Origin of the sequence: Roseovarius nitratireducens, assembly GCF_002925845.1 — a bacterium.
In the GTDB taxonomy this organism is placed as follows: Bacteria; Pseudomonadota; Alphaproteobacteria; order Rhodobacterales; family Rhodobacteraceae; genus Roseovarius; species Roseovarius nitratireducens.
In genome coordinates, this window is sequence record NZ_PDNI01000036.1 from 54732 (window position 1) to 168049 (window position 113318).

The following is a 113318-nucleotide window of genomic DNA, read 5'->3' on the forward strand; positions in this document are numbered from 1 at the left end:
ATGCGTCGTCAAAGGCCCCATCGACTCCGCGAAACCAGTCATTGGTTTTGCCGATCCCGTCGATGGAAATACCGACATAGTCAAAGCCGATCTCGGCCACGCGATCCGCCGTCTCGCCATGGATCTGCGTCCCATTGGTCGACAACGCCAGCATCCGCACCTTGTCGCGCGCCGCGTGCGCGACCTCGAACAGGTCCCGTCTGTCGAGCGGTTCGCCCCCCGACAGAATCAGTGCGGGAATTCCGAAATCGCCCAGATCGTCCAGCGTCGCCATGGCCTGCGCATGGGTCAGCTCGCCGGGGAAATCCACGTTCGCGGAGACCGTGTAGCAATGCCGGCATTTCAGGTTGCAGCGCCGGGTAAGGTTCCAGATCACCACCGGCCTGACCTCGGCCGCGCCACGCCTTGGGCGCACGGGGGTGGGGGTCACCAGTTGGTGCATATACTCGGTCAGGCGAAACATTACGTGCCTCCTTCGGGCCGTAGCCGCAGCCCCGTCTTTTTCAGAATCCGGGTCGAATAGAGGATGTCATGGCCGCGACAGGCCGCGCCCAACAGCGCGGCGATGCGCCCGCGCTTCTCCTCGACCTCGGCGCGGCTCTCCGCGTGGATCATGGCGAACAGGTTATAGGGCCAGTCTGGCAGGGCGCGGGGGCGCTCGTAGCAGTGGCTGACGAAATCCAATGCGCCGACGTGCGCGCCCAGTTCTGCCACTGCCGCATCCTCCACATCCCAGACCGACATGCCATTGGCCACCATCCCCAAGGCATAATGATTGGGGGCCGCGGCGATGCGACGGATCACGCCGCGCGCCTGCATGTTATGCAGGCGGTTGCAGAGCGTGGCCTCGCTCAGCCCCAGCTCCGCCGCGATGGCGGCATAGGGCTCGGGTACCAGCGGCAGCCCGCCCTGCGTGGCGGCGATGATGCGGCGATCTGTGGCGTCGATGCTCATGCGGCTATCCTGAACCCGATGAAGAATTCCCGGCGTTTCGGGAAACGGAGCACGCGCAGCCCCGTTTCCCGCTCGATCGACATGGCCATTTCCTCGATTTCTGCTTCCGTTTCCGTGGCCAGCACGAACCACATGTTGAGCCGGTGATCGCGTTGATAATTATGCGCGACCTCGGGCCGGGCATTGACTTTTGTCAGAACGCATTCGAAATCCGCATCGGGCACCGCCATGGCGCATAGGCAAAACGCACCTCCCATTGCCTCGGCGTCGTAAAACGGGCCAAAGCGGGTGATGATCCGGTCTGCCTTCAACCGTTCGAGCCGCGCCAGCAGGTCGGCCTCGTTCAACCCCAGTTCCTGCGCCACGACGCGAAAGGGTTCGGGGGTGATCGGAAATCCCTCCTGTAGTCGGTTCAGGATCGCCCGGTCTGTGGCGTCGAGGGTCATGCCGGGCTCCTTTCGCGGGTCACGAGCGCGCCGGTCTGCTTGAAGCAATGGCTTGAAAACAACGCCAGGTGCGGCACGTCCTTAAGCTCGGGGCGCCGTGCCGCCGCCTCCAGCTTTTCCAGCGCTTCGGCCCGGCTGCGGGCGTGAATCATGGAATAGAGCCGGTAAGGCCAGACCCCTGCCACCGGCCTGCGTTCGTAGCACAGGGTCACGCCCGGTTGGACCGCAAGAACCGGCCCGGCGCGCGTGATTGCGTCATGCGGCATGTCCCAGACGACCATCGCATTGGATCGCCAGCCAAGCGCGCGGTGGCGCACGATCACGCCGAGGCGGGCAATGATCCGCGCCGCCGACAGTGCCCGGACGCGTGCGATCACCTCGTCCATGCTCAGCCCCAGCGCGTCACCGACATGGGCATAGGGGCGCTCGATCAGCGGCAGGCCGCGCGCCAGCGCCTGCACGATCTCGCGGTCGCCGGGCTGTAGGACCGACACATCGGGTGGCGGTGCGACCGGCCTCACGCAGGTCTCGCCGCGCAGGGAAAATCCCAGATCGAGGTTGAAGGGTCGCACCAGCGGGAGGTTGAGCACGCGCAGCCCGCTGCGCTGCCCGATTCGGATCAGTGTGGCCTCCACATGGGTGCGGTCCGGGCCGGTGACGACGAACCACAGGTTCCAGGAATTCTCACGCAGGTATGAATGGTTTACTCCCGGCTCCGCCCCGATCAGCGCTGCCACCTCCTCGACCCGGTCCTCGGGCGCTGACACGACAGCGAGCGTGCTGGCCGCGATCGTGCCCGGCGCGACGGTGGCCCCGACGCGGGTGATCTGCCCGGCAGCCTGCTTGGCCCGCAGCCGCGCGATCACATCCGCCTCCGAGGTGCCCAGGTGCTGTGCCAGCGCGGCGAAGGGCCGCGCGTCGATCGGGAAATCGCGCTGCCAGTCATCCAGTAACGCACGGTCGATGGGATCGGCGAAACGGTGCATGGCTCTAGAGCCCCGTCTTGTGCGCGCGGGCGGTGAAGAAGATGCCCGATGGGTTCTCGGCAGCGATCTCACGCAGTTTCTCGAAGCTCTGCGTGTCGTAGACCATGATCTTGCCGGCATCGCGCACCGACAACCATACCTCGTGGCCGCGCGCGGTGAACTCCATGTGCAGCACACCAGGGCCAGGTTTGAACGTGCGGATGACCTGCTTGGTCAGCGTGTCGATCACCTGGATGGTGTCGTTATTCGGGTGGGCGAAATTCACCCAGACATGGCGACCGTCGGGTCGTGCCATCGCGAACACCGGCTGACCGTGGACGGCGGTGCGCCCGCTTTCCTCGAGGCTGCGCGCGTCGACCCAGAGCACTTCGTGCTGGCCCATCGCGGGCAAGGCGAACTCGTGTCCGGCAAGCGCCCAGCCTTCCAGATGCGGCATCTTGTAGACCGGCAGCCCCTCTCGCCCCCGTGCATAGCCAGGCAGTATCGGGCGCGGCGTGGGGTCGTCCTGCCACAGGTCGAGCGCGGTCAGGTGATCCTCGCCGAAGAGCCCGGCGATATAGGTCCGCCCGTCACCCGTGACGAGTGCGTCATAAGGATTGCTGCCCATGCCGCTGATTCTGGTGATCTGCAGGGTCTCGCCGCTGAGATCGGCGATCCATGTCTCGCCCTTGTCCCACAGCGAGAAGACGAAGCGCGTACCGGGAATGTCCACCAGCCCGATGGTCTTGGAGCCGGTGGGGATGTCGGCCATCATTTCCAGCGTTTCGGCGTCGAACACCCGCACGCCGCCCGGCTCGTAATTCGACACGGCGACATAACGGCCATCGTCCGATATTGCCCCGCCGATGGAATTGCCCGCCTGCATCACGCGCGCCACGATGCGTCGTTCGAGGATATCGACCTTGGTCAGTCCGCCATCGCGGCCAAAGACATAGGCAAAGCGCTGGTCGGGCGAATAGACAAGGCTCGCGTGGCTCAGATCACCCAGGCCATCGATCCGCCCCAGCCGCGCGCGCTCGGACTGATCCACGACCAGGAGCGATCCGCTCGCGCGCTCCACCACGAGGCCGAGGTCGCCCGTGGCTTGCGCCTGCGCGCCCGTGGCCATCGCAGTGCACAACACGACGGTCACCGCGTTCAGCAGGTGTCGGAAATGGGTATTTTTGCCAAGAAGAAGCGCAGGGCCGGTTTCATCTTTCTCCAGATACTCCGGGGAAGTCGCCCGCTGGGCGACGGGGGCAGCGCCCCCGAACAAGCGTCGGATCCGGGTCATTCGTGATCTCCGTTCAGCAGATACTCGGCAATCCACCTTGCATCCTCCTCGCTTAGCAGCGGGCGCCAGGGCGGCATCGGCGTGCCGGGGACGCCGTCGAGGATGACGGCGGCGAGGCTTTTGTCGTCGTGATGCGCAAGGGTCCGCGCGCGGATATCCGGCCCCAGCCCTCCGCGGAGCGTCAGCCCGTGGCATGAGCCGCAATCCTGCAGCACCAGCCGTTTGAGCGCGGCGGCATCCGGATCGGCGAGCGCCGGCGTCGCGGCCAACACCAGTATCAGCGCCGCCCTATTCACCGGCCATCACCTGCGGCAGGTCGGCCGGCAGCGGGACGTCATGGTAGAGCGACACCACGTGTCCGAGGACGAAAAGCACCGGCGCGGCCATCAAGCGAGCGGCCATGTCGGTGCCGATCCGGTCGAGCCGCGAGAGTACCCGTGCCTCGCGCGGGGTAGTGGCATTGGCGACCGCCAGCACCGGCAAGGTTCCCGGCAGGCCCGCGCGCATCAGGTTGAGCGCGATCTCGGCGATATTGGCGGCCCCCATGTAGATCACCAGCGTGGTGTCCTCGCAGGCCAGGCTCTTCCAATCCAGATCGAGCCGCGCGTCGCGGGCGCGGTGACCGGTCACGTAGCGCACGCCGGTCGCGAGCCCGCGATGGGTGAGCGGAACGCCGGTCGCCGCCGCCATACCCTGCGCGGCGGTGATGCCGGGGGCATACTCCACCTCGATACCGTGGGCGGCGAGATAGGCGGCCTCTTCCGAGCCGCGCCCGAAGATCAGCGGGTCGCCGCCCTTTAGCCGGGCAACGGTCAGGCCCTCGCAAGCAAGCTCGCACAGGATCTCGTTGATGCGTTCCTGCGGCACGGTATGGCATTTGGGCGCCTTGCCTACCGGCACCATCCGGGCATCTGTTGGAGCGAGGGCGAGGATTTCCGGCGAGACCAGCCGATCATAGACCACTGCGCCGGCGGTTTGCAGCATCCTGCGCGCACGCACCGTCATCAGGTCTGCCGCGCCGGGGCCTGCGCCGATCAGATAAACCTTGCCTGTCATTGTCCTGGCTCCTCGGCTTGGCTCGGGGTTCATTCGGGAAAGGTGCCGGGGATCCGCCCTCACGGAACCCCGGCGGCGCGCGTCAGTAGACGTCGGCGCGCGTGTTGTAGACGTTGAACTTGCCCGTGGGCGTGATCAGGCGTTCGTCCTTGATCACCTTCTTGAGCTCCAGCGTCTTGTCGTCGATCACCACGAGGGCCGATTCCTTGTCCGCCGCGTTCCAGACCGAGAACCATATTTCATCACCGGCCTTGTTGAACTCGCCCTGCACCACGCGGGGCTGGCCATCGGTGATCCCGGCCCATTCCACCAGCGGCAGAACGGTGTATTCGGGTTCTTCCTGCGCGAGGTCGGCCACATCGAACACGACGACCGAGCCTGACACTTCGGCATCCGGATTGAGCGGCGCATCGACATAGAGGTGCTCCGATTCCGGGTGTGTCTTGACGAAAAGCGACCCGCCGCCCATCGCATAGACCTGCTGCACCATTTTCCAGGCATGCTCGGGATGGTCCACGGGATCGGTGCCGATCATGGCGACGGTTTCATCGCCAAGGTGCGAGGTGACCCAGACCGGCCCGTAGGTGGGGTGGTCGATATTGGCCCCCCGGCCCGGGTGCGGGGTGAGGCCTTGCGTGTCGATCACCGCCTCGACATCGCCTTCCTTGGTGTCGAGCACCACCACCTTGTTGCGCGCGTTTGCCGCCGTCAGGAAATAGCGCTTGGTACTGTCCAGCCCGCCATCGTGCAGAAAGCGTTCGGCCTCTACCTCGGTAATTTTGAGGCTTTCGATGTTGGAATAATCCACCAGGTGAATCTTGCCGGTTTCCTTGATGTTGACGATGAACTCGGGGTTATAGTGCGACGACAGGATCGCCGCGACGCGCGGCTCGGGGTGGTAGGTCTGTTCGTCATAGATCATTCCGCGGGTCGACTTGATCTTGAGGGGCTCCAGCGTGTCGCCATCCATGATCACGTATTGCGGCGGCCAGTAGCTGCCGGCGATCGCATACTTGTCTTCCCAGCCTTCCATCTTGGATGTCTCGACCGAGCGCGCTTCGGTTCCGACCTTGATCTCGGCCACCGTCGCCGGGGTCTCCATCCACAGGTCGATCATGTTGATCCTGGCGTCGCGGCCAATCACCAGCAGATAGCGGCCAGAGGCCGAGATGCGACTGATATGCACCGCATAGCCGGTGTCGATCACCGCCTTGATCTCATAGCTGGCCCCGTCGATCAGGGCGATTTGACCGGCATCGCGCAGCGTGACCGAAAACAGGTTGTCGATGTCGATATCGTTCATCTTCTCGGTGGGCCGGTCCCCGGGGGCGATGTGTACCTTCCAGCTTGCCTGCATCTCGGGCATGCCGAATTCCGGTGGTGCGGCGGGATCCAGAAGCAGGTAGCGCGCCATCATGCCGACCTCGTCCTCGGTCAGGTCGCCCGAGGTGCCCCAGTTGGGCATGCCGGCGGGCGAACCGTAGGTAATGAAATCGCGCAGGTATTCAAAGCCGTTCTCACGGGTAATGTCTGTGGTCAGCGGCTTGCCGGTTGCGCCCTTGCGCAGCACGCCGTGACAGCCCGCGCAGCGTTCGAAATAGATGGTGTTGGCCTTCTGGTATTCACTTGGTGTCATCACCGGGTCGCCGGGTTTGCGCCCCGGTATTTCGACCTGAAGCTGGCCGAGCGTGGTCATGCTGGGCTCATAGGCGGCCGCGGGGCCGTCAGCATGGTCGGCGGGCTTTGCCTCTTGGGCCTGGGCGCCTGAGATGGCCAGCCCGAGGGCGAGGGCCGCGCTTGACAGCAGCGTGGCGCGCCATGTGGCTTTCCTGGGTATCATTTGGGTTTCTCCAATTCCGCTGGTGAGGCAGGGTAGAGCCTGCGTCGGGTGCGGGGTGATCTCCTTGACCAAAGTCAACGCTCGCCGCTCGACCTGGCGCGACAAGCGGTGGATGATGCGCGCGCTCCTAGTTTTTTGTCTGATCGCTCTTTTGTGGCCCTTCGGGTCCTTATGGGCGCAGGGCGTGGCGCGACCCGGCTTAGAGCGGACGATGTCTCCTGCCGTTCCCACCCGCGAGATGGCCGCCGAACTCCTTGATCTCGATGGGCCGCTGAGCGTGACCTGGCAGGACGAGGCTGTGCCGGGCTGGCAGGTCTCCGGGCGGACAGGTGTGGTGGGCTTCATTGCCTCGACTTGGGAGGTGACGCGCTCGGTGGGTTATTCGGGCCGCCCGCTGGATATGCTCGTGGCCGTGGACATGCAGGGCCGTATCGCCGGGGCGCGGCTCATGCGTCATGCCGAGCCGATCCTGACGCTGGGTCTGGCGGACGATGACATCGCGCGCTTCGTCGGTGGCTTTGCCGGGGTCGATCTGGCCGATCCGGGCGGCCCCGGCCCGGGGCCGGATATGCCTGACATCATCTCGCGCGCCACAGTCTCCACCGGGGTGATCCGCGATTCGATCCTGCGCACCGCGCGCACGTTGGCCATCGCGCGCGGGTTGTTGCCGGGCGGCGGGATCGACCGGGTGACATATAAGCCCCGCGACTGGGCTACGCTGATGGGGCAGGGGGCCATCACAAGCCGCAAGGTAACCCTGACCGAGGCGGCCGAGGCGCTGGCCGACGCTAAAGTGCCGGTGCCGACGGGCGATGCGCCTTTCATAGAGCTATACGCGGCCCTGCTCGATCCGCCCATGATCGGTCGCAACATCCTGGGCCAACAGCAATATACACGCGCGGTGGGGGCGCTTGGCCCCGGGGAAACCGCGCTTTTCGTCGCCTCGCGCGGGCTTTACTCGCATCGCGGCACCGCGTGGCGTCAGGACGGCGTGTTCGACCGGCTGACGGTGGTGCAGGGGGAGGCGCGCATCGCGCTGGTCAAGTCCGGCTACACCCGGATCGACGAGCTGGCCATCGAAGGCGCGCCCGAGTTCAAGGAACGCAGCATTTTCCGCCTGCCGGGCGACGGGTTTGACCCCACGCAGCCCTTCACGTTGGAATTGACCGCCACCCGCGCCACAGAGACGGGCGAGGCCAGCTTTACCACCGATCTGGGTTACGCACTGCCTGCCGCCTATATCACCGAGCCGCCCGCCGAGCCCGCCCCGCTCTGGCAAGAGCGTTGGCAGGAAAAGCGACTTCAGGTCGCCTCCGTCATGGGCATGATGGCCGCGCTCACGCTGATCCTGCTGGCGCAGGAATGGATCGTCCGGCGCAAACGGCTGTGGCTGGGGCTCCGGCTGGGATATCTCACGCTCACGCTCGTGTGGCTTGGCTGGGTGCTGGGTGGGCAATTGTCGGTCGTGCAGGTGGTGGCTTTCGTGCAGTCGCTGCTTTCGGGCTTTCGCTGGGAGACCTTCCTGATCGAGCCGGTGATCTTCACGCTCTGGTCCGGCGTGGCGCTGGGCCTGCTATTCTGGGGGCGCGGGGTATTTTGCGGCTGGCTCTGTCCGTTCGGGGCGCTGCAGGAGTTGACAAACCTCGCCGCGCGCCGTCTGGGCGTGCCGCAGATTACGGTGCCGCACGCGGTGCATGAGCGGCTCTGGATCATCAAATACACGCTCTTTCTGGCGATCCTCGCGCTCAGCTTCTACTCGATGGACCTGGCGCTGCGTCTGGCCGAGGCGGAACCGTTCAAGACCGCCATTTCTATGCGGATGATGCGCGCCTGGCCGTTCGTCGCCTTTGTTCTGGTGCTGCTTCTGGCGGGGCTCTTCATCGAGCGGTTCTATTGCCGCTATCTCTGCCCGCTCGGCGCGGGGCTGGCGATCCCGGCGAAGTTACGGGTCTTCGACTGGCTGCACCGCCGCCCGCAATGCGGCCGCGAATGCCGACTTTGCGAGACGAAATGCACCGTCGGCGCGATCGATCCGCTGGGGCGCATCAACCCGAATGAATGCGTGCTCTGCCTGCGATGTCAGGTGGTGATGAACGATCCGGGGACGTGCCCGGTGCTCAAACGTCGCCAACGCCGGACCGAAGCCCCCACATGATGGCCGGTCCCGTGAGGCCACTCTTCGGCAAGGTCCTGACAGGAAAACCGAAACGTTGACAGGGACAGCCTGTCTGCCAATGGACCGGCGGCAGCCATTGCGCTAAGACTCGAGGCGAAGAACGTGCTCTGGTCGGTGGTTTGATCCTCATGAAGAAATCCGAGAGTCTAGAGATCGCGAAAAGATCGCTGCTGTTGGCCAACCTGCCGGAGCAGGTGACCGACGCATTGCTGTGCGATGCGTCGATCCGTGAGTTCGCCCGGGGAGAAACGGTTTTCCTGCAGGGAGAGAACGCGAGCGTGATCCACGTGGTTCTAGACGGGTGGGTCAAGCTTTACAGAATTGCGCCGAATGGCAGCGAGGCCGTCGTCAACGTGTTTACGCGAGGCCACAGCTTTGGCGAGGCGGTGGCGTTTCGGATGCAGCCCTATCCGGTGTCGGCCGAAGCCGTGACGGATTGTGTTCTCATGCAGATTCCGGCGCGTCGTTTCATCTCTATCCTGCATCGGGAACCGGAAGTGGCGATTGCCGTTCTGGCCTCGACCTTCCAGCACCTGCACGATCTTGTCGGGCAGGTCGAGCAGATCAAATCGCAGACCGGCGCGCAGCGTGTTGCGGATTTCCTGATACATCTTTGCACCCGCGATTCAGGGACCTGCGTGGTGACGCTGCCTTATGACAAGGTGCTGATTGCCGGGCGGTTGGGAATGAAACCCGAGAGCCTGTCGCGGGCATTTGCCAAGCTGAAACCCGTTGGAGTGCACGTCGCACGCCACAACGCCACCATAGACGATATCGAGGCGCTGCATGACTATGCCGAAAGAGATCCGGCAGACGCATGGGGCAAGGCACTGTGAACAGGCTCGAAATTGCCCTCGCCGCGATTGATGCGGCCAACGCGCACGACCCCGACACTAAAGAGGGGCAACCGGCCGCGCAGCTTTATGGCCAGAGGATGAGCGCGGAGTTGTCCAGGCTGTTTCCCGATGCCTCGGAGCCATTGCAGATCGCCGCGCGGGGTCAGCATATCGAACGCTGGATCATGAGAAGGCAGGAGTTTCCGGAGGGGCGTGCCGGGTACCTGGAATGGCGCACCGAGCTTGCCAAACATCATGCCAAGCGCGTGGGCGAGATCATGCAGCGCGCGGGCTACGACCGGGCCGACGCCGAGCGCGCGGGCCGCATGATCCGCAAGGAGGGCATCAAGCGCGACCCGGAGGTGCAGGCGTTGGAAGATGTCATCTGTTTCACCTTCCTGAAGTGGTATTTCGCCCCCTTTGCGCCCACGCAGGACCCGGAAAAGCTCGAAAGGATCGTCGTCAAGACGGCGCGCAAGATGTCGGCGCAAGGGCGCGCGCGCGTGCTTGACGAGTTTGATCTTCCCGAGACATTCGCCGCGGCGTTCCGGCCCCGAGCCTAGCCCAGGCCCGGCGCGAGGTAGAGGCCGAGGAGGACGAGGCAGAACAGGGCGAGCGCGATCTCGAACCCGCGCCGCCAGAATGGCGCCTGCGCCAGCCCGAGGTATTGCGCGAGGATCACCCGGGCCTTGAGCCATGCGAGTGTCAGGATGGACGCCCCGGCGATCGCCGTGAGGCCCGGCGGCCAGAGCCAGAGCGACAAGGCGGTCGAGCCGAGGCTGAGCCCGATCAGCACGGCCCAGGCGCGCAGCAGGGGATTGCGGGGCATCGCGGTCACCTCAGCAGGTAGATGACAGGAAAGAGCAGCACCCAGACCAGATCGACCATGTGCCAGAAGGCCGCCCCCGCCTCTATGTTGCGGGGCGCGTCCTGCCATGCGACCAGGGTGAGAACCACCACCCCCGCCACAACGTGCGCGGCGTGAAAACCGGTGAGCAGGTAGTAAAAGGTAAAGAACGGGTGCGTGTCCCAGGCGATGCCCGCGCCTGCCTTGGCCGCGTACTCCACGGATTTGATGATCAGGAACACCACGCCCAGCAAGGCCGCACCGAGAAGCGCAAGACGCGCCATGCCGCGCCGGGCGCATTCGCTCTGACGCAAGGCGAAAGCGGCGAGTGCGCCGGAAGTAATGAGCACGACAGTGTTGACCCCCGCCCAGGTGCGGTAGAGCGCGTCCTGCGCCGTGGCAAAGCCCGCAGGGTCCGTGATCCGCACGGCGAGAAAGGCCGCGAGACCCGCGCCGAACACCAGCAGCTCGCTGACGATCAACACCCAGACCATCAGATCGCCGGGCAATTCGTCGAAAACGCTTGTGTCGCTCATGCACCGACCAGTTCGCGGTAGATCATCGGCAGTGCCTCGGTCAGGCGTTCGGGGTGTGGGATCACGTGAAAGCCGCCCTGCCCGAACATCCGCGCGAACCAGCTTTTGGCCTGTTTGTCTACGGTGATGCCAAAGACCGACTGCCCGGCGCGGCGCGCTTCGCGCACTGCCATCGCGGTGTCCTCGATGCCGTGACGGCCCTCGTAATGGTCGAGGTCGTTGGGCTTGCCATCCGTGATGACCAGCAGCAGGCGACGCTTGCGTGCCTGTTGCGCCAGACCGGCAGATGAATGGCGAACTGCGGCCCCCAGGCGGGTGTAAAAGCCGGGGCGAAGCGCTCCGATGCGCTGCTCGACCATCCCGGTCATTGGTTCGGCGAAATCCTTGCAGGTCTGGATATAGACGCGGTCGCGCTTGAGCGACGAAAAGGCGTGGATGGCGAAATCGTCGCCGCAGGCATCCAATCCCCAGGAGAGTGCCGCCAGCGCCTCGCGTTCGATGTCGATCACGGCGCGGTCACCCACCGCGCTTTCGGTGGAGCGCGACACGTCGAGCAGGATCGACACCGCGAGATCGCGCGCGATGGGGCGGGTTTGCCGCCATATGCGGTTGGTGCCCGCGCCGTTGGCCAGGATATCAACACGCGCGCGCACCGCGGCCTCCAAGTCGAGCTCGTCACCATCCAACTGGCCGGGGATCGAGATGCGCCCGGGGCGCAGCGCCTCGAACTGGCGTTTGACATGGGTGATGCGGCGCGCGGCGCGCGGGTCTTCGCGAAAGGCGGGGACGCAGTCCACCGGCTCCGCCATACTGTCGAGAACGCGCACGTGATCGGGCAGGTAGGCGCCGATGCGCGTGTCCCATTCGGGGTAGAGCGTGACGCCGGAAAGGCGTTCACGGTCGACGTCTTCCGGGGCGAGGTCAAGGTGAAGCTTTAGCCGCGTGGCCGGGGCCTTGGAGATCTGCCCAAGGCCGATTTCCTCCTGGTCGTCGGCGGCCTTCTTGGCCGAGTCGGGATCGTCGTCATCGACCCGGCGGTTTAGGTTGAGGAACTCGGCCCAGCTCAGGATCGCCTCGAACTTGTGCAGGATCAGGCTGTCGCGGCGATCGGCTTGATCGGCCTTGCGGCGGCGCGCGCGGTGGGTCTTGTTCGAGCCCTCCTCGGGCGGGCCGTCGGCATCGCGGCTTTCGACCTCGTCGCGGGCCGAAAGGATCAGTTCGCGCAGGTCGGGCCAGAGCGCGACGGGCCGGTAGGGGCGATAGCCGCGTGGGGCGGTGATGGTGGGGAGGTCGCCGGTCTCCACCGCCGTCTTGAAGGCTTGGGCGCGGTCGCAGAGCGGCGCGGGGTCGCCCAGCAGGTGCCGGATCAGCGCCTCGGTCGCCGCCTCGGTGCGCGGCAGGCCATTGGCGGGGCGATAGTGCAGCGTGGCCGAACAGAGGCCATTGTAGAGGTCGCGCAGCCCCGGTGCGGCGGTGAGCGCGGCGCGGGTCATCTCATGCGCCGCGCGCAAGGATAGCAGGTCGGCGCGCAGCGGGTCTGGGTCGGTCGCGGGATCGGGCGCATGGGCCACAGCCGCCGCGAGCCAGAGGTAGAGCGCGCCATTGGCCTCGCGCGAGGGAAAGAGCGCCAGGGTATCGGGCAGGCGCAGCACCTCGCCGTCGAAACTGGCGCGCGGGGTGCGTTCGGCCTCGGTGCCCAAGCGGCGCAGGAACCGCAGGCGGTGGCGCGAAACCTCCGGCGAGACCGGCCTGATTTCGACCGACGGCGCGCCGCCCAGCCCGCGGAAAAAGACTGCCAGCCGCCCGCTGACCTCAGAGAGGTCAACCGCGGCTCCGTGATGCACCTGCGGCGCATCGAGGCGACTGGCAAAAGCGTGCCACAGCTTCCCGACGGTTTCTTCGGGCTCCCATGGCTCGATTTCGATCCCGGTCATGGCCATGCCTCACCCAAAGACGGCCGTCACGAGATCAAGGAGCCCGCGTTTGATATCCGCGTCATCGGTCAGGGGCTGGATCATCGCCGCCTCGATGGCGCGCTCGACCGGCATTCCCGTGGCGATGAGGGTCGCGGCGTAGATGACGAGACGGGTCGAGACACCCTCCTCAATGTCCTGACCCTTGAGGGTACGCAGCTTGCCGGCGAGGCGCACGAGGGCGCGGGAGCGCTCCTCCGGCAGACCGGATTCGCGGCTGACGATCCGGGTTTCCAGATCGGGGGCGGGAAAGTCGAACTCCATCGCGACGAAGCGTTGCCTTGTGGAGGGCTTAAGCGTTTTCAGGATGTTCTGATATCCCGGGTTGTAGGACGCCACGAGCATGAAGCCCGGCGCTGCCTCGATCTCTTCGCCGGTGCGGTCGATGGGCAGGATGCGGCGGTCATCGGTGAGCGGGTGCAGCACCACGGTCACGTCCTTGCGGGCCTCGACCACCTCGTCGAGATAACAGATCGCGCCCTCGCGCACCGCGCGGGTGAGCGGGCCATCGACCCAGACCGTCTCGCCACCCTTGAGCAGGTAGCGCCCGATCAAATCCGCCGCCGAGAGGTCATCGTGACAGGCCACGGTATAAAGCGGGCGGCCAAGCGTTGCGGCCATATGCGCCACGAATCGGGTCTTTCCGCAGCCCGTCGGCCCCTTGAGCAGTACCGGCAGGTCGTTCTGGCTCGCCGCCTCGAACAGCGCGCATTCCCCGCCTTGTGCGAGGTAGAAGGGGGCGGTGGCCGCCCCCTTTTGTTGCAGGGTCATATCTCCGTCCATCGGTCTCACTCCGCTGCGACCGAAGGCTCGGCCGAGATGATCTCGCGCCGCGGTACGGCCAGAGAATAGATCAGCAGGACGACGCCGATGAACACCACCACGCCCGCGCCAAAGCGCATCCAGTAGAAGATTGCGATCTGGTCCTGGACGTTCATGTAATATTCGCCCAGCACGCGCTGCATATGCGTCTGCACCGTGCCCGCGAAGGTCAGCGTGAAGGTCATGAAGACCATACCGCCCGACATGAGCCAGAACGCCGCCATGTTGAGCACCTGGTTATAGGGATCGCGACCGCGCAGGATGGGCAGCGCGTAGGTGAAGATCGCAATGTTGAGGCAGACATAGGCGCCGTAGAAGGCGAGGTGCCCGTGCGCCGCGGTGATCTGCGTGCCGTGGGTGTAGTAGTTGACCCCGTGCAGCGTGTGCAGGAAGCCCCAGACGCCTGCGCCGAAGAAGGCAAGCGTGGCGCAGCCCAGCGACCACAGGAGCGCCGCCTTGTTGGGGTGGTCGCGCCGCCCCTTCCAGACCATGACGAAGGCAAAGGCCATCATCGCGAAGAAGGGGATCACCTCCAGCGAGGAGAAGACCGAACCTATCCACTGCCAGTAACCCGGCGTGCCGATCCAGTAGTAATGGTGCCCGGTGCCGAGAATGCCAGAGAAAAGTGCCGCGGCGACAATGACATAGAGCCATTTCTCCACCACCTCGCGGTCCACGCCCGTGAGCTTGAGCATCAGGTAGGCGAGGATCGAAGCCATGATCAGCTCCCACACGCCCTCGACCCAGAGATGGACGATGTACCACCAGTATTGCTTGTCCACGGCGAGGTTGTCAGGGTTGTAGAAGGCGAAGAGAAACAGGAGCGCCAGCCCCCACAGACCCAGGAGCAGGATGTTGGAAATCGCCGTCTTGCGGCCCTGAAGCACCGTCATCGAGACGTTGTAGAGAAAGATCAGCGCGGCGACGACGATGCCGATCTTGACCCAGACCGGCTGTTCGATGAATTCGCGCCCTTCCTTGCCCAGGAGCCAGTGCCCCTCGAACAGGTTGAAGAGATAGGTCACGACCACGCCCAGTGTGCCGACCACAAGAATGATCAATTGCAGGTATGCCAGCTTGGGCGAGTGGATTTCGCGCTCGGCCTCCTCTGGGATGAGGAAGTAGGCGGCCCCGAAAAAACCCAGCAATAACCATACGATGAGAGAGTTTGTATGCAGCATTCTGAGCGTGCTGAACGGCACCAGTTCGCTTAGGAAATTGGGGCTGACATAGACCCAGCCCACCAGCAGGCCGCCGATGATCTGGATGAGAAAGAGCGCGAGCGCCACCGAGAAGTAGGCCAGCGCGATTTTCTGCGTTTCGTATTTCATTCGTCCGGTCCTTTCTCAGCCCGCGTCATTGGGCGGCCAGCCCTGTGCGTCGATGGAATCGACCCAGCGCAGGAAATCGGCGAGCCCGCGGGTCTCTTCCTCGGTCAGCTCGAAATAGGGCATCTGGCGACGCCCCTCGATGCCGCTGGGTTGCGACTTGATCCAGCCGTCGAGCATCTCGTAGGCTCCGTCCGGGTCGTCGGCCACGCCCCAACGGGTAGTGACATTTGCCAGTTCAGGCGCAAAATATGCGCCCTCGCCCATGATCGAATGACAGTTGATGCAGGTCTTGTCTTCCCAGACCTTTTTACCCAGCGCGACGCTCTCGGTCAGGGTCTCGGCGTTGGTCGAGGTGGTGGTGATGTAGCGATGCGAGTGCACCGACAGACCCACGAAGATGATGATGAAGAACAGTGACCCCCCGTAAAATATGTTTCGGGCCATGCTCTTGGTCATGACTTCGCGCATGATGATCTCCTTTGCGCGTTGATGCGTGTGCGGGGACACTGCGTCGGGCGCGCGGCGTGCTCCTTGACAATTGTCAACGGCGGCGCGCGAACGAGCGGCGCTGGCGCACGGGCGACGGGCCCGGCGACCGCGCTCGCTGGTGGCAGATGGATCAGGGATGAACCTGCAGGTTCAAGGCGCGAACCGCACGGTTCGCCCCCGAACGGCGCGCGGTTGGTTTACGCGCTGTTAGTCGCGCCAGAGGGCCTCGGCGTGAAAGCCGACATGCTCTTCCATGAACGTCGCGATGAAGAAGTAGCTGTGGTCGTATCCCGGCTGCATCCGGAAGCTGCCCTGCTGGCGGCGGCCGATGGCGGCGGTGGCGAGGGTTTCGGGGCGCAAAAGATCGAGGAACTGGTCGGAGGTGCCGGTATCGACGAGCATCGGCCCGTCAAAGCCGCGTTCGGCCATCAGCAGGCTCGCGTCATGGGCGGCCCAGGCGCTCTCGTCCGGGCCGAGATAGGCGGCGAACTGCTTGCGGCCCCAGTCGCCGCCGGTGGGGTTGCAGATGGGCGAGAAGGCCGAGACCGAGCGGAACCGCCCCGGAAGCGACATCGCCAGCGTCAGCGCCCCGTGCCCGCCCATCGAGTGGCCGGTGATGGCCTGCCGGTCCATGTCGAGCGGAAACTCGGAGGCCAGAAGCGCGGGCAGCTCCTCGGCCACGTAATCCCACATGCGGAAATGCGGGGTCCAGGGTTCCTGGGTCGCGTTGACATAAAAGCCCGCCCCCTGACCGAGGTCAAACGCCTCGTCGTCGGCCACACCCTCGCCGCGCGGGCTTGTGTCGGGGAACACGAGCGCGATGCCCTGCTCGGCGGCCCAGCCCTGTGCGCCGGCCTTGACCATCGCGTTCTCGTGCGTGCAGGTCAGCCCCGAGAGATACCACAGTACCGGCACCGGGCCGCTCTGCGCCTCCTCGGGCAGGAATAGCCCGAAGGTCATGTCGCAGCCGCAAACCTCGGAAGCGTGGGTGTAGACGCCCTGCCTGCCGCCGAAGCAGGCGTTTTCGGAAACCGTGTGCATCATGGTCCTGTCCTTTCGTCGTCTTCGTGTCAGTAGAGCGTGCCGGTCCAGCCGATCACCGCCGAGACGCTGAGTACCGCCACGGCGGTGGAGATGAAGATCGCCGAGGACACGCGGCGCGGCGCGACCCCGTAGCTTTGCGCGATGATGAACACGTTTCCCGCCACCGGCAAGGCCGCCGCCGCGATTACCACCGCCGCCGGAAAGCCCCGCATGTCGAACACCCACAAGAGCGAGATTGCCACCGCCGCCGGGTGCAGCACCAGCTTGCAGAATGAGAGCCAGCCCGCCACGTGGGGCCGCTCGGCGGCCTTTTCCGCCAGCGACGCGCCGATGGCGAAGAGCGCGCCGGGCGTGGCCGCGCCGCCCAGAAGCGCGAGGAAGGCGTTCATCGTGTCGGGGATTGGCAGGTCGAGCGCGGACCACGCGAAGCCCGCGGCAATGGAGACGATCATCGGGTTGCGGATGAGGCCGCCGCCGATGCTGCGCAGGATCGCGGGCGACATGCGCCCGTCGCGTGCGCCGGTGATGAGGATCACCACCAGCGAGCCGAACACCAGCAGATCGACAGCCAGCACCAGCATCACCGGGCCGATGGCCGCCTCGCCCATCAGCATGGCGAGCATCGGCACCCCGAGAAAGCCCACGTTGCCGATCACCGCGCATTGCGCCTCGATCGCCGCCGTCTCGACCCGCTGGCGGCGCAGCATCGCCACCAGCGTCGCCAGCAGGTAGACGACGAGGCTGGCCGAGAGGTAGGCCGCGACCAGCCGCCAGTCGAGCACCTCGCCGAGCGACAGGTTGGCGGAGAAGCGAAACAGCATCGCCGAGAGCGCGAAGTAGAACACGAATTTGGTGAGCCAGGCGGTGCCCGCGGGCGAGAAGAAGCCGCTGCGCCCGGCCCCGTAACCAAGGCCGATGAGAAGAAAGAAGGGCAGGGTCTGGAAGAACACGCCGAGCATGGCGGGCACTGGTAGCAGGCTGGCCCGGCGCGTCAATCGGCAAGAGGACGTAGCGGGGGCGGTGCGAGGTAGCGGCATCCGCAGAAGGCGTCGTGTCAGAACGATCTCGCGGATTGGGCGATGTCGTCAGGCAATGGCAAACGGATCGTCCAGCACGCCGACGAGCGGCATGAGGAATTCGCCGTTCGTCGGGTCGAGAGCATCTGTATAAAATTGATCTGTCGCGTTGATGGCGTCTTCGATGCTCTGCTGTGATCCATCGAACAGTTCCATGACTTCGCGGCCATTCTGACCGTCAGACATGCCTTTGATGACGGTGAAGTAGATGCCGATATCGACCTTGTTCTCGATATAGTCGATATCCGTGCCTTGCGCCCCATTGAGAAGTCTCGAAATAAAGACGTCCCGCGGGATTATCCCCGAGTTCAAATGCCCCAGCCAGAAGTCGAAGCCGCCTTGATCGGGATCGCGTCCGAGAACGTTGTTGTAGACTGCCTCGACAAAGTCAGCGTTGGACGAACCCTCCGGGTACAGCGCCCGGGTCTCGTCTGCGGTATCAAACCGGGCGGCGATCTCTTCCAGGGTCAATCCGTCACTGAAGGCCGTCGCCCAGAAATACAGGCCCGTCGCATCCGGGGCCCGGTTGAAATACGCGATGTAGAGTTCGATCAGGTCCGCGAATTGCTCGTCATTGAGCTCCGTTGGCCCACCGAACCGATCCAGGTTCATGGGTTTTCCCCCCATCGCCGGGATCTCGGTATCAAAGTCCAGGAATTCCATGTCGATGAGCGTGTCGGTGCCGTTGCCATCCGCGCGCCGGTCGGTGAGCGTGGCCGCCGTCGGGCTCAGCGTCAGCGTGTAGCTGGACTGGTTGCCGGAATAGACGGCCGTGTCCCGGCCATCCCCGCCGTCGAGCAGGTCATCGCCCGCGTTGCCGGTGAGGGTGTCGTCGCCAGCCTCACCCCGGAGCGTGTCGTCGCCCGCGCCGCCGGTCAACGCGTCGGATCGCGAGGTGCCGACGAGTGTGTTGGACTCGTTGGGGGCGTCAGGCGAGTCAGGCTCCGGGCGGGCGGGGACCGGCGGGGGGGCGTCGGCGGCGATGATCGGCAGCCGGTCGGGCCAGTCGAACACCGGCCCGAACAGGGCGGCGGCGTCGGGCACGACCGGCGTGGGGCTCGACAGCTCGATCACCGTGTCGCGGAAGGTGATGCGCGCGGTGCCGGGCCCGGCCTCGATCCCGAGCTGTGCGGGGCTGCGCAGCATCGGCAGGTCCGACAGGTCGAGCCGGTCGGTGCCGGGGGAGAAATCCGTGATCGTCACGCGGCCCGATTCGGCGGAGATGACGAAGGTATCCGCGCCCGCGCCGCCGCGCAGGACCGTGTCGCCCGGCCCTGCCACGAGAATGTCGTCGCCCGCGCCGCCGTCGAGGGTATCGGCACCGGCACCCTGCGAGGCGAGCAGGTCGTCGCCCGCGGTGCCCGCGACAAGGGCTGCGGTGTCGCCCGTGTTGGTCGCGACGATCCCGAGGCCCGAGACGTCCTGCGAGAACTGGCTGACGCCGCCCCGCGAATCGCCAGCCACGAAGACCTGTAGCTGATCGCCGAGTATCGCCGCGCCGATATCCTCGACATTCTCCAGCCCGAGGCCGATGCCGTGCGGCAGCGTCTCGACATGCAATAGCCGACCGTCGGGCAGCAGGCGAAACAGGCTGAGCCCGTCATCGGCGCCGCCCGCGACGACGAAGACGTGATCGCCCGCCTGCGCGACGCTCAGCGCGTGGACCTCGCCGAAGCGGGTGCCGAGCGTGTCGAGCAGGTGGTCGGTCACCGTCAGGCTGCCGTTGTCGCCGACGCGCACGACGCTGAGCGAATCGGTGCCCGCCGAACCGATCACCGCCCATGTGGCACCATGCGCCGAGACCACCCCCAGCGTGGTGGGGTCGGCCACCGACAGGCCGTGCGTGCCATCGACCCGGCCACCCGGGCTGAGCGCGCCGGTGGTGGCATCGACGCCGAGGGAGTGCAGCACGCCGGTGGCCTGGTCGAGCGCGAGAAGGTGTTGGCTGCTTCCCGTCCCGGCCATTGCCAGCAGCGTCGGGCCGTCGAAGGCGGGCATGTCGCCGGGCCCCTGCGACGTGGCGGCCAGGGCGGGGGTCGGCGCGCCGGGGCGGTAGACGAGGATCCGGCCTGCATCGCTATCGGCGACGAATAGCGTCTCGACCCCGCCCACCGAGGCCGAGACCATTGCCGAGACAGTACCGCCATCCGAGGGCAGCGCGGCCAGCGACAGCATCTCTCCGAAGCTGCCATCGTCGTTGATCCGGTGGGCGAGAAGCGCCGCGCCGCTGCCATCGGGCGCGGCGCCGAAGGCGAGTGATTGCTGGCCCGGCGCGCCCACCGGCGTTGCCAGACCGGTTTTGCCGGTGCTGGCGGAGCCGGAGAAATGCGTGCTGTCCACCAGCGTGGCGGTCGTGCCCTCGTCCAGCCGCCAGGAGATCAGCCCACCGGCGGGGCCGGTTCCGGCCACGAGATGCAGGCCGCCATCGAGCCGCGCGAGCCCGAGATCGCGCAGGTCCTGATCCAGCAGGGGATCGCCGAGCAGCAGGTGGGAGATGAATTGCAGGCTCATCCTGGCGCCAATCCGGTTTGGGACACCGGATCGCTATGCGCCGCGATCCTGCACGAGGCGGATCGAAATTCCGGCAGAACCATGCCTTTCGCCTACGGCTTTACGCAAATTCTTCGCGCTTTCGGTGCAGGCGTGTTGGACCGCGCGTTTGCCGGGAAACCGCGTGGTGTCAAAGAAATCCTCGATCCGCGTGGGTTTTATCCCCGGAAAGGCGCGTTCGTCATAGGCCATGACGCGGGCGTACACGTTCTGCGGGATGGCGCAGCGGGTGGGCGTGTGGGGGGCGAAATCCGCCATCGCGGCATCGCCGACCAGTGCCTGCGCATCGAGCCGCAGCAACAGCCCCTCGGCGCAGGCGACGCGCGCCTGATCGGCGAGCATGTCGATCACGTCCCATCCCTCTGCCCCGGCGCGGTCGCGTAGCGCCGCGACGGTGCCGTCGTACTGCACGGCCTCTACCGCATGGCCGGTGGTTTCGGAAAAGGGGGCGAATACCGCCTTGCGCTGCGCGGCCTCGTAGGCACCGCCCCATGTGGCGACGGTGAGATCCTGCGCCAGCACCGGGGTGCAGAGGAGCACGGTCCAGAGGGTGATGAGGCTAGAGCGCAGCATTCTCTTCCTCCCTGATGCGGGCGACGTGATCGAGCCATGCGCTGACCATGTCCGCCTCGGACACGGCCCCGAGGTAGCGCCCGTCCACGCGCGCGACGGCGGGCACCGCGTCGCCGACGAAGCCGCGCATGCGCTCCATCGCGTCGGCGAGGCTGGTGTCGTCCTCGAAGGTGAGCGTCGCGGGCTGCTGCCCTTCGGACGGGCTGTGGATGCCGACAAGCTTGCCATCGGCGTCGAGAACGAAGGCTTGTCGCCAGCCACGCTCGGAGAGGCGCCGGGCGATCGTTTCAGGGGAGCGCGCCTTGAGCGGGCTACCTCACCGCGCCGCGATGCTCGCGGGTGTCGTCAGCAGCGATGGCACGAACTGCTGGACCACGCGGTTCCACTTGGTGACCGGTTGCTCCTCGACGAAGACGATGTCGTTGGGGCGCATTTGCATCCGCGTGGCGAGGGTGATGTTGACGGCGTTGCGCGTATCGAGATGCCAGGCGGTGACAGCCCCGAACTCGGCCGGATCGGCGGAGGGGCGCAGCACGTAGATATTGCCCGGGTTGCCGGTGCGGGTCGGGATGCCGCCCTCGCCGTAGAGCACGTCGGCGAGCGTGGCCTGCTGCGCGTAGGGTAGCGGCACGCGGGCCTGTTGCTCGACCTCGCCGGCGAGGTAGATGTAGTCGCGCGGCTCGGCCCCCAACTCTGTGCGCGCGCGGAAATTGCTGCGCCGCTCCTCCAGGACGCTGCGCCGGAGCTCCATTTCGGCCTGCATCATGTCGAGCGTATCCTTGCGCGCCTGCGAGCGCAGGCGGATCACGTCCACCTCCTGACGGTAGAACTCAAAAGCGCGGTCGAGGTCGTAGGTGTTGTCTACGAAAACCGCGTCACCGTCCTTGAGCGGCAGGTCGTGCAGGTCGGGGCGCGCGAGATAGTCTTCGTAGGGGATCTGGTAGAGCGTCCCGTCACGGTAGAGCCGCAATGATGCGAATTCCTCGTCGCGCACCGTCACGCCACCCGCGGCGGTGAGTGCGTCGCCAAGCACCGGCGGGGTCAACGCGACCGGCAGGCGCGCGGCCTGGTGCACGGCGCCGCCCACGGTGACACGTTGCGAGTTGAACTCTGCGACCTCGAGCGAGAAGGCCGGGTCCACCTGCTGATCAAGCAGGAAGCGGAAGATCCGGTCCTGTGCCTCTTGCAGGGTCAGGCCGGCGATCTCGACCCGGCCGATATCGGGGATCGAGATCGCCCCGTCATCGGAGACGGTATAGCCCTGCCGCCGCGTCTGCGCCGCCAGCAGGCCGCTGAGCCGTTCGACGGTGTCGCCGTTTGTCTTGGTTGCCAGCAGCACCACGTCGCCGATACCGAGCCGATAGGGTTGATCCGCCAGATCCGGGGGCGGGCGAAGTTCAAGAAGCCCCGGGTTCTCGTCGGGAACCTGCGGAGCCTCCGGCAAGGTACCCAGTCCCGGCCCCTGCCGGGCGCTGGCGGCGCTGTAGAATTCCCGTGGCAGATTGCGCGGGCTGTAGGGGCTGCGGTTGGCCATGATCACGGTTTCCGGTGTCAGGGCGATCTCGCGCACATCCACGCCCCCCGCCGTGCGGCTGACATTGGGGCTGGTGTAGACGACGCCACAGGCTGCGGGCAGGAGGAGGCCTGCCGCGAGTGCCAGAGCGTGTAGCGGATGCGCGCCGAATCCGGCCCTGCGGTGTCTCATCTTGTCATCCTCCTTCATTCGCCCCGGGGTTCACTCGCGCGGCAGGCGTTCGGTTTCCATGTAGTCGATGGCCGGGCTGACCCATTGCCGCGATCTCGTGGTCTCGCCGGTTTGATCGAGCCAGTAGGTGTTGGTGATTTCGGCATCTGTAGAGATGCAGCGTTCGACAACCTGATGGGCCGGTGCGGCCTCGGCCCGCGCGTCCCGGCGGCATTGGAAGCTGCGAAACACCGTGCGATCCTCGCCGTCGAGATAGCTGCGGATATGGGGATAGTGTGTCGCCTCATCGGTGCCGCGCAGCATCGCCAGCGTGCCGTCGACGTCGGCGGACATCAGGTCGTCCCCCAGCCCGCGCGTCGCGACCAGCACCCCGCCGCGAAAGCTCAGCGTGATGCCGTCGAGCGTCTGCCAGACGGTCACGTCGCCGTTGCGGGCCACCGGGGCCAGCGTGGCCTGTGCGCCGGTGGCGGGCAGGGTGACGCGCAGGCGCGCGGGCCCGATCGGTTGCGGTGGCACCGCTGCCACGGTCCCGGTGAGGTCCAGCGTCCGGCTCACCCGGTCGCATCCCGCAGCCAGCAGCAGGGCGAGGCCGGCCACAAGCGCGGTCGCGGGGATCCTGCGGGGACGGACACTCATCGCCAGAACCTCCCCCAGCCATCCTGTAGCGCCGGTTTCTGCCGCGGGCGAACCCGGTCGTAGAGCCGCCCCGGCACGTCGAGCCGCGCGCCGCCGTCGCGCTGAACGGGCCGGATCGTGGTGGTGTAGGCGGTCTTGTTGGGCTCGCCGGTCAGCCAGCGGATCGGCACGGTGATGCGAATGCCCTTGTCGAACGAGCCCTCGCCGAAGGTGTCGAAGGGCACATCGGTCAGCGTCGCGAAGGCCCCGATCCGCCAGCCATTGCCGAACTCGCGATCGAGCGAGAATGTCGCGCCCCAGTCCCGGGCGAGGTAGCGCCCGGCATCGAGCTGCGCGTGAAAGCCGCCGCCCATGTCCCAGTAGGCCGAGACATGGCCTGTCGCCACCTCGTAGTCGCGAAAGCCGAACCCGCCATCGAAATCGCGCTGCCAGGCGTAATTGACCTCTGCCCCCAGCGCGAAGGGGCTGTCGTTGCGTTTCCACAGCAGCTCTGAGGACAGCCCGCCGAACATCCGCTCAAAGTATCCGACCGTCACCCGGCCATAGAGATCGCGCCCCGGCTTGAAATAATGCGCGCCTGTCAGTTGGGTGAGAGCGGTTTCCCCCTCACGGTCGTAGAGCGCGAAATCGCTGCGGACCCGGGGCAGCACCGAATCCGAGCGCCGCGTGGCGTCGTCGAGATTGCCAAGCACCTTCTGGCGCAGGATGCCGGAGACCTCAAACCCCGGCATCGGCTGAAAGGATACATCGAGCTGCGCCCCCGCATCGGCGCGCAGCGGATCGTCGGGGTCGAAGAAGCTGGGGCTCAGGTAGGGCGAGATGCTCCAGTCGAAGCGCGGGTAGCGTTCTGGCGCGGGGGTGGTCGTTCCCTCCGGCGAGGAGATTCGCGCCCGGGCAAAGCTTTTCCACGTGCCGTCCAGATCATGTTCGAGCGTCTCCATGTCGTCGCGGCGGAGGCTGATCTGCGTGACCGGAAGGCCCGCATCGACAAGCGTGATGTCGAAAACATCGACATGCGCGGGCAGGCGTCGTGTGAGCACCCGCGCCGTGCGCCCGACCGCCTGTGCCTCCTGAAGGTAGGTGTCGTTCTCGATCTCGATCCGGGCGGTGCCGCCGGACAGTGAAAAGCCATGCAGCCCGAGGCCCTGTGAAGAAAGCGCGCGCGCGATATCGCCGCGCAGCGCATCGCGCTCGACAACGCCGTCGGTCCAGCCGAGCGCGGCCACTGTCGGGGTGTCGCGTGCCAGGATGGGCGGCGGCGCAGGATCGCGCCCGGCATGGTTGGGCGGGGATTTCGGATTGAGCGCGGTGCTGAGTTGAACGCCCAGTTCGCTGCCATAGAGGTAATGCAGCGACAGATCGGTCATCGGCCCGAGGCCGTATGTGACCCCGAAGTTCAACTGTGATGTGCGCCTGAACGCGCTCGGGTCCTCGCGCGGATGATCGTCGGAGGAGTATTCGACCGTGAACTTCAGCCGGTCGGTCGCCTGCCATTCGACGCCGCCAAAGAGCGCCGCGTCGCCGCGGAAGAATTGCGCCGCTTCCACATCGCCGCCCTGCCCGGCGTCACGCTCGGGCCGGCGCTTGAACCGGTCGTCGAGCACGCCCAGCGGGTTGGTGAACCCACCCGACCCGCCCAGCCGCCCCCAGCCGATCCCGCCGGTGAGCCGAACGGACTCGCCAAAGGTCTTGGTGGCAACGAGGTATTCCGAGGAATAAATGCCGGTGCCGAGAAAATCGTTGAGCCCGACCGCGAGAGCCGGGCGCCAGGCGGTCTCGTCGGCGAAACGGTAGTGCAACGAGAAGCTGCGATCATAGAGTGTGCCGCCCCCGTTGAAGTCATCCAAGATTGAATAGCGGAAACTGCCCGACACGCGGGGCAGAATCTGAAACGTGAGCGTATTGCGGGTCTGCCCGGCAAAGCTGCTTGCGGTGAAGGCCAGCTCGCCATCGGGTCTGCTTGAGGCGACCGGCATGTCGATCAGGCCCGGGGAGCCGTAGCTGTTGTAGCCGGTCTCGATCGTCGGCGCGTCGTCCGCAAATGCCGCATGAGCCGCGCCGAACACGACCGCGATCACCCAGGCACCTGTTTTCCTCGACAACTCCCGCATAACGTGTGGTTAGCAGAACGCGGAACGAAAACAACGACGGAAGTGCGTCAATTCTGTTCGGCGATCGGGATCGTGACATTAGGGTTACGTCGCGCGTGCCGGGACAGGTCGTTTTTGCAATGAACGCAATTTTTAGTTGTTTATACAGGCGGGCGCGTGGCCGCATCGAAAGATCGGACGCGTCCATTGGGGGGGCACGGGGCGGAAACGGGAGCTCGGGATCGCAGCGGTCAACCGCAGTGACAGACGCCTTGTGCGTGCTGTGAGCCGCCGTACCCGCCCACATGCCGGGGGGCGCTCATAATAGCCGACCCCCTGATTGGTCGCCTGTCAGGTGCCGGGCGTGGAGCTGCTACCGCCGCCGCCCGAAGCTGCGGCGATGACTGCAATGACAACGAGGCCGGCAAGGATGGCACCACCGCCGCCAAGCCCACCTTCCATACCGGCGGTCGCGTTGACGCACCTGACCCTCAGGGTGTCTCCGGCTCCGCCAAACCGGGCGGTTTCGATCCCGGCCCCGCCGCACACGCCGAGGCGGGTGGCCATTTCCATGGCCGTTTCATTGCCCTGTCGAACCGCGGATTGCTACGCAATCACAGGTAGAGCCGTGGCGAGCCCCGCGACGAGAGCCAAAGTGGAACCTGTGACCGTCTTCATTTCCGGATTCCTTGCCTAGTGAAAACATCTTCAGGTTGAATGTATGCGAAGTCGCGTCAGATTTAAACAGTCGATATTCGGGCGGCACGATTCAGGCCGCCTCGTAGTAGCCCCTGCCATAGGCCCCGTAGGCCCCGTACTTGCCGCCATAGCCATATCGGCGCATCCCTTTTGGGTCGATCTGCGCCAGTGCAATGCCGGTGATCGTCAGATTGGCAGAGGCGAACTCGCGCAGGGCGGCGGCAACCTGTGAGTGCTGCGTGCTGTTCCAGGCGACGGTAAACATGATGGCATCGACGTGCTGGCCGATCACCCGCGCGTCGGGCACGACCAGCACCGGCGGGGTGTCGATGATGACGAAATCATAGGCGTTGCGCGCCCGTGCCACGAAGGCGCTGAACGTGTCGGACGAGAACAGGTCGGCGGCGTTGGCGCGCGATTTCTCGCCCATCAGCACGTCGGCACCGAGACGGTCGTCGTGAAACACCACCTCGTGCAGCGGGACCTCGCCCGACAACGCGGTCAGGACCCCGCCTTGCGGGGCGTTGCGGAAGTATTCGGCAAAGACCCGGCGGCGGATGTCGCCCTCGATCAGCAGCACCTTCTTTCCCAGCCCGGCCAGGTTTTGCGCCAGCGCGATGGATTGCGTGGTCTTGCCCTCGCCGGGCAGGGCGGAGGTGGACATGATTACCTTGGGCGGATTGTCGATATTCGACAGCAGGAGAGAGGTGCGCAGGTTGCGCACCGCCTCGGCCGGGGCGGATGTGGGTTTGTCCCGCAGGTAACCGATCAGGTCTTCGCGTGCCTTGAGCGGCATTTTCGGTATCTGGCCGAGCACGGGCAATCCTATTGCGGCCTCCAGGTCCTCTGCGTTGCGGAACGTGTCATGCATGAACTGCCGGACGAGCACGATCGCCGTCCCGGCCATCAGCCCCAGCACCATCGACAGCGCGACGATCAGCGCCGTGCGCGGTGCGACCTTCTCGCCGGGGATGGCGTCCGAGAGCACCCGGCTGTCGGCCTGCTGAAGCCCGCGCTGCACCGTGGTTTCCTTGAGCCGGGTGAGAAACGTCTCGTATAGCGTGCGCGTGGTTTCGGTCTCTCGCTCCATCTGCTGAATGCGCACCAGGTCGGCGGATTGACGGTCGATGCGGCGCTGCAGGTTCTGATACGAGGTTGCCAGCGCGTTGGTCTGGCCCAGGATCCGTTCATGAGCCTCGCGCGCCCCCGCGATCAGGGTATCGAGGCGTTGATCGAACAGGGTTTTGGCCTCGGCATCGCCGCGCGCGATGGGGGTCAGCAACTGCCGAAGCGAGGGGTCGCCGGTTTCCTCGGCTATGGACTCTCGGTTGCCGGTATCGCGCAGCTCTTGCAGGCGGATCACCTCTGCCTCTGCCTCGCGCGCACGCGCGCGCATTTCCTCGAGCCGCTCGCGCATGTCCTTGGACCGAAGGTTGAGGCCCTGCAGCGTTTCGGGGCTGACAAGGTCGGTCTCGGCCCGCGCGGCCTTGAGCGTCTCCTCTCTTTCGCGGAGATCCTGTTCAAGCTCTGTGACCCGTTTCGACAGCCATGTGACCGCTGTTTCGGTGGCCTCGAACTTTACCGAAATCTGGTCCTGGAGGTAGAGGTCGGCCAAGGTGTTCACGATCCGCGCCGACTTGTCGGCGCTGCCGGTGGTGGCGGAGATGGTGAACACGTAGGTATCCCGTTGCACCGAGGCCGAGAGCGCGTCGCGCAGCCCGTCGACGGCCTCGGCCCGGGGAGTTTTCGTTGTGCTCTCCTGCTGCGCTGTCCCTGTGCCGAGCAATGCGGACAGCAGGGCCTGCACCCGGGAACGGGCCTGTGCGATGAGCGGCGGCGATCTCAGGTCGGGGTTGAACTCGGGGTCGTCCACCAGTGCCAGCTCGTCCACCAGCTTGCCCAAGAGCCGTCGTGACAGGATGATCTCGATCTCGGTGTTCAACGCGGCGGTTTCGGTCGAGACCCCGGACATCACGCTCTCGATATCGACGACCTGGTTGCTGCGCGCCTCCAGCATGAGCTTGGCGCTCGAGCGGTATTGCGGCTGGGCCAGGCCAAGCGCGTAGTATCCGCCCGCGAGGATCGCCAGTGCCGTCACCAGCATGATGGTCAACTTGCCGCGCCAAAGCGCCCGGAGAAGCTCCACCAGGTCGATTTCGTCGTCCGCAAGCTCGGGTCGTGACGGGCGGGGAACGGCCTGCTCGAAAAGAGGGTGTCTGGTGTCATTCATCGGACGGCAATCCCCAACCTGTGGTTGAGAATTGCTAGTTGATAACACTCATAAGGTAAAGTGCCTGTGTCAGTCGAGGACAGGTGGGGCGCCGTCCTCATCATCCCCAATCCCGGGTTGGACGGGGGGGGCTCGCGCGGGCTAACGACTTGGGCCGGTTTGGAAAAACCGCACGTCGCCGGCGGCGATGGCCGCCGCTGTCAAGCGGCCGGTGGCGTAGGCCCCGGTGTCGAGCGCGATGCGGCCGTCGCGGACCTCGGGCATATCGACGATGCTGTGACCATGCGCCACCCAGTGCCCGTCGGGACGCGCCCGTCGCAGGAAATCGGCGTGACCCCAGGTCAGGGTATCGGCCGCCTGGTCGGGGATCGGCCGGTCCGGGTCGGCACCGGCATGGACGGCCCAGATATTGCCGCTCTGCCAGAATAATGGCCGCGCCCGCAACCAGGCGATCATCGCCTCTCCCATCGTGTCCGCCAGCCGGGCGCGCAGTGCCTTCAGGGCCACGGCATCGGCCTGCGTGCCCACGGGCGGGGCGATGCCGAAACTGGCCAGCGTCTGCAGGCCGCCATTGCGGAGCCAGACGGGACCGCGTCTCTCTGGAAAATCCAAGAAATCCAGCAGCATACGCTCGTGGTTGCCCATCAGGCAGGTGACGGGCGGCGTGCCCTCGGCCGAGAGTGTCATCAACAGCTCCAGCACCTCGCGGCTCTGCTCTCCGCGGTCGATGTAATCGCCCAGCAGGACCACCGGCCAGCCGGCGCAGTGGGCCGCGATCTGCCGGTCGAGATCGAGCAGGAGATCGGCCCGCCCGTGGATATCCCCGACCGCCACGAATGGCCGCTCCGGCGCCAGTGTGGACAGGGGCAAAGGTGCCTGCGCCGGGGGCGGTGCGCGACGGGAAAGGAGGCGGGAGAGGATGCGCCGGAAGCCGGTCACAACGGGGGGGCCGGACGGTCAGTAGCGTGGGCGGGAATCGGCATGGCCCCATTTTGCGTGAAACGGGGGGAGAGAAAAGCGGTTTCCGCCCGGGCGGGCGAATCGGGGCTGACGCCCCTTGTTAACAAGGCCGAAGCCGGGGTTGCATCGCGTCGGTATCCTGTCGGTATCGCGTCGGTATCGGGGGGAGGCGGCGCGGGGTTAACGGGGCGGGCGGTGGGGGGCCACAGGATGAGGGCTGCCACAGCACAGGGGCCCGCCAGCAGGAGGAGATCGGCATAGCCGGGGACCAGAAGTGCGGCGGCGACGCCGACAAGGGACAGGATCAGGAGCAGGACCGGAACAACCTTGAGGGGTGTTTAGCGCGGGTGGTGCGAAGGGGGAAGCGTGGGATTTGGGTGGGGGCGGAGATGGCAGAGAGTTTCTCGCTTTCGCGGGAAGGACGGGGGTGGTGGGGAGGACTGCCCACCCTACGCTTGCTTCTTTTCGGTTCAGAACAAGTCCAGTATTCAGAAAGAGAGAAAACACATCTAAGTAACAAGCGGTTACGAATCGGACAGTCGCTTTTCTTTTGCCTCACGCCGCTCCCTAGCGCGGCGCTGTTGGCGTGTTTCTTTCGCAGGGAAAGTTTGGGGTGAAGGAAACTGCTGGGCGGAAACACTATTGTATCTCATTTGCCCAGAATTAAGGATTTCAAGCTCACTTCTTCTTTGCGTGATTTCTGCCTCAAGTTCCTCGTTCCAGTTGCCTACCTGCAAGGCCATCAAGTCTTCTGACCCCCCCTTGTACTCAGTGCTTGGATCATGGCCATCAATCGCTATCCCCACGACTGTCTCAATCGAGCGATGGTCTTGAAGGATTGCGTATCCATATGTTTCAAGTATAGTGACGCGAGCCCGCCGATATTGATCGTACCCTCCTTTATCATCCAAAAAACTCGGGTACTTCAGTATCAAAAATATGTAAGCGACTTTCGACGAAACATCGTCGCCAGGCAACACAACGCGCGCATATCTATCTTGGTTCAGTTCCGCGGATTTCGACAGCGCTTCTAAGAAGGCTTGGCTTAATACTCTTCGCCGAACACGAGGCTCTGCCGCCATGAAACGTAATGCCGGCTCGGCTAAAGCCGCTGACGGATTGTCGTGGGTGATCTTTACTGAACTTCCGGCCAACACATGACCTGTAAACTGGGTTATCAGTTTGTCCCAAGTATAGGAGACTGCGTCGGCTTCTTTTCCTGCTTTGTATTCGGGCCTTTTCTGAAAAATTTCATAGAGACCCTCTGCAATACTCAGAACCTGATTCGGCGCTCGCATCGGCAAACCAAAACTATGGTTTCCTTGCTCATCTTCGTTTTGCAGGTAGGTCGCGATCATGTCCTTTTCACTATGTGCCGCGACAATGCTCCCATCGCGAATGACGGCGGCACGATGGGACAAATACTCAACCAAATCTGCAACAGTATCGAATTCAGTGAATAAAGCGTCTAGGCTGGTGCGATCAAAGACATGAACAAATGACTTGCCTGGGTTTGGGTCACCTACGGAAAATGGGAGACCTATTCCAGGTTCTCCCAATGTAGAGGTGTCAGCGATGATCAGTGTTCCGTCGTCCCCACCCCAATACCTTCGCGCAGCGTCCTCCGCACCGATTGCAACGCTTACGCCGTGAAATCGCATTTCTTCCGGGTTTGGCAAGGTGATCGGAAATGGCTCCGTACACCCCTTGTCCAAGAAAATCTTTTCTTGGTGGTCTCGTAGGAACCGTTCCGCACCATGAATTTGAGCAACTGACTTCTGGACGGCAGCCCGATACCAGCGGTTCCACGCGATGAAAATATCGCTATGCGGCTGAAACTCGATTTCCTTATCGCTGAAAACCAGAACGTCATCCCCAAAAACTACCAAAAGGTCGCAAAGCTCTTTACCGTCGCCTTGGCCCCTTAGCTTCTTTTCGATGAAAGTATTAGGATAGGACCATAGGTTCAGGAATGTTTTCTCCGCAACGCGAGCGAGGTATCGTTCGCTGTCCGTGACTCCCGTTCCGCGTTTGATTGGCTTCATAGGTACTTTGTCGCCCCCCCCTCTACAACACATACCTCGACAAATCCGCCGACCGCATCAGCTCGCCCAAGTTCTTCTCGACAAACGCAGCGTCCACCGTCACCGCCTCGCCCGCGCGGTCGGGGGCGGTGAAGGAGAGTTCTTCGAACACCCGTTCCATCACCGTGTAGAGGCGGCGGGCGCCGATGTTTTCGACCGACTGGTTGACCTCTGCCGCGATGCGGGCGAGCGCGGCGATGCCGTCCTCGGTGAAGTCGACGGTCACCTCCTCGGTGCCCATGAGGGCGGTGTACTGGCGGGTGAGGGCGTTGTCGGTCTCGGTCAGGATGCGGACGAAATCGGCCTCGGTCAGCGCGCGCAGCTCCACCCGGATGGGCAGGCGGCCTTGCAATTCGGGCAGCAGGTCTGACGGCTTGGCGATGTGGAAGGCGCCCGAGGCGATGAAGAGGATGTGGTCGGTGCGCACGGCGCCGTGCTTGGTGGAGACGGTGGTGCCCTCGATCAGCGGCAGCAGGTCGCGCTGCACGCCCTCGCGGCTGACATCGCCGCCGCGCGCGTCGGACTTGGCGCAGACCTTGTCGATCTCGTCGAGAAAGACGATGCCGTTCTGCTCGACCGACTCGAGGGCGGTGCGGGTGACTGTTTCGTCATCGAGCAGCTTGTCGGCCTCTTCGCTGACGAGGAGGTCGTGGCTCTCGGCCACGGTGGTGCGCTTGCGGGTGGTGCGACCGCCGAACGCCTTGCCGAAGATGTCACCGAGATTCATGATCTGGCCGCCGGGCTGGCCCGGAATCTCCATCCCGCCGAGGGGGTTGGAGGTGTCGGCGACGTCGATCTCGATCACGGTGTCGTCGAGCAGGCCATCGCGCAGCTTCTTGCGGAACATCTCGCGGGTGGCGTCGCGGGCATCCTCGCCGGCGATGGCGGTGATGACGCGCTCTTCGGCGGCGGCCTGGGCGCGGGTCTTGACGTCCTCGCGCATATATTCGCGGGTCTGGGCGATGGCGCTGTCCACCAGATCGCGGATGATCTGCTCGACGTCGCGACCGACATAGCCCACCTCGGTGAACTTGGTGGCCTCGATCTTGATGAAGGGGGCGCGGGCGAGTTTGGCGAGGCGGCGGCTGATTTCCGTTTTGCCGACGCCGGTGGGGCCGATCATCAGGATGTTCTTGGGATAGACCTCTTCGCGCAGGTCATCGGGCAGTTGCTTGCGCCGCCAGCGGTTGCGCAGGGCGACGGCGGTGGCGCGCTTGGCGTCGCGCTGGCCGATGATGAAGCGGTCGAGTTCGGAGACGATCTCGCGCGGGGTGAGGTCTGTCATTGAGGAATCCTTTACCGGTTTGGGCGAGAGATACGCATGGCGGGCGGGGAATTGAAGGGGTTGTGAATTGTAGCTACAAAATGTACATACTATTATGTGACCAATGCCCATTTCATTGCTTGCGAAGGCGACGGTCACTCTTCGCGGGCCAACGGAGGTAAACCCATGAACCAGGATCGAGCACTTATAATCACACTATGGGAGCGCCCCGATGTTCGAATGGGACGACGACAAGCGCCTGATTGCACTGAAGAAGCACGGTATCGACTTCCTTGATGCAGTCGAGATTTTCGAGAGCGACTATCTTTGTCTCTCCGGCAGAAGCGATATCGAGATACGGGAAATCGCGGTCGGATATCTGGACGGAAGCTACCTCGCGGTGGTCTTCACCATGCGCGGTGAGACCATCCGGATCATCACAGTTCGAAAGGCAAGACGCGATGAGCGAGAAGCATATGACGCGTATGTCGCTCGACGAGATACGCAAGATGAAGAGCCAAACTGATTGGGACCGCGTCAAGGCGGCCCCGGATCACGAAGGCGAACAGGAAATCGACGTGGACTGGTCCAAGGCGCGACTGGTGGAGCCAGAGCCGAAAAAGCTGATATCACTGCGCCTCGACGCCGATATCGTCGAGTTTTTCCGCGGCCAGGGCAAGGGCTATCAGACGCGGATGAACGCCGTTCTGCGCGCCTATATGGAGGCGGTGGAGAAGAAGGGCTAGAGCGTGTCGCGATCATTCGCATTCACGCGACACGCTCTAACTCCTTGATTCGCATGTTCAAGGAGCTTAAAACCGGTTCCCACTTTTGAGCAACATGCTCTAGCTGCGCGCGATGCGCTCCACGGTCAGGTTGCCGTTGGTGTAGACGCAGATATCCGCCGCGATCGCCATCGCCTTGCGGGCGATTTCCTCGGCGGTGTGGTCGGTTTCGGACAGCCCGCGCGCGGCGGCGAGGGCGTACATGCCGCCCGAGCCGATGGCGGCCACGTCGTGTTCCGGTTCGAGCACGTCGCCCGCGCCGGTGATGACGTAGAGCTGATCGCCATCGGTGACGATGAGCATGGCCTCGAGCTTTTGCAGGTACTTGTCGGTGCGCCATTCCTTGGCGAGATCGACGCAGGCGCGCTGAAGCTGGCCGGGCGTGGCCTCGAGCCGCGCCTCGAGCTTTTCCAGAAGGGTGAAGGCGTCCGCCGTGGACCCGGCAAAGCCCGCCACCACGTCGTAGCCGCCGGGCGAGAGGCGGCGCACCTTGCGAGCCGAGCCCTTGATCACGGTCTGGCCGAGGCTCACCTGCCCGTCGCCCGCGACGACCACCTCGCCGCCCTTGCGCACGCCGATGATGGTGGTGCCGTGCCAGCCTGGAAATTCGTCGCTCATGCGTCCTCCGGTGTGGTTGGCCCTATATGGAAGGGGCGCGCGCGGGGTGCAAGGTCTGTGGTCAGCCGAGCAGGTCGCGGGTGATGCGGTGGAAGATCCGCACACCCGAGGGGATGAGGTCGTCGGGATAGTCGTAATCGGGATTGTGGAGCGCCGGGTGATCCTGTCCGGCGCCGAGAAACAGCATCGCCGCCCGGGCGGAATGGCCGAAGCGCCCGAAATCCTCGGACGGGCGCATGGGCAGACCGCGCCCGTCATGGGCGAGGCCGAGCGCGTCGAGCGCGGTTTCGATGATGCGGGTGGCCTCGGGGTGGTTCTCGGAATGGGCAAAGATGTCATGCCACGCGATCCCGGCGGAGAGATCGTGGGCCGCTGCCGTCTCTGACACCAGCGTTTCCGCCGCGTTCACGAGGGCCGCCATACGGTCATCGGTGAGCGTGCGCAGCGTGGCGTGGAGGGTCGCGTCACCCGGCGCGATGCCGAAGGCGGGCGGCCCCATCCGCGCATGTGTCACGGTGGCGAGGGTGAATTCGGCCTCGTCCAGCGTGCCGTGCGACAGCGCCGTGAGATCGGGCATGAGGCGGGCGAGCGCGGCCATCGGCGAGGTGCCGGTCTCTGGCTGCGAGGCGTGGGCGGAGCGGCCCGTCAGGGTGATTTCCATGCCACGCGAGGCGCAGGTCACGGGACCGGGGATGAGCGAGACATGGCCTAGGGGCAGGCCGGGAAAATTGTGGAGGGAAAAGGCGTAATCCGGTGAAACAGTGTCGAATCGCGGATCGGCGAGCACGGCTGCCGCGCCTGCCCCGGTTTCCTCGGCCGGCTGAAACAGCAGCACGGCGCGGCCGCGTTCGGGGCGGGCACGCGACAGCAGGCGGGCGAGGCCCGCGAGGATCGCCATGTGCCCATCATGGCCGCAGAGGTGCCCGTTGCCGGGCACGTTCGAGCGATGCGGGGCCGTGCCGGTTTCGGCGATGGGCAGCGCGTCAAGCTCGCAGCGAAAAAGCACGGTCGGTCCGGGCTCTGCGCCCGCGTAGGTGGCGGCGATGCCGTGGCCGCCGAGGCCGGTGAGCAGGTGATCGGGCGCATGCGGCCCGAGCGCCGCGGTGACCCGGCGCGCGGTCTCGGCCTCCTTGCCGGAGATCTCGGGGTGGCGGTGCAGGTCGCGGCGGAACGCGGTGAGGTCGGCAACATCGGAATTGGTCAGGGTCATATGGACTCGCTCATTGCAGCGGGGCGGCTTGGAAAGGAGGGCAGCGCCTGCCGGGGGGCAGGCAGGCGCTGCCCGGCGGTGCCGCCGGGCGAGGGATATCCGCGATTGTGGCGCGTCATGCCAATCTCTTCATGAGGCGATCATGCGGATATCGGCGCAAAAGAAAAGGGCCGCGCGGGGCGCGGCCCTTCGCTCTCGACCTTTCCGGGTCTCAGATGCTGTCTTCGATCCAGCTTTGCAGCGCGGCCTTGGGGGCGGCGCCGGCGCGGTTGGAGATCACCTCGCCGTCCTTGAAGATGAACAGCGCGGGGATGCCGCGCACGCCCATCGCCACGGCGGAGTTGGGGTTGCTGTCGACATCGACTTTGGCGACCTTGATCTTGCCTTCCATCTCGGTGGCAAGCTCTTCGAGGGCGGGGCCGATCTGCTTGCAGGGGCCGCACCATTCGGCCCAGAAATCCACCACGACGGGGATATCGGAATTCTTTACCTCGGCGTCGAAGGTGGCATCGGTTACGGCGACGGTGGCCATCGGCATTACTCCTTGTGTGTGGAACTGTGTCCGGAACTTGCGCTGAACCTATGTAGCCCCGCCCCCGGCGTCAAGCTGTCCCGCCCGCATCAGCGCCGCGGTCACGAGGGCGTGTGGCAGCGGCATCAGCGTGGCGGTGCGCGTCCAGAGGAGCGCGGTCTCGACCTTGCGGTCAGGGTAGATCGCGGTGAGCGCGTGGGCATAGGCGCCCATCTGCCGCAACAGGCCCTCGGGGGTATCCTCGGGGCGGTCGGGCAGCACGGCGTTGGTCTTGAAATCGACGGCAAGCACGCGGTCGGGTGCGAGGATCAGCCGGTCGATCACCCCGTGGATGCGCCGCCCGCCAAGCGCGTCGAGCGCGGCGGAAACAGGCACCTCGGCGAGCGCATCGGCGGTGAAGAGGTGGGCGAGCGTGGGCTTGCCCAGCACCTTCTCCGCCTCGGCGAGCAGGAGCGCGATCTCTTCCTCGCCGGCGGCGTCGGGGCCGTGGCAGAGCAGGGTGCGGGCGGCGGCGGGGCGGTCAGTGGTGGGTAGCGGCGGCAGGATTTCCAGCAGGCGATGGACCTGCCGCCCGCGGCGCTTGGCGGCGGCCTCGTCAAGCCCGCCCTCGCCGGGCAGCGTGGTGGCGCCGCCGAGATCAGACGGGTTCAGGGTCTTTGGCGCGGTGTCATGCGCGGGGGCGTGGGCGGCGAAGAGCGGATCGAGGATTGTCTCTGCCCCAGGGGCCAGTTGGGCCGTATCAGTGCCTGTTTCCGGCCAGGCTCCGGCCTCGAGCCGGAGGCCGTCGCCGGTCGGGAAGGCGTGCGGTCTTGCCCCCGCCGTGGCGAGACCCGCGCGAATGCGGTCATGCCACGCCGCCCCGTCGGAGCCGAGGTCGCCCGCCGCCGCGACGATCAGCCATTTCTCGGCCCGGGTCATGGCGACGTAGAGCAGGCGGTCGCGCTCGGTCAGTTGCGCGGCCTGGCCGGTTTCGGCGGCGGTGGTGAGGGCCCCTGGCATCTCGTCCTTGTTGCCGCGCCAGAACGGGGTGCCCTCGTGCATGACGATGGCCGGGGCGGTGGGCGCGTTCCATTTCCCGGCCTGCGGCAGGATGACCACCGGTGCCTCCAGCCCCTTGGCGCCGTGCACGGTCATCACGCGGATGCGGTCTCCGGCGCTGTCCATCTGGCGCTTGATCTCCATCTCGTCGGTTTCCATCCAGACGAGAAAGCCGGTGAGGCTGCTGACGGCGCGGCCCTCGTAGGTCATCGCCTGCGCGAGCAACGCGTCGATGCCGTCCTCGGCCTCGGGGCCGAGCCGGGCGAGCAGGCGGCGGCGGCCCTCGTGGCGGGTGAGCATCCGCTCGATCAGGTCGTAGGGGCGCAGGAAGTCGGCATGGTCGCGCAGGTCGTCGAGGATGGCGAGGGTCTCGGGGTGGGCCGCGCGGGCGGCGTGCAGCGCCTCCCACAGGGTGCGGCGGCCGCGACGGGCGGCAAGGTCGAAAAGCTGTGCTTCGGTGAAGCCGAAGAGTGGCGAGCGCAGCGCGGTGGCGAGCGCGAGGTCGTCATCCCCGGTGGCGAGGAAGGACAGGAGCGCGGCGAGGTCGCGCACCGCAAGTTCGCCGCCGACCTTGAGCCGGTCTGCTCCGGCGACGGGCAGGTCGGCGGATTTGCAGGCGCGGATGATCTCGTGAAACAGGCGGCTGCGGCTGCGCACGAGGATCAGCACGTCGCCCGCCCGCATCAGCCGCGCGCCGCCCTCTGCGTCGCGGTCGGGGATGGCGGTGCGCGCGTCTAGCAGCGCGCGGATATGGTCGGCGATATGGCGGGCAAGGATCACCGCCGGGTCGGTCTCGGCGGGGATATCGACGGGGTGATGCCAGGGCGGCGGCTCGGCGCTTTCGGGCTTGGCCACGGGCGGCCAGAGATCGACCCGGCCGGGCAGCGTATCGAAGAAGGCTATGTGGCTCTGATCCGGCGCGAAACCGCTGTCTTCGGCCCCGGAGAGGCACGTATCCACCGCCCGCAGGATGGCCTGTGAGGAGCGGAAGGAATAGTCGAGCCGACGCTCTTGCAGGGGGGTGCCGGTGGCGTCGAGCCGGAGGCCGAATTCCTGCCGCATCCGGTCGAACTCGCGCGCGTCGGCGCCCTGGAAGGAATAGATCGACTGTTTGCGGTCGCCCACCACGAAGAGCGTGCGCCGCACGTCCGCGCGCGCGCCCGCGCCGGCGGTGAATTCCTGTGCCAGCCGCTCGATCACCTGCCATTGCACGGGGCTGGTGTCCTGCGCCTCGTCCACGAGGATATGGTCGATCCCGCCATCGAGCCGGTAGAGCACCCATGCGGCGACCGAGGGATCGGTGAGCAGGTCGCGGGCGCGCAGGATCAGGTCGTCGAAATCCAGCAGGCCACGACGCTGTTTCGTGCGGGAATAGAGCCGAATGAAGACCTGCGCGAAATCGTGGAGCGCGCGGGTGCGTTCGACGGTGAGGAGCGCGAGGCGGGCCTCGCGGGCCATTTCGACACGCGCCATCCATTGCTCGATCTCGTCCATGATCGGGGCGAGCGCCTCGCGCGCCGTCTTGGTGGGAAAGCTGCCGATCTTGGCCGAGAACGGGGCTTTGGCCGACGCGCCGGTGAGAAACACGCTTTCGAGTACCGGCAGCGCGCCGAAATCGAGCGTGGTGAGCGCGGCGAGTTTCTCGGCGGCCTTGACGTCGTTGGAGGAACTCGCGCGCAGCACCGGCAGGAGCTGGTCGAGCAGCGCGCCCTCAGAGCCGAGAAAGACCCGGGCGGCGATGCTTTCGCGGCTCAGATCGCCGGGTTGATCAAGCAGCGCGCAGAGCGCGGCATCGTCGGGCGCGGTGGTGAAATCGGCCTGTCTGGCGAGGATGTCCCTTGCCAGCGCATCGAGGCTCTCGTCGGCGTGGTGGCGCGCGAGCGCGGCGAGCACCGGGGCCTCGCGACCGGCGGCGATCTCCTCAACGATCTCGGCGCGCAGCAGGCGTGCGGTCTGGTCGTCGATCTCTGCGAAATCCGGTGTCACGCCCGACTCCAACGGAAACCGGCGCAGGAGCGCGGCGCAGAAGGCGTGGATGGTCTGGATGCGCAGGCCGCCCGGCGTCTCGATCGCCTGCGCGAAGAGGCGGCGCGCGCGGCGCAGCATGTCGGGGCCGGTTTCGCCGTCGTGACCGAGATCGCCGAGCGCCGCCGCGAGGGCGCCATCGGGCATCATCGCCCATGTGCCGAGCGTGTCGAACAGGCGGATTTGCATCTCGCTGGCAGCGGCCTTGGTGTAGGTCAGGCACAGGATGTGCTGCGGGTTGACGCCGTCGAGCAGGAGCCGCGCCACCCGGTTGGTAAGCACCCGGGTCTTGCCCGACCCGGCATTGGCCGAAAGCCAGGTGGAGCGGTCGGGCCGCGCGGCGATGATCTGCGCGAGGGAGGCGGGGTGGAGCGTGGTCATTGGCCGACCTTCATGCGCTGCGGCGGATCGGTGATGTCCCATTCGCCGTGGCGGGCGAGCTGATCGTAATCGCCGCGTGCCTCGGTGGTGCGCGGGGCTCGGCGGGCGACATAGCCGGTCGCGGGGTCGCCGTAGGCGGCGATCAGCGCGGCAAGCTCTGACAGGATGCGCGCGGGCGGCATCTCGTCTAGCGGGGCGTCGATCTCGCCGGGCTTGGCGCCCATGCCGATATAGGCGGCGCGCCGCACCGGCATCGGGCCGAGATCGTCGAAATCACCGCGCTCGACCATCGCAGCCTCGAGCAGGAGCTGTTTGTTGAAATGCGCCTGTTCCTTTTTGCCCGGCGGGGTGCCGGTCTTGTAATCGTAGAGCAGCGCGCGGCCTTGCGGGTCGATGTCGATGCGGTCGGCCTTGCCGGTGAGGGTGAAGGGCGGATCGGCGAGCCGCAGCGTCGCGGGGCGTTCAAGCGCGGCGGGGGTGGCCCCGGCGCGGCGGGCGGTTTCCTGGGCCACGAACCATTGGGCGACCCGCTCCATCCGTGCGAGCCAGAGCGCGCGTGCCTCGGCCCAGGGCACGGTTTGGGCCAGAACAGTCTCTGTCATTTCCATCAAGGCGGCAGCGGTAAGCCGCTCGGGGTGGTCGCGCGTCTCGGCGATGAATCGCTCGAGGATGGTGTGGTGCACGATGCCGCGCAGGAGCGCGTCGGGCACCTTCATCAGCGGGTCGAGCGGGCGCAGCCGCAGAATGTGGCGGGCATAGATGGCGTATGGATCGCGGATCAGGGTCTGGATCTCGGTCACGCTCAACCGGTGGGGGCGCAGATCGGGCGGTGGGCAGGGCGCGGGGCGCGGGGCGCGCGGCTCCTCGCCCGGTGTTTCGAGCAGGGCGGCGCGGTGCAGCCAGTCCCGGCCGCGCGCGCGCATCGCGTCGAGCGTTTCGGGGCCGCCCTGATCGGGCAGGCCGCCGAGCAGGTTCTGCACCCGGTTGAGCCAGCGAGAGACCACCGTCTGCGCATCCGACGAGCGCACCGAGCGGGTGAGCCAGACCTCGCGCGCCGCGATCGCCTGCTGGAAATCATGCGCCTGAAGCCCGATGCGCCGCTCTGGCAGCAACAGCCCTGCCTGAACCCGCAGCGCCCGGTTGAGCCACGGGTCGGGCGGGGGCGGATCGGGCCAGCCGCCCTCGTTGAGCCCGCCGAGAATGAGCAGGTCGGCGCCCTGCACCCGTGCCTCGAGCGTGCCCCAGATGCGGATGCGGGGATGCGGCTCGACCGGGTCGCGCGCCTCGCGCGCGGCAAGCGCGTCGTGGACGAGGCGGCCATAGTCGAGCGCGGTCATGGTGCCGCCAGAGGCGGCCTCGGCGGCCAGCTCGTCCATCGCGGCGCGGGCCTCTTCGCCGGCGGCCTTGTCCCAGAGCGTGCCCGCGCCGTCCGGGGCCTCGGCCCCGCGGGCAATCCGCTCTGCCAGCGCGCGGTGGGCGGTCACGAGCAGGCCGAGCGGGTCGGGACCGGGCCGGTCGCGACCGATCAGGCAGGTGCAGACCCAGTCGATCCATTGGGCGATGGCGGGCTCTTCGCGTTGCCGGGCGGCGGCCCAGGCGCGCAGGCCGCCCGTCTCGGGATAGGGCGGGCCGTGGCGGCGGAGGTGATGCTCCAGCAGGCCGGTGAGCCGCAGGTGGGTGCCGCGCCCCGCGCCGGTGTGGGTCAGCGGGTGCTTGAGCAGGGCGAGCAGCGCGTCGGCCCCGGTGCGGTCGGCGAAGAGATCGGCGACGTGGCGCAGGAACCGCCCCGGTGGCGAGAGGTGTAGCGGCTGACCAGCGCTGTCATCGGGCAGGATGCGCCAGCGGTCGAGCGCGGCGGTGACCTGTCGGCTGAGCGTGCGGTCGGGGGTGATGAGGGCGGCGGTGATCCCCTCCTCGGCGGCGGCGCGCAGGCGCATGGCGATGGCCAGCGCCTCGCGCCGCGTGTCGGGTGCCTCGAGCAGGGTGACGTGCTGCATCGCCCCGGGGATGTCGGCGAGCGCCGGGCCGTCACGCAGCCATTGATCCGTCACCGGTGCGGGCCGCAGCGCCAGCGACACGAGCCGGTTGCGCGCGGGGCAGGGCGGTGGGGTGTCATGCCAGGGCCGGACCGCGTCCGGTGCGATCCCGGCGCCGTGCACGAGGCGGGCAAAGCGGAATTGCGGGTGGTCCTCGGACACCATGGGATCGGTCAGGGCGCCCCAGACATGCGCGGGCGCGTCGAAATCGAAGCCCGGCAGCACCACCGCCCCCTGCGGCAGCCGCGCCACCGCCTGCATCAGCAAATGCGTCGCCCCGCGCGAGCCGGTCGACCCGGCAACGATCACGGGGTGGTCGGGGGGTGTTTCGGCCCAGGCCGCGATGAGCGCCTCGACCACGCGGCGCTGGCGCGCCTCGGCGTCGGGCGCGTCGGCGCCGCTGTCGAAGAAGGGTCGGAGGATGCCGAGAAAGGTCTTGATCCGTGCCCAGTGCCCGGACTGATCCGCGATGTCGAGTGCGGCGATGGTCTCGGGGGCGACACCCTCGCCGTGCATCTCGTCGATGAGTTTGGCGAGGCTGTCGGCGAGGCCGAAGACGGCACTGCGCGGCGCGATATCGGGCGCGCGGTCGAGCAGCGCCGAGACGAGCTGCGCCAGTTCCAGCTGCCGCCGCAGGCGCGGGGCGGGGGGCGGCAGGCGGCCCGCCTGCCAGCTTTCGCCGAGATCGGTGACGAGGCTCAGACGTGGCAGAAGGCCGGGCGGCCCGTCGTCGAGGATGTCGCGCAGGCGGCGGGCCATGCGGCGGGTGTTGACGATGATCTGTACCCGCGCCAGCGCCTCGGGGGGCGCATCGCCGAGCCGTGCGCGCAGGCCGTCGATTAGCGCGCGGGGAAAATCGACGCCCGGCGCGAGGCCGAAGATTCGGGGGGCGGAATCAGTCTCGAACATGGCCGGATTTCAGCATGTCTTCGGCCACCGCGATGCCCCCGGGGTGGCCGACATCGCACCAGTGCCCCGGGTAGATTGCGCCGAAAAGGCGGCCCTCGGCGGCGAGCGCGTCCCACACGCGGTTGAGCGAGAAGGCGCGGTCGGGGATGTCGGCGAGGCAGGCGGGGTCGATCACCTGCACGCCGGAATAGACGAGGCCCGGATCGCGGGAGAGGCGGCCATCGGGGGCCCGCGTGAAATCGCCCGGCCCGGCATGGCCAAGGGTGCGGTCGGGCGGCAGGCACAGCAGCAGCGCGCCCATGCGCGCGCCGTCCCAGCGGGCTGCGAGATGCGAAAGCGGGTTCGGTCCGCGCCAGACCGCGTCGGAATTCATCGTCAGCACCGGACCCGCGCCGAGATGTGGCAGCGCCGCGCGCAGACCGCCGCCGGTGTCGAGGATATCGGGCGTCTCGTGCGAGAGCAGGATGCCGCGCCCGTCGAGATGCGCGGCCAGTTGCGGGGCGCGGTAGTGGAGGTTGACCACCGTGCGGGGCGGGGCATAGTCCGCCACGAGGTCGAGCGCGTGATCGATGAGCGGGCGCCCGGCGACCTCGACCAGCGGCTTGGGGCGGTCCTGCGTGAGCGTGCCCATGCGCGTGCCGAAGCCTGCGGCGAAGATCATGACCGGAAAGCTCATGCCGCGTGGACTGACTTGAGACGCGCAAGATGCGCGGGGGTGGGCGGCGGCAGCACCTCTTGCACCAGCGCGGCGAGGGGGGCGAGCGCGGGGTGGCGCAGGTCGGTTTGCAGATGCGCCCAGACGCGGGGAATGAGCGCCACGTAATGCGGCTTGCCGTCGCGCAGGCTGAGCCGGGCGAAGACGCCGAGAATGCGCAGGTTGCGCTGGGCACCGAGCCAGTGGAACGCGGTGGTGAAGCCCTCTGCATCCGCGCCGGTGGCGGCGATGTAATGGGCGAGCATCGCGTCGGCAGTGGCGGGCGAGACATCGCGCCGCGCGTCTTGCAGCAGCGAGACGAGATCGTAGGCGCGGTGCCCGCGCATCGCGTCCTGGAAATCGAGCAGGCCGACGCGCGCCACGCCCGCGCGGTCGGGCAGCCAGAGCAGGTTCTCGGCGTGGTAGTCGCGCTGGATCAGGACGCTTTCGCCCTCTGGCAGAGCGGCCAGATGTGTCTCTAACATGGCGCAAAGCCGGGCGCGAAGCGCGGCATTCCCGTCGCCGGTGGCACCGTGATGATACCAGTCGAGCGCGAGGGCGGCGAGATCGGCCATCAGCGGCGGATCATAAGGGGCGAGGCCCGGGGGCGGCGCATGGCGGTGCAGATCCACCAGCAGATCGGTGGCGGCGCGGTAGAGCTCTGGCTCCAGCGCCGGGGTATCCTCCAGCACGCGTGCGTAGAGCGCGTCGCCCAGATCCTCGAGCAGCAGCAGGCCCGCCTGGCCGTCCTGGGCAAGGATCGCGGGGGCGGAGAGGCCGAGGCTGCCGAGGTGGCGCGCGATCGCCGTGAAGGGGCGCACGTCCTCGCCGCGTTCGGGCGGGGCGTCCATCAGCACCGCGCGTGCGCCGTCGGGCTGCACCAGCCGCAGGTAGCGCCGGTTGGAGGCGTCGCCGGCGAGCGCGTGGCGCGCGGCGCTGCCCCAGGCATTGGCGGCGAGAAAGGCGTCGATCCGGGGCGCGCGGTCGTCAGGCATCTGCGTGCGCCTTTGCGTCCTCGAGCCGGGGTGTCCAGCGCGGATCGGACCAGCGCAGGGTGAGGTGGCGCGTCTCTGGCGCGGTGCCGTGGGCGAAATCGAGATGCAGCGCCGTCTCCGGGGTCATGTCGGCGAGGCGGTCGGGCCATTCGACGAGCGTGATGGCCGCGTCAAAAGCCTCGGCGAGACCGAGTTCGACAATCTCGGCGGGGTCGGTGAGCCGGTAGAGATCGGCGTGCCAGATATCGGTGGCGGGGCCGGGGTAGGTCTGCACCAGCGTGTAGGTGGGGGACGGCACCTCTTCGGCCGGCGTGGTGAGGGCGCGGATCAGGCAGCGGGCGAAATGGGTCTTGCCCGCGCCGACGGGGCCCGAGAGCAGCAACACGTCGCCTGCCCCGAGCCGCGGGGCGAGGTGCCGCGCCAGCCCGCAGGTGGCGTCGGGGCTGGTGAGGCGAAGGCGGCGGGTCTCTTGCGGCATGGGCCAAGACTACACGTGGCCCGCGCGCGCCTGCAAGCGCGATGCGGCGGTCAGGCGGAGAGCGCGGCCCGGGGGTGTTCTGGCGGTGCGCGGCGCAGCGTGAGCATCACCTGGCCGGGGCCGAGCGGGACCAGGCTCAGGGCCAGCGCGGGGCCGGTGTCGCGCGCAAGCTGCCCGGTCATCGCTTGCGGCTGGCTGTCGGCGTCGAGGCGGGCGGCCACACCCTGCCAGATCGTGTCGTCGGGAAACCGCGCGCGGCAGGTGTCGATCACGGTGTCGAGCGGCAGGCCAGCCTCTCGTGCGCCCGGGTCGAGCCGCGCGAGCGTGGCGAATCGGCGGTTGCAGAACACCAGCCCGGCGTCGCGGGACAGCACGGCGATGGCGTCGTCCACGCGGTCGAGCGCCGCGAGCAGAACGTCGCGTTCGGCGCGCTGGTGGCGGGTGGCGGAGACCTCGTCGGAGATGTCCTGGATCAGGAAGGCCACCGCGCCGTCGGGATGCGGCCGCCCGGTGACGCGGTAGGTGCGCCCGGTCGCTAGGCTCCAGACCTCGCGGTACTGGCCGTCATGGGCGGCGTCGATCATCGCGTGGATCTGGCCGCGCCAGCTTGAATAGTTGCGCGGCTCGGGCATCACCTGCCGGTCGCGCAGCATGTCGAAGAAAGAGAAAATTTCCGGCTGCCCGCTGAGGAACACGGGGTCGAGCCCGGTGAGATCGGCGAGCGCCGGGTTGAACATGGCGAGCCGGTGCGCGCGGTCGAAGACGGCGAGGCCGGTGGGCAGGTCGGCGAAGCTGCGCCCCAGCGTCTGGACGAAGTCGCGCCGCGTCTTCTCGGCGCGGACGAGGGGGGTGACGTCGGTGGCAAAGACCAGAGTGCCGCCGGCGTCGTCGTGGCTGGCGAGATCGAACCAGCGTGGAGGGCTGTCGAGCGCGACGCGCGCCGATCCCGTGGCTGACAGAAGCTGCGCCCGGTCATCGGGCGGCAGGGCCGCCGCCGCGGCATTTTCCCAGGTCACACGCCCCTCTTTGTCGCGCAGCCAGACCGGCATCGGCATCCGCGAGAGCGCCGCGCCCTGGCGCGAGGTTTCCTGGAGGTGTGCAAGAAGCGCGTGGCGCGTCGCCGGGCAGGCGGCGCGCGGGTCGCGCAGGGTGAGACGGGTACGGGGGCCGCCGGTCTCGACCTCCAGCGTGGCCGGGTCGGTTTCGGGGTCTTGCGCGGTGTAGCGGCGCGTTCCCCCAGGCGGCTGGCCGGGCAGCGCGAAGCGCGGTGCCAGCCAGCGGGCGAGCCGCGCCCAGTCATCGCCGGTGCCGTCCTGAGTGGGCGGGAGAGCGCCCTCGTCCGCGTCGGTGTCGATGAGTGCGCCGTCGCGCAGCAGAAAGGTGGAGGTGGCCGCGGAGTGATCGGGCGGAGCGGCGGGCGCGCGACGTGGCGCGGGCAGCAGCGCCCCCGCGATCCACAGCGCCGCGACCGAGAGCGCGAGCGCCGCCGCCGCCAGAATCACCATTTCCGTCATCGTCATCGCCGCCATCCATCCGCTTCGCTGTCATCGCGTTCAGCGTTGCGCAAACTGGTTAAGACGGGCTTAACGTCGATCCGGGCAGTCAGCCGGAGAACGGGCGGTTCTCGCCCAGACCGGCGGCCCCGGTCTCGTCAGTGACGGCAATTGCGGCGAGTGGCCAGCTTACCTCGATGAGGGCGCCGGGCGGGTCGGTGCCGTTGGTAAAGGTCAGATCGGCGCCCGAGCGTTCCAGCAGGGTCTTGGCGATGAAGAGGCCAAGTCCCATGCCCTCGTAGCCCGGCCTGTGCGGATCGGGCGCGGCGCCGCGGCGGCGCATGAACGGCTCGCCCAGGCGCCCGATCATGTCCGGGGGAAAGCCGCGCCCGTCATCCATGATTCGCAGGGTGATGCGGCGGTCGCTCCAGCGGGTCTCTACGATGACCGTCTCGCGCGCGAAATCGACCGCGTTCTGGATCAGGTTGCGCAGGCCGTGGATGATCTCGGGGCGGCGCAGCACCGTGGGCTGCGTCGTCGGGTCGTCGCCATTGGCGCCGTGGCGGAAGCGGATGCGTTTGCCGCGATCGACATGCGGCTCGGCGGCTTCCTCGACCAGGGCGGTGAGGGGGGCGCGGCGCAGGTGCAGGTCGTCCTTGCCGGCGCGGCCCATCGAGCGAAGGATATCGCGGCAACGATTCGCCTGGTCGCGGATCAGCAGCGCGTCCTCGCGCAGGTCGGGGCGGTCGTCGAGATCATCGGCCAATTCGGTGCTGGTGAGCTTTATGGTGGCGAGCGGCGTGCCCAGTTCGTGCGCCGCCGCCGCCACCACGCCACCCAGGTCGGTGAGCTTCTGCTCGCGCGCGAGCGCCATCTGCGTGGCCTGGAGCGCGTCGGACATGGTGCGCATCTCCTGCACGACGCGGCGCGAGTAGACCCCGAGAAACACCACCGCGATGACGATGGCCACCCAGTTGCCGAAGCGGAAGATGTCGGGCACGCGCAGCACCTCGCCCTGCACTGTGCGCAGCGGCAGGTGGAACTGCATCAGCAGCGTCACGATGACGATGGCCGTCACACCCACGAACACCGTGGAGCGACCGGAGAGCGCCGAGGCGGAGACGGTGACCGGGCCGACGATCAGGATCGAGAACGGGTTGTTCATGCCGCCGGTGAGATAGAGCAGCACGCCAAGTTGCAGCATGTCGAACAGCACCACGAGGAGCGCATCCTGTTCGGCGAGGCGCTTGGTCTCGGCGAAGACGAAGGTGGCGACGAGGTTGGAGGCGACGGACACGCCGATCACGAGAAAGCACAGCCCCATTTCCAGGTCGAGGTGGAAGAAATGTTCGGCAACGACGAGCGCGCTGGCCTGCCCGGCGATGGCCCACCAGCGAAGGAGGGTTAGCGTCTTGAGGCGGATCCAGTTGCGCCCGTGGCCAGGCGGGAAGCTGTCGGGGGAGATATCGGACATCTGCGCGGACACGTCCCATTGTGTGAACCAAGGATCGAAGGTAGAGGGTTGCACCGGAAACCGACCGAGGCAAGAGAGACCAATGATCCGCACCGTTGCCATTGCCGCCGCCGCCATCGCCGTCGCGGGACTTGGGGCCATGTATGTCGTCGGCCTTGGCGGGGGCGATTCCGAGGATCGCTTTGCCCAGTGCCGGGCGTCGAACGTGGCCGGGGGCACCGCGCAGATCGGCGGGCCGTTCGAGCTTGTGAGCGAGACCGGCGAGACGGTGACCGACAAGGACGTGATCGACAAGCCGACGCTGATTTATTTCGGCTATACCTTCTGCCCCGATATCTGCCCGCTGGATGCCGCGCGCAACGCCGCCGCCGTGGATCTGCTCGAAGAGCGCGGTCACATGGTCAAGCCGGTCTTCATCTCGATTGACCCAAAGCGTGACACGCCCGAGGTGATGGCGGAATTCACCGATTACCTGCACCCCCGGATGCTGGGCCTCACCGGCAGCGAGGAGCAGGTGCGCGCCGCGTCCAAGGCCTATCGCACCTATTACCAGGCGCAGGAACCCGAGGACGGCGCGGAGGAGTTCTACCTCGTGGACCACTCGACGATGAGCTATCTGAGCCTGCCCGGGCACGGCTTTGTCGAGTTCTTTCGCCGCGACGTGACACCCGAGCAGATGGCCGACCGGATCGCCTGTTTCGCCGACGCGGCCTCTTGACGCGTTTGCTTTGACGCCGAATAGTCCACGGGCTACAACCCCTTGCACGGATGCGCGCAAGGGAGGTCGGTAATGACCGCAGAACAACTCGATATCGGCGAGGACAGGACGCTTCTGCTGGTCGATGACGACGAGCCGTTCCTGCGGCGGCTTGCCAAGGCGATGGAAAAGCGCGGATTCGAGGTGGAGATTGCCGACTCGGTCGCCGCGGGCCGCGCAAGCGCGCTGGCGCGGCCGCCCGCCTATGCGGTTTGCGACCTGCGGCTCGGGGACGGCAACGGGCTCGACGTGGTCGAGACGATCCGCGAGCGCAGGCCGGATGCGCGGATCGTGGTGCTGACGGGTTACGGGGCCATTGCCACCGCCGTTGCCGCGGTCAAGATCGGGGCAACGGATTACCTGTCCAAGCCTGCCGACGCGACCGATATCACCAACGCGCTGCTGGCCAGCGATGTCGACCTGCCGCCGCCGCCCGAGAACCCGATGAGCGCCGACCGCGTGCGGTGGGAGCATATCCAGAGGGTCTATGAGCTGTGCGACCGCAACGTGAGCGAAACGGCGCGGCGGCTCAACATGCACAGGCGCACGTTGCAGCGTATTCTCGCGAAACGCTCGCCGAAATAGGATGCCGTTCAATCTGTTGCCGATACCGCAACAATTCTCTGAATAGTGGCAATCTGTTCCGATGCGGGGTTGTATTAACCGTTCTCGGGTAGTGTGGTGACGACAGGGATTTTTGGGGGATCGCTTTGGGGGTTTGGCAATCATACCGGATGCGGCTCAGGCGCAAACGGGCCAAGATACGTGCATTCCGCAAGCATTTCTCGCTGCGCCCGGTATCCGATCGCACCGGACAGATCCGCCCCGGCCAAGTGCTGCTGTTCTCGACGCTGCGTGACGAATATGTGCGGCTGCCCTATTTTCTAAAGTACTACCGCGACCTGGGGATCGCGCATTTCCTGATTGTGGACAATGACAGCAGCGACGGGGGAACCGAGTATCTCGCACGGCAGCCCGATGTGTCGCTTTGGACCACGAAGGCGAGCTACAAGCGGTCACGCTTTGGCGTCGATTGGCTCAACTGGCTTCAGGCGCGTTATGGCCACGGGCACTGGACGCTGGTGGTCGATCCCGACGAATTCCTCGTCTACCCGTTCTGCGACACGCGACCCATCCGGGCGCTGACCGACTGGCTCGATTCCAGCGCGGTCAAATCCTTTGGCGCGATGCTGCTGGACATGTATCCCAAGGGGCGCATCGACGCGGTGCCCTACCGCGCCGGGCAGGACCCGATAGAGATCGCCGCCTGGTTCGATTCTGGTAACTACATGGTCGAGAAGAACCGTCTCTACGGCAACCTGTGGATACAGGGCGGGCCGCGTGCGCGGGTGTTTTTCGCCGACCGGCCCAAGAAGGCGCCGGCGCTCAACAAGACGCCGCTGGTGCGCTGGGACCGGCGCTATGCCTATGACAGCTCTACCCACATGCTGCTGCCGCGCGGGCTCAACCTCACCTATGACGAGTGGGGCGGCGAGAAGGCGAGCGGCATCCTGTTGCACGCCAAGTTTCTCGACACCTTTGCCACCAAGGCCGAGGAAGAGCTGAGCCGGGGTCAGCACTACGCGGGCAGCGTGGAGTACAAGGCCTATGCCGCGCATGTGCGCGACAACCCCGAACTTTGGTGCAAGTGGTCGGAAAAGTATATAAACTGGCGGCAGTTGGAGATCCTTGGGCTGATGTCAAAGGGCAACTGGGCATGAGGCAGGGCCAGGGGGCAGGGAATGGCAGCGACATGAGCCTCGGCATCGTCATGCTGGTTCATACCGCCTTTGGCCGGGCCGAGCAGGTTGCGCGCCATTGGGCGGCGTCGGGCTGTCCGCTGGTGATCCACGTCGACAAATCGGTGCCGCGCAAGGCCCACGCCGATTTTGTCGAGGCGCTGTCGGACCTGCCGGACCTGCGCTTTGCCAAACGCCATCGCTGCGAATGGGGCATGTGGGGGCTGGTGGCGGCCACGCAGGATGCCTCGGAGGTCATGCTGCGCGCGTTTCCCGACGTGCGGCATGTCTACCTCGCGTCCGGGTCCTGCCTGCCGCTGCGCCCGGTGCAGGAGCTGATCGACTATCTCGCCGCGCGCCCGCATGCCGATTTCATCGAGAGCGCGACGACGGCGGACGTGCCCTGGACAATCGGCGGGCTGGACGAGGAGCGATTTACCCTGCGGTTCCCGTTTTCCTGGCGCAAGAACCGGTATCTGTTCGACAAATACGTGGCGCTGCAACGCGGCGTGGGGTTCCGGCGGCGCATCCCCAACGGCATCGTGCCGCACATGGGCAGCCAGTGGTGGTGCCTCACGCGGCAGACGCTTTCGGCGGTGCTTCAGGACCCGGAGCGCCCGGTCTACGACCGCTACTTCTCGAAGGTGTGGATCCCCGATGAGAGCTATTTCCAGACCCTGGCGCGGCAGTATTCCCGCCAGATCGAGAGCCGGTCGCTGACGCTGTCGAAATTCGACTACCAGGGCAAGCCGCATATCTTTTACGACGACCACCTCCAGCTCTTGCGCCGGTCGGACTGTTTCGTGGCGCGCAAGATATGGCCCTATGCCAACCGGCTCTACGAGGCGTTCCTGACCGATCAGGCCAGCGCGATGAAGCGGACCGAGCCCAACCCGGGCAAGATCGACCGTATTTTCGCCAAGGCGGTGGAGCGGCGCGTGCGCGGACGGCCGGGCCTGCTGATGCAGAGCCGGTTCCCGGTCGAGGGGCGCGAGAACCGAACGACCTGCGCACCGTATTCGGTGTTCGAGGGGTTCACCGAGTTGTTCGAGAATTTCGAGCCGTGGCTGGCGCGGGTGACGGGAATGCGGGTCCATGGCCACCTGTTCGCCCCCGCGCGCGCCGAGTTTGCCGATGGTCAGGCGGTGATGGCCGGGGCGCTGTCGGACAGCGCGGCGCTGCGCGACTACAACAAGCGCGCCTTTCTCACCAGCCTGATCTGGAATACGCGCGGCGAGCGGCAATGTTTTCAGATGGGCCCGGGCGACGAGGTCGAGGATATCGAGTGGGATATCGCCAAGGACCCGAACGCGCAGATTTCGGTGATCTCGGGTGCGTGGGCGGTGCCGCTGTTTCAGTCCAACGCCAATTTCGCCGACCTGCGCAGCGAGGCGGCGCGGCTCCAGCATGTCGAGGCAGAGCATCTCAAGGTGCTGCGCTCGCAATGGGCGCGGGCGCGGGTGCGGATATGGACGATGGCGGAATTCGTCGAATCGCCGATGGAGCCGTTGCAGAGCATCCTTGACGAGATCGGTCACAGCAATCCGCGCGGATTGGCCGAGGTGCCGCGCATGGCCGATCTGAGCGGTTTCGGGCAATTCCTGCAAAACCTCAAGAACCAGGGGATGCATCCCTACCTGATGGGCGATTTCCGGGCCGATACAGGGGTTCACGAGCCGCCGGGAAACCGGGGCAGGCCCTACCTTGTGCGGTAGCGGGCGATGACGGCGAGTTTCGATTATTTCGTGATCTTCGCGGAGATGCGCACCGGCTCCAATTTCCTGGAGAGCAATCTCAATGCGTTCGACGGGATCGAGTGTCACGGTGAGGCGTTCAACCCGCATTTCATCGGTTATCCGAACCGGACCGAGCTGCTGGGGATAACGCAGGCCATGCGCGACGAGGAGCCGGCACGCCTGATCGGGGCGATCAAGGGACAGTCGCAGGGTATCGGCGGGTTCCGCTTCTTTCACGATCACGATGCGCGGGTGCTCGACCCGATGCTGGACGATCCGCGCTGCGCCAAGATCGTGCTGACACGCAACCCGGTGGACAGCTACGTGTCGTGGAAGATCGCGCAGGCGACGGGGCAGTGGAAGCTTACCAACGTCAAGCGGCGGCGCGACAGCACCGTGCGTTTTGACGCCGGGGAATTCGAGGGCCATCTCGCGCGGCATCAGGCGTTTCAGCTCGTGCTGCTCAACCGGCTTCAGACCAGCGGACAGACGGCGTTCTACATCGGCTACGACGATCTGCAATCGGTCGAGGTGATGAACGGGCTGGCGCGCTATCTCGGCTGCGAGGCGCGGCTCGAGGCGCTCGATGCCTCGCTCAAGCCGCAGAATCCCGAGCCGCTGGAACGCAAGGTCGAGAATTACGACGAGATGGCGCGGGCGCTGGCGCAGTTCGACCGGTTCGACCTGTCGCGCACGCCGAATTTCGAGCCGCGCAGGGGCGCGGCGGTGCCGGGTTTCGTCACCGCCGTGCATGCGCCGCTTGTCTACATGCCGGTGCGAGGAGGGCCAGAGGCGGAAGTGCGCGCGTGGATGGCCGAGCTTGACGGGATGCCCGAGGACACGCTGCCCACCCGGCTCAACCAGGGCGCGCTGCGGCGGTGGATGCGGGGCAAGCCGGGGCACCGGCGGTTCACCGTGCTGCGCCACCCGGCGGCGCGGGCACATGCCGCGTTCTGCGAGCGGATCCTCGTGCCGGGGCCGGGCTGTTTCAACAGCATCCGGCGTACCCTGCGCAAGGCCTACAAGTTGCCGATCCCCGCCGACTGGCCTGATCCGGGCTATGACCGGGCGGCGCATCGCGCGGCATTCGCCGGGTTTCTCGGGTTTCTCAAGGCAAACCTCGCCGGGCAGACCGCGATCCGGGTGGATGCCCATTGGGCGACGCAGGCGGCGGTGATCGAGGGGATGGCGCAATTCGGCGCGCCCGACGCGATCCTGCGCGAGGAAGAGATGGCGGCGGGGCTCGTGGCGATGGCGCGGCAGGCGGGAATCGCGGCACCGCAAGCGCCGGGTTCGGTGGTGCCGACGGGACCGTTTGCGCTCGGCGATATCTACGACGAGGAGATCGAGCGCCTGACGCGCGCTGTCTATCAGCGCGACTACGTGACCTTTGGCTTCGCCGATTGGGCGTCTTAGGGCTCAGGCGGCCTGTGCCGCCTGAGCCTCGGACACGATGGTGTAGAGCGTCGCGCTGTCGTGGTTGGCGCGCAATTTGGCGCAGAACGCGGTGTCGCGCAGTGTGCGCGAGACCAGTGCCAGCGCCTTGAGGTGCTCGACCCCCGAATCGGTGGGCGCGAAGAGTGCGAAGACGAGGTCCACGGGCTGGCGATCCACCGCGTCGAACGGGATCGGCTTGTCGAGCACGGCGAGCGCGCCGACCACGTGCTCGAGCCCGTCGAGCCGCGCATGCGGCAGGGCGACGCCGTTGCCAACGCCCGTCGGGCCAAGGCTCTCGCGCTCCAGCAGGGCGTCGATGGCATCGGAATGCGGCACGTCGTAGGCCGCCTCTGCCAGTGCGCCCAACTCGTTCATCAGGCGCTTCTTGCTGCTGACGCCGGACAATGCGCGGACGGCCTCGGGTTTGAGGAGCATGGTTAAATCCATATTTATGACGTATCGACCGGCTTACCGGTCATCCTCGATCAGGGGTCAATCCAGCCAATATTGCCGTCATCCCGGCGATATACGACATTGACCGACTCCTTGCCTTCCTTGCGGAATACCAGCACCGGCGCGCCGGCAAGCTCCATCTGCATCACCGCCTCTCCGACCGAGAGAGAGGGGATCTGTGTCTCCATCTCGGCCACGATGATCGGTTGCAGGCTGTCGGGCTCGTCCTCGGCCCCGCCCACATCCGATGAGAGGATATACGAGGACACGCCGATGAGTTCAACCGGTTCCGAGCGGTCCTTGTGATGATCTTTCAGGCGGCGCTTGTAGCGGCGGAGCTGCTTCTCCATCTTCTCGCTGCAGGCATCGAAGGCGGCGTAAATCTCGTGCGCCTTGGCCTTGGCCTGCGCGGTCAGTCCGGTGGAAAGATGCACGACGGCCTCGCAGGCGAATTCGCTCGCATTCTTGGAAAAGGTCACTTGCGCGTCGGTCGGGCGTTCGGCGTATTTCGACACCACCGTGCCAAGCTCGTCCTTGACGTGAGTCTGAAGGGCCTCGCCGATGTCGATCTGCTTTCCACTGATTTGATAGCGCATCTTGCCTCCTTTTATTCCACGGACTGGCGCGGCACAGGGTGTGCGCGCGTGGTCAGGCCCGGTACTCGATGCAGATAGGGGACATGTCCTGATCTTGGCCAAAGCCCGCCCCACCGCGTGGGGATGATCGGGAATCCGGCGTGCGATCACCACATGTCATGGTGCAATTGACGCCCCTTGCCGGGCCTTTGTCAATCCGCTTTGCGCAGGCGATCACGAGATGCGAAATGTGTCGCCGAGATAGACCCGGCGCACGTTTTCGTTATCGACGACGTCGCGGGGGCTGCCGGACATCAGAACCTTGCCATCGTGCAGGATATAGGCGCGGTCCACGATCTCTAGCGTTTCGCGCACGTTGTGATCGGTGATCAGCACGCCGATGCCGCGCTTCTTCAGGTCGGCCACGAGGTGGCGGATATCGCCGACCGAGATCGGATCGACCCCGGCAAACGGCTCGTCGAGCAGCAGGTAGCGCGGATTGGCGGCGAGACAGCGTGCAATCTCGACGCGGCGCCGCTCGCCACCCGACAATGCGAGCGCGGGGGCGCGGCGCAGGTGTTCGATCGAGAACTCCGACAAGAGCTGTTCAAGCCGCTCGCGGCGGCGCGCGCGCGACGGCTCGGCGATCTCGAGGATGGCCATGATGTTGTCCTCGGCCGAGAGGCCGCGGAAAATCGACATTTCCTGCGGAAGGTAGCCGATCCCGAGCTTGGCGCGGCGATACATCGGCAGCGCCGTCACGTCGCGGCCATCGATAAAGATATGCCCGCCCTCGGGATGGATGAGGCCCGCGATGGCGTAGAATGTCGTGGTCTTGCCCGAGCCGTTGGGACCGAGCAGCGCCACCACCTCGCCCTGATCGAGCGAGAGCGAGACGTCGCGGATCACCAGCTTCTTGCTGTAGCTCTTGCGCAGGTTCTCGACCCGCAGGCCGGTCGTGTCGTTGCTGTGCGCGAGGCTGAGGTTCGCCGCGCTCATTGATCGCCACCCGGTTGCAGCACGGTCTTGACCCGCCCGCTCACGCGGGCGGTGCCCGCGGCGGTATCGACAAAGACCGTGTCGCCGGTGATCGCGTTGTCACCCTGCACGAGCAGCACGTCACCGCGCAGTTCGATCATGCCGGTGGTGATGTTGTAATCGGCGCGCGCCGCCTCGGCGGCGTCCTCGCCGCTGACAAGGGTGACGCCGCCGGTCGCCTCAAGCGACTCGATACCGCTCTGGTCGGCGAGATAGTTCACTCGCACCCTCGGGGCCGACAGCCGCATGGCCCCCTGCGAGATGACCACGCTGCCGGTAAAGAGCGCGGTGTTGTCGGCCTGGTTGACGTTGAGATTGTCCGAGGTCACCTCGATCGGCAGAGAACGGTCGCTCTGAACCTGGCCGAACGCCACGGGCGTGCCTTGCGCTCCTGCCAGTACCGGCAGGCACGAAAGGGCCACGGCGGCGGCAAGGCGTGCAAACATCGTCACTGGTCCTGTTCCTTCTCGATATTCGGGCGGTATACCAGCTTGACGCCCCCGCTGAAAACCAATTCGGCATCGCCGCTTCCGGGGGCCTCGCGCAGGATCATGTGCCCGGCGTCCAGGTCACCCAGCGGCCCGGTCGCGGTAACCGGCCCGGGGCTCTTGGCGTAGAGCGCGTCGAGGCGGGTGTCGAGCCGGTCCGTGTCGATCTCGTAGCCGGCCGTGCTGGTGATATGGACCGCGCCTTCGAGCATTGCTGTCATCTTCGTCTGGTCGAGCCGGGCGTTGGCCGCGCTCAGGTTCAGCACGGTCCCGCCAATCAGGCCAATCTCGCCGGTGATGCGTTCGGCTATGAGACGCCGCGTATCGTCGGGGTCGGGCCAGGCGACATCGGCGCGCATCTTGATCTCGTCTCCCCGCCCGGAAATCCCGGCAAAGCTGGGGCGCGTCACTCCGAGGTTCTGCGCGCGCTGTTCGAGGTCGATGGGGGCAGTCGGCACGGGGCCGGACGGATCAACGGTGTTGGAAATGAGAAACAGGGTGGACAACAGCCCGAGCGCCACGAGCGGCAGGAGAATTTTCATTCCCGCCACGATGCGCGAATAGGTGTTGTCAGCGCGGGCCATCGGGTCAGTGGGCGAAAATGTCGGCCTCGGGCCATCCGGCGAGGTCGAGCCGCGCGCGCACGGGCAGGAAATCGAAACAGGCCTGGGCCAGATCGGTGCGCCCCTCGCGGGCGAGCATCGCGTCGAGCGTCTCGCGCAGCCGGTGCAGGTAGAGCACATCCGACGCCGCATAGGCGTGCTGTGCCTCGCTGAGCGTCTCTGCCCCCCAGTCCGAGCTTTGCTGTTGCTTGGAGATATCCACGTTCAGCAATTCCTGAAGCAGGTATTTCAGCCCGTGCCGGTCGGTATAGGTGCGCACCAGCTTGGACGCGATCTTGGTGCAATAGACCGGGGCGGCGAGCGCGCCAAAGGCGTGATACATCACCGCGATGTCGAACCGCCCGAAATGGAAGAGTTTGAGCACGTCAGGATCGGTCAGCAGCCGCTCGAGATTGGGCGCGCGTGTCTGCCCCTTGGCCACCTGCACCAGATGCGCGTCGCCGTCGCCGCCCGAGAGCTGCACGAGGCAAAGCCTGTCGCGGTGCGGGTTGAGGCCCATCGTCTCGCAATCTATCGCGACAACGGGGCCGAGATCGAGCCCGTCGGGCAGATCGGCCTGGTAGATGTGGTTCGTCATGAAATGCCCTTTCGCCCGCGCGGGGTCACGCCGTGAAAACAGGAGGTTCGGGTCTGATTAGGCGCTTTCGCCGCATCCCTCAACCCGGATATGGGGCGCGTCCGGCCGCGCCGCCACCGCTTTCGTCGCAATCCGGCTTGCGGTCGCGGGGCGGCTCGGCCACAAATCGTGCGGATATCGAGAAGGAGCCCCCGATGACCGACGCCAGCACACGCGCCGCCGACCACCTCGCCCGGCGTCTTTACGAGGCCGGCTGCCGCCATGCCTTCGGGATGCCCGGCGGCGAGGTGCTGACCGTGATGGACGCGCTGGCACGCGCGGGTATCGAGGTGACGCTGGCCCGGCACGAGAACGCCGCCGCCTTCATGGCCGAGGGGACGTGGCACCGCACCGGCGCGCCCGGCATCCTGATCGCGACGCTGGGGCCGGGGGTGCTCAACGGGGTCAACGCCATCGCCAACGCGCATCAGGACCGGGTGCCGCTGATCGTGATTTCCGGCTGTGTCGATGCCGACGAGGCGCTGACCTATTCCCATCAGATACTCGATCACGAGGCGGTGCTTGCCCCGATCACCAAGGCCACGTTCCGACTGACCGCGCAAGGCGCCGACATCATCGCCGACAAGGCGGTGGGCATCGCCACCGAAGGCCGCCCCGGCCCGGTGCATATCGACGTGCCGATTTCCGTGGCCGACGAGCGAGTGAGCCTGCCGCGCCTGCGCCGCCGCCCCGACGCCGCGCCGATGGTGCCCGACGCCGCCACGCTGGCACGCGCGCGCGGCTGGCTTGCCGCGGCGGAGCGACCGGTGATGGTCGTGGGACTCGATGCCGTCAACGAGGGCGCGGCCAGAACCGTGCGCGAGGTGGCCGAGCGCCTGTCGATCCCGGTCATCACCACATATAAGGCCAAGGGCATCATCCCCGAGACGCATCCGCTCAGCTTGGGCGGCGCGGGGTTGTCGCCGCTGGCCGATGGTATCCTCGTGCCCTTCGTTCAGCAGGCCGACCTGATCCTTTGCGTGGGTTACGACCCGATCGAGATGCGCCCCGGCTGGCGCGAGATATGGGACCCGGCGGCGGTCAACGTGATCGACATCACCGCCGAACCCAATCACCAGTACATGCACCAGGCGACGATGAATGTCGTGGGGGCCTGTGCGCCGTCGCTTGCCGCGATGGCCGAGAGCGTGACACCGCGCGCCACATGGCCCGGCGGCGAGGTGGTCGCGGCGCGCGAGGCGCTGGCGCAGGCGTTCCCGGTGGCGGACAGATGGGGCGCGGCGGCGGTGATCGACGAAGCGCGCCGCGTGCTGCCAGAAGACACCATCGCGACCGTGGACAGCGGCGCGCACCGCATCCTGCTGTCGCAGATGTGGGTGACGCATCACCCCCGCTCCGTGCTGCAATCCACCGCGCTGTGCACGATGGGTTGTGCCGTGCCGCTGGCGATGGGCGCCAAGCTCGCCACGCCCGAGGCGACGGTGGTGAGCTTTTCCGGCGATGCCGGGTTTCTCATGGTGGCCGGAGAGCTGTCGACCGTGGCGGAACTGGGCCTGCCGGTGATCTTCGTCGTGTTCGTCGATGCGAGCCTCGCGCTGATCGAAAAGAAGCAGCGCGAGCGGCAGATGACCAATCTCGCCGTGGATTTCGGCCATCACGATTTCGCAGCTATCGGCCGCGCGTTCGGCGGCAATGGTGTGCGGGTGACCAGCCGGGCCGAGCTGCACGCTGCGCTGATCGAAGCGCAGGGCGCCGACCGCTTCACCGTCATCGCCGCCGAGATCGACCGTGGCTCTTATGACAACCGTTTCTGAGGAGGTGCCCATGCCCGGCCCGCTGGATGGTCTCGTCATTCTCGACCTGAGCCGGATTCTGGCCGGTCCCACCTGCACGCAGCTCTTGGGCGACCTCGGCGCCGAAATCATCAAGATCGAGAGCCTCGCCGGTGACGATACGCGGCAATGGGGGCCGCCTTTCGCGCTGGACGCGGAGGGCAATCCCACCGACCTGTCGGCCTATTTCATGTCCGTCAACCGCAACAAGAAATCGGTGGCGGTGGACCTGACCGATCCAGAGGTCCAGAAAAGCCTGCGCGATCTGGCAGGCCGTGCCGACGTGGTGATCGAGAATTTCAAGCCCGGGGGCCTGCGCAAATACGGCCTCGATCACGAGACGCTCTGCGCCGCGTATCCGGGTCTTGTCTACTGCTCCATTTCCGGCTTCGGCCAGACCGGGCCGAACCGCGACAAGCCCGGCTATGACCTGATGGCGCAAGGGTTTGGCGGCATCATGTCGATCACTGGCGAGGCGGGGCGCGAGCCGATGAAGGTGGGCGTGGGCGTGGCCGATGTGGTCTGCGGCCTCTATGCTGCCACTGGCATTCTGGCGGCGCTGCGTCACCGCGACGCCACCGGAGAGGGGCAGCATATCGACCTGGCATTGGTGGACAGCACCATGTCCTGGCTGGTCAACCAGGGGCTCAATTACCTGACCTCCGGCACTGCGCCTGTCCGCGCGGGCAACGCGCACCCCAATATCGTGCCCTACCAGGTGTTTGCCGCCTCCGACGGGTACGTGATCGTCGCCGTGGGCAATGACAGCCAGTATGCGCGGTTCTGCGATTACCTTGGCCAGCCCGATTGGGCCAGTGATCCGCGCTTTGCCACCAATAGCGAGCGGCTCGCGCATCGCGACACGCTGGTGCCGATGATCGCCGCGGTGCTAGAGCGCCGCACCACACGCGACGTCATCGACGGGCTGGAGGCGCGCAAGGTGCCGGTGGGCCCGGTCAACACCATCGACCAGGCGCTCGAATCCGACCAGGCGCAGGCGCGGGAGATGACGATCACCCTGCCCGCGCCGCAGACCGCGACGGGCGAGGTGCGGCTGCTGGGCAATCCGCTCAGATTCTCGCGCACACCGGTCAGCTATCGCAGCGCGCCACCCGCGACAGGGGCCGATACCGAGGCGGTTCTGTCACGGCTCCGGGACGATCTGTAACCTTGGCTCGCGGCCACGTGATTTGCCGCGACTCGAGGCAAGGCGTAGCCCTCCGGGTATCAAACCGGAGGGCTATTCATGCATAGAATTCTGAAATTTCTCACCATTTTCCTGCTCCTTGCCGCGCCCGCGCAGGCGCTCGGGCCGCGCGACGGCTGGATCGTCCACGACACGGACAAATCCTATACCGATCTGGTACAAGCGGTGCGCGACGCGGTCAGCGAGGCCCCCATCGCCATCGTCACGCAGGCCAGCGCCTCGGACGGGGCGCGGATGCAGGGCCACACCATCCCCGGCAACCGCGTCTTCGGGCTTTACCGAAACGATTACGCCCGCCGGATGCTTGATGCGAGCGTCGCGGCGGGCATCGAGGCGCCGATCCGGCTCTACGTTACCGAGGAGGCAGACGGCACCGCGACGCTCAGTTACAAGACGCCGAGCCATGTCTTTGCGCCCTATGCCGAGGAGGGGGGCGCGGCGCTGCGTGCACTGGCGGACGAGCTTGACGCGGTGTTCGAGGATGTGGCGCGGGCGGCTGTGGCCGAGTGAGGCCCGATTTTGTGCCGTTTCCTCGCCGCAAGCGGGTTCTCGCGCGTCGCCATGCGCCTGAGGGTTGAGCAGCGCTGCACAACACGTCACATTCCGAACCCGGAAAATAACGTATTGGTGAGGACCCTCGCGACCGTGTTGCCGGTATCACATTTAGCGGGCTAGCTGAAACCGATAAGTATCGCCGAAAGGAAACCGGGCCATGCGTAACGATCAATTCGGGTATGACATCTCGCTCTCGTCCCCCGAGGCCGTTCAGGCCTGGGACAGGATGGTGCTGGCATTCCTTGCCCACGCCGCCGCGACGCCCGAGCATCTGGGCAAGGTTCTGGAGGCCGAGGCCGGCTTTGCCATGGCGCACGCGGTCAAGGGGCTGTTCTGCCTCATGCTGGGGCGGCGCGAAATGGATGAAACCGCCCGCGCCGCACACGAGACCGCGGTGCTTTGTGCCCGGCAGGGCGCGCCGCTGCCGCGCGAGACGGGCTATGTGCGCGCGCTGGGTGCCTGGCTTGGCGGGCGACCCTCGGACTCGGTGCGCGAGATGGAGGCGATCCTGACGCGCTGGCCAGAGGATGCGCTGGCGATGAAGATCAGCCATGCGATCCGCTTCATCCTCGGCGACCGGCACGGTATGCGCGCTTCGATCGAGGCGCTCCTGCCCGCCTACGACGTGCAGAACCCGGCCCGCGGCTACCTGTTCGGCTGTCACGCCTTTTCGCTGGAGGAAACCGGCGAGTATGGCCGCGCCGAAACGGCGGGGCGCATGGGGCTGAGCGTGTCGCCCGACGACGCCTGGGGCCTGCACGCGGTGGCGCATGTCTTTGACATGACCTGCAACGCGCGCGCCGGGCTCGACTGGCTGGAGGGGCGCGAACACGCCTGGGCGCATTGCAACAATTTCCGTTACCATGTCTGGTGGCACAAGGCGCTGATGCATCTCGACCAGAACGAGATAGAGGCGGTGTTTCACCTCTACGACACCGAGGTACGCAAGGACCGCACAGACGATTTCCGCGACATCTCGAACGGCACGGCGATGCTGATGCGGCTCGAGCTGGAGGGGCACGACGTGGGTGACCGCTGGGAAGAGATGGCCGATATCTGCGAGGCGCGCACCGAGGACGCCTGTCTCATCTTTGCCGATCTGCACTACCTGCTGGCGCTCATTGGCGGCGGCCGCGAGAGCGCGATCCGGCGGATGATGACTCGGCTTCATGCCGATGCCAAGCGTGGCGGCGAGAGCGAGATGATGAGGCGCATGGCCAATCCCGGCCTGTCGGCGGCGTCCGGGCTTGAGGCTTTCGGCGAGGGTGATTACAAGACAGCCTTCCTCAACCTGAAACAGGCGCGCCATTCCATGCAGCTTGTCGGCGGCAGCCACGCGCAACGCGACATCTTTGAACGGCTGAGCATCGATGCCGGGATTCGCGCCGGATTCCTTGACGACGCCGAAACGATGCTGGGCGAGCGCAGTGCGCGGCGCGCCGGCAGGCACGACCGCTATGCCAGCACCCGGCTCGATCTCATCGCCGAGACGCGCGGCGAGTGGGGCGAGGCCGGGCGCCTGCCGGCCGAGTGAGCGCGCGACACGATCAGCAAGGACACGACACCGCCATGACGAGTGTTGCCGATCCAGCCATGCCACGGGCGCCGGCCCGCGAGGCGGCCACCGTCGCGCCCGCGACGGGCACGCGCGATATTCGGCTGGATTTCTTTCGCGGGCTGGCGATGTTCATCATCCTCGCCGCCCATACGCCGCGCAATTTCGTTACGAGCTGGATCCCGGCACGCTGGGGATTCTCCGATGCCACCGAGATCTTCGTGTTCTGCTCGGGCATGGCCTCGGCCATCGCCTTTGGCCGCACCTTCGACCGGGCGGGCTGGCGGCTTGGGTCGGCGCGGGTAGGTTACCGCGTCTGGCAGGTTTACTGGGCGCATCTCGGGCTGTTTTTTGCCGTTGCCACGCTGATGGCGGCGATCGACCATTTCGGCGATTTCGACAAGGTCTATATCGGCTCGCTCAACCTGTGGAAGTTCTTTGCCGACCCGGGGCCGCAACTGGTGGGGCTGTTCACGCTCACCTATGTGCCCAACTATTTCGACATCCTGCCGATGTACATGGTCATCCTGGTGATGATGCCGCTGATGATGGCGCTGAGCCGGGTGAGCGTCTGGGCGGTTTTCGCCGTGATGGCGGTGATCTGGCTCTTTGCACAGCGGTCGGTGCTCGACGCGCTGGGCATGATCGACCTGCATCTCGGCTTTCCGGCAGAGCCGTGGTCGGATCGCAAGTGGTTCTTCAACCCGTTCGGCTGGCAACTGGTGTTCTTTACCGGGTTTGCCCTGATGCGCGGCTGGATACCGAAACCGCCGGTGAACAAGGCGCTGATCGCGCTCGCGCTGGTGATCGTGCTCGCCAACGTGCCGCTGTCGCATATCGGGATGCGCGAGTTCGGCTTTGACTGGGCGCGCGATTGGCGCATCGCCAATAGCGGCCTGCTCAACAAGTCCGATTTCGGCATCCTGCGCTACGTGCATTTCCTGTCCCTCGCCTATCTGTGCTGGGCGGCGGCGGGTGATGGCGGTGCGCGGCTCAGGACCGTGGGCCGGGGAATCGCGGCACAAACCTGGGGCGGCCTGCTCGCGATGATCCTGAAGGTGGGGCAGCAGTCGCTCGCCGTGTTCGTCTTCTCGATGTTCCTTGCGCGGCTGTCGGGTTTCGTGATGGACCAGATCGGGCGCAACACCTGGAACATGACACTGGCGAATATCATCGGTTTCGCCGCGCTCGTCGTGGTGGCCTACGCGGTGTCTTGGTTCAAGGCGCAACCGTGGAGGGCGGCGCGATGATCCGGCGCGAGGTCTTGCAGGGACTTGGCGCGCTGGCCGTTTGGCCCGGACTGGCGCGGGCGGACGAGGGCGCGCCCTTTTCCGAGGCAATGCTGCACGACCTGGCGCGCGAAGTGGCATCGCGCCCCTATGCCAAGCGCCCGCTGGTGCCGCAGGCATGGCGCGATCTGACCTATGATCAGTATCGCGCGATCCGTTACGACACATCGCGTGCCTTTTGGGCCGGGACCGACACGACGCTCGAATTCGATCTCTTCCCGCCGGGGCTCTACTTCCCGCACTCGGTCGAGGTGAACATGGTCGAGGACGGCGTCGCGCGTCGCGTGCCCTTCGACATGTCGCTTTTCGAAAAGCACGAGATCGTGCCGGACGATCTACCCGTCGATGACCGGCTGGGCTATTCTGGCGTCCGGCTCCGGGCCGAGATCGCGAGACCGGGCTTTTTCCAGGAATATGCCGTGTTTCAGGGGGCCAGTTATTTCCGGGTGATCCCCCGCGACATGGTCTATGGGCTGTCGGCGCGCGGGCTGACCGTGAACACAGCCGCGCCAGAGGGCGAGGAATTTCCGGATTTCACCCGGTTCTGGGTCGAGAAGCCCGCCCCCGGCGCGCGGCTCCATCGCATTCACGCACTGATGGAAAGTCGCTCCGTCACCGGGATGTATCATTTCACGCTCGATCCCTACGGCCCCTCGGCGGATGTCGATGTGCGCTGCACGCTCTGGCCGCGGACCGATCTCGAAAATGCCGGGATCGCGCCGCTGACCTCGATGTTCTATTTCGACGCCAAGAACCGAGACCGGTTCAACGATTTCCGTTCGGCTGTGCATGACAGCAACGGGCTCACGATCCATAACGGCAATGGCGAGATGCTGTGGCGGCCGTTGGGCAATCCCCGCACGCTCCAGGTATCGAGCTTCGTTGATGACGGTCCGCGGGGCTTTGGCCTTGCACAGCGCGCGCGGCGCCATTCAGATTTCCACGATCTGGAGGCACAGTATCACCTCCGTCCCAGTGTCTGGATCACGCCCGGAGAGGACTGGGGTCGCGGCGCCGTGACGCTGGTGGAGATACCGACCGACAAGGAGATCTTCGACAACATCGTGGCCTATTGGCGCCCGCGTGTGCCGCTGGCGGCAGGCAGCGAACACGCTTTCAGCTATCGCATGTCCTGGACCGGCGAAATTCCCGGGCAAAAGCCCGTGGCCCCGGTGCTGGAGACGCGGATCGGGCGCGGGTTTCCACACGATCTGCGGCAGGTGGTAACCGTGGATTTCGCCCCGCACCCGGCGGTGCCGGACGATCTGGACGCGTTGGTGATCTACGTGAATTCCAACCGGCTCGAGACCTCTGACGGCCTGGTTCAGCGCAACCCCGAAACCGGCGGGCCGCGGCTCGCGTTTTCCTTCGATCCCGGCGAGGTGGACGTGGCGGAATTGCGCGCGCAGCTTTTCCACGAGGGACGCGCGGTGACAGAGGTATGGCTCTACAAATGGACGGCGTAACCCCCTTTCCGGGCGGTGACGTGATGCCGCCCCCCGCGCCGCTGATGCACCCGGTGCAGGATTTGCGGCGCGCGCACCGCGATCCCCGCGTGCCCGCATGGCCGCCGGCGCGCGGTGTCTGGTGGCGGCGTGCGGCGGCCTTCGTTCCTGCGGTCACGACCACGGGCGGGCTCGCCTGGGCGTTTGCCGACTGGCTGTCGGATGGCGGCATGTGGTGGCTGGAATGGGTGCTGTTGGCGCTGGTGACGGCCACGTTCTTCTGGGTTGCGCTGTCGGTGGCCACGGCGACGCTGGGGCTGGGCTGTCACCTGTTGCACAGGCGGGTCGGCGTGCGCGGGGCTGTCCCGCCGCTCGACGTGGCGCTTGTGGTGCCGGTCTACAACGAGGAAACTGCCGACGTGTTCGGCAATGCCTGCGCGATGATGATGGCGCTGCGCGACGCGGGCACGGCGCACCGGTTTGATCTCTACATCCTCAGCGACACGCAGGACGCCGCCATCGCGCTCGCCGAACGGCGCGCCCTAGCCACTTTGCGCCGGGCGCTGCCGCCCGGTCTGCGGGTCTGGTATCGCCGTCGGCTCGACAATTCCGGGCGCAAGGTGGGCAACCTGCGGCAATGGCTCGAAACATGGGGCGGGGCGCATGACGCGATGCTGGTGCTCGACGCCGACAGCCTGATGAGCGCCGAAGCGATCGTCGCGCTCGCCGACGAGATGGCCGCCGATCCGGGTGCGGGGCTCATTCAGACGGCGCCGCTGGTGATCGGCTCGGAGACGGTGTTCGGTCGGATGCAGCAATTCGCGGCGGCGGTCTACGGCTCGCTCCTGTCCGCCGGGCTCGCGGGTTGGACCGGGGCGGAGAGCAATTACTGGGGTCACAACGCGATCCTGCGCACGCGCGCCTTTGCCGATTGTGCCGGGCTGCCGCGAATGCCCACGCTGACACGGCGTCGGGGTGCGCTGATCCTGAGCCACGATTTCGTCGAGGCGGCGCTCCTGCGCCGTGCCGGCTGGGCGGTGCGGTTCCTGCCGGGGATCGGCGGCAGCTACGAAGAGCCGCCCGCGACCCTGATCGACTATTCGCTGCGCGACCGGCGCTGGTGCCACGGCAACCTTCAGCACTTGGCGTTGCTGGGCACCAGGGGACTTCATGTCGTGTCGCGGTTTCACCTGCTGCACGGTGCGATGAGCTACCTGCTCTCGCCCGCGTGGTTCATCCTGCTGGTGATCTGGGCGCTTCTGGGCAACGGGCCGGACAGCGTCATCAGCTATTTCTCGGCGGACAATCCCCTCTACCCGATCTGGCCAGAGATGAGCGGCGTGCAGTCGGGGATGATCCTGCTCTTCATGTACGCGATGCTGCTCGCGCCCAAGGCGATGGGGGCGCTCGCGGTCCTGCTGGGCGAGGTGCCGGTGGCGCGGTTCGGCGGCGCGGGGCGCTTCGCGGTGTCGCTGGTGGCCGAGATCGTGCTGTCGATCCTGTTTGCGCCGATCATGATGGTGCAACAGGTGGTGGCGGTGCTTCGCACGGTCGCGGGCATCCGCCCGATGTGGTCGCCGCAGGCGCGCAAGGGTGGCGATTACGGCGCGGCGACAGTGCTCAAGTTCCACGCGCTGGAAACGGTGAGCGGTCTGCTTCTGGCGTTGGGGATCGCGGCGGGGCTGGTGTCGCTCTGGCTTGTGCCCATTGCGGTGAGCCTCGGACTCGCCGTGCCGCTGTCGATGCTCTCGGGGCGGCGGCTGGCGCGGTTCATGGCCACGCCCGAGATGGTCGACCCGCCCGCCATCCTGCGGCTCGCGCGCGCGTCGCGCGCGATGTTCCGCGCGGCGGAGACCACGCCCATTGCGGCGGAATAGGGATTTTCCCACGTTTGCCGGAGCGGAAGGTAGAGGACGCGACAGCACTCTTGACCTTAAGCGGTCGTGTGGCATGCAGCGATGAGCCGCGCGATGGCCCGTCCGCGGGTGGGCGCAATATCGCCTGTTCTGAGCGGTTTATGGTGCAAGATACATCTTCAGTTTTAGCTGCTTGTATCGTCGCAAAGCGCCCGCCCGGGGGGCGGTCGGGCGCTCGCGCGGCGGCGTGCAAGCACGCCTTGATTCCGCGCGGAGGAATGTTTCGGGCGCCCGCTCCACGCCAAACGGCGCGACCCCCGCGCAACTCAGACCAGCCGATCCCCCGGCGTATCCCCGGCAAAGAACGCATCGAGGTTGTCGAGCGCGCGAAAGCCCATCGCGTCGCGCGTGGCGCGGGTGGCGCTGCCGATATGGGGCAGCATGAAGATGTTTTCATGCGCGGCAAAGGCTGGGTTGCCGCCCGGCTCCACCTTGAAGCAATCGAGACCGGCGGCGGCAATCTGACCCGACTCTATCCCTGCCAAAAGCGCGTCCTCGTCCACCAGCGCGCCGCGCGCGGTGTTCACCACGATGGCACCTTGGGGCAGCTTGGCGATGCGCTCGGCATTCAAGAGGTCAACCGTGTCGGGCGTCGCCGGGCAATGCAGCGACAGGAAATCCGCCACTTCCAGCAGGCTGTCGACATCCTCGTGAAAGACCGCGCCCTGCTCAACCTCGGGGGCGAGTCGCGAGCGGTTGTGGTAATGGATCTCCATGCCGAAACCGCGCGCCTTTTCGGCGAATGCCCGGCCCACACGGCCCATCCCCACGATGCCCAGCCGCGCGCCGGTCACCTGCTTGCCCACCATGAAGGAGGGCGACCAGCTGTCCCACTGCCCCTGCCGCACCAACCGGTCCCCGCGCACCGCGTGCCGCGCCGCGCCCAGCATCAGCAGCATGGCGATCTCGGCGGTGGCGTCCGACAGGACGTCGGGTGTGTTCGTCACCACGATGCCGGCGCCCTTCAGCGCGTCGAGGTCGCAATGATCGACGCCCACCGAATGATTGGCCACGATCTTCAGCCGGGGGTCGAGTTTTGCCACCACGTCCGCGGTGAAATGCTCGGAGTGGCAGGGAATCATCCCGTCCACCTTTGCACTCATCGCGACGATGTCCTCGGCCGTGCCCGGCGTGTCGGCCTCGTTCACGATCACCTCGTAGTCGCGCCGTGCGCGCTCCTGCGTCGCATCCGACAGGCGGCGTGGAATCCAGATCACCGGCTTGGACATGGCCTAGCTATTGTTCTTGCTGGAGGTCACGAAATCATAGGCCGCGAGCCCGGCGGCAAAGACCGTCACGATCCACAGGTCAGTCTCGCCGATCTCGCTGGCGAGTATATAGAGAAACGCGGCCAGCACCACGAAGGCGAAGAGCGCCAGAAACCTGTTCATGTCGTCATCCTTTCGTCATTCCCCGGCCTCTGTAAGCCAGTTATGAAACCAGTTCGCACTGCGCAAGAGCCGCCCGTCATTGCCGCGCGCGGCGATCATCTGCACCCCCATCGGCAGCCCGTTTTCAGCGGTGAAGGCGGGCACCGTCACGGCGGGCACGCCGGTCAGCGTCCAGACCCCGTTGAAGATCGCGTTGCCGGTGAAATCGAGCCCCTCCGGCGCCGGCCCGGTGGCGGCGGGGCAGAGGATCGCGTCGCACCGCTCGAAGATTTCGTCCAGCCCGGCATAAAGCACATCGGGCCAGTCCAGCGCGGCGATGTAATCGCGCGCGAGGATCGCGTTACCCTTGGTCAGCGCCTCCTGCGTGCGGGGGCCGAGGGCCTCCATCTCCTTGCTGTAGCGATAGTAATAGCGTGCCATTTCCGCGAAATTGATCCGCTCGCGGATCGCTGCCGCCTCGCCGAAGGCATTGGGCAGCGGGGCCTCGAACACCTGCTCTCCCAGCGCGTCGGCCAGTTCGGCAAAGGCGGCGTGTAGCTGCGGATCGGCTTCGTCCCAGCCCGGCGGCTTGACGAAGGCAAAGACCGGCTTCACCGGCGGTTTCGAGGTGGCGATGCCGTGCATGTCGGGCACCGGCGCGACCGCCGTCGCCGCATCACCCGTGTCGTGCCCCATCAGTACCTGCGACAGCAACGCCGCATCGGCCGGTGTGCGGGCAAACACGCCAACGGTGTCGAGCGTCGGCGACTGCATCAGCACGCCGGTGCGCGGGATCGCGCCAAAGCTTGGCTTGAACCCGGTGACGCCGCAATACGACGCGGGCCGGATCACCGATCCGCCGGTTTGGGTGCCCACGGCGAGCGGCACCATCCCGTCGGCCACCGCCGCGGCAGAGCCCGAGGACGAGCCGCCGGGCGAGTGCGCGGGATTGTGGGGATTACGGGTCTTTCCCGCCTGCATATAGGCCAGCTCGGTCGTGACCGTCTTGCCCATGATGATCGCGCCCGCCGCTTTGAGGCGTTCGACGATGGCGGCATCCTTGATCGGCACGCGGCCCGCATCGAGCGCACAGCCGTTCTCGGTGGGGATTTTTGCCGTGTCGATGATGTCCTTCAAGGCCACCGGCAGCCCGTGCAACGGCCCGATGGGCCGCCCCGCCTGCCGGTGCGCATCCAGCGCCCTGGCCTGGTGGCGGACGAAATCGGGATCGAACCACGCCCAGGCCTGCACCTCGGGTTCGCGCGCTTCGATGCGCGCGATGCAGGCCTCGGCCAGCTCCAGCGCGCGCACCGCCCCGCTTGCCAGACGCCCGCGCAGCGCGCAGGCGTCGAGGCTCAGAAGATCGACCTTATCCGCCATACATCAGCTCCGGCAGGTAGAAGACGATCTGCGGATAGATGTACATCAGCGCCATCGAGATGAAAACGCAGAGCAGGAACGGCATGACCCCCGCGAAAATCTGCGTCAGGCGGATCTCCGGTGGCGCGATTCCCTTGAGGTAATAGGCGGACATGGCCATTGGCGGTGTCAGAAAGCTGGTTTGCAGGTTGAGCGCCACGAGGATGCCGAAGAACAGCGGATCGACATCGAAGAACTGCAACAGTGGCAGGAAGATCGGCACGAAGATGATGATGATCTCGGACCATTCCAGAGGCCAGCCCAGCAGGAAGATGATGAGCTGTGCCAGCAACAGGAAGGCCAGCGGGCTGAGGTCAAGCCCCTGCACGAATTCGGAGATCACATGCTCGCCGCCCAGGTAGGAGAACACCGCCGAGAAGGTATAGGAGCCGACAAACAGCCAGCACACCATCGCCGTAGTGCGGACCGTGAGATAGACGCTCTCGCGCATCCGCTGCCACGTCATCGCCCGGTAGACAAAGGCGAGGAAGATGCCGCCCAGCGCGCCGATCGAGGCTGCCTCTGTCGGGGTCGCGAGGCCGAAAAGGATCGAACCGAGCACCGCCATGATGAGAAACGCCAGCGGGACGAAGGAGGTCACGATCATCAGGATGAGCTTGACCATCGGAATGTCGGGAATTTCTTCCTTGCTCGGCTTCGGGGCGGCCGAGGGCTGGATTATCGCGCGCCCGATCACGTAGACCAAGTAGAGCCCGACCAGAACCAGCCCCGGAAACAGCGCCGCCGCGTAAAGCCGCACGATCGACACGTTCGACGCCGCCGCATAGACGATCAGCATGATCGAGGGCGGAATGAGAATGCCCAGCGTGCCACCCGCGCAAATGATGCCAGAGGCAAAGGACGGGTCGTAGCGCGCCTTGAGCATCGCGGGCAGCGCCAGCAGGCCCATCAGCGTCACAACCGCGCCCACAATCCCCGTGGCGGTGGCAAAGAGCGCACAGGTGATGAGCGCAGCCACGCCCATCGAACCGGGCATGTTCTTGGCCGCGATGTTGAGCGTGGAAAACAGGCGGTCCACGATATTGGCGCGCTCGACGATATAGCCCATGAACAGAAAGAGCGGCACGGCGGTCAGAACCTCGTTCGACATCACCGTGAATGTCTGGTTCACGAACAGGTCGAATATTCGGTTGTTGAAGAACCCCTCGACCCAGAGGGACCACTGGTCCCAGGTGCTCGCCACCTCCTCTTCGAGGCGGTTGAACTCGCGCCACATGCGGCGCTCCTCGTAATAGGCGTAGTAGCCAAAGCCGATACCCATCGCCATGAGGGTGAAAGCGATGGGAAAGCCCAGAAACACGAAGACAATGAACAGCCCCAGCATCATCAGGGCGATTTGCGGATCGGTCATGGATGTGCGTCCTTTTCGGCCTCGGCGGCCTTTTGCATCAACAGGTCCTCGGTCTCGAAGACGTCTTCTTCGGCGGCCAGCCACTCATTGGTGCGCATCGCGAGGATGCAGCGGCAGACCTGCGCCATGCCCTGGATGAACAGCAGGATACCAGCGGCGACGATCACCGTCTTGAACTGGTAGATCGGCACGCCCGCGGGGCTGTTGACCGACACTTCGCCATAGGACCAGGACTGCGCCGCATATTTCCAGCCCGCAAAGATCAGGGCGGTGATGCCCGGAAAGAAGAACAGGATATAGAGCACCAGGTCGATCTTGGCCTGGTTGCGCGGCTGCCACAGGCGATAGAGGAAATCGCCCCGCACATGCCCGCCGCGCGACAGCGTATAGGCCCCGCCCATCATGAACAGCGTGCCGTACATGATGAAGGACACGTCGAGCGCCCAGGCTGTTGGGTTGTTGAAGACATAGCGCACCACCACCTCGTAGCCGGTACCGACCGACATCAGGACAATGAGCCAGGCGAATGCCTTGCCGAACCAGGCCGACAGATTGTCGGCGAAGCGTATGAAGCCGATCACGCGAACCCCCCGTTATGCTGGAAAAGCGGCCCCGGTGCTGTGCACACCGGGGCCTGTTTCAATAAGGTCTTTGCCCGTGCTCAGAGCTTGAGCTTGCCTGGGAAGTAGTGATCGTAGGCAAGCGCCAGATCGGGCGCGTTCATCAGTTCATAGAAGGTGACCTGCTCGACCCAGGCGCGCTGGCTGTCGAGGCATTTCTTCATGAACGGATCGGCCTCGAGTTCGGGGATCAGCTTGTCCCAGGCCTCGAGCTGTGCCGCCAGGATGTTTTCCGAGGTGCGGTGCACGGTGACATCGGCCTCTTCCTGGAGCCACTTGAGGTCTGCCGAGTAGCGACGCATCGCCTTGGCGGTGTTCGCGGTCGACACGGCCTCGACGCCGTATTTCAGGATCGCACGGAGATCCGGGTCCAGCTCGTCCATGGTGAAGCGGGAGAACAGGAACTCGAAGCTTTCCGACGCCTGGTGATAGGACGACAGGTAATAGTTCTTCGCCACGTCATGCGCGCCGAAATCCTTGTCCGAGGACGGGTTGTTGAACTCGAACGCGTCGATGACGCCACGCTCCATCGCGGGCACGATCTCGCCGCCCGGAAGCTGTGCCACAGACATGCCCATGGATTGAAGCAGGTCCGCCGCGAGGCCCACGGTGCGATACTTGAAGCCTTCGAGGTCCGCGGCGGTGTTCACCTCTTCCTTGAACCAGCCGAAGGGCTGCGCGAACATCGGGAAGCCCATGTAGCCGTCCACGTCCATCCCGAGGATGTCCTGGGTCAGCTCGTCATAGAGCGCCTTGCCGCCGCCTTCGTAGAACCAGCTCAGCATCGTGGTGGCAGAGCCGCCGAAAACGGGGCCGGTTCCGAAGAGCGAGGCCGCCTTGCTCTTGCCGTACCAGTAGACCGGCACCGAATGCGCGGCGTCGAGAACACCGTCGTTCACGGCATCGAGCACCTGGAACGCGGCCACGACGGCGCCCGCAGGCAGCACGTCGATCTTGAGGCGTCCGCCGGACATTTCCTCCACCCGGTCGGCATAGTCCTGTGCGAACTCCTGCCAGATGTTCCCGGCACCCCAGGATGTCTGCATCTTCAGCACGATTGGCGCCTGCGCCAATACCGCCGGCGCCGCGAGCGTACTCGCCGCGGCCACCGGTGCCCCCACCGCGGCGCGGCGCAGGAACGAACGGCGGTCAAACTTCGCCTTGTCTGTCATGGTTTCCTCCCAATTTGCATAAGCAACTCCCGTGTGGATGGCACATGCGCGCATACACGCACAGGCGATTCGGTGCACATGGCCCCCCGCAGCGTCGCCATCGTATCGTGCGGTTTCACAAAAACAAGGGTTCTGGTAAAATTATCTGACCAAAAGGGCGGTTCGAGATGCCCAAATAGGGCCACGGTGCATTGTCATGACCCCCGTGCCAAGAGATGCACCACCCTTGTTTATCGCCTCATTTTACTGGCCCAAACGGCGACGCAGTCCCGTGCAAGGCAGGTGACAACGGTGGTTCGTCGCTGATAAATGGCATGACGTAATGCCGCAGCCAGGGTGGCCGGACGGGGCGATTTCACTTGCCTTTCGGCCGGGGACGGGCGACCCAAATGGCCGGGGACCAAGAAACAGGGAGACCGGAAGAATGAAGAAACTGTTGGCAACAGCCGCCGCTCTGGCGCTCGGGGCCGGGGTGGCCTCGGCCGATGTAAAGGTGGGCATGATCACCACGCTCTCGGGCGGCGGCGCGGGCCTCGGCATCGACGTGCGCGACGGCTTCATGCTCGCCATCGAGCAATCTGGACGCGATGATATCGAGGTCGTGATCGAGGATGACCAGCGCAAGCCGGACATCGCCGTGCAGCTTTCCGACAAGATGATCCAGTCGGAAAAGGTGGACGTGCTCACCGGGATCATCTGGTCTAACCTCGCGATGGCGGTGATCCCGGGCGCGGTGGCGCAGGGCAAGTTTTACCTGTCGCCCAATGCCGGGCCGTCGGCGCTGGCGGGCAAGGGTTGTCACGAAAACTATTTCAACGTCGCCTGGCAGAACGACAACCTGCACGAAGCGGCGGGGGCCTATGCCAACAGCGTTGGGTATGAAAACAGCTTCATCCTCGCGCCCAATTATCCGGCGGGTCAGGATGCGCTCACCGGCTACAAGCGGTTTTACGAAGGAGAGGTCGCGGGCGAGATCTACACCCAATTGGGCCAGACCGACTATGCCGCCGAGATCGCGCAGATCCGCGCCTCCGGCGCCGACAGCGTGTTCTTCTTCCTGCCCGGCGGGATGGGGATTTCTTTCCTCAAGCAATACGCGGATTCGGGCGTCGGCCTGCCGGTCGTGGGCCCGGCCTTCAGCTTTGACCAGGGGATACTTCAGGCCGTGGGGCCCGCCGCGCTCGGCGTGGTGAATACCTCGCAATGGTCCAAGGACCTGGACAACGCCGCCAACGCCGCCTTTGTCGAGAGCTTCGAGGCCAAGTATGACCGCCTGCCGTCGCTCTATGCCAGCCAGGGCTTCGATACCGCCAACCTGCTGATTTCGGCGGTGGAAAAGGCCGACGTCTCGGACGCCGATGCGTTCCGCGAGGCGCTGCGCGCGGCGGATTTCGACAGCACCCGCGGCGATTTCGCCTTCGGCCCCAACCAGCACCCGGTGCAGGACATCTATGCCCGCGAGGTGATCCAGGAGGGTGACGTGTTCACCAACAAGGTGATCGGTGTCGCACTTGAAGACCATTCCGACGCCTACGCGGCCGAGTGCAAGATGTAAGCCACTCTCCCGGCCCGTCGCGCACATCGCGGCGGGCCGGGACAATAACGGGCAGGACATGTCTCTCATCCTCGTCATCGAGCAGATCCTCAACGGGGTGCAGCTTGGCGTGATGCTGTTCCTGATGGCCGCGGGGCTCACGCTCATCTTCGGCGTCATGGGGCTCATCAACCTCGCGCACGGCTCGCTCTACATGGTGGGGGCCTTCGCCGCCGCCGCCGTGGCGGGGGTGACGGGCTCTTTCCTCTTGGGCCTCGTCGCGGCGCTTGTCGCCGCCGCCGCCGCGGGCGCGCTGATCGAGGTGACGGTGATCCGGCGGCTTTATGCCGCCGACCATCTCGACCAGGTGCTGGCGACCTTTGCGCTGATCCTCGTCTTTTCAGAGGGGGTGCGCTGGGTGTTCGGCTCTTTCCCGCTCTTTCTCGACATCCCCGCCGCGCTGTCGGGGCCCGTGACCCTGCCGGGCGGGATCGAGTATCCGCTTTACCGGCTGGTGCTGATCGGCATCGGGCTGGCGGTGGGGCTGGGCCTGTGGTGGCTGATCGAGCGCACGCGCCTCGGCATCCGCATCCGCGCTGGCGAAAACGACCGCGAGATGATCGCGGCGCTGGGCGTGGACATCTCGCGCCTCTACACGCTGGTCTTCGCGCTCGGCGCGGCGCTGGCGGGGCTGGCGGGCGCGCTTGTGGGCGCGATCCAGTCGGTGCAGGTCGGCATGGGCGAGCCGGTGCTGATCCTCGCCTTCGTGGTGATCGTGATCGGCGGCATCGGCTCGATCCGGGGGGCCTTTGTCGGCGCGCTGCTGGTGGGGCTGACCGAGACGCTTGGCGGCGTGTTCCTGCCCGCCTTCTTCGGCCTCTTCACCGATCCGGCGACGGCCACCTCCATCGGGGCGTCGCTTGCCTCGATGGCGATCTACGTGCTGATGGGCGTGGTGCTGGTGTGGCGGCCCACGGGGCTCTTCGGGGTGCGGGCATGATCGGCGAAAGGGTGCTGAGCCTCGGCGTGCTGGCGGTGCTGGGCGGTGTCGCGTTGCTCGCCGCGGCCACCGACGAGCCGTTTACCATCACGCTTGCCACGCGGGTGGCGATCCTCGCGCTGGCGGCGGCGGGGCTCAACATCGCGCTGGGCCTCGGCGGGCTGGTGAGCTTCGGCCACGCGCTGTTCTTCGGCCTCGGCGGCTACGTCATGGGCATTCTCGCCTTCCACGCGCAGACCTACACGCCGCTCGATCTCGGGCTGTTCGAGGTGGCGGGAACGAAATCCATGCCGTTAATCTGGCTTGCGGCGGTCGCGGTCTCGGCGCTGGTGGCGATCCCGGTGGGGCTTCTGGCGCTGCGCACAAGCGGGGTGTATTTCATCATGATCACCCTCGCCTTCGCGCAGATGTTCTACTACTTCACCATCTCGTGGAGCGCCTATGGCGGCGAGGATGGTCTGTCGATCTACGTGCGAAATGGCTTTCCGGGGCTCAACACGCTCGACCCGATCCAGTTCTTCGGGCTGTGCTTTGCGCTCCTGTGCGTGGTGCTCTGGCTCAGCGCGCGGCTGGCGCGCTCGCCCTTCGGCCTCGCTCTGGGCGCCGCGCGGCAGGCCCCCGCCCGTGCCGAGGCGGTGGGGTTCGACCCGATGCGCCTGCGGCTGGTGGCCTTTATCATCTCGGGGGCGATCGCGGGGCTTGCGGGCGCGCTCTACGCCGACCTCAACCGGTTCGTCAGCCCGGCCATGTTCGGCTGGCACCTGTCGGGCGAGTTGATCGTGCTGGTGATCCTCGGCGGTGTGGCGCGGATCATCGGGCCGGTCGTTGGTGCGGGCCTTTTCGTCATGCTCGAGCATTTCCTCGGCCAGGTCACCGATTTCTGGCAAATCTGGCTGGGGCTGATCCTGTTGGTGATCGTGCTCTATGCCCGCGGCGGGATCGTCGGGCTCGTGTCGCCGCGGAGGACCGGGCATGGCTGATCCGGTGCTGGAGGCCCGCGGGCTGAGCAAGAGCTTCGGCGCGCTGGTGGCCAATGACGCGGTCACGCTCGATTTGCGGCCGGGCGAGATACACGCCGTGATCGGCCCCAACGGGGCGGGGAAATCCACCCTCATCGCGCAGCTTTGCGGCGCGCTACGTCCCGACAGCGGCGAGGTGCGGCTTCAGGGCGAGGACGTCACCGGGCTGAGCGTGGCACAGCGCGCGCGCCTCGGGCTGGCGCGCACGTTCCAGGTCTCGGCGCTGGCGATGGAGGATAGCGTGCTGGAAAACGCCGTGCTGGGCGCGCTCGGCGCGACGGGCAGCCCGTGGCGCTTCTGGCGCGCGGCGTTGAGCCGCCCTACGCTGGTCGCGCAGGCCGAGGCGGCGCTCGACCGGGTCGGGCTGGCGGAGGCGCGCCACCGCCGCGTGGCCGATCTCAGCCACGGGCAGCGGCGTCAATTGGAGGTGGCGGTGGCGCTGACGCTGGGGCCACGGGCGTTCGTCATGGACGAGCCGATGGCCGGCCTCGGCAGCGAGGGCTCGGCGGACCTCACCCGCCTGCTCGACGCGCTGCGGCACGAGGCACCGATCCTGCTGGTGGAGCATGACATGGACGCGGTCTTTGCCCTTGCCGACCGGATCAGCGTGCTGGTCTACGGCCGCGTGCTGATGACCGGCACCGTGGCCGAGGTGCGCGCCAGCGCCGAGGTGCGCGCGGCCTATCTGGGGGACGCGGCATGACGCTGCTCGCGCTCTCGGACCTCACCGCCAGCTACGGCGCAAGCCAGGCATTGTTCGGTGTCGATCTCAGCGTGGACGAGGGCGAGGTCGTCGCGCTGATGGGGCGCAACGGCATGGGCAAGACCACCACCGTCAAGGCGATTTGCCGGATGATCCCCTCTGAGGGACGGCTCACTTTCGCCGGGCGCGACCTGCACGCCATGCCCTCGCACCGCGCGGCGCGCGCGGGCATCGGGCTGGTGCCCGAGGGGCGGCGCTGCTTCGCCGGGCTGAGCGTGGCCGAGAACCTTACCGCCGCCGCGCGCCCCGGTCCGTGGAGCATGGCGCGCGTGCACGCCCTCTTTCCCCGGCTGGCCGAACGCGCCGGTCAGCGCGCCGCCTCTCTCTCGGGCGGCGAGCAGCAGATGCTGGCCATCGGGCGTGCGCTGATGACCAACCCGCGCCTGCTCATCCTCGACGAGGCGACCGAGGGGCTCGCCCCCGTGGTGCGCGCTGAGATCTGGTCCGCCATCCACACCGTCAGGCAGGAAACCGGCATGGCGATCCTCTTGGTGGATAAATCATTGAAGGAACTGTCACGCATCGCCGACCGTGCGGTGATTCTCGCGCGCGGGCGCACGGTGTGGGACGGGGCGATAACGGCGCTGACGCCCGAGATCACGCAGCGCCATGTCGGGGTCTGACGCGGCAAGGGGCCTGACAATCCCGTGAGAATGGGCGCGGGTGCGTTTCCCTGGCATATCTTCTGTGTCACCCAAGCCGCGACCCGACGGAAAGGAGCGCACCGCGCATGGAAAGCATCTATTACGTCCTGTGCTGGGCCTGCCACCGCCGGTGCAAGCATTGCTACGAGGGGCGTTTTCGCCCCTACGTTCGCGGCGCGCTGCGCGAGGTGGTAGACGAGGCGCGCAGCACCTTTCCCAAGGTGCTGGACAGCCTGCCCGACGAGCTGAGCTATCTCGATCTGAATGCCCCGTCCGAGACCGCGCCGGGCGGCTATGAGCGGCGCGCGAGCCGCATCATCCTCGCGGGGGGCGAGGTGTTGGTCGATCCGGTACGCGAGGAGGTTCTGTATCCCGCACTGGAGGCGATCCAGCGCAAGTATGGCACGCAGGGCGTGCGGGTGATCGTGCAGACCACCGGCGATCTGGTCACGCCGCAGATCGTGGATGATCTGCTGGCGCGCGGCGTCTGGATGATTTCCTGCGCCGGGATGGACGATTTTCACGTCGGCCACGAGGGGGAAAAGCGCGTGCCGCTCATCGACCGGCTGCGCGAGATGTTCGAGGCTGCGGGAATGCGCGACAGCGCGCTCGCCTCCACCACCCGCAACTGGGCCGATCAGACCCACGATCAGCCGGTCTATTCCATGTTCGGCGCGACCGAGGATGCCTGGATCGGCAAGATCTGGCCGCGCGGGCGCGCGTGGGAAAACTCGCTTTCCAAGGCCGGTATCACCGACAATTTCTGCAATGTCTGGTCGGGCGGGCTTGGCTTTCTCAATCGCGGTTATTCGGGGTCGGAAGTGTCCATCGACCCCAATGGCGACGTGTTTCCCTGTTGCCTCAAGACCGCGGCCCCCCTGGGCAATCTCTGCGAGGAGCGGCTGGACGACATCCTCGACAGCCTCGTCGGCCACCCGGCGTTCGAGGCGATCTCGATGGGCCACCCCGAGCGGATGGGCATGGCGCATGGCTGGGACTTGCCCCGCTTCCTCGACGAATCGCGCACCACCCGGCCCGATGGAGAGCCCTATCGCAACCTCTGCATCGGCTGCGACCGCTTCTTCGAAAAGGTGCTGGGGCCAGAGCTTGAACGCCTGCGCGCCAACCGGCTGGCAGCGAAGCGGGCGGCGGAATGACCGTGGTCGCCGGGGATCGCCGCGCCGCGCTGATCCCGGCGCTGGCGCAGGCACTCGACGCGGCGGGCATCGCCCCCGGAACGCCGGAATTGATGCCCGACACCGGGCTTGCGCATGACCACGTGCGCCTTGGCGGCACCGGCTGGATCGCGCGGCTGCCCAAGCAGAGCCAGATGCAACTGGGGGCCGCCGAGAATCTCGCCTACCAGGCCGCCTGTTTCACCCGCGCGAGCGCCTCCGGCCACGCCCCGCGCCTGCACGCCGTGCTGTCGCCCTCGGATGCGCTGCCGCGCGGCGGGCTGGTGGTGGAAGAAATCGTGGGGCGGGTTGCCCGCCTGCCCGAGGATCTGCCCGCCATCATGGCCGCCCTCGCCGCGATCCACGCCCTGCCGGTCCCGGAGAAGGACAGGCGCCCGCCGCTCCTTGACCCCGCCGACCCGCTGGCCGGGCTGCTGGAGGAAATCGGGGCGCAGGCGGCCTACCTGCACGCGGTGGACCCACAAACGCGGGCAATCATCGAGACCCACTTCGCCGCCCTGCGCGATCTGGCCGCCGATGGACCCCGGCCGCCCAAGCGGCTCATTTCCTTCGACGCCCACCCCGGCAATTTCCTGATCACGCCCGAGGGCCGCGCCGTTCTGGTCGACCTGGAAAAGGCCCGCTACAGCGCGCCGCCGCTCGATCTGGCCCATGCCACGCTTTACACCTCGACCACCTGGGACGTGGCCACCCACGCGGTGCTGACGCCTGAGCAGGTGGCGGATGCCTGCCATCATTGGCTCGATTACCTGCCCGGACCCGAGCGTGCCGCCCTCGCGCCGTGGATCCTGCCGATGCGCCGCGCCATGTGGCTCTGGTCGATGACATGGTGCGCGAAATGGCGTGTGCTGTCGGGGGCAGAGGCCAAGGCGACGCAGGACGGCGAGGACTGGGCGGCGGACAAGAGCGAGGCGGCGCTGATCGCCCATGTCCGGGGCCGCGTCGATCACTATCTCGCCCCCGCCACGGCGGCGCGGATGGATCAGGACTTCGCGCGTCTGGCCAATACACTATAACAAGACAACCCAACCAGGAGACCTCGACATGATCCGACAGATGCTGACATCGCTGGCAGCCCTTGCGCTGGCCGCACCGCTCGCGGCGCAAGAGGTGACACCCGACCCAAGGGATTGGGACGCGATCACCGGGGCGGCGGAGGGGCAGACCGTCTATTGGCACGCCTGGGGCGGCTCGAATGCCATCAACGACTATATCGCCTGGGCGGGCGACGAGGTGGCCGGGCGCTATGGCGTCACCGTCGAACATGTCAAGCTCAAGGACACCGCCGACGCCGTCAGCCGCGTCATTGCCGAGAAATCGGCGGGCAAGGATTCCGGCGGCGCGGTCGATCTCATCTGGATCAACGGCGAGAATTTCGCGGCGATGAAGGAACAGGGGCTGCTCTATGGCCCCTGGGCCGAGGACCTGCCCAACTGGCAATACGTCGATGTCGAGGGCAAGGCCGCCGTGACCTCGGATTTCACCGTGCCCACCGAGGGGCTGGAGGCCCCCTGGGGCATGGCGCAGATCATCTTCTACCACGACACCGCGCGACTGGCCGAGCCGCCCCGCTCGATCCCCGCGCTGCTTGACTGGGCGCAGGACAATCCCGGCCGCTTCGCCTATCCGCAGCCGCCGGATTTCCTCGGCTCGACCTTTCTCAAGCAGGCAGTGATGGAGCTGGCCCCCGACCCGTCGGCGCTGACCAGGCCGGTGAGCGAGGAGAGCTATCACGAGGCCACCGCGCCGCTCTGGGATTACCTCGACGATCTCACGCCCAACCTCTGGCGCGGCGGCGCGGCCTATCCGCAATCGGGGCCGCGGCTGATCCAGCTCATGAACGATGGCGAGATCGACCTCGCGCTCAGCTTCAACCCCAACGAGCCCTCCAACGCCATCGCCAATTTCGAGCTTCCCGGCACGGTGCGCAGCTACGTGCTCGACGGCGGCACCATCGGCAATGCGAGCTTCGTCGCCATCCCCTACAACGCCAACGCCAAGGCAGGCGCGCTGGTGCTCGCCAATTTCCTGCTGTCGCCCGAGGCGCAGGCGCACAAGCAGGATCCGGCAGTCTGGGGCAACGGCACGGTTCTGGCGATGGACGAGCTCTCCGCGCAGGATCGCGCCCGCTTCGACGCGATAGAACTCGGCGTGGCAACACTCACCCCCGCCGAACTCGGCGAGGCGCTGCCCGAGCCGCATCCCTCCTGGATGGTCCGGCTGGAGCAGGACTGGACCGCGCGCTACGGCGTCGGCCAGTAGGCCCGCGTGCGCGCCGCTGCCAGCATCCCCGTCCCGGCGCGTCTCGCGCGGCGGGCGCGGTTTCTGCACTGGGCCCCGCTGCTGACGCTGGCGGTGATGCTGGGGCCGGTGCTGGCGGGGCTTCTGGGCACGCTCGCCCCGGCGCTGGGCTACATGCCCGCGCTGGGCGGGCACAGCCTTGGCCTCGCCGCTTTCGAGGCGCTCGCGGCCTGGCCGGGCCTGCCGCGTGCGGTGGCGCTCAGCCTCGGGGTGGGGTTTGCCGCCACGGCGCTGTCGCTCGCCATCGTCACGCTGATCTGCGCGGGCTGGGCGGGCACGCGGACCTTCGCCGCCATCGAGCGGCTGTTGTCGCCGCTCCTGTCGGTGCCGCACGCGGCGGCGGCCTTTGGCCTCGCCTTTCTCATCGCCCCCTCGGGCTGGATTGCCCGCGCGCTCTCGCCCGGGCTCACGGGATGGGCGCAGCCGCCCGACCTGCTGATCCTTCAGGACCCGGCGGGCCTCAGCCTCATTTTCGGGCTGGTCACCAAGGAGGTGCCGTTCCTGCTGCTGATGACGCTGGCGGCGCTGACGCAGGTGCGCCCGGGCCAGAGCCTGCGGGTGGCGCAGGCGCTGGGCTATGCGCGCGTAACCGGCTGGCTAAAGGTGATCTTTCCACTGGTCTACCGCCAGATCCGCCTGCCGGTCTACGCGGTGCTGGCGTTCTCCATGTCGGTGGTGGACGTGGCGATCATCCTCGGGCCCAACACGCCGCCGACTCTGGCCGTGCAGGTGGTCCGCTGGATGAGCGACCCCGACCTCGCCCTGCGATTCCAGGCGGCGGCGGGGGCGGTGCTGCAACTGGGGCTGGTGCTGTTCGGTCTCGGCCTGTGGCGGCTGATCGAGATGGCCGTGGCCCGCGCCGGGCGCGCGTGGATCGTGCGCGGCGGGCGCGGGCGGCGCGGCACCGGGCGGATGCTGCGGATGGGCGCGCTGGTGCTGGGCGCGCTGGCCGCACTCGCGGTGATCGCGGGGCTGGGCGGGCAGGTGGTGTGGTCCTTCGCCGGTCTCTGGCAGTTTCCAGACCTGCTGCCCGACGGGTTTACCTTTCGCAACTGGGATCGCCACGGCCCGCGCCTCGCCGGTCCCGGCATCGAGACGCTGCTCATCGCCGGGGCGGCAACGGGGCTGGCGCTGCTGCTGACGCTGGCGAGCCTCGAGGCCGAGCACCGCCACGGCCTGCGCCCCGCCACGCGGGCGCTGTGGCTGCTCTACCTGCCGCTGATCGTGCCGCAGGTGGCGTTTCTCACCGGCTTTCAGACGCTGTCGATCCTGACGGGCGTCGATGGCGGGCGCGCGGCGGTGGTGCTGGCGCATCTGGTGTTCGTGCTGCCTTACGTCTTCCTGTCGCTGTCGGACCCGTGGCGCGCATGGGACGCGCGGCAGGACATCGTGGCGCGCGCGCTGGGCGCGGGGCCGGATCGCGTGCTCTGGGCGGTGCGGCTGCCGATGCTCTTGCGTCCGCTCCTCGTGGCTGCGGCGGTTGGCTTTGCCGTCTCGGTGGGGCAATACCTGCCGACGCTGTTGGTGGGTGCGGGTCGCGTGGCGACGCTCACCACCGAGGCGGTCGCCTTGGCCGCGGGCGGTGACCGGCGGGCCATCGGGGTCTATGCGCTGGCGCAGACGGCGGCGGCCTTTGCCCCCTTCGCGCTCGCCGTGCTGCTGCCCCGCATCGCCTGGCGCAACAGGAAGGGGATGCGCGATGGATGAGGGTCTGCGGTTCGAGCACCTGGCGATTTCGCTGGGCCCCGAGCGGCTCATCGCGCTCGATTGCACGGTCGGCCCCGGCGAGGTGCTGACGGTGATGGGACCGTCCGGGTCGGGCAAGTCCACGCTGCTCGCGGCGATCACCGGCACGCTCGATGCGGCCTTTACCATGACCGGGCGCATCCGGCTCGACGGGCATGATCTGTCGGGCCTGCCCACAGAGGCACGGCGCATCGGCATCCTGTTCCAGGATGAATACCTGTTTCCGCATCTCTCGGTCGGGGCCAACCTCGCCTTCGGGCTGAAGCCCGAGGTGCGTGGCCGCGCCGCCCGCCGCGCGCGGATAGAGGCGGCGCTGGCCGAGGTCGGCCTCGAAGGGTTTGCAGACCGCGACCCGGCGACGCTCTCGGGCGGTCAGCGGGCGCGGGTGGCGCTGCAACGGATGCTGCTGTCAGAACCGCGCGCGCTGCTGCTCGACGAGGCGTTCTCCAAGCTCGACACCGGGCTGCGCGCGCAGGTGCGCGCGCTGGTGTTCGACACCGCCCGCCAGCGGGCGCTGCCGGTCCTGCAAGTCACCCACGACCATTCCGACGCCGAGGCAGCGGGGGGAGAGGTGATGACGGTGGGGTGAGCATGTGCCCCGCGCGGAATCAGAGCGCGCCTTGCGCGCTCCCGCGCATCGTCATGCCAGAGGCATGCCTTCGGCATGACGCCGCCCCCCGGCACGGCGATATTGCCGCAACCTGCGCCCCGCTTGGGCCTAGTGCGAATTTGGCTGCCATAAAGCGCGCAGAACCATCGTCGGATCGCCGCGCCGCGGCCCGTCGATGCGCGGTGCTGCTGTTAGGTCGGCACCAACCCGCTCCGCCGCCTACCGCGACAACCCGCCATGCAACGTCGGCACATCCAGCGCGGCGAACCCGTAATGCCGCAGCCACCGCAGGTCTGAATCAAAGAACGCCCGCAAATCCGGTATCCCGTATTTCAGCATCGCGATGCGGTCGATCCCCATGCCGAAGGCAAAGCCCTGCCATTCATTCGGGTCGATATTCCCGGCCTCCAGCACGTTGGGATGCACCATCCCCGACCCGAGGATTTCCAGCCAGTCATCGCCCTCGCCGACCTTGAGCGTCCCGCCCTCCCAGCTACAGCGGATATCCACCTCTGCCGACGGCTCTGTGAACGGGAAATGCGAGGCGCGGAATCGCAGGTCGACGTGATCGACCTCGAAGAACGCCTTGACGAATTCCTCCAGCACCCATTTCAGGTTGGCCATGGAAATATCGCGGTCGATGGCCAGCCCCTCGACCTGGTGGAACATCGGCGTATGCGTCTGGTCGTAATCCGCGCGATAGACGCGGCCCGGCGCGATCACCCGCAAGGGTGCGCCCTGCGCCTGCATGGTGCGGATCTGCACCGGCGAGGTATGGGTGCGCAGCACGTGCGGCGGGCGGTCGTCGCCCTCGGCACGGTGCATGTAGAACGTGTCCATCTCGGCGCGCGCGGGGTGGTGGCCGGGGATGTTGAGCGCGTCGAAATTGTACCAGTCGCTCTCCACCTGCGGCCCCTCGGCCACGGCAAACCCCATGTCGGCAAAGATCGCCGTGACCTCCTCGGTCACCTGAGACACCGGGTGGATCGTGCCCTGCCGCCGGGGGCGCCCCGGCAGCGTCACGTCCAGCCATTCGCCGCGCAGCCGCTCGTCGAGCGCGGCATCCGCCAGCGCCGCCTTGCGCGCGGCGAGCGCCGAATTGATCTCGTCCTTGAGCGCGTTGAGGCGCGGCCCCGCTTCCTGCCGCTCCTCCGGGCTCATCTTGCCCAGTTCGCGCATCTTCAGGCTGATCTCGCCCTTCTTGCCCACGGCCTGCACGCGCAGCGCCTCGAGCGCGGCCTCGTCTTCGGCCCCGGCGATGGCTGTCAGGTATTTCTCGCGCAGGTCGCTCATGTCCGTCACCCCGATATTGTCCCCGGCGGGTTAGCGCGCCTGCGCGCGGGGCGCAAGCGCGCCCACGCCCCTCAACCCGGCAGGATGCGCGCCTGAAAGCAGTTGTTGCGTGCCGAACGCACATCGACATGGGCCACCCCGGGCCAGCCGAGCGCCCATTCGGCATGGTCCATCAGCGCATCGGCGGCCACCACCTTGCCGGTGCCATAGACGATGCGCTCATCCGCGCCATAGCCCTTGAGCAGGTAGTCGGGACTCGCGCGCAACGCGGGTGGGATGCCCGCGCCCTCGAACCGCGCACAGGGCGCGGCACAGACAAAGATCGGCCCGGTCTCGGCATAGGGGTGCAGCCCGGCAAAGGGGCGATGCGCGAGCACCAGCATCTCCGCCCCTTCCGGGATGAAATCGAGGCAATGGCGGCAGGGGTTGCCGCTGCCGAGCGCCACCTGCCGCTCGGGCGGGTTGCCATAGGCGTCGGGCGCGCCGGAACGCCAGGCGGTGACGAGATCGGTGGTCAGGGCGGTGATCCTGGGCATGGCGGGCCTCCTCGGGAATGATGGCCCAAGCTTGCCCCGCCCCGCTCAGTCGCGCGACCCGGAACCTGCGGAATCGTGGGCACGCGCCTCCTGCCCTTCGCGCATCATCTCCTCCAGCCGTTCGAGACGGCTCAGCACCTCGTCGCGATAGGTGTCGGTCTTTTCCACGTCCTCGGCGTGATGTGCGTCCTGCATCGAGTTGACGATGAGGCCAACCAGCAGGTTCACCACGGCGAAGGTGGTAACCATGATGAACGGGACAAAAAACGCCCAGGCATAGGGAAACTGCTCCATCACCGGGCGCACGATCCCCATCGACCACGATTCCAGCGTCATGATCTGGAAGAGCGAATAGGCCGAGCGCCCGAGATCGCCGAACCACGCGGGGTACGCATCGCCGAACAGCTTGGTCGCCATCACCGACCCGATGTAGAAGATCATCCCCATCAGCAGGAAGACCGAGCCCATCCCCGGCAGCGCCGTCACCAGCCCCTCGACCACGCGCCTGAGCGACGGTGCCACCGACACCACGCGCAACAGGCGCAGGATGCGCAGCGCCCGCAGCACCGACAGCCCTTGCGTCGTCGGCACCAGCGAGATGCCCACGATCACGAAATCGAAGACGTTCCAGCCGCGGCGAAAGAACCCGGCGATCCCCCGCGCATAGAGCTTGGCCACGATCTCCACCACGAAGATCGACAGGCACAACTTGTCCAGCGCGACGATCAGCGCCCCCGCCCGCGCCATCAGCGGCTCGACCGTTTCCAGCCCGAGGATCACCGCGTTGAACAGGATCACGCCGAGAATGGCGTTCTGGAAAAGCGACGTGTCGAGAAACCCGCCCACGCGGTTGCGAAAATTCATGTCCTGCCCGTCTGTTCGCGCTGCAATTGCGGGTCATATGGGCGCGGATGCCCGGCACCGCAAGCGCGCGTCTCGGGCGTCACGACCTTTGCAGCATCCGGCCCAGCGGACGGCCACCGATGATGTGCAGATGATAATGCTGCACCTCCTGCACGCCGTCCTCGCCGGCGTTGGTGATGGCCCGAAAACCCTTGCCGCCGATACCCGGCCCGACGCCCGTCAAGCGGCAGATCTCGGCCACCGTCCGGCTGAAATCCACGATCTCGGCATCGCTCGCCTCGGTCACGAAATGGGCGTAGTCCACATAGGCCCCTTTCGGGATCACCAGCACATGCACCGGCGCCTGCGGCTGGATGTCCTCGAAGGCGAGCGTGTGCCCGGTCTCCAGCACGGTCTTGTTGGGAATCTCGCCGCGCAGGATTTTCGCGAAAACGTTCTGGTCGTCGTAGGTATAGGCCATGTGGTCTCCTCAATCCGCGAAAAGATGGTCAAAGTCGGCGATCTCCTGCGCCTTTTCGGCAGGAATATCAAGGAATCGCGCCAGCATATCGGCAGAGCGGTCGCGATCGTCGCTTTCCCGCATGATGAGGTGATTGGCGAAACCGGCATCGCGGATGCGGTCTCTCTCGTGGACGATATCGCCCCGTATCGTCGGCAGCAGCCGCTCCAGCGTATCGCCTTGGGTCTGCTCCCCCGCGAGCCCGACGCGCCTGGCATGGCCGATCAGGTAGGCGTCGGAGAAATCGCACTGTATCTCAAGCAGCCGCGTCTTGGCCCGATCGCTGCAAAAATCCGTCAACAGATCCATGTTGGCAGGGTCCATGCAGACGACAAGCCGGTCGGTCTCGTAATAGTCAAACAGCATCCGCATCAGCGCGCGGCGATGGCGGGTGCGCTTGACGAGGCTGGCCTGGATGCCGCCGAGGTTGGGCAGGGCGGTGCCCTCCTCGTTAAAGAGATACTCGATCACCGGCAGGTCGGTCATCTGGCGGATGCGTCTTACCAGCCGCTTGGCCACATGCCATTTCTTGCACAGCACGATCATCAGCTCGCGGTCGCGCCCGATGGTGCTCTCGACCTCCCAGAACCGCGGGGAAAACCGCCGCCCCTCGCGCCCGCGCGCGGTGAGGAACTTGTAGAGATTGCGGCCCTCGTCCGAAATCTTGAAGCTGGCCGTTTCGTTGCTGTAGAGCGTGCCAAGCCGCCGCTTGAGCACCACCGCCTCGGGGCTGATCTTGCGGGCAAAGAGATAATCCTGCCCCAACAGCATGTCGTAATGGTCGTTGTAGAACGTGACCGGCATCCCGTAATCGGTGAACATCAGGAAGGTGAGGGTGCGCGTCTCGATCTCGGTCTCGGGCACCAGATGGCGCACCAGCGTCTGAAAGAACGTCTCGTCGGGGATCCATGTGGTGCGGAAAAACCGTATCACGTCGCGCCGCTTGCGGACGAAATCGAGGATCCATTCCACCGTGCGGCGGCGCAGGCACCACCACTGGCTGCCGATCTGCACGTCGATGTCATGCGGAATCGCGCGCGTCAGGCGTAGCCGTTTCTGCAACTCGAAAGAGGTGTAGAAACGCCATTTCTGCGTGCGCTCGTTAAAGAAATGGCGGTAGACGAGCCGCTCTTCCTTCATCCCGGTCTTGATCCAGTCGCTTTCGAAATAGTCAAAGCTCTCGATGTAATCGACGTCCCGGGCATCGAGAAACTCATGCGCATAGCGCGCCGACTTGATCGGCGCGCAATCCCCCGAGAGCATGTAGAAATGTGTCGCGCGCGGGAATGTCTCGACCGCCGCCTCGACGGCATGGAGCGTGGCCTGCACCAGCGACCACTCGCCCCAGCCGCATTTGATCCGGCGGCGGGCAAAGACCACGTTGGGATTGTCGGCCAGCCCATCGCGGATCTGCGCGAACGCCTCCGGTTTGGCGCGCGCATCGAAATGGATCGCGATGTAATCGCCTGCCGCCGTCAGCATCCGTGCCTGCCGCACGATGGCCTCGGGGTCCTTGTGACAGAGCAGGATGAAGGCGATTCTTGCCATTAAGGAAACGATTTCCTGCGTTTTTCGGGCGTTGTCTAAAGCAATAGCGGTGAACGCCCCGCCAATAAACAGGCTTTCGTTGTTTTTTTGAAGAGGTTAGACAATCCTGACGCGGGGGCAGGACGAGAGGCACGGCGATCATGGGGTTTCCCGGAACATGGATGACCGAGAGCGAGAGCGTGGTTTACCGCGTTGTCCCGAAATGCGCCTGCTCGACCATCGGCCAGATCATGTATTACTCCGACCACGGCGCGTTCTTCGACGGTGACATCCACGATGCCATGTCGGGGATGCACAAATGGGCCATCGAGGACAGCCAGAAGCTCATCTCGGCCAACGTGCGCAGTCACCGCTCCTATGCCTTCACCTGCGTGCGCAATCCCTATACCCGCATCCTGTCCTCGTTCTTCGACAAGATCTGCGGCATCCAGCGCAACGGGCGGCGCTATCGCGGCAAGCTGGTGCCGACGATCATCCAGAAATACGGAATCGAGGTGGGCGGCGAGGACGGCAAGCAGGAATTCGACCAGATACGCAGCTTTCGCCGGTTCCTGCTGTTCGCCCGCGACACCATCCGCTGGAAGCGCCCGATGGAGCCCGATATCCACTGGTCGGCCATGTCGGGCCATGTCTCGACCTTCATCGTCAACGGCGGGCGCTACGACAAGATATTCTGGACCGAGAAATTCAACGAGGGGATGGGAGAGGTGCTGACCGCGATCGACACGCCGCACGAGGTCGATCTCAAGACGATTCCCCGCTTCAACGAATCCGAGGGCCACGGCCCGAAACGCGCCCATCCGGTCGAGGATTACTTCGACGATCTGTCGATGCATCTGGTCTACGAGATCTACAAGCGCGACTTCGAGGTGTTCAAATACGATTTCGAGAACCCGGCAAACAAGATGCCGGTGGGCGAGATCGACCTCGACGAGGTCCATGCCAAGCTGGGCGAATAGCGGCCCGCGATGCGGCGGGGTTGCATTTCCCCGCGACTCGGGTATACGCCGCGCCAGACATGCGCGTGATGCCCGCTATCCAGGCAAGAGCCGAGGCCCCCGATTTGGCGGGGCAGGACCGGGTATCTGTGCAACCAGACATTGATAGACCCGGGAAAGGTTCAGACACCCATGGCCAATACGATCCAGTCCAAGAAGCGCGCGCGCCAGAACGAAAAGCGCTACGCCGTCAACAAGGCGCGTCGCTCGCGTATCCGCACCTACCTGCGCAAGCTCGAAGAGGCGATCGCCTCCGGTGACAAGGATGCCGCCACCGCCGCGCTGCGCGCCGCACAGCCCGAGCTGATGCGCGGTGTGACCAAGGGCGTCTTTCACAAGAACACCGCCGCGCGCAAGATGTCGCGGCTCTCGGCACGGGTGAAGGCGCTGGGCTGAGCGCATCCAATGACGCGAAATCGAACGGGCATCGCCATGGGGCGGTGCCCGTTTGCGTTTGTGCCTCCGTGCGACAGCCAGAGATTCTTTTCCGCCCCCGGTCCTGTCAAGCGCAATGATGAGTTGTCTGGACGCGTGCCACGTTGGTAACGTCATAAGTGCGATTCACGCTTGGGGGGACAGGCCATTGCTAGCTTGGGGCAGATATCTTGCCCCGGCTCGCCAGAGGAGAGCTTTTTTGCTTTCCGGTCTTGTCTAAAAGCATTTTGACGGAGAGATCCCGGTGGCTTTGGGACGGGTCGCGGTCAGGGATTTTTCCATCAACATGCAGTGTGCAGAGGCGTCTGTGTCAGGTGCCGGCTCGTGGCCGGTGTCGACTCTATCCTTTGTCCTCCGTCGCGGGTTGCAATTTTTGACCTGTTATCGGGCCCCTGTCCGATGGCGCAGAAAAGAGCAGCGGAACGGGACATATGACACAAGAACAGTGGGGTGAGCTGAAACAGCAGATCCGGCAGGCAGTCGGGCAGAACAAGTTTCGCAACTGGATAGAGCCGCTCGAATTCGCGGAGGTGTCCGACGGTGTGGCCATGCTCTCGGTGCCGACCCGGTTCATCGGGAATTACGTGGTCCAGCATTTCGGCGATTTGATTCTTTACAAGCTGTCACAGATCGATTCCGGCGTGCGCAAGCTCGATTTCCGTGTCGCGGTCAATGGTTCCGATGCGCCGCAAGCGTCGAAACCGACCCCCGCGCGCGCCGCGCGGAGCGACAACCCGCTGCATTCCGCCCCGCTCGACGACCGTTTTCGCTTCGACAGCTTCGTCGTCGGCAAGCCCAACCAGCTTGCCCATGCCGCCGCGCGCCGCGTCGCCGAAGGCGGAGAGACCACCTTCAACCCGCTGTTTCTCTATGGTGGCGTCGGGCTGGGCAAGACGCACCTGATGCACGCCATCGCCTGGGACCTGGTCGAGAAACAACCCGACATGACCGTGCTCTACCTCTCGGCAGAACAGTTCATGTATCGCTTCGTGCAGGCGCTGCGCGACCGCAAGATCATGGACTTCAAGCAGATGTTCCGCTCGGTCGACGTGCTGATGGTCGATGACGTGCAGTTCATCGCCGGCAAGGACAGCACGCAGGAGGAATTCTTTCATACCTTCAACGCACTGGTCGATCAGAACAAGCAGATCGTCATCTCCGCCGATTGCGCCCCCGGAGAGATCGCGCGGCTCGAGGACCGGATCAAGTCGCGGCTGCAATGCGGCCTCGTCGTCGACCTGCACCCCACCGATTACGAATTGCGCCTCGGCGTGTTGCAGAACCGTGCCGAGCGTTACCGCGAGGCTCAGCCCGATCTCACGATCGAGGACGGCGTGCTCGAATTCCTCGCGCATCGCATCAACACCAATGTGCGGGTTCTCGAAGGCGCGCTGACCCGGCTCTTCGCCTTTGCCTCGCTGGTGGGCAAGCCGATCTCGCAGGAACTGACGCAGGATTGCCTCTCGGACATGCTGCGCAGCTACGAGCGCAAGCTCTCGGTCGAAGAGATCAAGCGCAAGGTGGCCGATCACTACAACATCCGCCTGTCCGATCTCGTCGGCCCCCGGCGCACCCGCTGTTATGCCAGGCCGCGGCAGATGGCGATGTACCTGTGCAAGCAACTCACAAGCCGCTCCCTGCCCGAGATCGGGCGCAGCTTTGGCGGGCGCGACCACACCACCGTGATGCACGGGGTAAAGAAGATCGACGAGCTGCGCCAGAAGGATGCCCAGATCGCCGATGACCTCGAATTGCTGCGCCGCTCGCTCGAGGCCTGAGGCGGCAGACCGGCCCCCGGCCCTTGACGCAGTGGCAAATCCGGCTGACAACGTCACAAAACGCTTGAGCCGGATGGGGATTTCGGTACCGTGCCCCTCCCGGCGCGAGAGCGGTATCTGACAGGAGCGAGGGCATGAAATTCAGCATCGAACGGGGCACGCTGCTCAAGGCGGTCGCGCAAGCGCAATCGGTGGTAGAGCGCCGCAACACGATCCCGATCCTCGCCAACGTCCTGATCGAGGCCGAGGGCGAGCGTGTGCAATTCCGCGCCACCGACCTCGACATAGAGATCGTGGATATGGCAACGGCGCAGGTCGAACGCGCGGGGGCCACCACGGTTTCGGCGGTGATGCTGCACGAGATCGTGCGCAAGCTGCCCGACGGTGCGCTTGTCACGCTGTCCGAGGATGCCGCCTCGGGGCGGCTCGCGGTGCAGGCGGGCCGGTCGAATTTCAACCTCGCCACCCTGCCGAAAGAGGACTTCCCGGTGATGGCCTCGGCGGAATACGCGAGCAACTTCTCGGCCCCCGCCGCGACGCTCCGGCGGCTGTTCGACAAGTCGAAATTCGCCATCTCCACCGAGGAGACCCGCTATTACCTCAACGGCGTCTACCTGCATGTCTCCGAGGCCGATGGCGGCAAGGTTCTGCGCTGCGTGGCCACCGACGGCCACCGCCTCGCCCGGATCGACGCCGACCTGCCCGAGGGCGCGGCGGACATGCCCGGCGTCATCGTCCCGCGCAAGACGGTGGGAGAGTTGCGCAAGCTTCTCGAGGATGACGACATGAAGATCGCGGTTTCGGTCTCCGAAACCAAGGTGCGCTTCGCCACCCCCGACATCACCCTGACATCGAAGGTGATCGACGGCACCTTCCCCGACTATACCCGCGTCATCCCGCAGGGAAACACCCGCCGCCTCGAAGTGGACGCCGCCGAGTTCGCGCAGGCGGTGGACCGCGTGGCAACGGTCAGCTCCGAACGCTCGCGCGCGGTCAAGCTGTCGCTCGACGAGGACCGTCTCGTGCTCTCGGTCAACGCCCCCGACAGCGGCGCCGCCGAGGAAGAGCTGGCCGTGGCCTATGGCGACGAACGGCTGGAAATCGGGTTCAACGCGAAATACCTGCTGGAAATCGCCAGCCAGGTGGACCGCGAGAACGCGGTGTTCCTGTTCAACTCCTCCGGCGATCCCACGCTGATGCGCGAGGGAAACGATACGACGGCGGTTTACGTGGTCATGCCGATGCGGGTGTGAGGGCGGAGCTTGGCGCTCAAGTTTCACCCGAAACAGGGGACCATTTTGCGCGTCCGGTTCGACGGTGCCTTCAAGGAACCTGAAATGGTGAAGCCACGTTTATGTGTGGTAATCTCGAAGCCCATCCAGGCACGCTTCGGTCTTTGTACGGTTGTACCCCTGAGCACGACGCCACCAAACAAGCCGATGCCCTATCATTGTGAGATCGACATTCCATTTCGCTTGCCTGACCGATGGGGGCAACGAACACGGTGGCTCAAAGGCGATATGGTTTATTCTGCGGGCTTCCACAGAATGGACCTGCTCTTGCTCGGCAAAGACCGAAACGCTAAACGGATTTACCAGACCCAGACACTTGCGGCCGCCGATATGGCGCGCGTTCAGGCCTGCGTTCTACATGGCCTGAGCCTCTCATCGTTGACAAGACATCTCTGAGCGCACATATGTTTCATGTGGCGGCTCTGGAAACATCCGCATTAAGACCCCACCCGGGGCCATCAGATCCTCCGGCGAAATCAAGCCGTGATCTGATGCTGAAAAGCCCCGCACCATGCGGGGCTTTTTTTGCTTCTGGCAGGGTTTCTTGACTCGGGATATGGAAGAGACATGTCCCTCTACCTGTCGGAATTGACCCTCTCGCATTTCCGCTCGCACAAGTCGGCGCGGCTCATGCTTGATGCGCGGCCGGTGGCGATCCACGGCCCCAACGGCGCGGGCAAGACCAACCTGATCGAGGCGGTCTCGCTGCTGTCGCCCGGGCGGGGCCTGCGGCGCGCGGCGGCGCAGGACATGGCGCGCCGGCCTGAAGCCCTCGGCTGGAAGATTACCGCCATCCTGCAGTCCCTGCACCAGGTGCACGAGGTCGAGATCGTCTCCGAGGACGGCACCGCGCGGCAGGTCCGTATCGACGGCAAGCCCGCCGCGCAGCTTGCGCTGGGCCGCATCGCCCGCGTGCTCTGGCTCATTCCGGCGATGGACCGGCTCTGGATCGAGGGGGCCGAAGGGCGCAGGCGTTTCCTCGACCGGATGACCATGAGCTTCGTGCCCGGCCATGCCGACGCGGTTCTGGCCTATGAAAAGGCCATGCGCGAGCGCAACCGCCTGCTCAAGGACCAGGTGCGCGACGCGCACTGGTATCTCGCCCTCGAACGGCAGATGGCCGCGGCGGGGGCAGAGATGCACGCCAACCGGCAGCAGGCGCTGGCGCTCATCGCCGGCGCGCAGATGCAGGCCGAAACCGCCTTTCCCACCGCCGAACTGGGCCTGACCCAGACCGAGGGCGAGATGCCCGAGGGCGCCGATGACCTGCGCGAGGCGCTGGCCGAAAGCCGGTTTCGCGACCTCGTCGCCGGGCGCACGCTGGTCGGCCCGCACCGCGCCGATCTCTACGGCGTCTATGCCGCCAAGGGCGTGCCCGCCGCCGAGTGCTCCACCGGCGAGCAAAAGGCGCTTCTGGTGTCGCTGATCCTCGCCAATGCCCGCGCGCTGGCGCGCGATTTCGGGGCGCCGCCGATCCTGCTTCTGGACGAGGTGGCCGCCCATCTTGACGCGGGTCGCCGCGCCGCGCTTTATGACGAGGTTTGCGGCCTCGGTGCGCAGGCGTGGATGACCGGCACCGGGCCGGAGCTATTTGCCGAACTGGGCGACCGGGCACAGCACATCCACGTCACCGACACCGACGGCACCAGCCACATCTCGGAGGATGCCACATCATGACCCCGCAGCGCGTGACCCTCATCACCCTTGGCGTGGCCGATCTCGACCGCGCGCGCGCATTCTACGCCGCCCTCGGCTGGACACCGGCGGCGGCGCAGGACGAGGTCGTTTTCTACCAGATGAACGGGCTGGTTCTCGGACTGTTTGGCAAATCCGACCTGGCCGCCGATCAGGGGCGACCGGGTGCCGCGCTTGGCACCGGTGCGATGACGCTGGCGCAGAATTTCCCCACAGAGGCCGAGGTGGACGCCGCCTATGACCGGGCCATCGCCGCCGGGGCCACGGCACTCAAGCGCCCCGAAAAGGTGTTCTGGGGCGGCTATTCCGGCTATTTCGCAGATCCCGATGGCCATGTCTGGGAACTGGCGATGAATCCCTTCTGGCCGCTCGCCCCCGATGGCAGCCTCACCCTGCCCGATGCTCCATGACCGTCACGCTATTTGACCTCATGCTTTACGCCGCCGCCATGGCCGGGCTCTGGGCCGTGCCCGGCCCGGTCTGGGTGGCGCTCACCGCGCGCTCTCTCTCGGGCGGTATGCGCGGGGCGTGGCCCCTTGCCGTGGGCGTGGCGCTGGGCGATCTGATCTGGCCGCTCTGCGCGATCCTGGGGCTGGCCTGGGTGCTGTCGCTCTATGGTGACGCGCTCGGCCTCCTGCGCTGGGTTGCGGCGGCGGTGTTCATCGTGATGGGCCTGCTCTTGTTCCGCGCCCCGGTGCGCGTGCCCGGCGCCGACAGCCGCATGACCCGCCCCGGTCTCTGGGCCGGGTTTTCCGTGGGCATGGCAGCGGTGATCGGCAATCCCAAGGCGATCCTCTTCTACATGGGCTTCCTGCCGGGCTTCTTCGATCTCTCGCGCGTCACGGTGCCCGACATCGCCGCCATCCTCGCGGTCTCGGCCATCGTGCCGATGCTGGGCAACCTTGGCCTCGCGCTGTTTCTCGATCGCGCGCGGCGTCTGTTGCAGAGCCCCAGGGCCATCGCGCGGCTCAATTCGGCCTCCGGCCTGCTGCTGATCCTCGTCGGGCTGGTGATCCCCTTCACCTGAGCGCGAAACAGCGCAAAATATGGGGTGGGGCCGTGACATTCCCCCCCAGACTTCGTATAAAATGCGAAACATTCCAAAGGGAAATCCGCATGTCCGAACCCGCCATCGTGCCCGAAGAATATGGTGCCGATTCCATCAAGGTTCTCAAGGGGTTGGAGGCTGTCCGCAAGCGCCCCGGCATGTATATCGGTGACACCGATGACGGCTCGGGCCTGCACCACATGGTCTACGAGGTCGTCGACAACGGCATCGACGAGGCGCTGGCCGGTCACGCCGACGCCGTGAACGTCACGATTCACGCCGATTCCAGCGTCTCGGTCAGCGACAATGGCCGAGGCATCCCCACCGATATCCACGAGGAAGAGGGCGTCTCGGCGGCCGAGGTCATCATGACCCAGCTGCACGCGGGCGGCAAGTTCGACCAGAATTCCTACAAGGTCTCTGGCGGCCTGCACGGCGTCGGCGTGTCGGTCGTCAACGCGCTCTCCGACTGGCTCGAACTACGCGTCTGGCGCAATGGCAAGGAGCACCTCGCCCGCTTCGAGGGGGGCTTTACGGTCGACCATCTTCACGTCGTCGGCGATGCCGACGGGCGCAAGGGCACCGAGGTGCGCTTTCTCGCCTCGACCGACACCTTCTCCAACCTCGACTACAGCTTCGAAACGCTGGAGCGGCGGCTCCGCGAACTGGCCTTCCTCAATTCCGGCGTCCGCATCATCCTGCGCGACGAGCGCCCACCCGAGCCGCTCACATCCGAGCTTTTCTACGAAGGCGGGGTCAAGGAATTCGTCAAGTATCTCGACCGTCACAAGACCCCGATGGTGCCCGAGCCGATCTTCATCATCGGCGAGCGCGACGGGATCACCGTCGAGGTGGCGATGTGGTGGAACGACAGCTATCACGAGACCGTGCTGCCCTTTACCAACAACATCCCGCAGCGCGACGGCGGCACCCACATGGCGGGCTTTCGCGGCGCGCTCACCCGCACCATCAACGCCTACGCCCAGACCACCGGCATCGCCCGCAAGGAAAAGGTCAGCTTCACCGGCGACGACGCCCGCGAGGGGCTCACTTGCGTGCTGTCGGTCAAGGTGCCCGATCCCAAATTCTCGAGCCAGACCAAGGACAAGCTGGTCAGCTCCGAGGTGCGCCCGGCGGTCGAGGGTCTGATGAACGAGAAACTCGCCGAATGGTTCGAGGAAAACCCCCAGATCGCCAAGATCATCGTCGGCAAGATCATCGAGGCCGCCCATGCCCGCGAGGCGGCGCGCAAGGCCCGCGACCTGACCCGCCGCAAGAACCCGATGGATGTCAATTTCCTCGCCGGCAAGCTCAAGGACTGCTCGTCCAAGGATCCCTCCAAGACCGAGCTTTTCCTCGTCGAGGGCGATAGCGCCGGCGGCTCGGCGCAGACCGGGCGCGACCGGGGCACGCAGGCGGTGCTGCCCCTGCGCGGCAAGATCCTCAATGTCGAACGTGCCCGCTTCGACCGGATGCTGGGCTCCCAGGAAATCGGCAACCTCGTGATGGCGCTTGGCACCGGCATCGGGCGGGATGAGTTCGACATCACGAAACTGCGCTACCACAAGATCGTCATCATGACCGATGCCGACGTGGACGGCGCGCATATCCGCACGCTGCTGCTGACCTTCTTCTACCGGCAGATGCCAGAGCTGATCGAGGGCGGATACCTCTACATCGCGCAGCCGCCGCTCTACAAGGTGATGCGCGGCAAGTCCGAGGTCTATCTCAAGGATCACCCCTCGCTCGAGGATTACCTGATCGAGCAGGGCACCACCGATGCCGCCCTGCGCCTTGGCACCGGCGAAGAGATCGCCGGGCCGGACCTCGTGCGCGTGGTAGAGGAGGCGCGGCAGGCCAAGCGCATATTGGAGGCGTTCCCCACCCATTACCCGCGCCATATCCTCGAACAGGCAGCCATCGCCGAGGCGTTCCTGCCCGGGCGCGTGGATGCCGATCTGCAGGGCGTGGCCGATACCGTGGCCACCCGGCTCGACATGATCTCCAACGAGTACGAGCGCGGCTGGCAGGGCCGCCCGACGCAGGATCACGGGCTACGTCTTACCCGCACCGTGCGCGGCGTCGAGGAAATCCGCACGCTCGACGGCCCGGTGCTGCGCGGCGGCGAGGCGCGCCGCCTTGCGCAGATGACGCAGGCGCTGCGCGACATCTACCGCGAGCGCGCAACGCTCCTGCGCAAGGACCGCTCGCAGCCCATCTTCGGCCCGCTCGACCTGTTGGCCGCGATCCTGAAAGAGGGGGAAAAGGGCCTCACGCTCCAGCGCTACAAGGGGCTGGGCGAGATGAACCCCAACCAGCTCTGGGAGACAACGCTCGACCCCGAGGCGCGCACGCTGCTTCAGGTCAAGATCGACGACGTGGCCGAGGCCGACGACCTCTTTACCAAGCTGATGGGCGACGTGGTCGAGCCGCGCCGCGAGTTCATCCAGGAAAACGCGCTCAGCGTCGCGAACCTGGATTTCTAGGGGCGATCATCCTCCAAGCGGGACGCGGGCACCGGGGCGCTTGGAGAGAGACGTGCGGTTTTGGGGCTTGAGCGGACGTTGCCGTGAGCCGCGCAGCGCCCGACCGCCGGGTGGGCGCAGTTCGGCTCGTGCTGTGCGGTTTATGGTGCAAGATACTTCTGCAGTCACAGCTACTTGCAACGACGAGGAGCGCCCGCCCGAGGGGGCGGTCGGGCGCTGCGCGGCGGCGCGTTCCGCGCCTTGATTCCGCGCAAGTGGGCCAAGACCGGAAGGTCCGCTTCAGGCCAAACACACCCCGACAACCACCGCCGTCCCCCCACCCCGACCAGTTCGCGGCCATCATCTGACAGCCGCCTTTGGCTCGGTTTTCTTGGGGCCCCGCCCCCTCACTCGGTCAGCGGCGCGGTCATTTCCAGGTAGACCTCGGTCGCCCCGCGCAGGGCATGCGGGTTGTCACCTTCAGAGGACAGGTGAACCCGCTCCAGCACGACGGCGATCTTCTCCACCTCCGAGGCGATGCGCGCCACGGCCTGTTCCATCGTGTAGGTGTATTCGTGCACCTCTTCCATGTCCTGCACGCCCAGATCGTCGCGCGCCATGACCGCTTCCACCTTGGCGTTGTAGGCGGCGAGGTTCTCTATCGCCTCCGCGAGGGTTTCAGAGGACGCGGCGGCATAATGCTCGACCTCCTCGGCGGCGGTGGCCGGCAGGACGCCGTGACCGAGCACGAGGGTGGCGGCAAGAACGGGCAGGGCAGGCAGGTGCATGGTGTGATCCTTCGGTTTCGATTATATCTGACAAAAATAATAAGAAATAAGATCCACCAACGCAACCGCCTTTTCCACCCGCAGCCCTTGCCCGCGCCCGAGCCCGGCATAGGTCCCCGGACATGACAGACCCGAGCGAAACCCACGTCCTCTACAATGCGCGCTGCCCGGTCTGCCGCGCCGAGATCGACCATTACCGCGCCCATTCAGAGGCGCGCAGTCATCCGGTGGTGTTCCACGATCTCAACACCCGCGATCTGGCAGAGTGGGGGATCGATCCCGACATGGCCGCGCGGCAACTGCATGTGCGCCAGGGCGGGCGCGTGCTGTCGGGCGTGGAGGCGTTTCTGGCGCTGTGGCGCGTGCTGCCGCGTTACCGCTGGCTGGCGCGGATCGTGGCGCTGCCGGGGCTGCGCCAAGCGGCGCATCTCGTCTACGAGCGCGTGCTTGCGCCGCGACTCTACGCACGGCACGTTGCACGTATGCATCGGTCCTGCCCCGATCATGTCGCATGATGGCCGGATTTGGCGGGTATTAAGGATATGTCCCCAAGATCATGTAACCATGCAGGAATGACGCAGATGTCCTACCCGCTCTATTCCCCGGCAGAACGCATCGCCGATGGCGTCGTGCATGTCATGGGCCTGGTTGCGGCGCTCGCCGGGGTGGCAGCGGTCTATTCGCTCTGGGCCCTGCACATGGACGGGGTCACGTTCCTCGCAGTCACGGTCTACTCGCTGTCGCTGCTCGCGATGCTCGGCGCCTCGGCGGCCTATCACCTGCTCGCGCACACGCCGCTGCGCCCGATCCTGCGGCGGCTCGATCACGCGGCGATCTATGTCAAGATCGCGGGCACCTTCACGCCGCTCGGCATCCTGCTGGGCACCGCCTTCGGCTACATGGTGCTGGTCGGGGTCTGGGCGCTGGCCTGTCTCGGCGCGCTGTCCAAGCTGCGCATGCCGCGCGGGACCATGACCACCGGCTGGCTGCCCTACATGGCGCTGGGCTGGGCCGGGGTCGCGCTGATCCTGCCACTCTCGGGCGTGCTGCCGGGTCTCAGCCTCGCGTTCATCGTGGGCGGCGGGCTGCTCTACTGCGTCGGCGTGATCTTCTACGCGTGGGAAAGCCTGCGTTTCGCCAACGCGATCTGGCACGTCTTCGTCGCGCTGGCTTCGGCCTGCTTCTTCATAGGTATTAACACGGCGGTCGCTGCGGCGCTCTGAACCTTGCGGTTCAGCGCTTGAACCGTGCGGTCAGCTCGGTCAGAAGCGCGCTGTTGCGGCAATAATCCGGCACCGCCTCGCCCGCTTCATGCGCGGCCAGCCAGTGCTCGCATGCCTCCGGCGCGGCACATCCGGTGCAGGCCAGAACCGCCTCGCCCAGCTCTCCGGGGGTGAGGTGCCCGGCCATCATTGTTTCTTCCAGATCAACACCTTGTGCCTCTGCCATCCGGTCCACGAGGTCGGCATGACGCTTGAGAATAAAGCTGTGTTGCATGGCAAGTCTCCCTGTACTCCGGCCATTAGCCTGCCATGCGGATTCCCTCGCGTCGTTGATCTCGGTCAAAGCCCCGCCGCCACCCGCCGCACCGTCTCTACCCTTTGTGCATTGGGCGGATGCGTCCCGAGGAACCGGTTGCCGGGATCGGGGATCTGCGAAAAGAATGCCACCCCGCGGACCGGATCATAGCCCGCGCGATGCGCGATCACCGTGCCCAGCGCATCCGCCTCAAGCTCGAAATCCTTTGAAAAGACACGCCCGCCCACGCCGGCGCCAAGATCGACGGCCCCGTCGACCACCGATTGCCCGGCTCCCGTGATCGCGGCGATACCGCCGAGAATGACAGCCCCCGCCATCGCGCTCTGCTGCTGGCGCGGGATGTGGCCGGCGATGTGATGCGCGGCCTCGTGCCCCATGACAAAGGCCAGCTCGTCGGCATTGCGGACCGCGCCGATCATCGGCAACGTGAAGGCGACGACCGGCCGCCCGGTGCGGTCGAGCGTCTGGTAGGCATTGACCGGCTGGCCGGGCCGGTCATCCACCACGATGCGGAAATCGCAGTTAGAGCGCGGCGCGCGGGCGCGGCAACTGCGCTCGGCCACCGGCTCGATGCGCTGTGCAACAGTCAGGAATTGCTGCACTTTTGCGCGAGTGACCGTCGGCGCGGGGCGCTCGGCAGCGGGCTGCCGGGTCTGGGCGGTCTCTGACACCTCGACGCAAGAGGCGACGAGACCAAGGGCAAGGCAGGCAATCCAGCGCATCTGATCTCCTCGGATCAATCTCCACATCTGTCTTGTAGCAGGATATCGCCCTTCTGACAGCCCCCGACGCGCGACCCATCACCGGTTTGCAATCCGCCGCCGAACGGGTAGCCTGCAATCATGTTTTCCATAGAGCACGAGTTCGACTCGACCGTCATCACCCTTGTCGACGAGGGGGCCGCCCCTCTCAAGGAAGATGTTGTCGTCAACGCCTTCGAGGAATGCGTGACCGTCGAGCAATACGACCCGCGCACCGATACGGTTCTGCGGATCACCCTGTCGATGAGCCAGATGCGCGATCTCGGCGCGGCGCTCGACCTGCCAGAGGGCGTCTACCTGCGCGAGCCGGGGGGGTGAGCGGGCTCAGCGGCCGAGCTTTTCCAGCATCTCGGTGGCCGCTGCCGCCGGTGTGATCGTCCCTGCGGCCACGTCCCGTGAATAGCGCTCGATCTCGGCCCGCGCCTCCGGCGCGTCGAGCCGCGCCAGCAAGCCCTGCCGCAGTTCCTCGACGAACCAGCTTTGCGCCTGCGCCGCGCGTCGGGCCGCGAAATGCCCCTCGGCCCGGCGCCAGTCGATGAGCGTGCGCATCTCCTGCCATGCGCCTTCGAGCCCCTCATCCTCCAGCGCCGAGACGCAGATCGCCTTGGGAAAGCCCTCGGGGTCCTGCGCGCGCTTGCGCAACAGTCGCAGCGCCCCGGCGTAATCCGACCGCGTCCGCTGCGCCGCCGCCTTCAGATCGCCATCGGCCTTGTTTACGAGGATGAGATCGGCGATCTCCATGATCCCGCGCTTGACGCCCTGCAGCTCGTCGCCGCCCGCCGGTGCCAGCAGCAGCACGAAGATGTCGGACATCTCCGCCACCACCGTCTCGGATTGTCCTACGCCCACCGTCTCGATCAGCACCACGTCAAAGCCCGCCGCCTCGCACAGCGCCACCGCCTCGCGCGTGCGCCGCGCCACGCCGCCCAGGTGGCTGCGGCTGGGCGAGGGGCGGATGAACGCGCCCGGCTCGCGGCTCAGTCGCTCCATCCGCGTCTTGTCGCCGAGGATCGAGCCGCCCGAGCGCGCCGAGGATGGATCGACGGCGAGCACGGCCACCTTCAGCCCCTGTCCGGTCAGCATCAGGCCGAAGCTCTCGATGAAGGTGGACTTGCCCACCCCCGGCGTGCCCGAGAGCCCGATCCGGATCGCCTCGCGCCCCGACCCGCGCACCGCCTCGAGCAACTCGGTGGCCTGCGCCCGGTGATCGGCGCGCCCGCTCTCGATCAGCGTGATCGCGCGCGCCAGCGCCCGCCGGTCGCCCGCGATGATCCGCTTGCTCGTCTCTTCGATATCCATGCGCCCGCCGGGTTGCCTGATCTGTCCGCGCCTTCTTGCCTTGGCGGCGCGGGAAATGTCCAGACCGGGGCGTACGCCCGTTGTTTCTTCTTGGTCCGAATACCCCGGCGCCGCGCGGGCCGCAAAGGCCGGGGCTTGGGTATTTTCGCCAAGAAGAGGCCGCGAAACGCCCCCTCTGGCCAAGCGCGCGCCGCTGTCGGATAACCGGGGCATGACCCAAACCCTGCCCATCCATGACGCCATTCCCGCCCTGCTCGACGCGCTGCGTGGGCGCGGGCGCGCGGTGTTGCAGGCCCCGCCGGGGGCGGGCAAGACCACCGTGGTGCCGCTCGAGATGCTGCGCGCGGGGCTGACGACGGGCCGCATCGTCATGCTGGAGCCGCGCCGTCTCGCTGCCCGCGCCGCCGCCGAACGCATGGCCGAAACCCTCGGCGAACGGGTGGGTGAGACCGTCGGCTACCGTATCCGGGGCGAGGCAAAGGTGTCGAGGACGACCCGGATCGAGGTCGTGACCGAGGGAATCCTCACCCGCATGATCCAGTCCGCACCGGACCTGCCCGGAGTCGGCGCCGTGATCTTCGACGAATTTCACGAACGCTCGCTCAACGCCGATCTCGGCCTCGCCCTGTGCCTCGAGGTGGCAGGCGCGCTGCGCGAGGACATGATCCTGCTCGCCATGTCCGCCACGCTCGATGCCGAGCCGGTTGGGCGGCTGATGGGCGACGTGCCGGTGGTGACGTCCGAGGGGCGCAGCTACCCGGTCGAGACCCGCTGGCTCGACCGCCCGCGGCCCAAGCGGCAGCGCTTCGAGGAGGGCGTGGCCGATCTGGTGGAGCGCGCGGTCGCAGAGACTGAGGGCGGTGTACTGGTCTTTCTCCCCGGCGAGGGAGAAATCAGGCGGGTGGAGGCGTTGCTCAAGGGCCGCCTGTCTCCCGGCTGTCACCTGCGCCCGCTCTTCGGTGCAATGGATTTCGCCGCGCAGCGTGCCGCCATTGCCCCGTGCCCGGAGGGCCGCAAGATCGTGCTCGCCACCGCCATCGCCGAGACCTCTCTCACCATCGAGGATATCCGCGTCGTGGTGGACGGGGGCCGTGCGCGGCGGGCGCGGTTCGATCCCGGCTCGGGCATGTCGCGGCTGGTGACCGAGCGGGTCACCCGCGCCGAGGCCACGCAGCGCGCGGGCCGCGCGGGCCGGGTGGCCGCGGGTCTCTGCTTCCGGCTCTGGACGCGTGGCGAGGACGGCGCGCTCGCGCCCTTCCCGCCGCCCGAGATCGAGGCCGCCGACCTCGCCGGGCTGGCGCTGGAACTGGCGCTGTGGGGGGCGGAACCAGAAGCGCTGCCCTTTCTCACGCCTCCCAATCCCGGCAGCTATGCCGAGGCGCAGGCGCTGCTGAAGATGCTGGGCGCGCTCGACACCCGTAACCTTATCACCGATCACGGGCGCGCGCTGGCCGCGTTGCCGCTGCATCCGCGGTTGGCGCACATGCTGGCCGTGGCTGGCCCCGGTGCCGCCCCGATGGCGGCGCTGCTGGCGGATCGCGACCCGCTGGCGCGAGGCGCGCCTGTGGACCTGTCCCTGCGCATGGCCGCGATTCGCGATCCGCGCGCCTATGCCGAGCGGCACCCGCATCCTGCCAATCGCGGCGCGGTCGAACGTATCCGCGCCGAAGCGAAACGCCTGGCCCGACAGGCCAGGGGTGCAGAGGCCGGGATGAGCGATGCCGGGATGGCCGCGCTGGCATACCCTGACCGCGTCGGCCTGCGCCGCAAGGGCGATGACCCGCGCTACGTGCTCTCGGGTGGCAAGGGGGCGGTCATGCCCGAGGGCGATCCGATGTCCGGCGCGCGGCTCATCGTCGCCAGCGACCTCGACGGCGACCCGCGCGAGGCGCGCATCCGGCAGGCCATCGAGATCGGCGAGGCAGAAGTGCGCGACCTCTACGGTGACAGGATCGGCTGGGAGGATGTCTGCGCATGGGACCGGCGCGCCCGGCGCGTCGTCGCCCGGCAGCAGGAGCGGTTCGGCGCGTTGATCCTTGATGACCGGCTCTGGAAGGACGCGCCGCAAGAGGCGGTCGCCCGCGCCATGCTCGACGGAGTGCGCGACCTCGGGTTGAGCTGGACCGACGCCGCCCGCCGCTTCGCCGCACGCGTGACGCTCTGCCGCGAGGCCATGCCGGACCTGCCAGACATGTCCGATGCGGCGCTCATGGACACGCTCGAGACATGGTTGCTGCCGTTTCTCGGTGGCGTGAAAACGGCACGGGACTGGAAGGCGTTCGATATGCTGGACGCGCTGCGCGCAAGGCTCACATGGGCGCAGATGCAGGCGCTCGACAGCAGCGCGCCTGCGCATTTCCTCACGCCGCTGGGGCGCAAGATCCCCATCGATTATTCCGGCGAGGAGCCGGAGATCACCCTGCGCTTGCAGGAAATGTTCGGCCAGACCGAGCACCCCGTCGTTGCCGGGCGGCGATTGCGCGTCACGCTCTTGTCGCCGGGGCAGAAACCGGTGCAGACCACTACCGACATTCCCGGTTTCTGGGCCACCTCCTACGCGGATGTGCGCAAGGACATGCGCGGCCGCTACCCCCGGCACCCCTGGCCCGAGGACCCGACCGAGGCGGACCCGACGCTGCGGGCCAAGCCGCGAAACACGCCGCGAAACACACGGTGATTTGCATGGCGCCCGGTTTTCGCATAACCTGAACGGTAATTGACGAAAAAACGCGAACACGCCGGGCAGGGCAGACCAAATGGTAAAGATGCAATCCGTGACCGAGCGCTCTGGCGCGCGCACTGCCTATCCGCCGGAACGGCAGGTGGCGGCGCTGTGCTGGCGCAAGGAAACGGGTCGCAAGGAAGTGCTGCTCATCACCAGCCGCGACACCGGGCGCTGGATCGTGCCCAAGGGCTGGCCGATCAAGGGGCTGAGCGACGCGCAGGCGGCCATGCGCGAGGCGTGGGAAGAGGCTGGCGTGCGCGCGGGCGCCGACAAGGCCCGCCCTGCCGGACAGTTCTTCTACGACAAGGCGCTCGACGATGGCAGTGTGATCCCGATCGTCGCGCATCTCTACAAGGTGCGGTTGCGCAAGGGCGATCTCGCCGACAGCTTCCCCGAGGCGGCAGAGCGCAAGCGGCTCTGGGTGCCGGCGAAAAAGGCCGCGAAACTTGTGCGGGAGCCCGAGCTGAAGGCGATCCTGCGCAGCCTCTGAACGCAGTGGCTCAGGCCGGCATCAGCGCCCAGTAATCGAGATCGAGCAACACGTGCGGCAGGTACTTGCCGTCCTCGCCCTTGAGGGTGAAGGGCGCACCGCCCTTGGTCGCCACCAGCCGCAGGCGGAGCGCGCCCACCCCCGGCGCGTCCACCTCTGCACGGTCGAGCACCTCGGACCACGCGCGCACGGTATCGCCCGCGAAACAGGGGTTGGCGTGACTGCCTGCATTGATCGCCGCGATCATCTGCGCATTGGCCAACCCATTGAACGACAGCGCGCGTGCCATAGAGATCACATGCCCGCCATAGATCAGCCGCTTGCCATCGGCGCGGGGCGTGGCGTCGAAATGCGTCTTGGACGTGTTCTGCCACAACCGCGTCGCCATCATGTGCTCGGCTTCCTCGATGGTCACGCCGTCCACGTGGTCGATCCGTTCGCCGATCTCGTAATCACCCAGCCGGTGCGGCTCGCCTGCCAGCCCGAAATCGTAATTCGTGAAGTCGAGTCCCGCCGGGATGATGAGGTCGTTCGGGTCCACCACCGCCGCTGTCTGCGGCACCACCGGGTCGGGCGCCGGGGCGTTCATGTCGTTCTTGCGCACCATGACCCAGCGGGTGAATTCCATCACCGGCAGATCATGCTGATTGATGCCCGTGGTGCGCACGTAGACCACCCCGGTCTTGCCCGAGGAATTCTGTTTCAGCCCGATCACCTCGGATTCGCTGCGCAGCGTGTCGCCGGGATAGACCGGGCGCAGCCAGCGCGCCTCGGCATAGCCCAGGTTCGCCACCGCGTTGAGCGAGATATCCGGCACCGATTTGCCGAACACGATGTGAAACGCCGCCATGTCGTCAATCGGGCTGTCGGGCAGGCCGCTCGCGCGCGCGAACTCGTTCGAAGAATAAAGCGCGTGCCGCGCCGGGTAGAGCGCATGATAGAGCGCGCGCTCGCCACCCGAGACGCTGCGCGGCACCGCGTGGCGGATCACCTCGCCGAGGGTGTAATCCTCGAAGAACCGGCCCGGATTGGTCTTCATGCCTACGGCTCTCCCAGCTTCATGTCGGGCGAGTAGCTGCCTTCTTTCTCTTTCACCACGGCCTGACCGCAGCGCATCACGCCGTTGGCCGCGTCAAAGGCATAGGTGGGCCCGCCGTGCAGCGCCCAGCCGTCGTTGAGGGCGGCCGTCACCTTGTGGCAAAATGCCGAATTGTCGTCGGCGCTGAGAAAACGGTAGAGTTTCATCGCCTTACCCCGGGAACGGCCAGACGCCGAGCCAGTTGTGCACGAAGGTCATGCCAAAGAACAGCACCACCGTGATGACGCCGAGGATGATGTCGCGCTTTGCCTCGCCCGGTGCGGGGCGCTCCCATGCTTCGGAGAGGTTGATGACCACCACTTCCAGCACCGCCCAGGCGAGCAGGCCGCCGAACAGGATCAGCGAGGCGAGATCGCCGTTCACCAGCAGGTGCGCCACCGCCCAGACCTTGACGGCGGTCAGTTGCGGGTGGCGGAGCGCGCCGCGCAGCCGCCCCTTGGTGGCGCTCATCCCGTAGAGAAACACGGCCCCCAGCATCATCAGGTTGTTGAGATGCACGGTCCACGCGGGAGGGAACCAGATATTGATGAACTCCGCCTGCCGGTAGCCGTAGATCATCAGCCCGAGCCCCGCGAGAACGCCCACGGCCACCAGCCCCTTGCCGACATTTCCCATCCCCGCGCGTAACTCGGGGGCCACCCGCTTGAACAGATGCGCCGCCGTCCAGAGGATCAGCCCGAGAATGAGGTAAACCATAGGTCGCTACTCCGCTGCCATGTCCCGTATCGCCTGCGCCCGGTCGAGAATGCGCTGCGCCGCGACGATGTGCAGGTTCTCGACGATCTGCCCGTCCACCACAGCGATCCCCTGTCCCGAGGCCCGGCTTTCTTCATAGGCTGCGATCTGCCGTTCGGCCAGATCAATCTCGGAATTGGTGGGGGCAAAGGCGGTGTTGGCGATCTCGATTTGCGCGGGGTGAATGAGCGTCTTGCCGTCGAAGCCGAGGTCGCGCCCCTGCTCGCATTCCGCCTTGAGCCCGTCGCCGTCGCGGAACCGGTTATAGACCCCGTCCACCGCCACGATCCTTGCCGCGCGCGCCGCCATTACGACCATCTGCAACGCGGTCATAAGCGGCAGCCGGTCGGCGCGCACCCGGCAGCCGAGATCCTTGGTCAGGTCGTTCGTGCCCGCCACCAGCCCCGTCACCTGCCGGTGCGCGGCGATTTCGCGCGCGTTGAACACGCTCACCGGCGTCTCCATCATCGTCCAGACCGGCAGGTCGGGGCCGATCACCTCGGTCAGGTTGTCGATGTCCGAGGGCGTGTTGACCTTGGGCAACAGGATCGCGTCGGGCCCCGCCTCGCACAGCGCGCGGGCATCCTCCAGCCCCCACTCGGTGGTCAGCGCGTTGATCCGCACGATCCGCGCGCGCTTGCCATAGCCGCCCGCGCGCAGCGCCGTGACCAGCGTGTCGCGCGCCTCGGCCTTGGCGTCGGGGGCGACGGCATCCTCCAGGTCAAAGATGATCGCATCGGTCGGCAGATCCCGCGCCTTCTCCAGCGCGCGTTCCTTCGAGCCGGGGATGTAGAGCACCGAGCGATAGGGATGGGAGGGGCTGGCCATGATCTGTCCTTGCGCTGAGAAGTAACAATCGTTCGCAGGAATGCCATTTATTGCCGCAAAACTTCAAGCAGTTTCCGCCGCGACGCAGCATGCCCGAACCCCGTCACCCCGCATTAACCAAGTCTTCACGTCTCCTCCGGCATCCTTTCGCGGGACGGCAGGGACCATCAGTTGAATGGGTGTGACGATGATCGCAAGGAAAAGGAATCTGAGCCTGACCGCGGCCCTCACCTGTCTTCTGGCCACGCAAGCGGCGGCGCAATCGGGCCAGTGCGCCCCGCGAGAGACGGTGGTGCAGCGCCTCGCCGAGGCCTATGGCGAAACCCGGCAGTCAATGGGGCTGGGGGCCAACAACGCGGTGGTCGAGGTGTTCGCCTCCGCCACCTCCGGCAGTTGGACCATCACCGTGACCGGCACCAACGGCATCACCTGCCTCGTCGCCAGCGGGCAGGGCTTCGAGACGATCGCCGACAGCCTGCCCGCCCCGGGCAACGACGCCTGACGGCGCGTCAGAGACCGTCGATCACCAGCTTGAGGCCCGTCACGGTCAACAGCACGTAGGTGATCGCGAAAAACGCGCGCTCCGGCACCGCCCGGTGCGCGCGCACGCCGATCCATGCCCCCAATAGCGCCAGCGGTGCCAGCATCAGGTCGATGCGCAGCGTCTCGGCGGTGAACAGGCCGAGAAAACCGTAAGGCACGGCCTTGGCGATGTTGAGCACGAAGAACAACGCCACCGTGCTCGCCTGATAGCCGGTCTTGCCGAGGCCTCGCGACAGCAGGTAAACGGCCGCCGGCGGCCCGCCCGCGTGGCTGACGAAACTGGTAAACCCGGCCACGAGGCCCGCCATCAGGCCCGCCCAGCCCGGCAAGGGCCGCGCCGCGCCACGGATCGCACCGGACCGGAGCGCCACCTGCCAGCCGACGAACCCCAGCGCGATCGCCCCGATGAGCAGCCGCAGCAGATCAGCGTCGGCCACCCGGTAGAACGCGGCCCCCAACGCCACGCCCGGAAGGCCCCCGAGGATCAGCAGCGCCGTCTCGGTGACGCCCCATTGCCGCCAATAGGGCCGCAGCGTCGCGAGGTCGATCACCATCAACAGCGGCAGCATGATGCCCAGCGCCATCCCCGGTGGGATCACCAGCGCCAGAATCGTCGCCCCCGCAAAGGCTGCGCCAGAGCCGAATCCCCCCTTCGAGACACCCGCGAACAGTGCCGCGACCGCCCCGACGGCAAGCAAGTCCCAAGTGACGTCCATTCTCCTAACCCTTCGGCTCAGAACTCATTTCCCAGCATACTGCCGCATACAATACCCCGTCGCCCCAATCCGCCGCAGTGCCGCGGGCTTGCATGGGGCCACAAATCGGACTACGCCCTGCCGCAGCTTTGCAACCCACGGAGACAAATCCAATGGCCAGACCCAGGATCGCGCTGATCGGCGCCGGACAGATCGGCGGCACGCTCGCCCATCTCGCGGCGCTCAAGGAACTCGGCGACGTCGTCCTTTTCGACATCGCCGAAGGCACCCCCGAAGGCAAGGCGCTCGACATCGCCGAATCCGGCCCCTCCGCCCGCTTCGATGCCAATCTCAAGGGCACGCAGGACTATGCCGACATCGCCGGGGCGGATGTCTGCATCGTTACTGCCGGTGTCCCGCGCAAGCCGGGGATGAGCCGGGATGACCTCTTGGGCATCAATCTCAAGGTGATGAAGTCGGTCGGCGAGGGCATCGCCGCCAACGCGCCCGACGCCTTTGTCATCTGCATCACCAACCCGCTCGACGCGATGGTCTGGGCCTTGCAGAAATTCTCAGGGCTCCCCGCGCACAAGGTCTGCGGAATGGCCGGCGTTCTCGACAGCGCGCGCTTCCGTCATTTCCTCAGCCTCGAATTCGGCGTCTCGATGCGCGACGTGTCGGCCTTCGTGCTTGGCGGGCATGGCGATACGATGGTGCCCTCGGTGCGCTATTCCACCGTGGCGGGCATCCCGCTGCCGGACCTGATCGAGATGGGCTGGACCACGCAGGAAAAGCTGGACGCCATCCTGCAACGCACCCGCGACGGCGGTGCCGAAATCGTCGGTCTGCTCAAGACCGGGTCGGCCTTCTATGCCCCCGCGACCGCCGCGATCGAGATGGCCGAGGCCTATCTCAAAGACCAGAAGCGCGTCCTGCCCTGCGCCGCCCATTGCAGCGGCGAGTTCGGGGTCAAGGGCATGTACGTGGGCGTGCCCACGGTGATCGGCGATGGCGGCATCGAGCGCATCGTCGAGATCAAGCTCAACAAGGAAGAGCAATCCATGTTCGACAAATCCGTTGACGCGGTGAAGGGTCTCGTGGAGGCCTGCAAGGGGATTGACGGCTCGCTCGCCTGACAGATCGACCATTAGACATGGGCCGGGGCTGGATAATTTCCAGCCCCGATTCTTTTCAAGCCGCATAAATTCGTTTTGGTCGCGTTTGTGATCACACGATTTATCGCCGTGATCACAAAACCCCGAAATTTGCCCCAATTGCCCCGAAAGCGCAAAAAACCATTTAATGCGCGCGCGAATCTGTGCCTATACCTGTGTCAATCGCAGCAAAACGGGACAGTTTCATGAATATCCACGAGTATCAGGCCAAGGCGCTCCTGCGCTCTTTTGGCGCCCCGGTGTCGGATGGTCGCGTGGTCCTGCGCGGTGAAGAAGCCAAGACCGCAGCAGGCGCGCTCGACGGGCCTCTCTGGGTCGTCAAGGCACAGATTCACGCGGGCGGGCGCGGCAAGGGCAGCTTCAAGGAGCCGGGCGCAGGCGAGGCGGGCGGTGTGCGCCTTGCCAAATCCGTCGAGGAGGCCGCCGAAGAGGCGCGCCGGATGCTCGGGCGCACGCTCGTGACCAAGCAGACCGGCCCCGCGGGCAAACAGGTCAACCGCATCTATATAGAGGACGGATCGGGCATCAAGACGGAGATGTACCTTGCCCTGCTCGTGGATCGCGGCACCAGCCGGGTGAGCTTCGTCGCCTCCACCGAGGGCGGCATGGATATCGAGGAGGTCGCGGCCAAGACGCCCGAGAAGATCCTCAGCTTCTCGGTCGACCCCGCGACCGGCTATCAGCCATTCCACGGACGCCGCATCGCCTTCAACCTCGGCCTCAAGGGCCCGCAGATCAAGCAATGCGTGGCGCTGATGGGCACGCTCTACCGCATGTTCGTGGAAAAGGACATGGAGATGCTCGAGATCAACCCGCTGATCGTCACCGACAAGGGCGATCTCAAGTGCCTCGACGCCAAGATGGGCTTCGACTCCAACGCCATCTACCGCCACTCCGACATCGCCGAACTGCGCGACACGACCGAGGAGGATCCCAAGGAGCTCGAAGCCTCCAAGTACGACCTCAACTACATCGCGCTCGACGGCGAGATCGGCTGCATGGTCAACGGTGCGGGCCTCGCCATGGCGACGATGGACATCATCAAGCTCTACGGCGCCGAGCCTGCCAACTTCCTCGACGTGGGCGGCGGCGCGACCAAGGAAAAGGTCACCGAGGCGTTCAAGATCATCACCTCCGACCCGAACGTGAAGGGCATCCTCGTCAACATCTTCGGCGGCATCATGCGCTGCGACGTGATCGCCGAGGGCGTGGTCGCCGCCGTAAAGGAGGTGGGCCTGCAGGTGCCCCTCGTCGTCCGGCTCGAAGGCACCAATGTCGAAAAGGGCAAGGAGATCATCAACAATTCCGACGTCGACGTGATCGCCGCCGACGACCTCGCCGACGCCGCACAGAAAATCGTGAAGGCGGTGAAGGGGTGAGCACGCGGCGTGCCGCGGTCAGGAGCGGAAGGGATTTCCCATGCGTGACGCTCTGAGATCGGAATTCGAGGCCAAGGACTGGTCGGGGCGCAAGGTCGAATCGCGCTCCGGCGCGGGCTCCACGCTCGAGGCCACGACCGCCCTGCGCGCCGCGCTACCGGGGCTGCTGGCACGCCACAACGTCCGCCGCTTTCTCGACGCGCCCTGCGGCGACTGGTTCTGGATGCAGCATGTCGATCTGGGCGATGTCCATTACATCGGCGCTGATATCGCCCGCGACGTGCTCGATGCGGTCGCGGCCCAACATGCGGGCGCCGGCCGCGAATTCGTCCATCTCGACATCACCGCCGACCCCTTGCCACGGGCTGACCTGATGATGTGCCGTGATTGCCTGTTTCACCTCAAGTGGTGGCTGCGCTGGAAATTCTTCGAAAATTTCGTGGAGAGCGGCATCCCGTACCTGCTCACCAGCATGCACCACACGCCGGTGAACCGGCGGCTGAACAAGAATGGCGACTTTGCGCCGTTCAACCCGTGCATTGCCCCGTTCAACTTCTCCGACCCGTTGGAGACAATCCCCGAAACCGGCGATATCAACCTCGATCCCGCGTTCCTCGACACCGCCCGTGGCCGCCGTCAGCGGTCGATGGGCCTGTGGTCGCGCGCGCAGGTGGTCGAGGCTCTGGACCGACACGCAGCCGAGGAGAAGGCCCCCTGATCCACCCATGCAAGGCGCGCCTCCAGGGCGCTCCTGACGACAAACAGCAACACCAAAGGAAGGAGCCAGAGAAATGGCAGTCCTCGTAGACAAGGAAACCAAGGTCATCTGTCAGGGGCTCACCGGTAGCCAGGGCACGTTCCACTCCGAACAGGCCATCGCCTATGGCACGCAGATGGTCGGCGGCGTGACGCCGGGCAAGGGCGGCACCACGCATCTCGACCTGCCGGTGTTCAACTCGGTGCATGAGGCGAAACACGCGACAAAGGCCAACGCCTCCGTCATCTACGTGCCGCCCCCCTTTGCCGCCGATTCCATCCTCGAAGCGCTCGACGCCGAGATGGAATTGATCGTGTGCATCACCGAGGGCATCCCGGTGCTCGACATGATGCGCGTCAAGCGCGCGCTGATGGACAGCAAATCGGTCCTGATCGGCCCCAACTGCCCCGGCATCATCACGCCCGACGCCTGCAAGATCGGCATCATGCCCGGCCATATCCACAGGCGCGGCTCCTGCGGCGTGGTCTCGCGCTCGGGCACGCTCACCTACGAGGCGGTCAAGCAGACCACCGATGCGGGGCTGGGACAGTCCACCTGCATCGGCATCGGCGGCGACCCGATCAAGGGGACCGAGCATATCGACGTGCTGGAATGGTTCCTCGCCGATGACGAGACCGAGAGCATCATCATGATCGGCGAGATCGGCGGCTCCGCCGAGGAGGACGCCGCGCAGTTCCTCAAGGACGAGGCCAAGAAGGGCCGCAAGAAACCGGTCGCCGGCTTCATCGCCGGGCGCACCGCCCCTCCGGGCCGCCGCATGGGCCATGCCGGCGCCATCGTGGCGGGCGGCAAGGGCGGCGCCGATGACAAGATCGAGGCGATGCGCTCCGCCGGTATCGTCGTCGCCGACAGCCCCGCAGGCCTCGGCGAGGCCGTGCTCGAAGCGATCGGGTGACGTATT

Annotated in this window: 109 protein-coding genes and 1 pseudogene (1 of these 110 only partly in view); 47 read left to right on the forward strand and 63 right to left on the reverse strand. The window is 66.3% G+C overall.

The window, feature by feature from the left end; genetic code table 11:
- The 8 genes from nirJ to CRJ03_RS07080 form a co-directional block, all read right to left on the reverse strand.
- A protein-coding gene (gene nirJ, locus CRJ03_RS07045; protein WP_104018193.1) for a heme d1 biosynthesis radical SAM protein NirJ crosses the window boundary here: on the reverse strand, positions 1–463 show its 5' portion. It extends 755 nt beyond the left edge of the window; only the first 463 of its 1218 coding nucleotides appear in the window; it begins with the start codon at positions 461–463; its stop codon lies beyond the left edge, outside the window.
- Entirely contained in the window at positions 463–954 is a 492-nt protein-coding gene (gene ahbB, locus CRJ03_RS07050) for a siroheme decarboxylase subunit beta (protein ID WP_104018194.1), read from the reverse strand. Before ahbB (CRJ03_RS07050) ends, nirJ begins: the two co-directional genes overlap by 1 nt.
- Positions 951–1400: an Lrp/AsnC family transcriptional regulator gene (locus tag CRJ03_RS07055; RefSeq protein WP_104018195.1), complete on the reverse strand. Its 450-nt coding sequence runs from the start codon at positions 1398–1400 to the stop codon at positions 951–953. Before CRJ03_RS07055 ends, ahbB (CRJ03_RS07050) begins: the two co-directional genes overlap by 4 nt.
- Positions 1397–2386 carry a siroheme decarboxylase subunit beta gene (ahbB, locus tag CRJ03_RS07060; protein ID WP_104018196.1) on the reverse strand — a complete coding sequence of 330 codons (990 nt, stop codon included), beginning with the start codon at positions 2384–2386 and terminating at the stop codon, positions 1397–1399. The genes CRJ03_RS07055 and ahbB (CRJ03_RS07060) overlap by 4 nt, the downstream gene beginning before the upstream one ends.
- Before the next feature lie 4 nt (positions 2387–2390).
- A complete protein-coding gene (locus CRJ03_RS07065) occupies positions 2391–3494 on the reverse strand; it encodes a cytochrome D1 domain-containing protein (protein ID WP_104018326.1) in 1104 nt (367 codons plus the stop codon).
- Positions 3495–3655: 161 nt separating this feature from the next.
- Positions 3656–3955, reverse strand: coding sequence for a c-type cytochrome (locus CRJ03_RS07070; protein ID WP_104018197.1), 300 nt, complete (start codon positions 3953–3955; stop codon positions 3656–3658).
- Positions 3948–4715, reverse strand: coding sequence for a uroporphyrinogen-III C-methyltransferase (gene cobA / locus CRJ03_RS07075; RefSeq protein ID WP_104018198.1), 768 nt, complete (start codon positions 4713–4715; stop codon positions 3948–3950). The genes CRJ03_RS07070 and cobA overlap by 8 nt, the downstream gene beginning before the upstream one ends.
- A gap of 82 nt (positions 4716–4797) precedes the next feature.
- The gene (locus CRJ03_RS07080) at positions 4798–6555 is read right to left on the reverse strand and encodes a cytochrome D1 domain-containing protein (RefSeq protein ID WP_104018199.1); all 1758 of its coding nucleotides are present in this window, start codon (positions 6553–6555) and stop codon (positions 4798–4800) included.
- A 238-nt stretch (positions 6556–6793) separates the two neighbouring features.
- Between CRJ03_RS07080 and CRJ03_RS07085 the strand changes: the two genes are divergently transcribed.
- The 3 genes from CRJ03_RS07085 to CRJ03_RS07095 all read left to right on the forward strand — a co-directional run bounded on the left by CRJ03_RS07085 (position 6794) and on the right by CRJ03_RS07095 (position 10130).
- Entirely contained in the window at positions 6794–8710 is a 1917-nt protein-coding gene (locus CRJ03_RS07085) for a NosR/NirI family protein (RefSeq protein WP_240611591.1), read from the forward strand.
- Positions 8711–8859: 149 nt separating this feature from the next.
- The gene (locus CRJ03_RS07090; protein WP_104018200.1) at positions 8860–9567 is read left to right on the forward strand and encodes a Crp/Fnr family transcriptional regulator; all 708 of its coding nucleotides are present in this window, start codon (positions 8860–8862) and stop codon (positions 9565–9567) included.
- A complete protein-coding gene (locus CRJ03_RS07095) occupies positions 9564–10130 on the forward strand; it encodes a DUF4202 domain-containing protein (RefSeq protein ID WP_240611592.1) in 567 nt (188 codons plus the stop codon). The genes CRJ03_RS07090 and CRJ03_RS07095 overlap by 4 nt, the downstream gene beginning before the upstream one ends.
- On the opposite strand, the gene CRJ03_RS07100 is transcribed toward CRJ03_RS07095, so the two are convergent.
- From CRJ03_RS07100 to hslU, 19 genes are all read right to left on the reverse strand, one after another.
- Positions 10127–10396, reverse strand: a complete 270-nt coding sequence (locus tag CRJ03_RS07100; protein WP_104018202.1) for a nitric oxide reductase F protein — start codon at positions 10394–10396, stop codon at positions 10127–10129. The genes CRJ03_RS07095 and CRJ03_RS07100 overlap by 4 nt on opposite strands.
- A gap of 5 nt (positions 10397–10401) precedes the next feature.
- Positions 10402–10950, reverse strand: a complete 549-nt coding sequence (locus tag CRJ03_RS07105) for a cytochrome c oxidase subunit 3 (protein ID WP_104018203.1) — start codon at positions 10948–10950, stop codon at positions 10402–10404.
- Positions 10947–12884 carry a nitric oxide reductase activation protein NorD gene (locus CRJ03_RS07110; RefSeq protein ID WP_104018328.1) on the reverse strand — a complete coding sequence of 646 codons (1938 nt, stop codon included), beginning with the start codon at positions 12882–12884 and terminating at the stop codon, positions 10947–10949. Before CRJ03_RS07110 ends, CRJ03_RS07105 begins: the two co-directional genes overlap by 4 nt.
- 9 nt (positions 12885–12893) lie before the next feature.
- Positions 12894–13706, reverse strand: coding sequence for a CbbQ/NirQ/NorQ/GpvN family protein (locus CRJ03_RS07115; RefSeq protein WP_104018204.1), 813 nt, complete (start codon positions 13704–13706; stop codon positions 12894–12896).
- A gap of 5 nt (positions 13707–13711) precedes the next feature.
- Complete coding sequence (locus CRJ03_RS07120) at positions 13712–15076, reverse strand: cbb3-type cytochrome c oxidase subunit I (protein WP_104018205.1); 1365 nt, start codon at positions 15074–15076, stop codon at positions 13712–13714.
- A gap of 15 nt (positions 15077–15091) precedes the next feature.
- A complete protein-coding gene (locus tag CRJ03_RS07125; protein ID WP_104018206.1) occupies positions 15092–15544 on the reverse strand; it encodes a c-type cytochrome in 453 nt (150 codons plus the stop codon).
- A 228-nt stretch (positions 15545–15772) separates the two neighbouring features.
- Positions 15773–16606 (reverse strand): S-formylglutathione hydrolase, encoded by an 834-nt coding sequence (gene fghA, locus CRJ03_RS07130; protein WP_104018329.1) that lies wholly within the window; start codon positions 16604–16606, stop codon positions 15773–15775.
- A 29-nt stretch (positions 16607–16635) separates the two neighbouring features.
- A complete protein-coding gene (locus tag CRJ03_RS07135; RefSeq protein ID WP_104018207.1) occupies positions 16636–17568 on the reverse strand; it encodes an AEC family transporter in 933 nt (310 codons plus the stop codon).
- Positions 17569–17694: 126 nt separating this feature from the next.
- On the reverse strand, positions 17695–20196 hold the full coding sequence (locus tag CRJ03_RS20435) for a DUF4214 domain-containing protein (protein ID WP_104018208.1): 2502 nt from the start codon (positions 20194–20196) through the stop codon (positions 17695–17697).
- A 33-nt stretch (positions 20197–20229) separates the two neighbouring features.
- The gene (locus tag CRJ03_RS07145) at positions 20230–20808 is read right to left on the reverse strand and encodes an extracellular solute-binding protein (protein WP_104018209.1); all 579 of its coding nucleotides are present in this window, start codon (positions 20806–20808) and stop codon (positions 20230–20232) included.
- Positions 20795–21091, reverse strand: coding sequence for a CBS domain-containing protein (locus CRJ03_RS20440; RefSeq protein WP_338066342.1), 297 nt, complete (start codon positions 21089–21091; stop codon positions 20795–20797). Before CRJ03_RS20440 ends, CRJ03_RS07145 begins: the two co-directional genes overlap by 14 nt.
- 33 nt (positions 21092–21124) lie before the next feature.
- Positions 21125–22513: a polysaccharide biosynthesis/export family protein gene (locus tag CRJ03_RS07155; protein ID WP_206018328.1), complete on the reverse strand. Its 1389-nt coding sequence runs from the start codon at positions 22511–22513 to the stop codon at positions 21125–21127.
- A gap of 30 nt (positions 22514–22543) precedes the next feature.
- A complete protein-coding gene (locus CRJ03_RS07160) occupies positions 22544–23149 on the reverse strand; it encodes a YjbF family lipoprotein (protein WP_104018211.1) in 606 nt (201 codons plus the stop codon).
- Positions 23146–25227 carry a YjbH domain-containing protein gene (locus tag CRJ03_RS07165; RefSeq protein WP_240611594.1) on the reverse strand — a complete coding sequence of 694 codons (2082 nt, stop codon included), beginning with the start codon at positions 25225–25227 and terminating at the stop codon, positions 23146–23148. Before CRJ03_RS07165 ends, CRJ03_RS07160 begins: the two co-directional genes overlap by 4 nt.
- Positions 25228–25590: 363 nt before the next feature.
- Positions 25591–25812: a hypothetical protein gene (locus tag CRJ03_RS07170; protein ID WP_104018213.1), complete on the reverse strand. Its 222-nt coding sequence runs from the start codon at positions 25810–25812 to the stop codon at positions 25591–25593.
- 196 nt (positions 25813–26008) lie between these two features.
- The gene (locus CRJ03_RS07175) at positions 26009–28168 is read right to left on the reverse strand and encodes a GumC family protein (RefSeq protein WP_104018214.1); all 2160 of its coding nucleotides are present in this window, start codon (positions 28166–28168) and stop codon (positions 26009–26011) included.
- A gap of 141 nt (positions 28169–28309) precedes the next feature.
- Positions 28310–29038 (reverse strand): metallophosphoesterase, encoded by a 729-nt coding sequence (locus tag CRJ03_RS07180; RefSeq protein WP_240611595.1) that lies wholly within the window; start codon positions 29036–29038, stop codon positions 28310–28312.
- 614 nt (positions 29039–29652) lie between these two features.
- Positions 29653–31173: a hypothetical protein gene (locus CRJ03_RS19655; protein WP_129590255.1), complete on the reverse strand. Its 1521-nt coding sequence runs from the start codon at positions 31171–31173 to the stop codon at positions 29653–29655.
- A 22-nt stretch (positions 31174–31195) separates the two neighbouring features.
- Entirely contained in the window at positions 31196–32497 is a 1302-nt protein-coding gene (gene hslU / locus CRJ03_RS07190) for an ATP-dependent protease ATPase subunit HslU (RefSeq protein ID WP_104018216.1), read from the reverse strand.
- A 211-nt stretch (positions 32498–32708) separates the two neighbouring features.
- On the opposite strand from hslU, the gene CRJ03_RS07195 reads away from it, so the two are divergent.
- Positions 32709–33002: a BrnT family toxin gene (locus CRJ03_RS07195; RefSeq protein ID WP_104018217.1), complete on the forward strand. Its 294-nt coding sequence runs from the start codon at positions 32709–32711 to the stop codon at positions 33000–33002.
- Positions 32986–33222, forward strand: coding sequence for a BrnA antitoxin family protein (locus CRJ03_RS07200; protein ID WP_206018329.1), 237 nt, complete (start codon positions 32986–32988; stop codon positions 33220–33222). Before CRJ03_RS07195 ends, CRJ03_RS07200 begins: the two co-directional genes overlap by 17 nt.
- A gap of 99 nt (positions 33223–33321) precedes the next feature.
- Here CRJ03_RS07200 and hslV read toward each other — a convergent pair whose 3' ends face one another.
- The 10 genes from hslV to regB form a co-directional block, all read right to left on the reverse strand.
- Positions 33322–33879 (reverse strand): ATP-dependent protease subunit HslV, encoded by a 558-nt coding sequence (gene hslV / locus CRJ03_RS07205; protein WP_104018219.1) that lies wholly within the window; start codon positions 33877–33879, stop codon positions 33322–33324.
- Between the two features lie 61 nt (positions 33880–33940).
- Complete coding sequence (locus CRJ03_RS07210) at positions 33941–35089, reverse strand: amidohydrolase (protein WP_104018220.1); 1149 nt, start codon at positions 35087–35089, stop codon at positions 33941–33943.
- A gap of 211 nt (positions 35090–35300) precedes the next feature.
- A complete protein-coding gene (gene trxA / locus CRJ03_RS07215) occupies positions 35301–35621 on the reverse strand; it encodes a thioredoxin (RefSeq protein WP_104018221.1) in 321 nt (106 codons plus the stop codon).
- Positions 35622–35669: 48 nt separating this feature from the next.
- Entirely contained in the window at positions 35670–39065 is a 3396-nt protein-coding gene (addA, locus tag CRJ03_RS07220; RefSeq protein ID WP_104018222.1) for a double-strand break repair helicase AddA, read from the reverse strand.
- On the reverse strand, positions 39062–42010 hold the full coding sequence (addB, locus tag CRJ03_RS07225) for a double-strand break repair protein AddB (protein WP_104018223.1): 2949 nt from the start codon (positions 42008–42010) through the stop codon (positions 39062–39064). The genes addA and addB overlap by 4 nt, the downstream gene beginning before the upstream one ends.
- On the reverse strand, positions 41997–42686 hold the full coding sequence (locus tag CRJ03_RS07230; protein ID WP_104018224.1) for a nucleotidyltransferase family protein: 690 nt from the start codon (positions 42684–42686) through the stop codon (positions 41997–41999). The genes addB and CRJ03_RS07230 overlap by 14 nt, the downstream gene beginning before the upstream one ends.
- Positions 42683–43699, reverse strand: coding sequence for an aminoglycoside phosphotransferase family protein (locus CRJ03_RS07235; RefSeq protein ID WP_104018225.1), 1017 nt, complete (start codon positions 43697–43699; stop codon positions 42683–42685). The genes CRJ03_RS07230 and CRJ03_RS07235 overlap by 4 nt, the downstream gene beginning before the upstream one ends.
- Complete coding sequence (tsaE, locus tag CRJ03_RS07240) at positions 43692–44177, reverse strand: tRNA (adenosine(37)-N6)-threonylcarbamoyltransferase complex ATPase subunit type 1 TsaE (RefSeq protein WP_104018226.1); 486 nt, start codon at positions 44175–44177, stop codon at positions 43692–43694. Before tsaE ends, CRJ03_RS07235 begins: the two co-directional genes overlap by 8 nt.
- Before the next feature lie 50 nt (positions 44178–44227).
- Complete coding sequence (locus CRJ03_RS07245; RefSeq protein ID WP_165375276.1) at positions 44228–45697, reverse strand: PAS-domain containing protein; 1470 nt, start codon at positions 45695–45697, stop codon at positions 44228–44230.
- 82 nt (positions 45698–45779) lie between these two features.
- Entirely contained in the window at positions 45780–47144 is a 1365-nt protein-coding gene (gene regB, locus CRJ03_RS07250; protein WP_104018228.1) for a sensor histidine kinase RegB, read from the reverse strand.
- 82 nt (positions 47145–47226) lie between these two features.
- On the opposite strand from regB, the gene CRJ03_RS07255 reads away from it, so the two are divergent.
- From CRJ03_RS07255 to CRJ03_RS07275, 5 genes are all read left to right on the forward strand, one after another.
- Positions 47227–47862: an SCO family protein gene (locus CRJ03_RS07255; protein WP_104018229.1), complete on the forward strand. Its 636-nt coding sequence runs from the start codon at positions 47227–47229 to the stop codon at positions 47860–47862.
- Between the two features lie 72 nt (positions 47863–47934).
- Positions 47935–48486, forward strand: a complete 552-nt coding sequence (locus CRJ03_RS07260) for an ActR/PrrA/RegA family redox response regulator transcription factor (RefSeq protein ID WP_104018230.1) — start codon at positions 47935–47937, stop codon at positions 48484–48486.
- 149 nt (positions 48487–48635) lie between these two features.
- The gene (locus tag CRJ03_RS07265) at positions 48636–49622 is read left to right on the forward strand and encodes a glycosyltransferase family 2 protein (RefSeq protein WP_104018231.1); all 987 of its coding nucleotides are present in this window, start codon (positions 48636–48638) and stop codon (positions 49620–49622) included.
- 32 nt (positions 49623–49654) lie between these two features.
- Entirely contained in the window at positions 49655–51355 is a 1701-nt protein-coding gene (locus CRJ03_RS07270) for a DUF5927 domain-containing protein (protein WP_104018332.1), read from the forward strand.
- A 6-nt stretch (positions 51356–51361) separates the two neighbouring features.
- Entirely contained in the window at positions 51362–52792 is a 1431-nt protein-coding gene (locus tag CRJ03_RS07275) for a nodulation protein NodH (protein WP_104018232.1), read from the forward strand.
- A 3-nt stretch (positions 52793–52795) separates the two neighbouring features.
- On the opposite strand, the gene CRJ03_RS07280 is transcribed toward CRJ03_RS07275, so the two are convergent.
- The 6 genes from CRJ03_RS07280 to CRJ03_RS07305 all read right to left on the reverse strand — a co-directional run bounded on the left by CRJ03_RS07280 (position 52796) and on the right by CRJ03_RS07305 (position 56567).
- The gene (locus tag CRJ03_RS07280) at positions 52796–53260 is read right to left on the reverse strand and encodes a PTS sugar transporter subunit IIA (RefSeq protein ID WP_104018233.1); all 465 of its coding nucleotides are present in this window, start codon (positions 53258–53260) and stop codon (positions 52796–52798) included.
- Between the two features lie 38 nt (positions 53261–53298).
- Entirely contained in the window at positions 53299–53862 is a 564-nt protein-coding gene (gene hpf / locus CRJ03_RS07285; protein WP_104018234.1) for a ribosome hibernation-promoting factor, HPF/YfiA family, read from the reverse strand.
- Between the two features lie 213 nt (positions 53863–54075).
- Positions 54076–54840, reverse strand: coding sequence for an LPS export ABC transporter ATP-binding protein (lptB, locus tag CRJ03_RS07290; protein WP_104018235.1), 765 nt, complete (start codon positions 54838–54840; stop codon positions 54076–54078).
- Positions 54837–55325: a lipopolysaccharide transport periplasmic protein LptA gene (lptA, locus tag CRJ03_RS07295; RefSeq protein ID WP_104018236.1), complete on the reverse strand. Its 489-nt coding sequence runs from the start codon at positions 55323–55325 to the stop codon at positions 54837–54839. The genes lptB and lptA overlap by 4 nt, the downstream gene beginning before the upstream one ends.
- A gap of 2 nt (positions 55326–55327) precedes the next feature.
- Positions 55328–55951, reverse strand: coding sequence for an LPS export ABC transporter periplasmic protein LptC (gene lptC, locus CRJ03_RS07300; RefSeq protein ID WP_104018237.1), 624 nt, complete (start codon positions 55949–55951; stop codon positions 55328–55330).
- Between the two features lie 4 nt (positions 55952–55955).
- Positions 55956–56567, reverse strand: coding sequence for a ribonuclease D (locus CRJ03_RS07305; RefSeq protein ID WP_104018238.1), 612 nt, complete (start codon positions 56565–56567; stop codon positions 55956–55958).
- Positions 56568–56761: 194 nt separating this feature from the next.
- Here CRJ03_RS07305 and CRJ03_RS07310 point away from each other — a divergent pair, with 194 nt between their 5' ends.
- The 7 genes from CRJ03_RS07310 (at position 56762) to mdoH (ending at position 66327) form a co-directional block, all read left to right on the forward strand.
- Positions 56762–58381: a thiamine pyrophosphate-binding protein gene (locus tag CRJ03_RS07310; protein ID WP_104018239.1), complete on the forward strand. Its 1620-nt coding sequence runs from the start codon at positions 56762–56764 to the stop codon at positions 58379–58381.
- A gap of 10 nt (positions 58382–58391) precedes the next feature.
- On the forward strand, positions 58392–59567 hold the full coding sequence (locus CRJ03_RS07315; RefSeq protein ID WP_104018240.1) for a CaiB/BaiF CoA transferase family protein: 1176 nt from the start codon (positions 58392–58394) through the stop codon (positions 59565–59567).
- A gap of 78 nt (positions 59568–59645) precedes the next feature.
- Positions 59646–60116 (forward strand): DUF302 domain-containing protein, encoded by a 471-nt coding sequence (locus CRJ03_RS07320; RefSeq protein ID WP_104018241.1) that lies wholly within the window; start codon positions 59646–59648, stop codon positions 60114–60116.
- 202 nt (positions 60117–60318) lie between these two features.
- Positions 60319–61695: a tetratricopeptide repeat protein gene (locus CRJ03_RS07325; protein WP_104018242.1), complete on the forward strand. Its 1377-nt coding sequence runs from the start codon at positions 60319–60321 to the stop codon at positions 61693–61695.
- Between the two features lie 59 nt (positions 61696–61754).
- Positions 61755–62966 (forward strand): OpgC family protein, encoded by a 1212-nt coding sequence (locus CRJ03_RS07330; protein ID WP_240611596.1) that lies wholly within the window; start codon positions 61755–61757, stop codon positions 62964–62966.
- Complete coding sequence (locus CRJ03_RS07335; protein WP_104018333.1) at positions 62963–64471, forward strand: OpgD/OpgG family glucan biosynthesis protein; 1509 nt, start codon at positions 62963–62965, stop codon at positions 64469–64471. The genes CRJ03_RS07330 and CRJ03_RS07335 overlap by 4 nt, the downstream gene beginning before the upstream one ends.
- Entirely contained in the window at positions 64459–66327 is a 1869-nt protein-coding gene (gene mdoH, locus CRJ03_RS07340) for a glucans biosynthesis glucosyltransferase MdoH (protein WP_104018244.1), read from the forward strand. Before CRJ03_RS07335 ends, mdoH begins: the two co-directional genes overlap by 13 nt.
- Before the next feature lie 305 nt (positions 66328–66632).
- Here the strand turns inward: mdoH and CRJ03_RS07345 are convergent, their stop codons facing one another.
- The 6 genes from CRJ03_RS07345 to CRJ03_RS07365 form a co-directional block, all read right to left on the reverse strand.
- Positions 66633–67595: a 2-hydroxyacid dehydrogenase gene (locus tag CRJ03_RS07345; protein WP_104018245.1), complete on the reverse strand. Its 963-nt coding sequence runs from the start codon at positions 67593–67595 to the stop codon at positions 66633–66635.
- 3 nt (positions 67596–67598) lie between these two features.
- Positions 67599–67757, reverse strand: a complete 159-nt coding sequence (locus CRJ03_RS19860; RefSeq protein ID WP_165375277.1) for a hypothetical protein — start codon at positions 67755–67757, stop codon at positions 67599–67601.
- A 15-nt stretch (positions 67758–67772) separates the two neighbouring features.
- Positions 67773–69116 (reverse strand): amidase, encoded by a 1344-nt coding sequence (locus tag CRJ03_RS07350; RefSeq protein ID WP_104018246.1) that lies wholly within the window; start codon positions 69114–69116, stop codon positions 67773–67775.
- Positions 69106–70527 (reverse strand): TRAP transporter large permease, encoded by a 1422-nt coding sequence (locus tag CRJ03_RS07355; protein WP_104018247.1) that lies wholly within the window; start codon positions 70525–70527, stop codon positions 69106–69108. Before CRJ03_RS07355 ends, CRJ03_RS07350 begins: the two co-directional genes overlap by 11 nt.
- The gene (locus CRJ03_RS07360) at positions 70524–71108 is read right to left on the reverse strand and encodes a TRAP transporter small permease subunit (RefSeq protein ID WP_104018248.1); all 585 of its coding nucleotides are present in this window, start codon (positions 71106–71108) and stop codon (positions 70524–70526) included. Before CRJ03_RS07360 ends, CRJ03_RS07355 begins: the two co-directional genes overlap by 4 nt.
- Positions 71109–71188: 80 nt before the next feature.
- Entirely contained in the window at positions 71189–72319 is a 1131-nt protein-coding gene (locus CRJ03_RS07365; RefSeq protein WP_104018249.1) for a TRAP transporter substrate-binding protein, read from the reverse strand.
- Positions 72320–72743: 424 nt separating this feature from the next.
- Here CRJ03_RS07365 and CRJ03_RS07370 point away from each other — a divergent pair, with 424 nt between their 5' ends.
- The 11 genes and pseudogenes from CRJ03_RS07370 (at position 72744) to CRJ03_RS07415 (ending at position 83111) form a co-directional block, all read left to right on the forward strand.
- Positions 72744–73874 (forward strand): ABC transporter substrate-binding protein, encoded by a 1131-nt coding sequence (locus tag CRJ03_RS07370; RefSeq protein WP_104018250.1) that lies wholly within the window; start codon positions 72744–72746, stop codon positions 73872–73874.
- Positions 73875–73932: 58 nt separating this feature from the next.
- A complete protein-coding gene (locus CRJ03_RS07375) occupies positions 73933–74853 on the forward strand; it encodes a branched-chain amino acid ABC transporter permease (RefSeq protein ID WP_104018251.1) in 921 nt (306 codons plus the stop codon).
- On the forward strand, positions 74850–75833 hold the full coding sequence (locus CRJ03_RS07380) for a branched-chain amino acid ABC transporter permease (protein ID WP_104018252.1): 984 nt from the start codon (positions 74850–74852) through the stop codon (positions 75831–75833). Before CRJ03_RS07375 ends, CRJ03_RS07380 begins: the two co-directional genes overlap by 4 nt.
- Before the next feature lie 64 nt (positions 75834–75897).
- Positions 75898–76344: pseudogene (locus CRJ03_RS20660) on the forward strand (ATP-binding cassette domain-containing protein); the annotation flags it as partial.
- A gap of 159 nt (positions 76345–76503) precedes the next feature.
- Positions 76504–76575 (forward strand): ABC transporter ATP-binding protein C-terminal domain-containing protein, encoded by a 72-nt coding sequence (locus CRJ03_RS20665; RefSeq protein WP_439126625.1) that lies wholly within the window; start codon positions 76504–76506, stop codon positions 76573–76575.
- Positions 76572–77258, forward strand: a complete 687-nt coding sequence (locus CRJ03_RS07390) for an ABC transporter ATP-binding protein (protein ID WP_104018254.1) — start codon at positions 76572–76574, stop codon at positions 77256–77258. The genes CRJ03_RS20665 and CRJ03_RS07390 overlap by 4 nt, the downstream gene beginning before the upstream one ends.
- A gap of 107 nt (positions 77259–77365) precedes the next feature.
- Positions 77366–78436 carry a radical SAM/SPASM domain-containing protein gene (locus CRJ03_RS07395; protein ID WP_129590256.1) on the forward strand — a complete coding sequence of 357 codons (1071 nt, stop codon included), beginning with the start codon at positions 77366–77368 and terminating at the stop codon, positions 78434–78436.
- Entirely contained in the window at positions 78433–79491 is a 1059-nt protein-coding gene (locus CRJ03_RS07400; RefSeq protein ID WP_104018255.1) for a protein kinase family protein, read from the forward strand. The genes CRJ03_RS07395 and CRJ03_RS07400 overlap by 4 nt, the downstream gene beginning before the upstream one ends.
- A 28-nt stretch (positions 79492–79519) precedes the next feature.
- A complete protein-coding gene (locus tag CRJ03_RS07405) occupies positions 79520–80737 on the forward strand; it encodes an ABC transporter substrate-binding protein (RefSeq protein WP_240611597.1) in 1218 nt (405 codons plus the stop codon).
- A gap of 96 nt (positions 80738–80833) precedes the next feature.
- Positions 80834–82483, forward strand: a complete 1650-nt coding sequence (locus CRJ03_RS07410) for an ABC transporter permease (protein WP_104018336.1) — start codon at positions 80834–80836, stop codon at positions 82481–82483.
- Positions 82476–83111, forward strand: coding sequence for an ATP-binding cassette domain-containing protein (locus CRJ03_RS07415; RefSeq protein ID WP_104018256.1), 636 nt, complete (start codon positions 82476–82478; stop codon positions 83109–83111). Before CRJ03_RS07410 ends, CRJ03_RS07415 begins: the two co-directional genes overlap by 8 nt.
- Before the next feature lie 240 nt (positions 83112–83351).
- Here the strand turns inward: CRJ03_RS07415 and pheS are convergent, their stop codons facing one another.
- From pheS to CRJ03_RS07440, 5 genes are all read right to left on the reverse strand, one after another.
- The gene (pheS, locus tag CRJ03_RS07420; RefSeq protein ID WP_104018257.1) at positions 83352–84425 is read right to left on the reverse strand and encodes a phenylalanine--tRNA ligase subunit alpha; all 1074 of its coding nucleotides are present in this window, start codon (positions 84423–84425) and stop codon (positions 83352–83354) included.
- A 71-nt stretch (positions 84426–84496) separates the two neighbouring features.
- Positions 84497–84961, reverse strand: coding sequence for a DUF1203 domain-containing protein (locus CRJ03_RS07425; protein WP_104018258.1), 465 nt, complete (start codon positions 84959–84961; stop codon positions 84497–84499).
- Positions 84962–85006: 45 nt separating this feature from the next.
- Positions 85007–85825: an ion transporter gene (locus tag CRJ03_RS07430; RefSeq protein WP_104018259.1), complete on the reverse strand. Its 819-nt coding sequence runs from the start codon at positions 85823–85825 to the stop codon at positions 85007–85009.
- Positions 85826–85904: 79 nt separating this feature from the next.
- Positions 85905–86285, reverse strand: a complete 381-nt coding sequence (locus CRJ03_RS07435) for an HIT domain-containing protein (protein ID WP_104018260.1) — start codon at positions 86283–86285, stop codon at positions 85905–85907.
- Positions 86286–86294: 9 nt separating this feature from the next.
- Positions 86295–87872 (reverse strand): DUF5928 domain-containing protein, encoded by a 1578-nt coding sequence (locus CRJ03_RS07440; protein WP_104018261.1) that lies wholly within the window; start codon positions 87870–87872, stop codon positions 86295–86297.
- 140 nt (positions 87873–88012) lie between these two features.
- On the opposite strand from CRJ03_RS07440, the gene CRJ03_RS07445 reads away from it, so the two are divergent.
- From CRJ03_RS07445 to gyrB, 9 genes are all read left to right on the forward strand, one after another.
- Positions 88013–88831, forward strand: a complete 819-nt coding sequence (locus tag CRJ03_RS07445) for a sulfotransferase family protein (protein ID WP_104018262.1) — start codon at positions 88013–88015, stop codon at positions 88829–88831.
- Positions 88832–89002: 171 nt separating this feature from the next.
- Positions 89003–89266 (forward strand): 30S ribosomal protein S20, encoded by a 264-nt coding sequence (rpsT, locus tag CRJ03_RS07450; protein WP_104018263.1) that lies wholly within the window; start codon positions 89003–89005, stop codon positions 89264–89266.
- A 470-nt stretch (positions 89267–89736) separates the two neighbouring features.
- Positions 89737–91083, forward strand: coding sequence for a chromosomal replication initiator protein DnaA (dnaA, locus tag CRJ03_RS07455; RefSeq protein WP_104018264.1), 1347 nt, complete (start codon positions 89737–89739; stop codon positions 91081–91083).
- A 134-nt stretch (positions 91084–91217) separates the two neighbouring features.
- The gene (gene dnaN, locus CRJ03_RS07460) at positions 91218–92336 is read left to right on the forward strand and encodes a DNA polymerase III subunit beta (protein WP_104018265.1); all 1119 of its coding nucleotides are present in this window, start codon (positions 91218–91220) and stop codon (positions 92334–92336) included.
- A gap of 9 nt (positions 92337–92345) precedes the next feature.
- Positions 92346–92771 (forward strand): type II toxin-antitoxin system PemK/MazF family toxin, encoded by a 426-nt coding sequence (locus CRJ03_RS07465; RefSeq protein ID WP_104018266.1) that lies wholly within the window; start codon positions 92346–92348, stop codon positions 92769–92771.
- Between the two features lie 171 nt (positions 92772–92942).
- Complete coding sequence (recF, locus tag CRJ03_RS07470; RefSeq protein ID WP_104018267.1) at positions 92943–94052, forward strand: DNA replication/repair protein RecF; 1110 nt, start codon at positions 92943–92945, stop codon at positions 94050–94052.
- Positions 94049–94480, forward strand: a complete 432-nt coding sequence (locus CRJ03_RS07475; RefSeq protein WP_104018268.1) for a VOC family protein — start codon at positions 94049–94051, stop codon at positions 94478–94480. Before recF ends, CRJ03_RS07475 begins: the two co-directional genes overlap by 4 nt.
- Positions 94477–95097: a LysE family translocator gene (locus CRJ03_RS07480; protein ID WP_104018269.1), complete on the forward strand. Its 621-nt coding sequence runs from the start codon at positions 94477–94479 to the stop codon at positions 95095–95097. The genes CRJ03_RS07475 and CRJ03_RS07480 overlap by 4 nt, the downstream gene beginning before the upstream one ends.
- Before the next feature lie 89 nt (positions 95098–95186).
- Complete coding sequence (gene gyrB / locus CRJ03_RS07485) at positions 95187–97604, forward strand: DNA topoisomerase (ATP-hydrolyzing) subunit B (protein WP_104018270.1); 2418 nt, start codon at positions 95187–95189, stop codon at positions 97602–97604.
- Between the two features lie 386 nt (positions 97605–97990).
- Here the strand turns inward: gyrB and CRJ03_RS07490 are convergent, their stop codons facing one another.
- Entirely contained in the window at positions 97991–98371 is a 381-nt protein-coding gene (locus CRJ03_RS07490; protein ID WP_104018271.1) for a DUF6746 family protein, read from the reverse strand.
- A 122-nt stretch (positions 98372–98493) separates the two neighbouring features.
- On the opposite strand from CRJ03_RS07490, the gene CRJ03_RS07495 reads away from it, so the two are divergent.
- A complete protein-coding gene (locus CRJ03_RS07495; RefSeq protein ID WP_104018272.1) occupies positions 98494–98886 on the forward strand; it encodes a thiol-disulfide oxidoreductase DCC family protein in 393 nt (130 codons plus the stop codon).
- Between the two features lie 66 nt (positions 98887–98952).
- Positions 98953–99594 (forward strand): PAQR family membrane homeostasis protein TrhA, encoded by a 642-nt coding sequence (gene trhA, locus CRJ03_RS07500; protein ID WP_240611598.1) that lies wholly within the window; start codon positions 98953–98955, stop codon positions 99592–99594.
- A 10-nt stretch (positions 99595–99604) separates the two neighbouring features.
- Here the strand turns inward: trhA and CRJ03_RS07505 are convergent, their stop codons facing one another.
- Both CRJ03_RS07505 and CRJ03_RS07510 read right to left on the reverse strand, forming a co-directional pair.
- The gene (locus tag CRJ03_RS07505) at positions 99605–99868 is read right to left on the reverse strand and encodes a DUF6455 family protein (RefSeq protein ID WP_104018274.1); all 264 of its coding nucleotides are present in this window, start codon (positions 99866–99868) and stop codon (positions 99605–99607) included.
- A 65-nt stretch (positions 99869–99933) separates the two neighbouring features.
- Positions 99934–100632 carry a M48 family metallopeptidase gene (locus tag CRJ03_RS07510; protein ID WP_104018275.1) on the reverse strand — a complete coding sequence of 233 codons (699 nt, stop codon included), beginning with the start codon at positions 100630–100632 and terminating at the stop codon, positions 99934–99936.
- 120 nt (positions 100633–100752) lie between these two features.
- On the opposite strand from CRJ03_RS07510, the gene CRJ03_RS07515 reads away from it, so the two are divergent.
- On the forward strand, positions 100753–100989 hold the full coding sequence (locus CRJ03_RS07515; protein WP_104018276.1) for a DUF8831 family protein: 237 nt from the start codon (positions 100753–100755) through the stop codon (positions 100987–100989).
- A gap of 6 nt (positions 100990–100995) precedes the next feature.
- Here the strand turns inward: CRJ03_RS07515 and meaB are convergent, their stop codons facing one another.
- A complete protein-coding gene (gene meaB / locus CRJ03_RS07520; protein WP_104018277.1) occupies positions 100996–101970 on the reverse strand; it encodes a methylmalonyl Co-A mutase-associated GTPase MeaB in 975 nt (324 codons plus the stop codon).
- Positions 101971–102181: 211 nt separating this feature from the next.
- Between meaB and hrpB the strand changes: the two genes are divergently transcribed.
- Entirely contained in the window at positions 102182–104647 is a 2466-nt protein-coding gene (hrpB, locus tag CRJ03_RS07525; RefSeq protein ID WP_104018278.1) for an ATP-dependent helicase HrpB, read from the forward strand.
- 88 nt (positions 104648–104735) lie between these two features.
- The gene (locus CRJ03_RS07530; RefSeq protein ID WP_104018337.1) at positions 104736–105185 is read left to right on the forward strand and encodes an NUDIX hydrolase; all 450 of its coding nucleotides are present in this window, start codon (positions 104736–104738) and stop codon (positions 105183–105185) included.
- A gap of 10 nt (positions 105186–105195) precedes the next feature.
- Here CRJ03_RS07530 and CRJ03_RS07535 read toward each other — a convergent pair whose 3' ends face one another.
- The 4 genes from CRJ03_RS07535 to CRJ03_RS07550 are packed head-to-tail and all read right to left on the reverse strand — an operon-like array spanning position 105196 to position 107847.
- Positions 105196–106224: a MaoC family dehydratase gene (locus CRJ03_RS07535; RefSeq protein ID WP_104018279.1), complete on the reverse strand. Its 1029-nt coding sequence runs from the start codon at positions 106222–106224 to the stop codon at positions 105196–105198.
- 2 nt (positions 106225–106226) lie between these two features.
- The gene (locus CRJ03_RS07540; protein ID WP_104018280.1) at positions 106227–106430 is read right to left on the reverse strand and encodes a DUF1737 domain-containing protein; all 204 of its coding nucleotides are present in this window, start codon (positions 106428–106430) and stop codon (positions 106227–106229) included.
- A 4-nt stretch (positions 106431–106434) separates the two neighbouring features.
- Positions 106435–106980 (reverse strand): NnrU family protein, encoded by a 546-nt coding sequence (locus CRJ03_RS07545; RefSeq protein WP_104018281.1) that lies wholly within the window; start codon positions 106978–106980, stop codon positions 106435–106437.
- Positions 106981–106986: 6 nt separating this feature from the next.
- Positions 106987–107847 (reverse strand): HpcH/HpaI aldolase/citrate lyase family protein, encoded by an 861-nt coding sequence (locus tag CRJ03_RS07550; RefSeq protein ID WP_104018282.1) that lies wholly within the window; start codon positions 107845–107847, stop codon positions 106987–106989.
- Positions 107848–108034: 187 nt separating this feature from the next.
- On the opposite strand from CRJ03_RS07550, the gene CRJ03_RS07555 reads away from it, so the two are divergent.
- Complete coding sequence (locus CRJ03_RS07555; RefSeq protein WP_240611599.1) at positions 108035–108349, forward strand: hypothetical protein; 315 nt, start codon at positions 108035–108037, stop codon at positions 108347–108349.
- A 7-nt stretch (positions 108350–108356) separates the two neighbouring features.
- Here CRJ03_RS07555 and CRJ03_RS07560 read toward each other — a convergent pair whose 3' ends face one another.
- Complete coding sequence (locus tag CRJ03_RS07560) at positions 108357–109106, reverse strand: sulfite exporter TauE/SafE family protein (protein WP_104018283.1); 750 nt, start codon at positions 109104–109106, stop codon at positions 108357–108359.
- A 152-nt stretch (positions 109107–109258) separates the two neighbouring features.
- On the opposite strand from CRJ03_RS07560, the gene mdh reads away from it, so the two are divergent.
- From mdh to sucD, 4 genes are all read left to right on the forward strand, one after another.
- Positions 109259–110221: a malate dehydrogenase gene (gene mdh, locus CRJ03_RS07565; protein ID WP_104018284.1), complete on the forward strand. Its 963-nt coding sequence runs from the start codon at positions 109259–109261 to the stop codon at positions 110219–110221.
- Between the two features lie 224 nt (positions 110222–110445).
- On the forward strand, positions 110446–111639 hold the full coding sequence (gene sucC / locus CRJ03_RS07570) for an ADP-forming succinate--CoA ligase subunit beta (protein ID WP_104018285.1): 1194 nt from the start codon (positions 110446–110448) through the stop codon (positions 111637–111639).
- A gap of 40 nt (positions 111640–111679) precedes the next feature.
- On the forward strand, positions 111680–112357 hold the full coding sequence (locus CRJ03_RS07575; RefSeq protein WP_104018286.1) for a class I SAM-dependent methyltransferase: 678 nt from the start codon (positions 111680–111682) through the stop codon (positions 112355–112357).
- Between the two features lie 73 nt (positions 112358–112430).
- The gene (gene sucD, locus CRJ03_RS07580; protein WP_104018287.1) at positions 112431–113312 is read left to right on the forward strand and encodes a succinate--CoA ligase subunit alpha; all 882 of its coding nucleotides are present in this window, start codon (positions 112431–112433) and stop codon (positions 113310–113312) included.
- The last annotated feature ends 6 nt before the right edge of the window (positions 113313–113318 follow it).

Coding starts and splice junctions, on each gene's coding strand:
- CRJ03_RS07490 (WP_104018271.1), bottom strand. CDS start 98,371: ATGCACCTGCCTGCCCTGCCCGTTCTTGCCGCCACCCTCGTGCTCGGT.
- CRJ03_RS07400 (WP_104018255.1), top strand. CDS start 78,433: ATGACCGTGGTCGCCGGGGATCGCCGCGCCGCGCTGATCCCGGCGCTG.
- CRJ03_RS07430 (WP_104018259.1), bottom strand. CDS start 85,825: ATGAATTTTCGCAACCGCGTGGGCGGGTTTCTCGACACGTCGCTTTTC.
- sucD (WP_104018287.1), top strand. CDS start 112,431: ATGGCAGTCCTCGTAGACAAGGAAACCAAGGTCATCTGTCAGGGGCTC.
- lptC (WP_104018237.1), bottom strand. CDS start 55,951: ATGGCCCGCGCTGACAACACCTATTCGCGCATCGTGGCGGGAATGAAA.
- CRJ03_RS07375 (WP_104018251.1), top strand. CDS start 73,933: ATGTCTCTCATCCTCGTCATCGAGCAGATCCTCAACGGGGTGCAGCTT.
- mdh (WP_104018284.1), top strand. CDS start 109,259: ATGGCCAGACCCAGGATCGCGCTGATCGGCGCCGGACAGATCGGCGGC.
- CRJ03_RS07135 (WP_104018207.1), bottom strand. CDS start 17,568: ATGCTCGGCGTGTTCTTCCAGACCCTGCCCTTCTTTCTTCTCATCGGC.
- CRJ03_RS07550 (WP_104018282.1), bottom strand. CDS start 107,847: ATGGCCAGCCCCTCCCATCCCTATCGCTCGGTGCTCTACATCCCCGGC.
- CRJ03_RS07260 (WP_104018230.1), top strand. CDS start 47,935: ATGACCGCAGAACAACTCGATATCGGCGAGGACAGGACGCTTCTGCTG.
- dnaN (WP_104018265.1), top strand. CDS start 91,218: ATGAAATTCAGCATCGAACGGGGCACGCTGCTCAAGGCGGTCGCGCAA.
- gyrB (WP_104018270.1), top strand. CDS start 95,187: ATGTCCGAACCCGCCATCGTGCCCGAAGAATATGGTGCCGATTCCATC.
- CRJ03_RS07350 (WP_104018246.1), bottom strand. CDS start 69,116: ATGGCGGATAAGGTCGATCTTCTGAGCCTCGACGCCTGCGCGCTGCGC.
- trhA (WP_240611598.1), top strand. CDS start 98,953: ATGTCCTACCCGCTCTATTCCCCGGCAGAACGCATCGCCGATGGCGTC.
- CRJ03_RS07055 (WP_104018195.1), bottom strand. CDS start 1,400: ATGACCCTCGACGCCACAGACCGGGCGATCCTGAACCGACTACAGGAG.
- CRJ03_RS07090 (WP_104018200.1), top strand. CDS start 8,860: ATGAAGAAATCCGAGAGTCTAGAGATCGCGAAAAGATCGCTGCTGTTG.
- regB (WP_104018228.1), bottom strand. CDS start 47,144: ATGTCCGATATCTCCCCCGACAGCTTCCCGCCTGGCCACGGGCGCAAC.
- CRJ03_RS07270 (WP_104018332.1), top strand. CDS start 49,655: ATGAGCCTCGGCATCGTCATGCTGGTTCATACCGCCTTTGGCCGGGCC.
- CRJ03_RS07475 (WP_104018268.1), top strand. CDS start 94,049: ATGACCCCGCAGCGCGTGACCCTCATCACCCTTGGCGTGGCCGATCTC.
- CRJ03_RS07480 (WP_104018269.1), top strand. CDS start 94,477: ATGACCGTCACGCTATTTGACCTCATGCTTTACGCCGCCGCCATGGCC.
- lptB (WP_104018235.1), bottom strand. CDS start 54,840: ATGAGCGCGGCGAACCTCAGCCTCGCGCACAGCAACGACACGACCGGC.
- CRJ03_RS07395 (WP_129590256.1), top strand. CDS start 77,366: ATGGAAAGCATCTATTACGTCCTGTGCTGGGCCTGCCACCGCCGGTGC.
- CRJ03_RS07345 (WP_104018245.1), bottom strand. CDS start 67,595: ATGTCCAAGCCGGTGATCTGGATTCCACGCCGCCTGTCGGATGCGACG.
- ahbB (WP_104018196.1), bottom strand. CDS start 2,386: ATGCACCGTTTCGCCGATCCCATCGACCGTGCGTTACTGGATGACTGG.
- CRJ03_RS07310 (WP_104018239.1), top strand. CDS start 56,762: ATGACCGACGCCAGCACACGCGCCGCCGACCACCTCGCCCGGCGTCTT.
- CRJ03_RS07365 (WP_104018249.1), bottom strand. CDS start 72,319: ATGACAGACAAGGCGAAGTTTGACCGCCGTTCGTTCCTGCGCCGCGCC.
- CRJ03_RS07235 (WP_104018225.1), bottom strand. CDS start 43,699: ATGCCTGACGACCGCGCGCCCCGGATCGACGCCTTTCTCGCCGCCAAT.
- CRJ03_RS07125 (WP_104018206.1), bottom strand. CDS start 15,544: ATGCGCGAAGTCATGACCAAGAGCATGGCCCGAAACATATTTTACGGG.
- CRJ03_RS07160 (WP_104018211.1), bottom strand. CDS start 23,149: ATGAGTGTCCGTCCCCGCAGGATCCCCGCGACCGCGCTTGTGGCCGGC.
- tsaE (WP_104018226.1), bottom strand. CDS start 44,177: ATGCCGCAAGAGACCCGCCGCCTTCGCCTCACCAGCCCCGACGCCACC.
- CRJ03_RS07120 (WP_104018205.1), bottom strand. CDS start 15,076: ATGAAATACGAAACGCAGAAAATCGCGCTGGCCTACTTCTCGGTGGCG.
- CRJ03_RS07105 (WP_104018203.1), bottom strand. CDS start 10,950: ATGAGCGACACAAGCGTTTTCGACGAATTGCCCGGCGATCTGATGGTC.
- CRJ03_RS07195 (WP_104018217.1), top strand. CDS start 32,709: ATGTTCGAATGGGACGACGACAAGCGCCTGATTGCACTGAAGAAGCAC.
- CRJ03_RS07370 (WP_104018250.1), top strand. CDS start 72,744: ATGAAGAAACTGTTGGCAACAGCCGCCGCTCTGGCGCTCGGGGCCGGG.
- CRJ03_RS07255 (WP_104018229.1), top strand. CDS start 47,227: ATGATCCGCACCGTTGCCATTGCCGCCGCCGCCATCGCCGTCGCGGGA.
- CRJ03_RS07495 (WP_104018272.1), top strand. CDS start 98,494: ATGACAGACCCGAGCGAAACCCACGTCCTCTACAATGCGCGCTGCCCG.
- CRJ03_RS07510 (WP_104018275.1), bottom strand. CDS start 100,632: ATGCGCTGGATTGCCTGCCTTGCCCTTGGTCTCGTCGCCTCTTGCGTC.
- recF (WP_104018267.1), top strand. CDS start 92,943: ATGTCCCTCTACCTGTCGGAATTGACCCTCTCGCATTTCCGCTCGCAC.
- CRJ03_RS07210 (WP_104018220.1), bottom strand. CDS start 35,089: ATGACCCTGACCAATTCCGATGTTGCCGACCTCACCGCGTTCCGCCGC.
- CRJ03_RS07415 (WP_104018256.1), top strand. CDS start 82,476: ATGGATGAGGGTCTGCGGTTCGAGCACCTGGCGATTTCGCTGGGCCCC.
- CRJ03_RS07110 (WP_104018328.1), bottom strand. CDS start 12,884: ATGACCGGGATCGAAATCGAGCCATGGGAGCCCGAAGAAACCGTCGGG.
- CRJ03_RS07080 (WP_104018199.1), bottom strand. CDS start 6,555: ATGATACCCAGGAAAGCCACATGGCGCGCCACGCTGCTGTCAAGCGCG.
- addB (WP_104018223.1), bottom strand. CDS start 42,010: ATGTTCGAGACTGATTCCGCCCCCCGAATCTTCGGCCTCGCGCCGGGC.
- ahbB (WP_104018194.1), bottom strand. CDS start 954: ATGAGCATCGACGCCACAGATCGCCGCATCATCGCCGCCACGCAGGGC.
- CRJ03_RS07155 (WP_206018328.1), bottom strand. CDS start 22,513: ATGAGACACCGCAGGGCCGGATTCGGCGCGCATCCGCTACACGCTCTG.
- CRJ03_RS07530 (WP_104018337.1), top strand. CDS start 104,736: ATGCAATCCGTGACCGAGCGCTCTGGCGCGCGCACTGCCTATCCGCCG.
- CRJ03_RS07405 (WP_240611597.1), top strand. CDS start 79,520: ATGATCCGACAGATGCTGACATCGCTGGCAGCCCTTGCGCTGGCCGCA.
- CRJ03_RS07335 (WP_104018333.1), top strand. CDS start 62,963: ATGATCCGGCGCGAGGTCTTGCAGGGACTTGGCGCGCTGGCCGTTTGG.
- CRJ03_RS19860 (WP_165375277.1), bottom strand. CDS start 67,757: ATGAACAGGTTTCTGGCGCTCTTCGCCTTCGTGGTGCTGGCCGCGTTT.
- CRJ03_RS19655 (WP_129590255.1), bottom strand. CDS start 31,173: ATGAAGCCAATCAAACGCGGAACGGGAGTCACGGACAGCGAACGATAC.
- addA (WP_104018222.1), bottom strand. CDS start 39,065: ATGACCACGCTCCACCCCGCCTCCCTCGCGCAGATCATCGCCGCGCGG.
- sucC (WP_104018285.1), top strand. CDS start 110,446: ATGAATATCCACGAGTATCAGGCCAAGGCGCTCCTGCGCTCTTTTGGC.
- CRJ03_RS07505 (WP_104018274.1), bottom strand. CDS start 99,868: ATGCAACACAGCTTTATTCTCAAGCGTCATGCCGACCTCGTGGACCGG.
- cobA (WP_104018198.1), bottom strand. CDS start 4,715: ATGACAGGCAAGGTTTATCTGATCGGCGCAGGCCCCGGCGCGGCAGAC.
- CRJ03_RS07085 (WP_240611591.1), top strand. CDS start 6,794: ATGGCCGCCGAACTCCTTGATCTCGATGGGCCGCTGAGCGTGACCTGG.
- CRJ03_RS07390 (WP_104018254.1), top strand. CDS start 76,572: ATGACGCTGCTCGCGCTCTCGGACCTCACCGCCAGCTACGGCGCAAGC.
- CRJ03_RS07515 (WP_104018276.1), top strand. CDS start 100,753: ATGTTTTCCATAGAGCACGAGTTCGACTCGACCGTCATCACCCTTGTC.
- CRJ03_RS07065 (WP_104018326.1), bottom strand. CDS start 3,494: ATGGCCACGGGCGCGCAGGCGCAAGCCACGGGCGACCTCGGCCTCGTG.
- CRJ03_RS07245 (WP_165375276.1), bottom strand. CDS start 45,697: ATGACGATGACGGAAATGGTGATTCTGGCGGCGGCGGCGCTCGCGCTC.
- CRJ03_RS07555 (WP_240611599.1), top strand. CDS start 108,035: ATGATCGCAAGGAAAAGGAATCTGAGCCTGACCGCGGCCCTCACCTGT.
- mdoH (WP_104018244.1), top strand. CDS start 64,459: ATGGACGGCGTAACCCCCTTTCCGGGCGGTGACGTGATGCCGCCCCCC.
- CRJ03_RS07170 (WP_104018213.1), bottom strand. CDS start 25,812: ATGGAAATGGCCACCCGCCTCGGCGTGTGCGGCGGGGCCGGGATCGAA.
- CRJ03_RS07440 (WP_104018261.1), bottom strand. CDS start 87,872: ATGGCAAGAATCGCCTTCATCCTGCTCTGTCACAAGGACCCCGAGGCC.
- CRJ03_RS07355 (WP_104018247.1), bottom strand. CDS start 70,527: ATGACCGATCCGCAAATCGCCCTGATGATGCTGGGGCTGTTCATTGTC.
- CRJ03_RS07540 (WP_104018280.1), bottom strand. CDS start 106,430: ATGAAACTCTACCGTTTTCTCAGCGCCGACGACAATTCGGCATTTTGC.
- CRJ03_RS07115 (WP_104018204.1), bottom strand. CDS start 13,706: ATGGACGGAGATATGACCCTGCAACAAAAGGGGGCGGCCACCGCCCCC.
- CRJ03_RS07275 (WP_104018232.1), top strand. CDS start 51,362: ATGACGGCGAGTTTCGATTATTTCGTGATCTTCGCGGAGATGCGCACC.
- pheS (WP_104018257.1), bottom strand. CDS start 84,425: ATGAGCGACCTGCGCGAGAAATACCTGACAGCCATCGCCGGGGCCGAA.
- CRJ03_RS07560 (WP_104018283.1), bottom strand. CDS start 109,106: ATGGACGTCACTTGGGACTTGCTTGCCGTCGGGGCGGTCGCGGCACTG.
- CRJ03_RS07330 (WP_240611596.1), top strand. CDS start 61,755: ATGCCACGGGCGCCGGCCCGCGAGGCGGCCACCGTCGCGCCCGCGACG.
- hpf (WP_104018234.1), bottom strand. CDS start 53,862: ATGCGCTATCAAATCAGTGGAAAGCAGATCGACATCGGCGAGGCCCTT.
- CRJ03_RS07200 (WP_206018329.1), top strand. CDS start 32,986: ATGAAGAGCCAAACTGATTGGGACCGCGTCAAGGCGGCCCCGGATCAC.
- hrpB (WP_104018278.1), top strand. CDS start 102,182: ATGACCCAAACCCTGCCCATCCATGACGCCATTCCCGCCCTGCTCGAC.
- CRJ03_RS07575 (WP_104018286.1), top strand. CDS start 111,680: ATGCGTGACGCTCTGAGATCGGAATTCGAGGCCAAGGACTGGTCGGGG.
- CRJ03_RS07535 (WP_104018279.1), bottom strand. CDS start 106,224: ATGAAGACCAATCCGGGCCGGTTCTTCGAGGATTACACCCTCGGCGAG.
- meaB (WP_104018277.1), bottom strand. CDS start 101,970: ATGGATATCGAAGAGACGAGCAAGCGGATCATCGCGGGCGACCGGCGG.
- lptA (WP_104018236.1), bottom strand. CDS start 55,325: ATGTTTGCACGCCTTGCCGCCGCCGTGGCCCTTTCGTGCCTGCCGGTA.
- hslV (WP_104018219.1), bottom strand. CDS start 33,879: ATGAGCGACGAATTTCCAGGCTGGCACGGCACCACCATCATCGGCGTG.
- CRJ03_RS07305 (WP_104018238.1), bottom strand. CDS start 56,567: ATGACGAACCACATCTACCAGGCCGATCTGCCCGACGGGCTCGATCTC.
- CRJ03_RS07100 (WP_104018202.1), bottom strand. CDS start 10,396: ATGCCCCGCAATCCCCTGCTGCGCGCCTGGGCCGTGCTGATCGGGCTC.
- trxA (WP_104018221.1), bottom strand. CDS start 35,621: ATGGCCACCGTCGCCGTAACCGATGCCACCTTCGACGCCGAGGTAAAG.
- CRJ03_RS07280 (WP_104018233.1), bottom strand. CDS start 53,260: ATGGATTTAACCATGCTCCTCAAACCCGAGGCCGTCCGCGCATTGTCC.
- CRJ03_RS07425 (WP_104018258.1), bottom strand. CDS start 84,961: ATGCCCAGGATCACCGCCCTGACCACCGATCTCGTCACCGCCTGGCGT.
- rpsT (WP_104018263.1), top strand. CDS start 89,003: ATGGCCAATACGATCCAGTCCAAGAAGCGCGCGCGCCAGAACGAAAAG.
- hslU (WP_104018216.1), bottom strand. CDS start 32,497: ATGACAGACCTCACCCCGCGCGAGATCGTCTCCGAACTCGACCGCTTC.
- CRJ03_RS07315 (WP_104018240.1), top strand. CDS start 58,392: ATGCCCGGCCCGCTGGATGGTCTCGTCATTCTCGACCTGAGCCGGATT.
- CRJ03_RS07445 (WP_104018262.1), top strand. CDS start 88,013: ATGGGGTTTCCCGGAACATGGATGACCGAGAGCGAGAGCGTGGTTTAC.
- fghA (WP_104018329.1), bottom strand. CDS start 16,606: ATGCACACGGTTTCCGAAAACGCCTGCTTCGGCGGCAGGCAGGGCGTC.
- CRJ03_RS07265 (WP_104018231.1), top strand. CDS start 48,636: ATGCGGCTCAGGCGCAAACGGGCCAAGATACGTGCATTCCGCAAGCAT.
- CRJ03_RS07145 (WP_104018209.1), bottom strand. CDS start 20,808: ATGCTGCGCTCTAGCCTCATCACCCTCTGGACCGTGCTCCTCTGCACC.
- CRJ03_RS07410 (WP_104018336.1), top strand. CDS start 80,834: ATGCTGGGGCCGGTGCTGGCGGGGCTTCTGGGCACGCTCGCCCCGGCG.
- CRJ03_RS07320 (WP_104018241.1), top strand. CDS start 59,646: ATGCATAGAATTCTGAAATTTCTCACCATTTTCCTGCTCCTTGCCGCG.
- CRJ03_RS07325 (WP_104018242.1), top strand. CDS start 60,319: ATGCGTAACGATCAATTCGGGTATGACATCTCGCTCTCGTCCCCCGAG.
- CRJ03_RS07175 (WP_104018214.1), bottom strand. CDS start 28,168: ATGAATGACACCAGACACCCTCTTTTCGAGCAGGCCGTTCCCCGCCCG.
- CRJ03_RS07230 (WP_104018224.1), bottom strand. CDS start 42,686: ATGAGCTTTCCGGTCATGATCTTCGCCGCAGGCTTCGGCACGCGCATG.
- CRJ03_RS07435 (WP_104018260.1), bottom strand. CDS start 86,285: ATGGCCTATACCTACGACGACCAGAACGTTTTCGCGAAAATCCTGCGC.
- CRJ03_RS20435 (WP_104018208.1), bottom strand. CDS start 20,196: ATGAGCCTGCAATTCATCTCCCACCTGCTGCTCGGCGATCCCCTGCTG.
- CRJ03_RS07545 (WP_104018281.1), bottom strand. CDS start 106,980: ATGGTTTACCTCATTCTCGGGCTGATCCTCTGGACGGCGGCGCATCTG.
- CRJ03_RS07380 (WP_104018252.1), top strand. CDS start 74,850: ATGATCGGCGAAAGGGTGCTGAGCCTCGGCGTGCTGGCGGTGCTGGGC.
- dnaA (WP_104018264.1), top strand. CDS start 89,737: ATGACACAAGAACAGTGGGGTGAGCTGAAACAGCAGATCCGGCAGGCA.